Source organism: Paenibacillus agri (assembly GCF_013359945.1).
GTDB classification, from domain to species: domain Bacteria; phylum Bacillota; class Bacilli; order Paenibacillales; family Paenibacillaceae; genus Paenibacillus_AQ; species Paenibacillus_AQ agri.
Genome location: NZ_JABWCS010000199.1, coordinates 1 through 111,703, shown reverse-complemented (window position 1 = coordinate 111,703; position 111,703 = coordinate 1). Strand labels below are relative to the sequence as shown.

The 111,703-nt window shown below is 49.9% G+C and carries 91 protein-coding genes, 1 tRNA gene, 1 pseudogene and 3 riboswitches; of the genes and pseudogenes, 49 read left to right on the top strand and 44 right to left on the bottom strand.

What is annotated here, in order from left to right; translation table 11 throughout:
- The 3 genes and pseudogenes from HPT30_RS08085 to HPT30_RS08075 form a co-directional block, all read right to left on the bottom strand.
- Positions 1–397 (bottom strand): annotated as a pseudogene (locus HPT30_RS08085) (IS701 family transposase); the annotation flags it as partial.
- A 386-nt stretch (positions 398–783) separates the two neighbouring features.
- Positions 784–1,002 carry a hypothetical protein gene (locus tag HPT30_RS08080; RefSeq protein WP_175370897.1) on the bottom strand — a complete coding sequence of 73 codons (219 nt, stop codon included), beginning with the start codon at positions 1,000–1,002 and terminating at the stop codon, positions 784–786.
- 99 nt (positions 1,003–1,101) lie between these two features.
- A complete protein-coding gene (locus tag HPT30_RS08075) occupies positions 1,102–1,701 on the bottom strand; it encodes a nucleotidyltransferase family protein (protein ID WP_175370896.1) in 600 nt (199 codons plus the stop codon).
- A gap of 709 nt (positions 1,702–2,410) precedes the next feature.
- Here HPT30_RS08075 and HPT30_RS08070 point away from each other — a divergent pair.
- The 3 genes from HPT30_RS08070 (at position 2,411) to HPT30_RS08060 (ending at position 6,241) form a co-directional block, all read left to right on the top strand.
- Positions 2,411–4,075, top strand: a complete 1,665-nt coding sequence (locus tag HPT30_RS08070; protein ID WP_175370895.1) for a sensor histidine kinase — start codon at positions 2,411–2,413, stop codon at positions 4,073–4,075.
- Positions 4,072–4,803 (top strand): LytR/AlgR family response regulator transcription factor, encoded by a 732-nt coding sequence (locus tag HPT30_RS08065; RefSeq protein ID WP_175370894.1) that lies wholly within the window; start codon positions 4,072–4,074, stop codon positions 4,801–4,803. Before HPT30_RS08070 ends, HPT30_RS08065 begins: the two co-directional genes overlap by 4 nt.
- 124 nt (positions 4,804–4,927) lie before the next feature.
- Positions 4,928–6,241 carry an L-lactate MFS transporter gene (locus HPT30_RS08060; protein WP_175370893.1) on the top strand — a complete coding sequence of 438 codons (1,314 nt, stop codon included), beginning with the start codon at positions 4,928–4,930 and terminating at the stop codon, positions 6,239–6,241.
- A gap of 1,005 nt (positions 6,242–7,246) precedes the next feature.
- On the opposite strand, the gene HPT30_RS08055 is transcribed toward HPT30_RS08060, so the two are convergent.
- On the bottom strand, positions 7,247–7,606 hold the full coding sequence (locus tag HPT30_RS08055; RefSeq protein WP_175370892.1) for a MerR family transcriptional regulator: 360 nt from the start codon (positions 7,604–7,606) through the stop codon (positions 7,247–7,249).
- A 119-nt stretch (positions 7,607–7,725) separates the two neighbouring features.
- On the opposite strand from HPT30_RS08055, the gene HPT30_RS08050 reads away from it, so the two are divergent.
- Positions 7,726–8,364, top strand: coding sequence for a nitroreductase family protein (locus HPT30_RS08050; protein WP_175370891.1), 639 nt, complete (start codon positions 7,726–7,728; stop codon positions 8,362–8,364).
- 231 nt (positions 8,365–8,595) lie between these two features.
- On the opposite strand, the gene odhB is transcribed toward HPT30_RS08050, so the two are convergent.
- Positions 8,596–9,909 carry a 2-oxoglutarate dehydrogenase complex dihydrolipoyllysine-residue succinyltransferase gene (gene odhB / locus HPT30_RS08045; protein ID WP_175370890.1) on the bottom strand — a complete coding sequence of 438 codons (1,314 nt, stop codon included), beginning with the start codon at positions 9,907–9,909 and terminating at the stop codon, positions 8,596–8,598.
- A gap of 52 nt (positions 9,910–9,961) precedes the next feature.
- Positions 9,962–12,835 (bottom strand): 2-oxoglutarate dehydrogenase E1 component, encoded by a 2,874-nt coding sequence (locus HPT30_RS08040; protein ID WP_175370889.1) that lies wholly within the window; start codon positions 12,833–12,835, stop codon positions 9,962–9,964.
- Between the two features lie 517 nt (positions 12,836–13,352).
- Positions 13,353–13,437: riboswitch (cyclic di-GMP riboswitch) on the top strand.
- A 27-nt stretch (positions 13,438–13,464) separates the two neighbouring features.
- Here HPT30_RS08040 and HPT30_RS08035 point away from each other — a divergent pair.
- Positions 13,465–13,617 carry an anti-repressor SinI family protein gene (locus tag HPT30_RS08035; protein WP_246316984.1) on the top strand — a complete coding sequence of 51 codons (153 nt, stop codon included), beginning with the start codon at positions 13,465–13,467 and terminating at the stop codon, positions 13,615–13,617.
- A 107-nt stretch (positions 13,618–13,724) separates the two neighbouring features.
- Here HPT30_RS08035 and HPT30_RS08030 read toward each other — a convergent pair whose 3' ends face one another.
- From HPT30_RS08030 to HPT30_RS07990, 9 genes are all read right to left on the bottom strand, one after another.
- Positions 13,725–14,054, bottom strand: a complete 330-nt coding sequence (locus HPT30_RS08030; protein WP_217622300.1) for a helix-turn-helix domain-containing protein — start codon at positions 14,052–14,054, stop codon at positions 13,725–13,727.
- Positions 14,055–14,237: 183 nt separating this feature from the next.
- Positions 14,238–14,825 carry a TasA family protein gene (locus HPT30_RS08025; protein ID WP_175370887.1) on the bottom strand — a complete coding sequence of 196 codons (588 nt, stop codon included), beginning with the start codon at positions 14,823–14,825 and terminating at the stop codon, positions 14,238–14,240.
- Between the two features lie 71 nt (positions 14,826–14,896).
- Positions 14,897–15,490 (bottom strand): TasA family protein, encoded by a 594-nt coding sequence (locus HPT30_RS08020; protein ID WP_175370886.1) that lies wholly within the window; start codon positions 15,488–15,490, stop codon positions 14,897–14,899.
- Positions 15,491–15,583: 93 nt separating this feature from the next.
- Positions 15,584–16,171, bottom strand: a complete 588-nt coding sequence (gene sipW, locus HPT30_RS08015; RefSeq protein WP_175370885.1) for a signal peptidase I SipW — start codon at positions 16,169–16,171, stop codon at positions 15,584–15,586.
- A gap of 3 nt (positions 16,172–16,174) precedes the next feature.
- Positions 16,175–17,416 (bottom strand): hypothetical protein, encoded by a 1,242-nt coding sequence (locus HPT30_RS08010; protein ID WP_175370884.1) that lies wholly within the window; start codon positions 17,414–17,416, stop codon positions 16,175–16,177.
- Between the two features lie 397 nt (positions 17,417–17,813).
- Positions 17,814–18,032, bottom strand: a complete 219-nt coding sequence (locus HPT30_RS08005) for a YczO family protein (protein ID WP_175370883.1) — start codon at positions 18,030–18,032, stop codon at positions 17,814–17,816.
- 204 nt (positions 18,033–18,236) lie between these two features.
- Positions 18,237–18,803 (bottom strand): PadR family transcriptional regulator, encoded by a 567-nt coding sequence (locus HPT30_RS08000; RefSeq protein ID WP_175370882.1) that lies wholly within the window; start codon positions 18,801–18,803, stop codon positions 18,237–18,239.
- A gap of 3 nt (positions 18,804–18,806) precedes the next feature.
- Positions 18,807–20,327 (bottom strand): MDR family MFS transporter, encoded by a 1,521-nt coding sequence (locus HPT30_RS07995; protein ID WP_175370881.1) that lies wholly within the window; start codon positions 20,325–20,327, stop codon positions 18,807–18,809.
- A gap of 194 nt (positions 20,328–20,521) precedes the next feature.
- Positions 20,522–22,327, bottom strand: a complete 1,806-nt coding sequence (locus tag HPT30_RS07990; RefSeq protein WP_175370901.1) for a bifunctional diguanylate cyclase/phosphohydrolase — start codon at positions 22,325–22,327, stop codon at positions 20,522–20,524.
- A gap of 351 nt (positions 22,328–22,678) precedes the next feature.
- Here HPT30_RS07990 and HPT30_RS07985 point away from each other — a divergent pair, with 351 nt between their 5' ends.
- The 3 genes from HPT30_RS07985 (at position 22,679) to HPT30_RS07975 (ending at position 25,824) form a co-directional block, all read left to right on the top strand.
- Positions 22,679–23,032, top strand: coding sequence for a metal-sensitive transcriptional regulator (locus tag HPT30_RS07985; RefSeq protein WP_175370900.1), 354 nt, complete (start codon positions 22,679–22,681; stop codon positions 23,030–23,032).
- Positions 23,033–23,048: 16 nt separating this feature from the next.
- Positions 23,049–23,249 carry a copper chaperone CopZ gene (gene copZ / locus HPT30_RS07980; protein WP_175370880.1) on the top strand — a complete coding sequence of 67 codons (201 nt, stop codon included), beginning with the start codon at positions 23,049–23,051 and terminating at the stop codon, positions 23,247–23,249.
- 118 nt (positions 23,250–23,367) lie between these two features.
- Positions 23,368–25,824: a heavy metal translocating P-type ATPase gene (locus HPT30_RS07975; RefSeq protein WP_175370879.1), complete on the top strand. Its 2,457-nt coding sequence runs from the start codon at positions 23,368–23,370 to the stop codon at positions 25,822–25,824.
- A gap of 189 nt (positions 25,825–26,013) precedes the next feature.
- On the opposite strand, the gene HPT30_RS07970 is transcribed toward HPT30_RS07975, so the two are convergent.
- Positions 26,014–26,970 carry a DMT family transporter gene (locus HPT30_RS07970; protein ID WP_175370878.1) on the bottom strand — a complete coding sequence of 319 codons (957 nt, stop codon included), beginning with the start codon at positions 26,968–26,970 and terminating at the stop codon, positions 26,014–26,016.
- 226 nt (positions 26,971–27,196) lie between these two features.
- On the opposite strand from HPT30_RS07970, the gene HPT30_RS07965 reads away from it, so the two are divergent.
- From HPT30_RS07965 to HPT30_RS07940, 6 genes are all read left to right on the top strand, one after another.
- A complete protein-coding gene (locus HPT30_RS07965; RefSeq protein WP_175370877.1) occupies positions 27,197–28,540 on the top strand; it encodes an aminotransferase-like domain-containing protein in 1,344 nt (447 codons plus the stop codon).
- Between the two features lie 98 nt (positions 28,541–28,638).
- On the top strand, positions 28,639–29,391 hold the full coding sequence (nfsA, locus tag HPT30_RS07960) for an oxygen-insensitive NADPH nitroreductase (RefSeq protein WP_175370876.1): 753 nt from the start codon (positions 28,639–28,641) through the stop codon (positions 29,389–29,391).
- A gap of 342 nt (positions 29,392–29,733) precedes the next feature.
- On the top strand, positions 29,734–30,642 hold the full coding sequence (locus HPT30_RS07955; RefSeq protein WP_175370875.1) for an ABC transporter ATP-binding protein: 909 nt from the start codon (positions 29,734–29,736) through the stop codon (positions 30,640–30,642).
- Positions 30,643–30,644: 2 nt separating this feature from the next.
- The gene (locus HPT30_RS07950) at positions 30,645–31,379 is read left to right on the top strand and encodes an ABC transporter permease (RefSeq protein WP_175370874.1); all 735 of its coding nucleotides are present in this window, start codon (positions 30,645–30,647) and stop codon (positions 31,377–31,379) included.
- 6 nt (positions 31,380–31,385) lie between these two features.
- A complete protein-coding gene (locus tag HPT30_RS07945) occupies positions 31,386–32,537 on the top strand; it encodes a sensor histidine kinase (RefSeq protein WP_175370873.1) in 1,152 nt (383 codons plus the stop codon).
- A complete protein-coding gene (locus tag HPT30_RS07940; protein ID WP_175370872.1) occupies positions 32,534–33,136 on the top strand; it encodes a response regulator transcription factor in 603 nt (200 codons plus the stop codon). Before HPT30_RS07945 ends, HPT30_RS07940 begins: the two co-directional genes overlap by 4 nt.
- A 651-nt stretch (positions 33,137–33,787) precedes the next feature.
- Here the strand turns inward: HPT30_RS07940 and HPT30_RS07935 are convergent.
- The 4 genes from HPT30_RS07935 to HPT30_RS07920 all read right to left on the bottom strand — a co-directional run bounded on the left by HPT30_RS07935 (position 33,788) and on the right by HPT30_RS07920 (position 36,848).
- On the bottom strand, positions 33,788–34,642 hold the full coding sequence (locus tag HPT30_RS07935; RefSeq protein ID WP_175370871.1) for an ABC transporter ATP-binding protein: 855 nt from the start codon (positions 34,640–34,642) through the stop codon (positions 33,788–33,790).
- A gap of 18 nt (positions 34,643–34,660) precedes the next feature.
- Entirely contained in the window at positions 34,661–35,422 is a 762-nt protein-coding gene (locus tag HPT30_RS07930) for an ABC transporter permease (protein ID WP_175370870.1), read from the bottom strand.
- Positions 35,419–35,712 (bottom strand): MTH1187 family thiamine-binding protein, encoded by a 294-nt coding sequence (locus HPT30_RS07925; protein ID WP_066374901.1) that lies wholly within the window; start codon positions 35,710–35,712, stop codon positions 35,419–35,421. The genes HPT30_RS07930 and HPT30_RS07925 overlap by 4 nt, the downstream gene beginning before the upstream one ends.
- Before the next feature lie 77 nt (positions 35,713–35,789).
- Complete coding sequence (locus tag HPT30_RS07920; protein WP_175370869.1) at positions 35,790–36,848, bottom strand: ABC transporter substrate-binding protein; 1,059 nt, start codon at positions 36,846–36,848, stop codon at positions 35,790–35,792.
- A 211-nt stretch (positions 36,849–37,059) separates the two neighbouring features.
- Positions 37,060–37,171: riboswitch (TPP riboswitch) on the bottom strand.
- Between the two features lie 137 nt (positions 37,172–37,308).
- Here HPT30_RS07920 and HPT30_RS07915 point away from each other — a divergent pair.
- On the top strand, positions 37,309–37,665 hold the full coding sequence (locus tag HPT30_RS07915) for an Hpt domain-containing protein (protein WP_175370868.1): 357 nt from the start codon (positions 37,309–37,311) through the stop codon (positions 37,663–37,665).
- A 9-nt stretch (positions 37,666–37,674) separates the two neighbouring features.
- Here the strand turns inward: HPT30_RS07915 and HPT30_RS07910 are convergent, their stop codons facing one another.
- Together HPT30_RS07910 and HPT30_RS07905 are read right to left on the bottom strand one after the other, a co-directional pair.
- On the bottom strand, positions 37,675–39,129 hold the full coding sequence (locus HPT30_RS07910) for a hypothetical protein (protein WP_175370867.1): 1,455 nt from the start codon (positions 39,127–39,129) through the stop codon (positions 37,675–37,677).
- Between the two features lie 72 nt (positions 39,130–39,201).
- Positions 39,202–40,416 carry an MFS transporter gene (locus tag HPT30_RS07905; RefSeq protein ID WP_175370866.1) on the bottom strand — a complete coding sequence of 405 codons (1,215 nt, stop codon included), beginning with the start codon at positions 40,414–40,416 and terminating at the stop codon, positions 39,202–39,204.
- Positions 40,417–40,578: 162 nt separating this feature from the next.
- On the opposite strand from HPT30_RS07905, the gene HPT30_RS07900 reads away from it, so the two are divergent.
- Positions 40,579–41,019 carry a pyridoxamine 5'-phosphate oxidase family protein gene (locus HPT30_RS07900; protein WP_175370865.1) on the top strand — a complete coding sequence of 147 codons (441 nt, stop codon included), beginning with the start codon at positions 40,579–40,581 and terminating at the stop codon, positions 41,017–41,019.
- A gap of 276 nt (positions 41,020–41,295) precedes the next feature.
- Complete coding sequence (locus tag HPT30_RS07895; protein WP_066374889.1) at positions 41,296–41,661, top strand: ArsR/SmtB family transcription factor; 366 nt, start codon at positions 41,296–41,298, stop codon at positions 41,659–41,661.
- Positions 41,662–41,718: 57 nt separating this feature from the next.
- Here the strand turns inward: HPT30_RS07895 and HPT30_RS07890 are convergent, their stop codons facing one another.
- Both HPT30_RS07890 and HPT30_RS07880 read right to left on the bottom strand, forming a co-directional pair.
- Positions 41,719–42,480 carry a CPBP family intramembrane glutamic endopeptidase gene (locus tag HPT30_RS07890; protein WP_175370864.1) on the bottom strand — a complete coding sequence of 254 codons (762 nt, stop codon included), beginning with the start codon at positions 42,478–42,480 and terminating at the stop codon, positions 41,719–41,721.
- Positions 42,481–42,769: 289 nt separating this feature from the next.
- Positions 42,770–43,732, bottom strand: a complete 963-nt coding sequence (locus tag HPT30_RS07880; protein ID WP_175370863.1) for a cation diffusion facilitator family transporter — start codon at positions 43,730–43,732, stop codon at positions 42,770–42,772.
- A gap of 235 nt (positions 43,733–43,967) precedes the next feature.
- Between HPT30_RS07880 and HPT30_RS07875 the strand changes: the two genes are divergently transcribed.
- Positions 43,968–46,226, top strand: a complete 2,259-nt coding sequence (locus HPT30_RS07875) for a heavy metal translocating P-type ATPase (RefSeq protein ID WP_175370862.1) — start codon at positions 43,968–43,970, stop codon at positions 46,224–46,226.
- A gap of 70 nt (positions 46,227–46,296) precedes the next feature.
- On the opposite strand, the gene HPT30_RS07870 is transcribed toward HPT30_RS07875, so the two are convergent.
- The 3 genes from HPT30_RS07870 to HPT30_RS07860 form a co-directional block, all read right to left on the bottom strand.
- Positions 46,297–47,259 carry an L-lactate dehydrogenase gene (locus HPT30_RS07870; RefSeq protein ID WP_175370861.1) on the bottom strand — a complete coding sequence of 321 codons (963 nt, stop codon included), beginning with the start codon at positions 47,257–47,259 and terminating at the stop codon, positions 46,297–46,299.
- A 308-nt stretch (positions 47,260–47,567) separates the two neighbouring features.
- On the bottom strand, positions 47,568–48,068 hold the full coding sequence (locus HPT30_RS07865; protein ID WP_066374857.1) for a CcdC family protein: 501 nt from the start codon (positions 48,066–48,068) through the stop codon (positions 47,568–47,570).
- Between the two features lie 213 nt (positions 48,069–48,281).
- Positions 48,282–48,542: a GlsB/YeaQ/YmgE family stress response membrane protein gene (locus HPT30_RS07860; protein ID WP_175370860.1), complete on the bottom strand. Its 261-nt coding sequence runs from the start codon at positions 48,540–48,542 to the stop codon at positions 48,282–48,284.
- A 188-nt stretch (positions 48,543–48,730) separates the two neighbouring features.
- Between HPT30_RS07860 and HPT30_RS07855 the strand changes: the two genes are divergently transcribed.
- On the top strand, positions 48,731–49,786 hold the full coding sequence (locus tag HPT30_RS07855; RefSeq protein ID WP_175370859.1) for a lactonase family protein: 1,056 nt from the start codon (positions 48,731–48,733) through the stop codon (positions 49,784–49,786).
- A gap of 527 nt (positions 49,787–50,313) precedes the next feature.
- On the opposite strand, the gene HPT30_RS07850 is transcribed toward HPT30_RS07855, so the two are convergent.
- Positions 50,314–52,602 carry an alpha/beta hydrolase family protein gene (locus HPT30_RS07850; RefSeq protein WP_175370858.1) on the bottom strand — a complete coding sequence of 763 codons (2,289 nt, stop codon included), beginning with the start codon at positions 52,600–52,602 and terminating at the stop codon, positions 50,314–50,316.
- A 349-nt stretch (positions 52,603–52,951) separates the two neighbouring features.
- Here HPT30_RS07850 and HPT30_RS07845 point away from each other — a divergent pair, with 349 nt between their 5' ends.
- From HPT30_RS07845 to HPT30_RS07830, 4 genes are all read left to right on the top strand, one after another.
- Positions 52,952–54,061 (top strand): sulfate ABC transporter substrate-binding protein, encoded by a 1,110-nt coding sequence (locus tag HPT30_RS07845; RefSeq protein ID WP_175370857.1) that lies wholly within the window; start codon positions 52,952–52,954, stop codon positions 54,059–54,061.
- A 99-nt stretch (positions 54,062–54,160) separates the two neighbouring features.
- Positions 54,161–55,015 carry a sulfate ABC transporter permease subunit CysT gene (gene cysT / locus HPT30_RS07840; protein ID WP_175370856.1) on the top strand — a complete coding sequence of 285 codons (855 nt, stop codon included), beginning with the start codon at positions 54,161–54,163 and terminating at the stop codon, positions 55,013–55,015.
- Positions 55,016–55,077: 62 nt separating this feature from the next.
- Positions 55,078–55,941 carry a sulfate ABC transporter permease subunit CysW gene (cysW, locus tag HPT30_RS07835; RefSeq protein WP_175370855.1) on the top strand — a complete coding sequence of 288 codons (864 nt, stop codon included), beginning with the start codon at positions 55,078–55,080 and terminating at the stop codon, positions 55,939–55,941.
- A gap of 102 nt (positions 55,942–56,043) precedes the next feature.
- Positions 56,044–56,259 (top strand): YezD family protein, encoded by a 216-nt coding sequence (locus HPT30_RS07830; RefSeq protein WP_066374835.1) that lies wholly within the window; start codon positions 56,044–56,046, stop codon positions 56,257–56,259.
- A 129-nt stretch (positions 56,260–56,388) separates the two neighbouring features.
- On the opposite strand, the gene HPT30_RS07825 is transcribed toward HPT30_RS07830, so the two are convergent.
- On the bottom strand, positions 56,389–56,697 hold the full coding sequence (locus HPT30_RS07825) for a hypothetical protein (protein WP_175370854.1): 309 nt from the start codon (positions 56,695–56,697) through the stop codon (positions 56,389–56,391).
- Between the two features lie 195 nt (positions 56,698–56,892).
- On the opposite strand from HPT30_RS07825, the gene HPT30_RS07820 reads away from it, so the two are divergent.
- The 3 genes from HPT30_RS07820 (at position 56,893) to HPT30_RS07810 (ending at position 59,894) form a co-directional block, all read left to right on the top strand.
- Entirely contained in the window at positions 56,893–57,306 is a 414-nt protein-coding gene (locus tag HPT30_RS07820) for a GNAT family N-acetyltransferase (protein WP_175370853.1), read from the top strand.
- A 228-nt stretch (positions 57,307–57,534) separates the two neighbouring features.
- Positions 57,535–58,167, top strand: a complete 633-nt coding sequence (locus HPT30_RS07815; protein WP_175370852.1) for an NAD(P)-dependent oxidoreductase — start codon at positions 57,535–57,537, stop codon at positions 58,165–58,167.
- 89 nt (positions 58,168–58,256) lie between these two features.
- A complete protein-coding gene (locus HPT30_RS07810; protein WP_175370851.1) occupies positions 58,257–59,894 on the top strand; it encodes an NAD(P)H-hydrate dehydratase in 1,638 nt (545 codons plus the stop codon).
- Positions 59,895–61,112: 1,218 nt separating this feature from the next.
- Here the strand turns inward: HPT30_RS07810 and HPT30_RS07805 are convergent.
- Together HPT30_RS07805 and HPT30_RS07800 are read right to left on the bottom strand one after the other, a co-directional pair.
- Entirely contained in the window at positions 61,113–61,571 is a 459-nt protein-coding gene (locus tag HPT30_RS07805) for a hypothetical protein (RefSeq protein WP_175370850.1), read from the bottom strand.
- A 26-nt stretch (positions 61,572–61,597) separates the two neighbouring features.
- On the bottom strand, positions 61,598–62,503 hold the full coding sequence (locus HPT30_RS07800) for a glucose 1-dehydrogenase (RefSeq protein ID WP_175370849.1): 906 nt from the start codon (positions 62,501–62,503) through the stop codon (positions 61,598–61,600).
- Between the two features lie 163 nt (positions 62,504–62,666).
- On the opposite strand from HPT30_RS07800, the gene HPT30_RS07795 reads away from it, so the two are divergent.
- From HPT30_RS07795 to sdaAA, 5 genes are all read left to right on the top strand, one after another.
- On the top strand, positions 62,667–63,254 hold the full coding sequence (locus HPT30_RS07795; protein ID WP_175370848.1) for a DUF4269 domain-containing protein: 588 nt from the start codon (positions 62,667–62,669) through the stop codon (positions 63,252–63,254).
- 28 nt (positions 63,255–63,282) lie between these two features.
- On the top strand, positions 63,283–63,750 hold the full coding sequence (locus HPT30_RS07790) for a GNAT family N-acetyltransferase (RefSeq protein ID WP_175370847.1): 468 nt from the start codon (positions 63,283–63,285) through the stop codon (positions 63,748–63,750).
- Positions 63,747–64,163 carry a GNAT family N-acetyltransferase gene (locus HPT30_RS07785; protein ID WP_175370846.1) on the top strand — a complete coding sequence of 139 codons (417 nt, stop codon included), beginning with the start codon at positions 63,747–63,749 and terminating at the stop codon, positions 64,161–64,163. Before HPT30_RS07790 ends, HPT30_RS07785 begins: the two co-directional genes overlap by 4 nt.
- Positions 64,164–64,309: 146 nt before the next feature.
- Positions 64,310–65,020 carry an L-serine ammonia-lyase, iron-sulfur-dependent subunit beta gene (gene sdaAB / locus HPT30_RS07780; RefSeq protein WP_175370845.1) on the top strand — a complete coding sequence of 237 codons (711 nt, stop codon included), beginning with the start codon at positions 64,310–64,312 and terminating at the stop codon, positions 65,018–65,020.
- A complete protein-coding gene (sdaAA, locus tag HPT30_RS07775; protein WP_175370844.1) occupies positions 65,017–65,895 on the top strand; it encodes an L-serine ammonia-lyase, iron-sulfur-dependent, subunit alpha in 879 nt (292 codons plus the stop codon). Before sdaAB ends, sdaAA begins: the two co-directional genes overlap by 4 nt.
- Positions 65,896–65,919: 24 nt before the next feature.
- On the opposite strand, the gene HPT30_RS07770 is transcribed toward sdaAA, so the two are convergent.
- On the bottom strand, positions 65,920–66,222 hold the full coding sequence (locus HPT30_RS07770) for a hypothetical protein (protein WP_175370843.1): 303 nt from the start codon (positions 66,220–66,222) through the stop codon (positions 65,920–65,922).
- Between the two features lie 92 nt (positions 66,223–66,314).
- Between HPT30_RS07770 and HPT30_RS07765 the strand changes: the two genes are divergently transcribed.
- Complete coding sequence (locus HPT30_RS07765; protein WP_175370842.1) at positions 66,315–66,509, top strand: YwbE family protein; 195 nt, start codon at positions 66,315–66,317, stop codon at positions 66,507–66,509.
- 152 nt (positions 66,510–66,661) lie between these two features.
- Here the strand turns inward: HPT30_RS07765 and HPT30_RS07760 are convergent, their stop codons facing one another.
- Entirely contained in the window at positions 66,662–67,474 is an 813-nt protein-coding gene (locus HPT30_RS07760) for an HNH endonuclease (RefSeq protein ID WP_175370841.1), read from the bottom strand.
- A 247-nt stretch (positions 67,475–67,721) separates the two neighbouring features.
- Here HPT30_RS07760 and HPT30_RS07755 point away from each other — a divergent pair, with 247 nt between their 5' ends.
- From HPT30_RS07755 to HPT30_RS07705, 11 genes are all read left to right on the top strand, one after another.
- A complete protein-coding gene (locus tag HPT30_RS07755) occupies positions 67,722–68,234 on the top strand; it encodes a hypothetical protein (protein WP_246316983.1) in 513 nt (170 codons plus the stop codon).
- A 52-nt stretch (positions 68,235–68,286) separates the two neighbouring features.
- Positions 68,287–69,306, top strand: coding sequence for a LacI family DNA-binding transcriptional regulator (locus tag HPT30_RS07750; RefSeq protein ID WP_175370840.1), 1,020 nt, complete (start codon positions 68,287–68,289; stop codon positions 69,304–69,306).
- 170 nt (positions 69,307–69,476) lie between these two features.
- On the top strand, positions 69,477–70,817 hold the full coding sequence (locus tag HPT30_RS07745) for a glycoside hydrolase family 30 protein (protein ID WP_175370839.1): 1,341 nt from the start codon (positions 69,477–69,479) through the stop codon (positions 70,815–70,817).
- A gap of 23 nt (positions 70,818–70,840) precedes the next feature.
- Positions 70,841–74,068, top strand: a complete 3,228-nt coding sequence (locus HPT30_RS07740; protein ID WP_175370838.1) for a cellobiose phosphorylase — start codon at positions 70,841–70,843, stop codon at positions 74,066–74,068.
- Positions 74,069–74,369: 301 nt separating this feature from the next.
- Positions 74,370–75,329: an ABC transporter permease gene (locus tag HPT30_RS07735; RefSeq protein ID WP_246316986.1), complete on the top strand. Its 960-nt coding sequence runs from the start codon at positions 74,370–74,372 to the stop codon at positions 75,327–75,329.
- Positions 75,330–75,347: 18 nt separating this feature from the next.
- Entirely contained in the window at positions 75,348–76,238 is an 891-nt protein-coding gene (locus HPT30_RS07730; protein ID WP_175370836.1) for a carbohydrate ABC transporter permease, read from the top strand.
- 92 nt (positions 76,239–76,330) lie between these two features.
- On the top strand, positions 76,331–78,025 hold the full coding sequence (locus tag HPT30_RS07725; RefSeq protein WP_175370835.1) for an extracellular solute-binding protein: 1,695 nt from the start codon (positions 76,331–76,333) through the stop codon (positions 78,023–78,025).
- A 104-nt stretch (positions 78,026–78,129) separates the two neighbouring features.
- On the top strand, positions 78,130–80,052 hold the full coding sequence (locus HPT30_RS07720) for a sensor histidine kinase (protein ID WP_312876313.1): 1,923 nt from the start codon (positions 78,130–78,132) through the stop codon (positions 80,050–80,052).
- Positions 80,027–81,610 carry a response regulator transcription factor gene (locus HPT30_RS07715; RefSeq protein ID WP_175370834.1) on the top strand — a complete coding sequence of 528 codons (1,584 nt, stop codon included), beginning with the start codon at positions 80,027–80,029 and terminating at the stop codon, positions 81,608–81,610. Before HPT30_RS07720 ends, HPT30_RS07715 begins: the two co-directional genes overlap by 26 nt.
- A 77-nt stretch (positions 81,611–81,687) precedes the next feature.
- A complete protein-coding gene (locus HPT30_RS07710) occupies positions 81,688–82,491 on the top strand; it encodes an AAC(3) family N-acetyltransferase (protein WP_175370833.1) in 804 nt (267 codons plus the stop codon).
- 12 nt (positions 82,492–82,503) lie between these two features.
- The gene (locus HPT30_RS07705) at positions 82,504–83,142 is read left to right on the top strand and encodes a histidine phosphatase family protein (RefSeq protein WP_175370832.1); all 639 of its coding nucleotides are present in this window, start codon (positions 82,504–82,506) and stop codon (positions 83,140–83,142) included.
- Positions 83,143–83,209: 67 nt separating this feature from the next.
- On the opposite strand, the gene HPT30_RS07700 is transcribed toward HPT30_RS07705, so the two are convergent.
- The 4 genes from HPT30_RS07700 to serS form a co-directional block, all read right to left on the bottom strand.
- Complete coding sequence (locus HPT30_RS07700) at positions 83,210–84,481, bottom strand: MFS transporter (RefSeq protein WP_175370831.1); 1,272 nt, start codon at positions 84,479–84,481, stop codon at positions 83,210–83,212.
- A 46-nt stretch (positions 84,482–84,527) separates the two neighbouring features.
- Positions 84,528–85,442, bottom strand: coding sequence for an ArsR/SmtB family transcription factor (locus HPT30_RS07695; RefSeq protein ID WP_175370830.1), 915 nt, complete (start codon positions 85,440–85,442; stop codon positions 84,528–84,530).
- A gap of 288 nt (positions 85,443–85,730) precedes the next feature.
- Positions 85,731–95,324 carry a 5'-nucleotidase C-terminal domain-containing protein gene (locus HPT30_RS07690; protein ID WP_175370829.1) on the bottom strand — a complete coding sequence of 3,198 codons (9,594 nt, stop codon included), beginning with the start codon at positions 95,322–95,324 and terminating at the stop codon, positions 85,731–85,733.
- Between the two features lie 425 nt (positions 95,325–95,749).
- A complete protein-coding gene (gene serS, locus HPT30_RS07685) occupies positions 95,750–97,027 on the bottom strand; it encodes a serine--tRNA ligase (protein ID WP_175370828.1) in 1,278 nt (425 codons plus the stop codon).
- A gap of 405 nt (positions 97,028–97,432) precedes the next feature.
- Between serS and ssuE the strand changes: the two genes are divergently transcribed.
- Positions 97,433–97,987: an NADPH-dependent FMN reductase gene (ssuE, locus tag HPT30_RS07680; protein ID WP_066374736.1), complete on the top strand. Its 555-nt coding sequence runs from the start codon at positions 97,433–97,435 to the stop codon at positions 97,985–97,987.
- A gap of 276 nt (positions 97,988–98,263) precedes the next feature.
- On the opposite strand, the gene HPT30_RS07675 is transcribed toward ssuE, so the two are convergent.
- From HPT30_RS07675 to HPT30_RS07660, 4 genes are all read right to left on the bottom strand, one after another.
- Complete coding sequence (locus HPT30_RS07675; RefSeq protein ID WP_175370827.1) at positions 98,264–99,295, bottom strand: ribonucleotide-diphosphate reductase subunit beta; 1,032 nt, start codon at positions 99,293–99,295, stop codon at positions 98,264–98,266.
- A gap of 599 nt (positions 99,296–99,894) precedes the next feature.
- Positions 99,895–102,228 (bottom strand): ribonucleoside-diphosphate reductase subunit alpha, encoded by a 2,334-nt coding sequence (locus HPT30_RS07670; RefSeq protein WP_066374731.1) that lies wholly within the window; start codon positions 102,226–102,228, stop codon positions 99,895–99,897.
- Between the two features lie 82 nt (positions 102,229–102,310).
- On the bottom strand, positions 102,311–102,826 hold the full coding sequence (gene nrdG / locus HPT30_RS07665; protein ID WP_066374729.1) for an anaerobic ribonucleoside-triphosphate reductase activating protein: 516 nt from the start codon (positions 102,824–102,826) through the stop codon (positions 102,311–102,313).
- Positions 102,823–104,814, bottom strand: a complete 1,992-nt coding sequence (locus HPT30_RS07660) for an anaerobic ribonucleoside triphosphate reductase (RefSeq protein ID WP_175370826.1) — start codon at positions 104,812–104,814, stop codon at positions 102,823–102,825. Before HPT30_RS07660 ends, nrdG begins: the two co-directional genes overlap by 4 nt.
- Positions 104,815–105,347: 533 nt before the next feature.
- On the opposite strand from HPT30_RS07660, the gene HPT30_RS07655 reads away from it, so the two are divergent.
- Both HPT30_RS07655 and HPT30_RS07650 read left to right on the top strand, forming a co-directional pair.
- On the top strand, positions 105,348–105,665 hold the full coding sequence (locus HPT30_RS07655) for an MTH1187 family thiamine-binding protein (RefSeq protein WP_175370825.1): 318 nt from the start codon (positions 105,348–105,350) through the stop codon (positions 105,663–105,665).
- Between the two features lie 85 nt (positions 105,666–105,750).
- Positions 105,751–105,822 (top strand) — tRNA-Thr (locus tag HPT30_RS07650).
- 84 nt (positions 105,823–105,906) lie between these two features.
- On the opposite strand, the gene HPT30_RS07645 is transcribed toward HPT30_RS07650, so the two are convergent.
- Complete coding sequence (locus tag HPT30_RS07645) at positions 105,907–106,482, bottom strand: DUF1572 family protein (RefSeq protein WP_175370824.1); 576 nt, start codon at positions 106,480–106,482, stop codon at positions 105,907–105,909.
- A 235-nt stretch (positions 106,483–106,717) separates the two neighbouring features.
- Positions 106,718–107,359, bottom strand: a complete 642-nt coding sequence (locus tag HPT30_RS07640) for an FMN-dependent NADH-azoreductase (RefSeq protein ID WP_175370823.1) — start codon at positions 107,357–107,359, stop codon at positions 106,718–106,720.
- 707 nt (positions 107,360–108,066) lie between these two features.
- Between HPT30_RS07640 and HPT30_RS07635 the strand changes: the two genes are divergently transcribed.
- Positions 108,067–108,231, top strand: a complete 165-nt coding sequence (locus tag HPT30_RS07635; RefSeq protein ID WP_175370822.1) for a hypothetical protein — start codon at positions 108,067–108,069, stop codon at positions 108,229–108,231.
- 66 nt (positions 108,232–108,297) lie between these two features.
- A complete protein-coding gene (locus HPT30_RS07630) occupies positions 108,298–108,726 on the top strand; it encodes an ASCH domain-containing protein (RefSeq protein WP_175370821.1) in 429 nt (142 codons plus the stop codon).
- Positions 108,727–108,912: 186 nt separating this feature from the next.
- Here the strand turns inward: HPT30_RS07630 and HPT30_RS07625 are convergent, their stop codons facing one another.
- The gene (locus HPT30_RS07625) at positions 108,913–109,320 is read right to left on the bottom strand and encodes a YhjD family protein (protein WP_175370820.1); all 408 of its coding nucleotides are present in this window, start codon (positions 109,318–109,320) and stop codon (positions 108,913–108,915) included.
- Positions 109,321–109,792: 472 nt separating this feature from the next.
- Positions 109,793–109,882: riboswitch (cyclic di-GMP riboswitch) on the top strand.
- An 89-nt stretch (positions 109,883–109,971) separates the two neighbouring features.
- Here HPT30_RS07625 and HPT30_RS07620 point away from each other — a divergent pair.
- The coding region (locus HPT30_RS07620) for a choice-of-anchor A family protein (protein WP_175370819.1) at positions 109,972–111,703 on the top strand (1,732 nt) is incomplete at its 3' end.

The following is a 111,703-nucleotide window of genomic DNA, read 5'->3' as shown; positions in this document are numbered from 1 at the left end:
GATGAGAGTGATGAAACCCGGCTTGCTCGATAGGAAAACGGGCCTGTGACGAAGGTTTTGTTTTCTGAGCAATCGTATCGTCGTGAATGACAAACAGCGGCTCCGCCGTGCGCTTGGAGGTATCCAGAATCTGGAAAATAGATTCGGTTTTCACTTTATTTTGTAACACGGTTTCATCCCATACCCCTTCGGCAAGGAAATGGCCTAGTGTGGTACGATGGCGGTCACTGTATTCCGCCAAAGCGGTAACCTTGCCACGAAATCTTTTAGCGATTGCCGCCGTCATGTACGTTTCCACATGATTTAAAACAGGCTTGGAAAAATACAAAGGCAGCTGATGCTGCAACAAATAGTTGCGGATGGCGTTGGATTCAGGTGCGATGGCGGTATGAGACATAGTGATTACCTCTTTGTGAAAAGTTTGTTGTTGTGACTACTTTTTCAACACAGGTAAAGCACTTTGTCTCTATTTTTTTGATTTTACAGTTTATTGGAAGTGGATTTGCTCATTTATAGTTGATAAGCAGATATGATGAAGGAACTATCCCTCAATTGATTTCTTTGCTAGATTCATCAGAGTCTGCTCCAACGATAAGGGTCTGGCTCTCCAATGAAATTAATCAAGTAGCCGAACAATACTTATAGGTTTTACGGAAGTTGCCGCAGGGATCTTGTTTATTGCTGTTCTTCGATATACCTATAGAATAAAAATCAGGCGAGAATGAAACGCACAGCGGCATGATGTAGCATTAGCCGGGGGTGTAACTCTTCTCGCCTTAAATTTTAAATGCCCTTTTTAATATCGTTATTGATGAGTATCTTGCTCTCGCGTGGTGTGATAGTGGTGGTGATGATGGTGGTGGTGATGGTGGTGGTGATGATGGATGTGATGAATACCCTGGGGGGAACCATAGATGTGAAAATAGGGATGGGGATGTTGTGTATGTTCATGTCCGTAATGTTGTGGCTGGGGATCTCTTTGCTGAAATTCTTGAACTCCATTGTTTTCTTGTCGCATGGATGTACTCCTTTCGTTTTCTTAATACTGCATAATATGCCTATGCATAAGTAGTGACACCTGACCTAAGTGAATTGGGCTACCTACTCTAGGGTAGGGAAATCACCAACAGCACTTGCAGTGTGTAACTGGAGCTGGCTCCAGGTCTGTTGCCAGTTTTTCCGCGCGATCCGCTCTACAAAGATGGGGTGACGTTCCTTGTCTGCTGCAAAATGTGGCGTCGGCCGTAACACCATATTCACCGCATCCTCGATCCCGTGTGGAGCGGTCAGGATGACTTGCCCCGCTTCGTTCAGGCTAAGCCCAAGCGCAGTTGCAGTCTCTGTAAAGTTCGAGATCGCATCTGTAGAAGATGAGAATGGTGACATGTTATTGATCAGATGCATTCGCGCCTCATTTTTAACCGACCAAGGGATGGTGGGATCTATGCTTCTTAGCTGCTCCTCCAATCGTTTTTCCTCAGCTTCATCAAGGTTAGAAGGGTCAAAATAGACAACATCAACATCTGGTAAAGGCGTTCTTTCCGCAAAGCCATGGAGCGTGTCCCAGATTTTAGAGCGCACAAACCCTGCACAGACCCACCAATCCGGCAAATGGAGTAGACTGGCTGTTTCCAGCACACTCATCATCCACGGGTCGTTTTGGACAAGCTGCAGGATATCTTCCTTATTGTTTAGTTTCATAGTTATCGCCTCCGTTGTTGTAAGCTTCCAGCAAATATCCTCCAGTGAACTGCTCCGATGGCTCGCTAGCGTGGCCGTTAATACCGCGAACCAGCAATACGAACTATGTGCATCTGAAGCAGGCCACCGCAAACCATCAATATGAACTACGTGCATCTGCAGCAGGTCATTGCGAACCAGCAATATGCCCTACGTTCGTCTGCAGCAGTCTACCGCGAACCAGCAATATGAACTACGTTCGTCTACAGCAGTCTACCGCGAACCAGCAATATGCTCTACGTTCGTCTGCAGCAGGCCACTGCGAACCAGTAGTATAAGCCTCTTACGGACCCAGGAAACGTTATTGCTCCTACATCAGCTTTTTTTTGTGCCTTACGGACTCAGAAGCCGCTATCTACACAGAATCTAACAAAAGAAAGACTAAAGTGTGTGAATAACGTCTCTGGAGTCCGCTAACTCCCTATAAAGTTCTCTTTGGATAGAATAAGGTCACTGAGGTCCGTTGGTGGTACTACCATGTACTCATTATAAATATGAATGGGGAAGTTGCCAGTAGCAAAGAGGGGAAGTTCTGAGTTTCATTATTTTGCTGATAATAGTCAGTCCAGCTTTGTAGAGAAGTGAAAGATGTACAGATCCGGGCTGCAATTGGACAGCGGCGGGAACTATAACTATAATGACCGATATATTGTTCTTGGAGGCCGTGACTATGCAACACACGTTTACTATTCTGATGCAATTATTCGAAAGAGCCGCGCTTCTGCTGATGTGTCTGTTCGTGCTGACCCGTCTGCCGCGGTTTAAAGAGATTTTTCAAAAAGGTGCTTACGCCCCTCAGGAACTGGCGATTGTAACGGTGGTATTCAGTCTGTTCGCTATCTTTGGTACGTACAGCGGTATTAACGTGGAAGGTTCGCTTGTAAATGTACGGATCATTGCCATCATGGCCGGAGGGATACTGTTTGGCCCCTGGGTCGGTCTGATCACTGGAGTGATCTCAGGCGTGCACCGTTTCCTGATCGATATCGGCGGGGTAACCTCGGTTCCTTGTCTCATCACAAGCGTGATCGCGGGGGTAGTGTCCGGTATTATTTATCGTCGCAGCTCTGTTGAACGGCGCTGGATCGCTGGCATTCTCGCCGGGATGGCCTGTGAGGCGCTGACAATGGTACTTATTCTAGTGATGGCGCAGCCAACCTCGCTTGGGCTGGACATCGTGTCCAAGATCGCTTTTCCGATGATTGTTGGCCAAGTCAGTGTGGGTCTGATCGTCATGCTGATCCAGAGTGTGGAAGGGGAAAAGGAGCGGATAGCCGCCAAGCAATCCAAGCTCGCACTCGATATCGCCAATAAGACGCTGCCGTATTTTCGCAACATCAATCATGAATCCCTTCACACCATCTGCCAAATCATTAAAGAGGATATCGGAGCGGACGCTGTAGCCATTACTGATACCAGATTGATACGCGCATACGTTGGTATAGGGGAAGAGTATTATGCCGAGACCAGCGAGATTATTAGCGACGAGACCAAGCAGACGCTGTCCAGCGGCGAGATTACGATCCGGAACAATGATACCGACCATACGAACCCACTGATCAAATCGCTGATTATTATCCCGCTTAAGGAGAAGGGTGAGGTGACGGGGGCGCTCAAAATCTACTATACCAAAGCCCATAAGATTACGTATTCCCTGCAGGCTATGGCCGTGGGACTGTCGCAGATGATTTCTACACTTATGGAAGTGTCGCGGGTGGAGGGCATCAAGGAGATGGCGAACAAAGCGGAGCTGAAAGCATTACAGACGAGCATCAACCCCCATTTTCTATTCAATGCGCTGAATGCCATCATCTCCTCGATTCGGATCAACCCGGATAAAGCGCGGGAGCTAATCGTGAATCTGTCCGGGTATATGCGGTATAATCTGGAGCTGAGTGATGAATTCATTGACATCAACAAGGAGCTGCAGCAGGTTCAGCAATATGTAGAGATTGAAAAAGCGCGCTTCGGCAGCCGCCTAACGGTGCTCTATGATATCGACGATGAGGTGGAGGTGCGCATTCCTAGTCTCATTATTCAGCCACTCGTGGAGAATGCCATTGTTCACGGGATTTTGAAGGAAAAAGGGAAGGGTACCGTGACCATTTCGGTAAAAGACCAGGGCGATACGGTGCGGGTCGGGATCCGCGACACCGGGGTCGGCATTTCTGAAGAGACGATCGCGAGAGTCTACAGCGGCGATATGCCGGAGAACAAGATCGGACTTTATAATGTGCATCAGCGGGTGAAACTGATCTATGGGAACGGACTGACGATCCACCGATTGGACAAAGGAACGGATATCTATTTTGATGTTAAAAAGGAGAACCGATGAGAGCGATAATTGTAGAGGATGAGGAACTGGCAAGACAAGAGCTGGCCTTCTTGATTGAGGCCCATAGTGGAATCGAAATTGTCGCTCAGTTTGAGGACGGGCTGGATGCATTAAAATACTTACAGAGCCAGGAGGCGGATGTGCTTTTTCTGGATATCAACATTCCTTCCATCGACGGTGTGCTGCTCGCGCAGAATATCAGCAAGTTCTCGGTGAAGCCCTATATTGTGTTCATCACTGCGTACAAAGAGCATGCTGCCGAGGCCTTCGAAATAGAGGCGTTCGATTATATTCTGAAGCCATACAGCGAGGTGCGGATCAAAGCGATGCTGCATAAACTCGAGACGGCCCATGCCGCTCGTGGTCGGCAGGAGGAAGAAAGTGAACGTAATCCGCTCAGTGATAAGGTAAACCTATGGAAAAACGAGAAGATCATCGTGGTGGATGCGGATGACATCTATTACGCCTCGGCGCAGGAGAAGACCACCAGTGTGATGACCAAAAGCGAAGAGTACAGTATGGCGCTCAGCATCAGCGATTTTCATGCCCGGCTGCCGCAGGACCGATTTTTCCGTTGCCACCGTTCCTACCTAGTCAACCTGTCGAAGATCAAGGAGATCATCCCTTGGTTCAACAATACGTATCTGCTGCGCCTGCGTGATTTGGATTTTGAAGTGCCGGTTAGTCGCAGCAGGGTCAAGGAATTCAGGCAGATTATGCGATTGTAAGCGCATTTCATTCCTCATTTCAGTCATCTCATTCCGTATTTCTCTCAAGCGGTGTTGCTTTCGCTACAATGAAGAGGCAATAGAGGCTCTTGCAGCGATCAACGAGAGAAAGAAGGAAACGGCCATGACTACAACTACGGATAGTAAAAGCGCCAAACGATGGCTTATTGTACTAGGTACCGTCATTATGCAAATGGGTCTGGGTACGATTTATACATGGAGCTTGTTCAATGCACAACTGGTATCCAAATTCGGATGGGAGCTCAGCTCCGTCGCAATAACATTTTCCATTACCAGCTTCGCGCTGGCTTTCGCAACACTGTTCGCGGGCAAGCTGCAGGACCGGTTCGGCCTCCGCAGACTGACTGGAACCGCAGGGATCGTGCTAGGACTGGGGCTAATGCTCAGTTCACAGGCAAGTTCACTCCCGATGTTCTATCTGCTGGCAGGATTGATCGTCGGCTATGCGGACGGAACGGCTTATATTACTTCGTTATCTAACCTGATCAAATGGTTTCCAAAGAATAAAGGCTTAATCTCCGGCGTATCTGTTGGTGCTTACGGGACAGGAAGTCTGGTTTTCAAATATATCAATGGCAGTCTGATCGACTCGGTCGGTGTATCTAACACATTCCTTTACTGGGGAATGATTGTGATGGCTATGGTTGTTATTGGCTCGCTGCTGATCAGAGAAGCTGCCGCGCCAGCCTCTGTACCGGCTGTTGTGCAGTCTTCGGAGGGTGTAGTCCCAGCAGGAACGCGGTCTAGCCTGTCGGCATCTCCTGCAACCGCCTCCAGTGTTCCGGCTGGTGCCAAGGACTATACCGTTAAGGAAATGCTTCGCACCAAAGAAGCGTATCTGCTGTTCATTATCTTCTTCACCGCTTGTATGAGCGGTCTCTACCTGATAGGCATCGTTAAGGATATCGGTGTGAAGCTGGCTGGACTTGATGTGCAGACAGCAGCGAATGCGGTGGCAATGATCGCGATTTTCAATACAAGCGGACGCCTGATTCTTGGGGCATTGTCTGATAAAATGAGCCGCTTGAAGCTGGTGGGCGCATCACTCGTAGTAACCGCTGCGGCGATGCTGACGCTTAGCTTTGCCAACCTGAGCTTTGGCCTGTTCTTCGCCTGTGTAGCGGCAATTGCCTTCTGCTTCGGCGGCAACATTACGGTGTTCCCGGCTATTGTCAGTGACTTCTTCGGTCTGAAGAATCATAGCAAGAACTACGGCATCGTGTATCAGGGCTTCGGCATCGGCGCGTTGTCCGGCTCATTTATAGCTGCTTTGCTTGGCGGGTTCAAACCCACCTTTATCGTGATTGGTCTCTTGTGTCTGCTGGCTTCAATCATTGCAATTTCCCTGAAGCCGCCGGTGCAGAAAGAGAAGACAGAGAAGGGATTGAGTCTGAAACCTTACGGGGGGACGGCTTAACCATATACAGATTGTGATGTTGGCCTAATTACAGAGACAGAGCAACAAAAGGTAACACCTAATAGAGGATGGTTAGTTCATTATGTGGGCTGATCTCCTCTATTTTTGCTTTAAAGAAATATTAACTAGGGCTTTAAAGCTTACTGGACAGTCAAAAGTTTACCGGAAGTTCGCAACCTATTTTGTGTTTAAACCAGTAACTAAATTTGTGATTATGTAAAGTGAGCTTAAGAATAGCACCTTGCTGATTGATGATATCCTTATTTTTATAGGAATTCTCCAGTCAGCTTGCCTAATTCTTAAGTTCAGCTTATATAGACCAGTAACTAAATTTAGGGCTTATTGAGAACTTATTGAGTATTTACCGAGGGCTTAACTGGAACAGAAGTGACGCGCACAATATGGGGCTGGCACATAAGTTCAGTGAATCAGAAGATCGAAGCTTTCACTTAATGGCCCGTTCACTTGATCGCCTATTCTGCTGCAGTTACCTTGCCGCCGTTTTCTTTCGTGTAACGTTTCTTTTTCCAAAGCCGACTCAGTATTTAAATAGCGGCATTTTTGTACCTTATATTGATAATTTTAGCGTTAAAAAGGGAATTAAGAGCATTTTTGTACCTTATTTTCTTACAAATCCCTAAAAAGATGATATACCCGAAGAATTAACATACAAAAATGTCCTTAATGAATCTTTCCACTTCGTTGCCGCCGAATTAAGGTACAAAAATGCTCTTATTTATGTATTCGCGAGGTTGGTTCTGCTGACGATAGACAAGCTGTTAAACATGCTGTTACACAAGCTTGGGGGAAAGCACGGAGGTAGTGGGTTTAGCCCCCATTGATCTTCTCATACCCCCTATGGTTATGGAGCCCCACAGGCTTCTCTTCACTAAAGTTAAGCGGAAGGTTAGTTGAATAAATAACTATATAAGCGAACTTAAGAATAACACCTTACCGATTGATGATATCCGTATACTCACAGGGCATTCTCCAAGCAGCTTATTTCTAACACTTCGTTTGAAAATTTGCTTTTCCCTCCAAGACGGCATGCAAAAATTTCTTCGATTTTTTCAATCGCTTCTGGACATCTTCAATTTCTTTGATTTTTTGTTCAACAACTTGTTTCTTTAGCTCGTATGATAAATTAAGTTCTTGACTGACTAGCAAACTTAATTCCTCTATAGAAAAACCTACGGATAAAAGTGCCTTCACATCTTCCAGAAATTCAACAATCTCCTCAGAATAAACACGATAATTATTGGCATCTCTTTGCAGAAATATGTCCGGAATTAGGTTCTTACGTTCATAAAATCTCAATGTTGATATAGGCAGATCCGTTAATTTTGAAACATCATTTATTTTCATAATATGACCTCTTTTTGATTGTTGCTATAAACCTAGGTTTATAGTTCATAATGCGAATATGATAACGAACGACATACAAATTGTCAAAAAAAACTAACGTTATCAAGAGGAGAGAGTCTATGTTTATTAATACTCTAAATAATGATTTTGCCAGTATAGTCAAGGAAAGACGTTCTGTTCGTAATTATGACGAGAACTTTAAAATATCAAAAGAAGAGCTCAGTGAAATGATTGCGGAGGCCAGCTTGGCACCATCCTCTGCAAATATGCAGCCTTGGCGTGTAGTGGTGGTGGATACTCCGGAAGGAAAAGAAAAACTAAGACCTCTTGTGCGCTTCAATACGTTACAAAACGATACTTCATCAGCCATGTTATTAATTTTTGGTGATACTGATAGCTATTTAAATGTCGAAGAAATTTACAATACAGCTGTGGAAGAAGGGAAGATGCCAGCAGAAGTACGAGATAGTCAGGTCAACACCATCCTGTCAATGTATCCAACGTTACCAAAAGAAGTGAAAATTGAAGTAGCAAAAATCGATAGCAGCCTTTTCGCCATGCAGTTAATGTTGGTAGCTCGTGCACATGGGTATGATACGAATCCAATGGCAGGCTTTGAAGTCGATCAGGTAGCCAAAGCATTTGATTTAGATGAAGAACGTTATGCTCCAGTAATGATTATCTCCATAGGAAAAGCCAAGGAAGCAGGATATGAAACCGTGCGGTTAAGTTCTGAGAAGATTACATTTTGGAGATAAGCACTTGTATTAATGAGAGGCGATAGTTCAATAAAAAATAGCGGTAGTCCAGGACTTTATTTTCTCGTCCATGACTGCTGAATTTACTTTCATTGGGAAGGTGAAGGTACAGAAGCCAAGCAGGAACGATAAATATCGCGGCAAAAAAAGGAGGTCCCTTGGAGCTAGGCTCTGGGGATCTCCTTTTTGATTGATAGGTTAACAGCACATTGTAAAGTTGGATGAGGGCACTTAGCCTTCTAACAACAGCGCTTCCGGATCTTCCAGCAGTTCCTTGACTTTAACCAGGAAGCTTACGGCTTCGGAGCCGTCGACGATCCGGTGGTCATAGGACAGTGCAATATACATCATCGGCCGGTTGACGGTAGTCTCTTCGTCCAGTGCGATCGGGCGCAGCTGGATCTTGTGCATACCCAGGATACCTACCTGTGGGGTGTTAAGAATCGGCGTAGATAGCAGTGAGCCGAACACTCCGCCGTTAGTTATCGTGAATGTGCCGCCTTGCAGCTCAGCTAGGCTCAGCGTGTTGGCCCGCGCTTTAGCGGCCAGTGCACCAATTTCCCGCTCGATCTGCGGGAAGCTCAACCGGTCTGCATCGCGGACGACCGGTACGACCAGGCCTTCCTTGGCAGCGACGGCAATGCCGATATCATAGTATTTCTTCAGCAACAGATCCTCGCCGTCGATCTCGGCGTTGAGCATCGGATAGGCTTTTAAGGCGCCGATCACGGCCTTGGTGAAGAAGGACATGAACCCGAGTCCGACATCATGCTTCTCTTTGAAGTTATCCTTGCGGCGCTTGCGGATATCCAGAATCGCCGTCATGTCCACCTCGTTGAAGGTGGTCAGCATCGCCGCCGTCTGCTGCGCTTCCACCAGGCGGCTGGCAATCGTCAGCCGTCTGCGCGACATGCGCTTGCGCTCCGTCGCTTTGCCGTCCTCCGGGTGCGGCGCTTTGCCCAGCGCCGCAAGCGGCTTCGCCGCCTCCGGCTTGCCTTGCGGCGCCGGAGCGGCTGGCGCAGCAGCACCCGCTGCGCCATGGTCCTTCACATCGGCCTGGCCAATCCGGCCGATCGGGTCACGGGCGCTAACCTCGCCGAGGGCGATGCCGCGCTCCCGTGCCAGCTTGCGCGCGCCCGGCGTAGCCAGGGCCGCGGAGCTGTCGCCCGCGCTCGTAGCTGCGGGCGCGGCACTTGCAGCGGGTGCGGAAGCTTCCGCTGCTGCCTGAGGCGCGGCGGCGTTGCTGCCGCCTGCCGCTTCCGGTGCGGCCGCGGGCTTGCTGCCGCCTGCCGCTTTCGGCGTGCCGGCTGCTGCCGCGCCGATGATGCCGATGGCTTCGCCAACGGCTACGTTCTCGCCGGCTTGCCGCAGGATGGAGGAGATGACACCGTCCTCCTCTGCACTAATCTCAAGATTGACTTTGTCTGTCTCCAGCTCTGCCAGCACATCCCCCTGGCCGACAGTATCGCCCTCTTTAACCAGCCATTTGTAGATCGTTCCTTCAGAAATGGATTCGCCAAGATCGGGTACTTTAATTTCAGACACAGGCCGCTACCTCCCCAAACTTTATAGTTTACGCTATAGTGACACCGTCCTCTTAGGAGGACGGTACAGCCGTTTGTACTTGCGAATTCAATTTCAGGGCTTCCGTAACAATTCTACGTTGCTCATAGGTGTGAACATCTGCATAACCGCTTGCCGGGCTGGAACGCTCCGGACGGCCGATATATTTGACCTTGGTATTCTCGGGAGCGATGGCCCGCAGACGCGGCTCAGTGAAGCTCCAGGAGCCCATGTTCTTCGGTTCTTCCTGTACCCAGACGATTTCTTCCAGGGAGCGGAAGGTGCTCAGGTGAGCGGCCAGTTCCTGCTCTGGAAACGGGTAGAGCTGCTCAAGCCGCAGGATGTGCAGCCAGGACCATTCCTTGCCCTTCGCAGTCGCAGCTTCCAGCTCGGCTTGCAGGTCAATGGCGACCTTGCCGCTGCAAACCACGAGACGTTTCACTTCAGCCGGGTTCTGGCCGAGCAGCGGCTCAGGCAGTACGGCCTGGAACTGCCCTGAAGCCAGTTCGGTTCCGGCAGAGGTGCTGCGCGGGTTGCGGATCAGGCTCTTCGGCGCCATGATAACGAGCGGCCGGGCTTCCGGCTTGCCGCAGAGAGAAGCCTGCCGGCGCAGCAAGTGGAAATATTGGGATGCTGAAGTCAGATTGGCCACGGTCCAATTCTCTTCAGCAGACAACTGCAGGTAGCGTTCCAGTCTGCCGCTGGAATGCTCCGGTCCTTGGCCTTCGTAGCCGTGCGGCAGCAGCATAACAAGATTGCTGCGCTGCGTCCATTTCGCCCGTCCAGCCGAGATGAACTGGTCAATGATGACCTGACCGGCATTGGCGAAGTCACCGTATTGGGCTTCCCAAATTACAAAAGTCTCAGGCGCAAATACATTGTACCCGTATTCGAAGCCAAGCACCGAGGCTTCCGACAACGGACTGTTGTACACACCGAAGGAAGCTTTAGCATCGCTTATTTGATGCAGCGGAGAGAACAATTCTCCGGTCTCACTGTCATGCAGGACGAGGTGGCGGTGCGCGAAGGTACCGCGCTGTGCATCCTGGCCGCTTAAGCGGATCGGAGTTCCGTCTCTGATTATGGAAGCGAAGGCCAGGCTTTCTGCCAGTGCCCAGTCTACCTTCTCACCATCGTTCAGTGCGTCTTTGCGGCGCTGCAGAATGCGCTGCAGCTTCGGATAGACGGTGAAGCCGTCAGGAACGCTAAGTAGCTCACGGTTGATTTGTTGGAGCGCACCCAGGGAGACAGCAGTCGATTTGCTAGGGCTGTCCTCTGTCTTCACGGATACGGAAGTCTTGCTGTCCGCGTTCTTATGTTTGCCTTCTTTCATATTATCATAAGCCTGCTGCAAAATGCTCTCTGCATCAGCGTTCATTTGCTTCACATCTTCATCTGTAACGACCTTTTCCTGACGGAGGCGTTCGGCATAGATTCTGTGAACCGTCGGGTGATTGCGGACCTTGCCGTAGACGATTGGCTGGGTTGTTTCCGGATCATCCATCTCATTGTGACCGTGGCGGCGGTAGCCGATCAGATCAATGACAAAATCCTTCTTGTACTTATTGCGGTAGGCGCTAGCTAAACGAACAGCCGCTACACAGGCTTCCGGATCATCAGCATTGACGTGAACGATAGGGATTTCATAGCCTTTGGCCAAGTCACTGGCATAATGCGTCGACCGGGAGTCCTCGCTTTCGGTGGTGAAGCCGATGCGGTTGTTGACGATAATATGAATCGTACCGCCATTCGTATACCCGTCCAGCTTGCCGATGTTCAGTGTCTCAGCCACGATACCTTCACCTGGGAAGGCAGCGTCTCCGTGCATCAGCACAGCTATCGCCTTGTTCGTGTCGAGCTTCGGCAGGCCTGTTGTGCCCCGCTCCTCCTGAGCTGCACGAGCGAATCCTTCAACGACAGGATTAACAAACTCCAGGTGGCTCGGATTGTTCGCCAGCGTCAGCCTAGTGCGGACGGTTTCGCCTTCACGTACAGCGCGGTCAGCACCCAGGTGATACTTCACGTCCCCGGTCCAGCCGTAGTTAATGCCCATGGACCCTTCCGAAGGGAATAGCTCCTTGTTCGGTGAATGATGGAACTCGGAGAAAATGATATCGTAAGGTTTGCCAAGGATATGAGCTAGTACATTGAGACGTCCGCGGTGGGCCATGCCCATCAGGATATGCTCGGCACCTTCATGTGCGGCTGCGCGTACGATTTCGTCCAGCATTGGCACCAGGGCGTCGTTGCCTTCGAGGCTGAAACGCTTTTGGCCTACGAAAGTCTTGTGCAGGAAGGTCTCAAACTGCTCCACTTGAATCAACCGACTCAGCAATTCCTTGCGTTCAGCGGTATTCAGTGGCGCAGGTGAGTTAACGGATTCTGCCTGGCTGTTCAACCAGCGAAGTTCCTGTTCATCATGCACATGACCAAATTCGTAGGCGATGGTTTGTGTATAGGCTTGGCGCATCCGGTGAACGGCGTCCCAGGCGGTTTTAATATTATCCGGGACATTCTCCCAAATCAGCGAAGCAGGGAGGGCCATGAGATCCTCACGCGTCAGTTCATATGTTTCGTGATTCAGCCATTTTGTCATAGGGTTGTGATCCCGCTCCAGCGGGTCAATATTGGCGGCCAAATGGCCATATATACGAATGTTAGCGATCAGCTTGGAGGCTTTGACAGCCTTACGAAGCCAAACGGCATCTCCCGAAACGATCGGCTGCGGAGCTGGTTCGGCATCCGGCGCCAGGGGAGGCGGGCCATAAACAGTAAAGAGTTCACGGTAATTATTTTCAACTGAGGAGGGGTCTTTCACAAACTGCTCATACTTCTCTTGAATGTAGCCCAGATTGGGACCGTAATATTTGCTCCAAACAGATTCATTGTAGGGCTCTTTGGCTGCCATGAATACATCCTCCTAACGGATGAACTCCAAACGCAGGGCGCTGGTATGGGCCTTGTTCGGAGCTGTGATGGTTGCGTTTTCATTTCCTTTCTATTGTGCTACTTTCGGTGATCTTAATCAATTCATACTTTCGTCCAATCCAATCGCAAAACGGTATGGTTCAGCCTGGTTATTGATGCCATAGCGCCATAAATAGATTACCCCAAGAGCAAGGAACTATTAAAATGATTCAATAGACCCTGATTTGACAGGAAAAGCTGTTTAGAGGATTTGAAGATTGGTTAATAGCTTTATATAGTCCGTATGAATTAGTACAATTATTCATAAATTAAAAATTTTACATCTCATACACATGGTTTCAAGTTGGACAGGTATTAGTCAAAAAGAGCTAAACTTTTTACATTTGTCTCCTTAGAAGTTTCCAGAAAACGACACACTTTTCCGATTATTTCTTGTATAATGTTATTGCAGTAAGGTTTTAATAATAATTTCTAGCCAGATCCTTTCATGTAAAGGATCCAGTAAAGGGTAAACCTGTTGAAAGACAGGGGCACAAAGTCTCGGGTCTAAGGTAGAGATACTAAGACGGCCGGACTGCCTGGGGACGCGAAATCTTAGGAGGAGATTTTTTGGATAAGTCCAACCAGGGGAACAACGGAGAACTGCAGACAGTCGATCTGGATTTAGAATGGGTATATTTGCTGCTGAGTGCCAAGAAGGCGGGCATCAAGGCGGAGGAGATTCGCCGTTTCTTTAATGAGAAGGCGTTGAAGGCTATTTAGCAGCTTGAATCATAACAGGATACATATAGAGAAGGGCACAGCATATGCTGTGCCCTTCTCTATATGATCGGGTGCCCGAGGCGGTGAGGCGCTCAGGGCTGAAATCATTAATCCTTTTGTTCAAGACGCCATTTTTGATAATCCAGAAATTCTTTGAACTCCCGCTTGCTAATGCCGGAGCTCATTGCCTCTTGCACGAGCCGGAACCATTCCGAATCCAGAGGCGTCTCTTCAGTGTCGGAGAGATCTCCATATAGCAACACGTGAATAGATACTTGGAGCGCATCGGCAATTTTTTCAATGAATTGGATAGAGGGGTTGGACTGGATATTTCTCTCAACATTACTCAGGTACGACTTGGCTACATCCGCCTTGTCCGCAAGCTCGGATAAGGATAAGCCCTTCTCTACCCGGAGTTCATGGATGCGCCCTCCCATATTATCAGGCACGATGACAACGCCCCTCCGTACTTTTTGTATAAGTATAACAAATTTCCTGGAAACGGACAAAGTTACATTGCTGTTCAGAGGAGAACGAGGGAGGGGACTGGTGCAAAAAACCGGCATGTCCCAGCCCGGTTAAAGGTCTAAGAGATGCCGGTAGTTTTTAGAAGAACAGGCTTATTTAAATTCGCCAGCGCCTTGCTTGGCATTGAAGGTCAAGGTCACGGCTACGCTGTCTCCTTGGAAGATGTTTTGATCCTGGCCGTTTTCAACGAACTCAAAGGCTAGCTTGAGCGTCTTAGATTGGGCAGCGGAGATGCCTCCTGGGAAGGCGTTAGCTACCAGATCATAGCCCGGATTGTTCTGCAGATCCTTGAGTGTTGCTTCGCCAACGACATGGCCAGTAATCGGGCCGCTAGTATAGCTGCTATCAAGCAGTTTTACTTTAAAGTGTGCGCCCAGATCCTCTGAGCCATTATTGGTGTTAGCATCCGTAACATTATACGTTGTAGCCAGCTTCAATTCCTTAATGTCGAGCGTGCCGTTGTTCTGCAGAGTGAAGCTGCGGACAGCGATGTCACCTGGCTTCAGATTGCTCAGGTTTACGTTTTGCTCAGGATTAGTATTCAGATCCAGCGTGCCAGCAGCGAAAGTTGCCGTGCTTTCCGCTGTATCGCTGAAGTAAGCGAAGGTACCTCCCCCGATTAAAGACAATCCCAAAGCTGCTGATGCCACACCAAGACCCAATGTTTTTTTGATACCCATGATTAAATTCCTCCTCTTATATGGTTAATAAAATGGTAGACGAAATGTCTGCTGAATTTAGACCGGACGGCTTATTTGTATTCGCCAGCGCCTTGTTTGGCCTCGAAGGTCCAATTCAATTTCAGGCTGTCGCCCTGGTAGTAGTTCTGCGGCTGGAAGTTGTCGACAAAGGCAAACTGAACGGACAGCTTATCTAGAGTTCCTGCTTTGATCCCTGATTTTTCACCGAAAACTGAACCCAGGATGCCTGCTTTTACAAGGTCTGGTGACAGACTTTCCAGTTCAGACAATTTTTTAACCAGGACCGGGGAAGATATCTTGTCTTTATTAACCAGGAAGGTAACCACAATGTCATCTTTCAAATTATGAGTTCCATTGTCATTGTTCACATCTATAACCTGAGCCGCCGTCTTCAGCAGCACTTGAGAAATATCAAGTGAACCGCTATTCTTCAGCTGAAAGTCTCTGGTGATGATATCACCTGGTTTGAGATTGCTGAGGTCCACGATCACAGAGGGATCAGAGTCTAGGCTCAATGTTCCGTTGTTAAAGGAAGCTGTACTTTGCGCGGTATCGCTGAAATATGCGAAGGTACCTCCGCCGACCAGAGTCAATCCAAGCGCTGCTGAGACAACGCCCAGCCCCAGTGTTTTTTTAATATTCATTCATTCATCCCTCTCTTAATCTTTTTTTTGTTTCTGACTTCACGTCATGTATATTGTTGCTCCACGTTTCGTAAACGGGAGATTACAATCCTATTAATGTAAGGTATCCGGCAGCGGCTCAGCAGCGGCAGACGAATTATTCTTCTTCTCCAGAGCGGTGATGGCTTTCCAGGTGCTGTACAGCGCGTACATCAGGAGCAGAATTCCTGGCACGATCATTAACAGCACGCTACCTGCCTTAGAAACTGCGAAGTTCATGGCATAACCAACATAAGGAACGGTAAAGCCGGTATACTCTCCGATCACGTTGGTCGAACTGACCGGGGACATGTCAGCGGCATTATTGTTGTCGCCTTTGGTTGTATAGCTGGCCTCGCCGATGGCACTGTTTATGCTGACATCCACGATACGGTGGGTGATCAGAATGTTCTCTGGATTCATGAAGGTAATGACATCGCCTTTTTGGAAGCGGGTCATGTCACCACCGGGTTTGAGCGCAATGATGGAGCCTGTATGGATCCCGGGTTCCATGGAACCGGATAGGACCGTCTTGATTTGGTAGCCGAAGAAGGCAGGCTCGCCGCCTGAGGCTTTGGAGACTACAACTGCTACGACTACCACCAGGAACACGATAAGCATCAGGGTGGTTATCGTGTTGCCAATGATTTTTTTGATAAGCATTTCTTAATCGCCGCCTTTAATGGAATCTGGTTCTGGAGAAGCAGAAGGTGCGGGAGTTGCCGCAGGGATCGGACTTGTCACAGGCAAAGTTGTTGCCGAAGGTGATGGCTCTGCAGACGGCTGTGCGCTTGGCGTTTCCCCAGGTGTGATGACAGGGGCAGGCTCTCCGTCCAGAGAGTCTACAGGCTTGGCGGGCTCAGGAGTGGCTGCCTGCACTGGAGAGGCCGATGCCACTGGTTCGTCTGTCCCGTTGTTCTTGTCATCAGGATCGGCGTCCCCGGCCGGAGGCGTTTCCGGCTTAGGTGCATCCTTATCCGGCTTGCCTGCTTTTTCCTTGGCTTTCTCGGCAGCTTCTTCCTGCTGCTTCTTCTCCTGTGCTTGGCGTTCTTCTTCCTCCTTGCGGGCCTGCTCCAGCAGTTTGGCTTTTGCCCCGGCAATCTGGTTCTGCTGACCCTTCAGGGTGTCAATCTCGCTGGCGAGAGAACGCTTAGCCTCGTTCATCTCTGTATTCATCTGTTCATAGGCAGATCGTAATTCCGTGGAAACTTCCGCTTGGGGAACATAGGCTCTGGCCATGAACGTCAGGATGGGCTCTTGTGTCAGGAAGGCTGGAAGGCTTGGTTCCAGCAGGGCTGCAACAGGACTTTCCGGAGGAAGTGAACCACCGATCTCATGAATCGAGACGAGATAATTCAGAATTCCGTTCAAGGTAGTCACAAGAGATTCGGACAGCACGCTGCTTTGACTAAGGCTATTTTGGAACTCCTCGAAGAATTGGGCATCGCGGATTTCCAGACAGTTGGGTTCGAAGTTCACCATATACCCTCCAATCTGGGACAGAATTCGGGCTGTGCTTGCAACCTCCTGCATAATCTCCAGCCAGACTCCTGCATTGAAGCTAAGCTGACTCTCCAGTGCACCGATCTCGCCGGAAGCCGATGCAATCTGCTGTGAAGTCTCCTGTGCGGCATAGTCCAGCTCTTCCAGCGACAAGCCTTCGACCGCCGCCGATCCTCCCAAAGCTAGCGTGACGGAGTGGGTGCTGAGCGAAGCTGTGAGCTCGTTAATCCGTTTAATGTGGCTACCTAATTCCTGCAGTAGTTTCTCAATCTGGCCGGGGAATACTTTGCACAGCTCTATTGTGGTGTTCTGCTGCTTCGAAGTGTTGAAATCACCATAAGTGCTGCCGATCTGATTGGACGTATAGAGGAAAAGAACCGATATGGCCATGCCGGATTGCAGCATTCGCAGACCGATACGCTTACTTTTTCTTTTTCGTTGGCGAGCTGATCTAGGATACAGAGGAATACCTCCTCTCATGTCTTACCGGGATACCGGTTCGCTATATTTGTTCTTTATTAAGAACGATGTGATAACCAAATCATACACGGGCACTAGGAAAAAGAAAACCGCTAATTTCTTTGATTTGTGCTTTATAAAGAACTAAAAGTGACTATTATCTCATTTATACTCTATATATCGCTTGTTTTCTAATTAAATTCGTAATAAAGAACGATATTGCATGCCTGATTGCACACAAAAATAACCGGCCACATTGAATGTGTACCGGTCACTACATTTAGATCATTAGAGTACGGGTAGTACCGCGAATGGTATAGAGAGAGTTCCCTCCCTTTTGCGGTCAAAAACCTGTGTGGTATTTCTCCTCACTGGAAGAGCGGTGCTTGGTGTTGTCCTTATCTTCTTTCTCTTCGTGCCTCTCCAGATTCAGGTCTTCCATCGGAATAGCGTCAACGGTCGCTTCGCTTTCGAACATCTCGAACAGGCTTTTCTGATCTGTAGGGTACTGTTCGGGATTATCGAGGCTGGTGCCTCCGAATGCTTTCTTGGGATTGCTCATATCTATTCCCTCCCTTGATAATGATGAAGCTGGTTACTTCTTCGGGGTTATGACGACAGTGTGCCCGTGATCTTACTAATCCATAACCATTTTCTTGTGGGGTGAACAGCTTCTTCTTTAGCTGGTCCCAAAAGCAACATCTGTTTAGAAAAGATGCCAATTAATCCTGCGAAATTGATTAAGCGAACAAAAAAACAGAGGCCCTCAGGCCTCTGTATCCAGTGGTGTTCCGGTATCGCTTAGTTTGTTGGCCAGCACATCTGCATAAAGACGCTTAAGCCACTTAAGTTCGGTTAGACAATGCTCGTACCTGCCATACATTACATGAAGCACAGAACGGGGCACGAGGGGGATATGCTCTTCATAGATCTGATAGGCCAGATTGACATCATGTTCTGCCTTCAGGACACGTTCGTTCAGCAGTTCTGCCAGCTTTCCCTGGTCTACATAGCGGGAGAGAGCGAGTGGAATGTATAGCGGATGGAAGACGGGTTCATTCTTCTTGATCTGCTGTAAGATGAGCTGCTCGAATATATTCTTGCCCTTGTCGGTGATACTGTAGATCGTCTTGTCTGGTCTGTCCTTACTGCTGATCACTTCTACCGCTTCAATCAGGCCATCTTGCGACATCTTGTCAACAGCATAATAGAGCGATCCCATCTGCAGCTTCATAATCTTGTCCATTCGGCGATCCTTCATCACCAGCGTGATCTCATACGGGTGCATGTTTCGTTCCAGGAGCAGGCCGAGAACTGCAAGTTTTATGGACATGGCTTACCTCTTGGAGGGGGCCGTCTGTGCTGATTTACCTGGAATCAGCAAGCGGTCACCTGGCATCAGCAGCACGAAGACTAAAGCGAGTACAGCAGGTACCAAGGCCCAAAGGAAGGTATCCGCAATAGAAGTGGACAACGCAGCTGATATTTTCTCCAGAACCGGCGCTGGAATCTTGGCTCTGGCTTCCGGAGTCAAAGCAGCACGCGGGTCACCGAACGCCGATGTTTGGCCACCAGCGCCGAAGGCTTCAGTTAAGCTATTCGTAAAGCTGTTGCGCTGAATAATCCCGAAGATTGTAATCCCGAGCGTCATCCCCAGCGAACGCATAAATGTGTTGGTGGAAGTAGCTGAACCCCGTTCGCGCATCCCGAAGTTATGGATGGAAGCCATGCTCAGGACCGAGAAGGAGAAGCCGACGCCGAAGCCAGTCAAGGCCATGAATACATTGAGCAGCAGGCGAGAAGTATCCGGGGACAAAGTGGTCAGTGTGAACACCCCGGCTACGAAGCAGATCGCTGACAGTATCATGATGTTACGGAAGCTGGTCTTGGCCGCCAGCATACCACCAGTTTGGCTGCCGAGAACGGAACCAATCATCATCGGCATCAGAATCAGCCCGGAATTGGTAGCCGAACCGCCAAATACGCCCTGGACGAAGATCGGGATATAAATAGTTGCCACAATAAAGGCCGAACCGTAGAAAAAGGCGGTAATGCTGCTTGTTGCGAACAGCCGTTTACCAAACATCGCAAACGAGATGACCGGCTCTGCTGCTACACGCTCGATGAGAATGAATGCGATTAGAAGAACAGCGAATCCAGCGAACAATCCCAGGATCATAGGAGAGTCCCATGCATATTGATTGCCGCCAAGCTCCAGGGCGAACATGAGGCAAATGATGGCTGACACCAGTGTGAAAGCTCCGCCCCAGTCGATACGCTGCTTGGAGTGGGTAATAGACTCTTTGTAAGACGTAGCAATCAGGAAAATGGCGACAACACCGATCGGGAGGTTGATGTAGAATACCCACTGCCAGCCTACATAATCAGTGATATATGCACCAAGCAACGGGCCCAGTACGCTGGAGATGCCGAAGACGGCCCCGAACAGGCCGGTGAGCTTGCCTCTTTTCTCTGGAGGGAAGATGTCAAAAACAATGGTAAAGGCGATTGGCATCAGTGCCCCGCCACCGATTCCCTGAATCGCGCGGTAAATGCTAAGCTGGGTAATCGTGGTCGCCGTTCCGCACAGCGCCGAGCCTATTAGAAAGACGATGAGTCCGAACATGAAAAACCGCTTGCGGCCATACATATCGGAGAGCTTGCCGAAGATCGGGGTGCCGGCCATGACCATGACCATGTAAGCAGAGGTGACCCATACGATTTTATCCAGCCCGCCTAAGTCGGCAACGATGGTGCCCATCGCTGAAGCTACTATGGTATTGTCCATTGCAGACATCAATATACCGAGCAGCAGGCCCACAACTACTAGTTTAAGATTACTTTCTTTGGAATGCATGCGTACAGGCTCCTTTTTTTAATAAGATTATAGGCATCAGAATACAAGAAACATGGTTATTATATTCAAATTTGAATAGGGTGGCAATATGTAATTTTCTTTTACAGTTATTCTGGGCAACGCCTGGAGAATGTAATCAAAGAAAAAAGCACCGGAAGGGTGCTTTCTATAGATACTGCTATCTGGTTACAGGCTTAGTGGGTTAAGGGAGTGTCTTGCAGTGACCTCTGCGTAGTAATGTCTTCTGATGGAAACGCTCTGGATTCGATATAGTTGATGAAGAACTCTGTTAACTGCGGATCGAATTGGCTTCCCGCGCAGGCTCGTAGCTCTACAATGGCCTCTGCTATAGATTTTGTAGGCTGGTAAGCCCGTTCGGTAGTCATAGCGTCAAAAGAGTCGATGATGGTCAGCATCCGGCACAGGCGCGGAATTTCTTCACCCTTGAAACCGTAAGGATATCCTTGTCCATCGTATCGTTCATGATGCAGCTCGATGTAGGGCGCCAGATCCTTGAACTTTTCATTGGTCATCGCCATTTTCTTGCCCCAGGTGACATGCCATTTCACCATCTCCCATTCTTCGGGCGTGAGCTTATCCTTCTTGTTAAGGATGCCCCAGGGAATTTCCAGTTTCCCGATATCATGAATCAGCGCACCCAGCGTGAACTGACGTTTGGTAAGGTTGTCCAAATTGAGCAGTCTGCTGATATCCAGGGCATATTGAAACACCCGCTTGGAATGCTTGAACGTCTCCAAATCCTTGTACATGAACAGGTTAAGCTGCTGCTCAATGTCCCGTACATCCTGGCTAAAATCAATCTCTCGTTCCAGAGGCGACTGGTTGCCATAAATATGGACCAGATTTTTCCCCTGCTTCTTGGCATAGTACAATGCCTGATCCGCGTGTTCAACAAGCTCCGACTTCTCGTGCACATCAGGCTTGTAACCAGCGATGCCTGCAGAGAAGGATAGGCAACCTTGCGGGAAAATTTCGACACCTTCAAAAGGGGACTGGTTAAGCATCCTGCGCAGCCGTTCGATGAACTGCTTGGCCTGTACGGTATCATGCGCGGGCAGGAGCAGTGTGAATTCCTCGCCGCCATAACGGGAAACGATAATCTCTGTCCCCTTGGACTCTTTTTTCAACAGCTCTGCGAGGAAGACGATCAGCCCATCTCCCTTCAAATGACCGAAATGATCATTGTATTTCTTAAAGTCATCAATGTCGATCATAGCCAGGGAAAGTGCGGAGCCATCAGCCTTAGACTTGCGCATAGCCTCTTCCAGCGCCGTCTCGAAATAGCTGTGGTTGAATAGTCCTGTACGCTGATCCCGGTTGGCACGTTCCTCAATGCTGCGGTACATTGCGAACAATTGCTTGAATGAATAGGACAGCAGCACGCTTAGACATAGAAATAGTGCCAGCCCAACAAATTCGTTATGGGACACCAGAATAGTCAACACAAGTGAAAGTACTAGCGTGCTAAGATAGGCCAGGAGGGTATCCCTGAGCATCCCCTTGAGCGTTTCGTACAGATTTTCATGGAAGACCACGTAATAATAAAGACTAATTAATAGCGTGTTCAGGATAAAATATACAGCCATGCTCCCGGTATAGGCATACAGATGATAGCTCAGCAGAGGGCCTTCCTCCCCGCCAAACGCCGCAAAGGTTAGTGAAGAGGTACAGATCATGATGGAATAGACGGCAAAATTATTGAGCTGCTTCCACCAGACCTTATTCCGCTCCAGGAAGAAAGAAATCAGGGAAGAGAGCAGCAGTACCGTCAATGAGAATGAAGGGCCAAAAAGGAAGATACAGGCCAGGTAAACCGAAGAATCCAGGGACAAACCATTTCCCTGTGGAGGAAGCTGGAAGGTGAACACAGTAAGAATGACCACAGCTGCCGACATGGCGCAAATCCAGACCCAGCCTGAAGCAGCATACTGCAGGAAGGCAGCCTGATTATAGATGGCAAAGAGGCCAAAACCGGACATGCATATGATCAGTGCATACAACTGGCCTATATTTCGCCTGAAAAAAAATAATGTGCGGTTGGGCAAGGTAGACCCTCTCCTCTCGAGCAATGTCATGATGTTCCATTAGTGTAAGGGAAATTCCCCAAATTTTCTAGGTATGAGTATGCAAAGGTTGGTTCTGGATAAAAAAGGGTATAATTCTAATTGAATTCGCTTCCAGGTGTTGAATTCCTGCTATTTTATAACAAAAAACAATTAATTTTACTCATTTTCAACATCATTAAACTTTGAAATATGGGGTGGATTAATTTCTTTAGTTCATCTTGACATACCCATGGGGGGTATATTATAGTGAGTTCAAGGAGGTTGATGCATGTGTCTGTCAATGACAAAGAACGGGAAGGGCATTCCTGCGACGATGAATGCGGGACGTCTGATTCCGGCGTGCGTAAGAGTCATCACTCTGCGGACTTCAAGAATTTACTGACCACACGACTCAACCGAATTGAAGGCCAGGTTCGCGGGATCAAGGGAATGATTGATCGTGATACCTATTGTGATGATGTACTTAATCAACTGGCCGCAGTTCAATCGGCACTCAACAGTGTGGGGCGGTTGCTGCTGGAAGGCCATATGAAGAGCTGCATTGTCGAACGGATCGAAGCCGGTGAGCATGAGGTCATCGATGAACTGCTGGTGACTGTTAATAAATTAATGAAATAATTAAGGAGGAATTATCATGTCCAATGCTGTACTTAATGTTGAAGGAATGTCTTGCGGTCACTGTGTGAATTCTGTAGAGAAGGCTGTAGCGAGTCTTGGTGCTTCTGCGAAAGTAGATTTGCCAGCAAAGACAGTAGCCGTTGAATTCGATGAGAATAAGGTAAGCCTCAGCGCGATCAAGGAAGCTATCGAAGATCAAGGGTATGATGTAGTTTAACTTGAAGCACAGTAATAAGGCTTGGAGCGGTGCGGACCTTCTTTGGTTCCCGAGGCGCCAACGCCTTTTCTTTTGAAGATAATTATACCCCCTTGGGGTATGAAGAGGGGTGGATAAGATGGGTAATACCGCAGCGGCAGAGGAAGAGAAGCAGACGACTTTGCAAATTACAGGGATGACCTGTTCGGCTTGCGCAACCCGGATTGAGAAAGGGTTGTCCAAGATGGAGGGAGTCTCCCGGGCGAATGTTAATTTAGCGCTGGAGCAAGCTACAGTGGGCTTTGATCCGAAGGTGGCCGGACTGCCGGAGATCGAAGAGAAGATACGTGCCTTAGGTTATGATACTGTAAAAGAATCCGCTGATTTTGATATCTCGGGGATGACCTGTGCAGCCTGTTCGGCACGTATAGAGAAGGTGCTGGGGAAGATGCCAGGGATTGCTTCGGTAAATGTGAATTTGGCGCTCGAAACCGCGCATGTTGAATACATTCCGGGTGATATTGGGACCCGTGAGATTATGGAGAAGGTCAGCGGCATTGGATATAAAGCTACGCTTAAGCAGGATCGCAAAGAAAATGTTGACCGGCGGGGAGCGGAGATTAAGCATAAGCGGAACAAGTGGATTATCTCGGCGATTTTGTCCTTGCCGCTCTTATGGGCTATGGCTGGACATTTTTCCTTCACCACCTGGATTCCTACCCCGGATCTATTCATGAATCCGTGGTTCCAACTGATTCTGGCTACTCCGGTACAGTTCATTATCGGCTGGCAGTTCTACGTCGGTGCTTATAAAGCGCTGCGCAATGGCAGTGCCAACATGGACGTGCTGGTAGCACTTGGAACCTCGGCTGCGTATTTCTACAGCTTGTACCTGACGATTGATTCGCTTAACATGTCGGGCATGGATCATACGGTGGAAATGTACTACGAGACAAGTGCGGTTCTAATCACGTTGATTCTGGTCGGGAAGTGGTTCGAGGCGTTAGCCAAAGGGCGCTCTTCGGATGCTATCAAGAGCCTTATGGGTTTGCAGGCGAAGACCGCGCTCGTCATTCGGAACGGTGCTGAGATTAGCATCCCTGTGGAAGAGGTAGTTCCTGGCGACATCGTACTGGTCAAACCGGGCACGAAAGTACCAGTGGATGGCGAGGTTGTGGAGGGGCTTTCTTCTGTCGATGAATCCATGCTGACGGGTGAAAGCATCCCGGTAGAGAAGAAGCCGGGGGATACTGTAATTGGCGCAACACTTAACAAGAACGGAATGCTGCGGGTGAAAGCCAGCCGGGTAGGCCGGGACACTGCGCTTGCTCAGATTATCCAAGTTGTGGAAGAAGCACAAGGCTCCAAGGCACCCATCCAGCGGATTGCTGATGTCATTTCCGGGATCTTCGTACCGATTGTGGTCGGGATTGCAGTCTTGACCTTCCTGATCTGGTATTTCGGGGTTGCCCCTGGCCAGTTCGCAGAAGCGCTGGAGAAAGCGATCGCGGTGCTGGTGATTGCCTGTCCGTGTGCCTTGGGGCTAGCAACGCCAACCTCAATCATGGCGGGCTCGGGCCGTGCAGCGGAACTGGGTATTCTATTTAAGGGCGGCGAGCATTTGGAAGGTGCACAAGCCATTCAAGTCGTTGTTTTGGATAAGACAGGGACTGTAACCAACGGCAAACCTGTGCTGACAGATGTTATCGTTACCGCAGGTGCTGCGGGGAATAACAACGCAGCAGCCGAGAATGAGCTGTTGGCGTTGACCGCGGCTGCGGAAAAGCTGTCGGAGCATCCGCTTGCGGAGGCAATTGTCGCCGGAGCTGTAGACAGAGGGCTGACCTTGCCGGAAGCGGGACAATTCAATAATATACCGGGCCGGGGTATATCGGCTGTGGTGAATACAAAAGCGGTGAAGGTTGGTACTCGCCGGATGATGGAAGAGGAAGGTCTGGATATTGCGGCCTGGACGGCAATTATGACAGGGCTGGAGCAGGAAGGGAAGACAGCGATGCTGGTAGCTGTCGAGAAGGCCGTAGTCGGGGTCGTCGCTGTGGCCGACACGATTAAGGAGACTTCGCGGGCAGCCGTAGCCGCGCTGCACAAGATGGGTATCCAGGTTGTCATGATTACAGGTGACAACAAGATCACTGCCGAGGCCATTGCGCAGCAGGCCGGGATCACTAAGGTGTTGGCCGAAGTCTTGCCCGAAGGCAAGGCCGAGGAGGTCCGCAAGCTGCAAGCGGGCGGAACCAAGGTGGCGATGGTCGGCGACGGCATCAACGATGCGCCGGCGCTGGCGACTGCCGACACGGGCATGGCGATCGGCACCGGGACGGACGTGGCGATGGAAGCCGCGGACATTACGCTGATGCGCGGCGATCTGAAGAGCATCCCGGATGCGATTGAGATGAGCCGCAAGACGATGCGGAACATCAAGCAGAATCTGTTCTGGGCGCTGGCCTACAATACAATCGGAATTCCGATTGCGGCTCTAGGCTTCTTAGCCCCATGGCTTGCGGGAGCGGCGATGGCATTCAGCTCTGTATCCGTTGTGCTGAACGCACTACGGCTGCAACGGGTGAAGCTGTAAAGCAATATAGCTTTGATTTCTGTTGACAGGAGGAACCATTGCTTCCTTAGACGGAATTATAAAAAAGTCGCAGGTGCCTTAGGCATCTGCGACTTTTTTAATATATATATAGAACAGTACCTTGCTGATTCGTAAGTTCAGCTTATATGGCAGAATCGAAGTGACGTTTATACGCCGCTATGGTGAGAATCATAATTTCGCTGATTTAGACAATGGCACAGTGGCAGGAATAGCGGCAGCTTTTTTCCGGCCCAAACGGTTCGTGCCAATAACACCTGCAATGATCAGAGCCGATCCAATCCAGTGGTACACTGTGATTTCTTCGCCCAGAAAGATCGCCCCGGCTGCAAGAGATACAATAGTGGAGAGATTGGCGAATACGCTCATGAGGGAAGCCTCGATTTTGGACAAGATATAGTTAGAAGCTAGTGTAGTGACGAGTGAGGCGATAACACCTAAATAAAGCGCCGATAAGACAAATGTGCCGCTACTCAGCGGTTTGAAGAACTCGCCCATTGTTCCGTTGCTGACATGACCGGTTAAGGAAATGACCAGGAAGGTGGCGAAGCCAATGCCCATCATCAAGTAGCTGATTTCAGCAGGGCTGAAGTGCTTCGTGAGTGAACGGGCCAAAACGCTGTACCCGGCAAAAGCGATACAGGTCAGGAATAGCAGCACAATTCCGGTCATATTGGACAGATTGATGCTACTTCCTTTCATCACAAAGATGAACACCACGCCGAACACGGACAGGAAAATACATAGCTTCTGCAAGAGTGTCGTCGTTTCTTTCAAGAAGATCGAAGCGATAATCATCGTCACTACCGGTGTAAAAGCGTAGAGAATCCCTCCCTCGGCCGAGGTGGCATGCTGGAGTCCGAACACTTGAAGCGTGAAGAACCCGAGCGGGTACATGGATGCCAGTAGTAGCGCTTTAAAAATGGGTTTGCCGCGATAGGAGATTTTGACCCAGCCGAAGGCGACCGGGATCGACATCACCAGGAAGGAAGCAGCGAAGCGGAAGGTCAGCGTATCGAGCGGTCCGGCGTGGCCGAGTGCTACTTTGGTGAACAAGAATGAGAATCCGATAATAGCCGCATTAAGTACGGCGAGAATATATGCCAATTTAAGACCTTTTTGCTGCATGGTTGCCTCTCCCTTTCTATAACAAGGCGGGATCGTGTATCCGCCTCTGTTTGTTACTTTAAAATTAAAAGAATTTACGCGGGCCTACAATGCCAGTTTTTCATAACTGTACCGATACAGCTGATGGATTCATTTATAATGAATGGAGAAGAATGGTGTTAACATGAACGTATAAAATCTCGGATTTCACTTTTGGAGTGGGACGAAGGCTGTACAGGGGGGCACTATGAAAAAGTATCATTCCGTTTTAGCTGATATGGAACACTTAATCCGGGAGGGCAAATACAGCCCTGGGCAGAAGCTGCCCTCCGTGCGAAGTGCCGCAACATTCTACAACTGCAGTGTCAGCACTGTTCTGAGGGCATACGGTGAGCTCGAAAGAAAACATACGGTATATTCCATTCCGCAGAGCGGATATTACATGGTGGAGAAACCTGACGACATGGAGCCTTCTACTGGCCATGAGACTCTGGATTTTGCTTCTGCTTCGCCCGACCTGAACGTGTTTCCGTATTTGGATTTTCAGCATTGTCTCAACAAAGCGATTGATATCTACAAGTATCACCTGTTCACCTACAGCGATGTTTTGGGATGGGGGACGCTACGTCATACTTTGGTATCTCATTTGGCTGAATATCAGGTATTTGCCAAAGCGGAGCGGATCATCATCACCTCTGGCATCCAGCAGGCGCTCGAAATCCTGGCCAAGATGCCATTTCCAGGCGGAGGGACACAAATTCTCGTCGAACAGCCCGGCTATGACATCTATCTGCGTTATTTGGAGGGCGAGGGTCTGCCAGTCAGCGGGATCTCTCGTTCGGCGGCGGGAATTAATCTGCTGGAGCTGGAGGAGCGGTTCAGGAGCGGTGATGTAAAGTTTTTCTATACCATGCCCAGGTATCAAAATCCACTCGGAACCTCCTATAGCGCAGAGGAACGAAGAGCAATCGCCGGATTGGCCGCCAAATATGATGTTTATATCGTTGAGGATGACTACATGGCCGACCTGGGTGCGGAGCGGCGTTTTGATCCCATCTATGCTTATGATCAGACTTCTCATGTCATCTATTTAAAAAGCTTCTCCAAGATCATCTTCCCTGGTCTCAGACTGGGTGCAGTGGTATTACCAGAAGCCTTGCTGGAGGCCTTCCGCGCACATAAAGGATATACGGACACTTCCCTTTTGTCTCAGGCGGCACTTGAGATCTACATCAGGAATGGGATGTATGAGCATCACAAGCACAAAATAAAAGACCTGTATGCGGAGAGAATGCACGCTCTGTATGCGGCCCTTGAACGGTATAACACAGAAGGTTTGATTGAGGTGTCTCCCGGTAGTTCCGGTGTCTACGTGCAGTTTAAGCTGCCGGGAACGGTGAACCTGGATCGTCTGCTTAAACGTCTGAAAGAGAGAAAGATTAGCGTTGTGTCCGGCAGGGGGTTCTATTTATCCGACTATCAGGAGCGGGAGAAATTTATACGGATTAGTATTTCACGTGCCCGGCTAGAACAGATCGACGAAGGCATTCAGGCAATTGTCCAGGAGGTTACGCGCACGGGTAGGTGGTAGATTTCTATATATTTTTATTTGTGTGGGAATGTATGCTAATAATATAGAGGCAGGCTTGCATGAGAAGCCAAGTTCGGAAAAAGAGAGGCGAATAAGTTATGAAACCAAATAATGAAACTCTGGAGCTGTTGAACCGACATGGATCGGTCCGTCAGTATAAGGATACCCCTGTTAGCGAAGAGCAGCTTGCGGCTATCATCGGTGCAGCCCAGATGGCCTCCACCTCCAGCAATGTTCAGGCGTACAGCGTCATCTCAGTGACCGATCCTGGATTGAGAAGCCAGCTAGCCGCATTAGCCGGAAATCAAGCCTATATCGAGCAGGCTCCTGTCTTTTTGGTCTGGTGTGCGGATCTGTATCGTCTGCGGGAAGCATCCACGCCGCATCTGGCAGGCGGCAACTCATATGAGGACACCACAGAGAACCTGATCGTCGCCACTGTCGATGTGGCCCTCGCCGCGCAAAATGCAGCTGTAGCGGCAGAGTCGCTGGGACTGGGTATCGTCTATATCGGCGGTATCCGCAGTAAGATTGCCGAGGTGTCAGAGTTGCTGGGTCTGCCAGAATTGGTCTACCCTGTATTCGGGATGTGCGTCGGTTATCCGGCAGCAAGGGCAGGGCTGCGTCCGCGCTTGCCGCTTCAGGCTGTGTTGCATCACAACGGCTATGATACAGCGACAACTCTGGAGCAGGTCAAAGCTTACGATGAAGAGAGCCGGGTATACATGCGTGAACGGACTGGAGGCGCGAATGACACACCTTGGTCTGCAATGATGGCAAAGCGAATCTCAGAGCCTGCTCGTATGCAAATGAAAGATTTTTTGCAGGCGAAAGGCTTCCTACGTAGATAATTCGGGTTAATACACTAGGAAGTTATAGCGAATCTATAACGAGCCAAAGATAGTCTTGTAGAAGTGATTTATGTGGCAATTAGCGAGTAATCAGAAATCCAGAGAACATCCCCCGGGAGCGCAGGCTTCAATCGGGGGATTTTTTAATGGGAACTTTTGTACATCTATAATAAAAGGAAAGTGGTATTATCCAAATAAATGAAATTATGGATGTTTATCTCGGCCAACAGGTGACAATTGTCAACTTAAAGCAGTGACACATCATACTAATGTCATCTTCTTTTTGACATTAGTATTAGATACATGAAGCAGAACTGGGCGAATTACGGGAGGGAGCAGAACATGGAGACAGTGATTGCAATGAACGTTGTCAGCAAAGTGTTCAAGGGGAAAAAGGCGGTAGACAACATTAGCTTTAAAATATACAAAGGTTCGATTACCGCCATTCTGGGACCAAATGGAGCTGGTAAGACCACAGCCATCCTGATGATGTTGGGTCTGCTGGAGCCCACCGAAGGATCCGTAACCATCTTTGGGCAGCATCCCAAAGACAAATCGGTGCGTGAGAAGACGGGGTCCATGCTGCAAGAGGTTAGTGTCATGGACCGTCTGAAGGTAAAGGAGATCATTAGCCTGATCTCAAGCTACTATCAGTACCCCATGGACCAGAAGTTACTGGTAGAGGCAACAGGTCTTGACCCGGCAGATCTAAACCGATACGCCGAGAAGCTGTCAGGCGGCCAGAAGCGCAGTCTCGGCTTTGCGCTTGCACTTGCTGGAGATCCGGAGCTGCTGTTCTTCGATGAGCCGACGGTCGGGCTGGATATTACCGCACGGCGGCGGTTCTGGGAGAAGGTGCGGGGACTGGCAGAACAGGGCAAGACCATCTTGTTCACCACTCATTATCTGCCGGAAGCGGAGGATATCGCCGACCGGATTTTGCTCTTCAACCGGGGAAGCCTTGCAGCAGACGGTAGTCCAGACGAGATCAAGGCGAGAATCGTGAAGCGCTCGCTGTCCTTTCTGCAGCCGGCTGATGGACTCGATCTTCAACAGAAGTTGCTGACTCTGCCTTCCATAGACGGCTGCTACTATAAGGACGGGCGAATTTTCGTGACTACAGAGGACACAGATGAAGCATTACGGGATATTTTTACGGCGGGTCTGCCGGTGAAGGATGTACGTATTGATCAGGGACGGCTGGATGAAGCCTTTGAACAGCTTACAATGAACCAAGAGGGGGCGGTCTAACGATGAGAAGTCTAACGATGCAGTGCAAAGCAGAAATGCTGCGGATTGTGCGCAACCCCTACTATGTATTCTGGTCGCTGCTCATGCCGATCATGTTCTATTTTATTTTCACTAGAGTCGTGAACACGGGCGATAGCGATCCAACCTGGGCAGCACATTATCTCATGTCGATGGCGGCCTTCAGTGTAATGGGATCAGCGATTATGACGCTGGGTATCCGTCTCGTACAGGAACGGACACAAGGCTGGACGACTTTTATCCGCATTACTCCGCTGCCGGGATATGTATACTTTTTGGGCAAAATGTTCGGTCAGACGATGATGCATCTCTTCTCGATCATCTGCATTTTTGCAGCAGGCTATCTCATTAACGGGGTCTCGCTGTCTACCGCTCAGTGGTTGCTCTGTGGATTGTGGCTACTGGTAGGCTCCCTGCCGTTCCTCGCGATGGGGACGCTGGTGGGTTCGATGAAACGGGTCGATACGGCCAGTGGTGTCAGCAACGCCGTCTATATGGCCCTTGCTATAACCGGTGGCATGTGGATGCCGCTGGAAATCTTGCCGCGTCTGATGCAGAAGATCGGAGTCTGGTTGCCTTCCTACAACTATGGAAACGGCGCCTGGCAGATTGTGCAGGGCTCGCATCCGGAATGGAGTAATATCCTGATTCTGCTCGGTTATCTCGCTGTATTTATGATACTATCGGTGTATATTCGCAAACAACAGGAAGCGGTGTAAAAGACAATGAGGCAGTGGCAGTTCCGGTTATTTCCTAAAAAGTTAGGCATCTTCCCATTCATTTGGGTGGTTTATATGATCCTGCCGATTTTGAATATGCAAGAATATACCGGAATCAAGCTGGCGGTGGGCTATGCCATGGTGGGCTTGTTCGCTGTAACTTATCGCCAGCTGTATTGGGCTCAAGGCCGGGCATTTACCGCTTGGCTGGCTGTGCAAATGCTGCTGATTTTACTGCTCTGTCTATTTTACAGTCCTCAAAACGTGTATCTAGGTTTCTTCACAGCCAATTTTGTCAGCTGGTATAGTGATAATCGGAAATTCAATATCATCTATTCCATCTTCGTGGTGCAGGAGTTATTCCTTGTGGGTTGGGGACTTAAGACGATAGAAGGTACGGAGTTATTGTTTCTACTTCCATTCATTATAATCATGCTGATTTCGCCTTTTGGGATACGTTCTATGTTCCGCCGCCGACATCTGGAGCGGGAACTGGACGAAGCCAACGAGGTCATTAAAGAACTGGTTAAACGCGAAGAACGCATGCGTATCGCCCGCGACTTGCATGATACGCTGGGTCATACGCTCTCACTGATTACCTTAAAGAGCCAGTTAGTTGAAAAACTCGTGTCCAAGGATACGGACCGCGCAGAGGCCGAAGCGCGGGAGATCCAGCGCACTTCCCGTGCCGCGCTGCGGCAGGTGCGGGAACTGGTCTCCGAGATGCGGGCGATCACAGTGGCCGAGGAGTTAACTGAGGCCGGTGAGATGCTGCGGACGGCGGAGATTGCCCTGGAGATTGAGGGGGATGTTTCCCTTGGGGAAGTATCCGATCTCAATCAGAATATACTCAGCCTCTGTATCAAAGAGGCTGTCACCAACATTGTGCGGCATAGCGGGGCCAATAAATGTGTTATCAGCATTGTGAAGAGCGAGGGACAAGTGAGAATCATGATCCGGGACAACGGGCATGGATTGCACGGTCACGGTGTCGCAGATGCTGGATTCAGGGAGGGCAATGGCCTGAAGGGAATGAATGAACGCCTATCCCTAATTGATGGCTCGTTGACCATTAATGCGGACGGAAGCAAGGGAACAATGCTGACTGTAATGATTCCTTTGGTGGTCAAAGAACGAAAGGACGGGGAGACTGCATGATAAGAATCATAATCGCGGAGGATCAGCGCCTGCTGCGCGGCGCCATGGCTTCCCTGCTGGACCTGGAGGACGATATCGAGGTGGTCGGAGAGGCGGGGGACGGGGCTGAGGCGCTGGCCCAGATTGAGAAGCTTCAGCCGGATGTCTGTCTGATGGATATTGAAATGCCCCGAATGAGCGGATTGGAAGTTGCTGAATTATTGAAGAAGAAGGGTTGTTCTACTCGCGTCATAATCCTGACCACCTTTGCCCGGCCGGGTTATTTCGAACGGGGTGTGAAGGCGGATATACAAGGCTACCTGCTCAAGGACGAGCCTGTTGAGAAGATCGCGGGTGCGATCCGCCAAGTCATGCTGGGGCATAAGGAAGTTTCTCCGGAGCTGGTCTTCGGAAGCTTGCGGGAGGAGAATCCGCTGACCTCCAGAGAGCGGGAGATTCTGAAGCTAGCCGGGGGAGGTCAGACAGCAGGCGAGATCGCGGCTACATTGCACCTTTCTTATGGAACAGTCCGCAATTATATTTCCGAGATTCTGAACAAGCTTGAAGTGAAGAGTCGGATTGAAGCGGTAAGAATTGCTGAGGAGAAGGGCTGGATTTAGTGTGAGGATTATTCCTATTAAAAATAAGTCTCTTCAAATAAATAAAGTGTTCATCTTTGATTCCAGTGTGAGTCAACATATTTCTTAGCTGATAAATTTGTTTGATATCATTCTTCAAATGATCTTCAAAGTTTTGGATTTGGGCAGAGATGTTAGATGTAATGTGTTGTGTTCTGGTTATTAGCAAATCAGGGGTTATATAAGAAGGATCGAAATGTAATTAACGGCATTTTCGTATCTTAAATCCTCTGCAGCTACGGGTTAGTGGAGATTAAGTGCAATATTGTACCTTAAATATTCCCAAATAGGCCATTCAGTGTGTTTTCATAAAAATAAGATACAATAATGTCCTTATTTCCCTCATTTGTCTAAATTAAAGGAGAATAAGGTGCGAAAATGCTGTTAATTGGGAGATGGCCCCTCTTTTTCACTGTTAAGAGGACTGACGAAGGGGACTATACCGCTTCTAGTGGTTGAAATCTGCCGAGAGAGAGTCTACGATCCAGTGCTAGCTGTCCTATGGAAAGAGAGCTTTACGGGAACATGCAACGGACTGGTTCAGGTACAATAAATGGGTAATTAACGAATCTTCTGGTATATCTAACCTAAAATAAACCCAGTTTCGCCTTTGTGTGCGGAACTGGGTTTATTTTATACTCGGCTCTTGGCCTGCTCCTCACGCATCCACTGCGAGAGCTGTCGCTTCAGCGCGAGGAATTCCGGCGTATCCGCAATCTCCTCACGGCGCGGGCGCGGGAACGGCACATCTACCGTGTGCAGAACCTGACCAGGGCGGCCGGAGAAAACGTAGATACGATTCGAGAGGAGCAGCGCCTCTTCAATATTATGGGTGATGAACAGCACGGAGCGGCGGTTCTCCTCCCATAGCTCCAGCAGCCAGCGCTGCATTTCACTGCGGGTCAACGCATCCAGCGCACTGAATGGCTCATCCAGAAGCATCAGCTCCTGCGGCGCTAGCAGCGCCCGGAGGAATGCCGCGCGCTGCTGCATCCCGCCCGACAGCATATGCGGATAAGCCCGCTCGAAACCGGCGAGGCCCACCTTGCCTAGCCATTGACGAGCTTCTTCGCGGCTGCCGTCCCGGGCAGCGCCCTTGATCTCTTGGGACAAGAGGACATTATCCTCGATGGTCCGCCAGGGGAAGAGCGCAGGCTGCTGCGGCATATAGCTGATTTCTCCGCGCTGGCCGGTAACGATTTCCCCATTCATGCTGACTGTTCCACTGTCCGGCTGCTCCAGGCCGCCGATGATATGGAACAGCGTGCTTTTGCCGCAGCCGGAAGGGCCGAGAATGGTCACGAATTGTTGTTGCTCCACCTTTAGTGAGACATTGTTTAATACAGGAGTAGAGTTACGGCGCTGGGTGAAGGTCTTGGACACGGCGCTGACTTCCAGCGCAGGCGGCAATCCGTGCAGTCCGGCAGCGCTAGTTCTAATCTCGCTTTTCACCGGCTCATGCGGTGGTGTATGTGTGAGTTGAGACATTTCGGGAATCCCTCCTTTCTACGGGTTGCGGCGCGGCTTCCAGCGCACCAGCCATTTTTCCAGTAAGGCGATAATAGCGAAGAGCACCAGACTCAGCAAGACAACAATGACGATGGCAACGAACATCCGGTCGGTACGGTAGGCTGATTTTTGCAATTGCATATAATACCCGATCCCCTTGTCGGCACCGATCCATTCGGCAACCACGGCCCCCATAACAGCATAGGTGGCGGAGATTTTAACCCCGGAGAAGATCGCGGGCAGAGAATGAGGCAGCTCCAGCTTGGTGAAAATCTGCCACTTGCTCGCCCCCGCCATTTTCATATAATTCAGCATCACCCGGTCGCTCTGTGCCAGCCCGCCCATGGCGGCCACGGCGACCGGGAAGAAGCAGACCAGCGTAATCAGCACCATCTTCGGCAGCAGACCGAAGCCGAACCAGATGACAAGCAAAGGGCCTAGCGCGATGGAAGGCACGTTCTGGCTCAGAATCAGCAGCGGGTAAAAAGCACGCTTCGCCCAAGGCATCAGGTGCAGCAGCAGAGCCACCAGAAGCCCTACACCGGTGCCGATAGGAAAGCCGATCAGCGTCAGCTTCAGCGTAGCCAGCGTATGGTCCCAGATGCCAGCTGGATTGCCTGCAAATTCATGACCGATATCGCGGGGACTGGGCAGAATCCATTTTTCAATATCAAAAAAGGATACCGCTAGCTGCCATACCGCTAAAAAGAAGACGACCGCCACAATGGGCGGCCATATCTGCTTCCAGGACGATCTCACGGCCGGTATTTCTCCGTCAGTTTGTCCATGCTGATTCCATTCGGATTGTGGGCGATTTTGATTTGGGAGATCACGCTCGGACTGCCGGCTTGGACCAGGGCTTCATGCATCTCGCGCACGACTTCCAGCAGGTCGTTCAGTTCGCCTTCCATTGTCGTTTCGAGCGGGTTCACCTGATGCTTCACACCGGACTTCTGAATGACCTCGATCGCTTTATCGACATAAGGGATGGAATCCTCATTGTTAGGGGTTTTAGGGATAACTTGAATGCTTAGCAAGGTGTTAGCCATGTTTGATTCATCCTTTCTATTATCAGTAATGTTTGAATTTTAGTGTTACGAATCAGCCCCATCTTGATGCAGCACCCTTATTGTGCAGGCAGGAAATCATTCGTAAAGGCCTTGCTGGTATCTACTGGTTTCTCAAGCAGCTTAAGGCCATACATCCAGTCAGCATAGTTTTTCCAGACCTCAGCTTTTTGTTCGCCCCAGCGCGGCGCATCATCCTGATATTTTGGACTGAGCCATTTCTGACTGGCCATCACAAGTTTCGGATCGAGATCAGGGACGGCTTTGATCAGAATGTTCGCGGCGTCCTCTGGATGCTCGATGGCGTATTTGTAGCCTTTGGAGGTCGCCTTAACGAAGGCTTTGACGATCTCGGGATGCTCGGTGATTTCTTTCTCGCTGGTGGTCAGCACAGGTGTATAATAATCGAGCTGTGGCGCGTAGTCCTTTACATAGAGCATGTCGATGGGTTCCCCGCGCAGTTCGGCTTCAATTCCGGTCCAGGCATAGAAAATCCAGGCGAAATCAATATCCCGCTTCACAGCTGTAAAAAAGTCGGCTTCGCCCATATTGATGATCTTTACCTTTTTCACATCGGCACCTTCCGGGTCCATGATAGCTTTGAGTGCTGCTTCTTCTACCGGGGAACCCCAACCTCCATATGTTTTTCCTTCAAAATCCTTCGGAGAGGTAATCCCCTTGCTCTTCGGGGCCGCAAAACCAGACGTATTATGCTGAATGATGGCGGCAAGCGAGACCAGTGGTACGCCTTGCAGACGGGCTAAAGTCAGGCCCTCCTGATACCCGATACCAAAAGCGGCTTCACCAGAAGTAACCATCGTGTCCGCACCAGCTGCTCCGGGCTGCACAATCTCAACATCCAGTCCCTCTTCCTTGTAATACCCAAGATCTCTTGCGACATACACCCCCGTGTGGTTCGTGTTCGGTGTCCAGTCGAGCGCGATCTTGACTTTGGTCAGTTCTTGCGGTGTGGCTGACTCCCCGGCAGAGGCTCCGGTGTTTGTCTTGCCGGCTTCCTTGTTGCCTTCGGCAGAGTTGCTGTTATGGCTGCCGCATCCGGCAATGGCGATAACGAGCAGACAGGTCAGGCCCAGTATAAGCAGTTTCTTGACTCCCATTTTCTTCTCTCTCCTTTTGGTACCGTTCCTCCGCAGTGACTGCGTCAAATCCGGCGAATTCCCCGTCTTCACACCGTCACCCGCCACCTAAAATACATGCAGCGAGATTCATTTCCCCATGAATTGTGTTAATCGGAAATATACCATAAAAAAAGCGTCCCGAAGATGAACGGGACGCGGCTTTGCGCAAGGATGGCATTGGCCCTAAAGCAGCCATGCTCAATTATGGTTCCTACGCTGGCATTATCCAGATCAGGTATAAGGGTCAGTATCTTGAGGGATACACTCTCAGCCGGCCAATTCCAGCCCCCCTGGTGCTATGAAGTTAACGGGTGATGCTTCTTGCTTACGGAGTAATTATAGACTCCCGTCTTTTCGTTGTCCAGCAGCTTTGTTTTTCATGTTGAAGTTGGAGGCTGGGAAGAGGGTTATCATAACCTATTTAAGGAGTGGAATTATCATGAAAAATAACCAACATTTAATCGACGAAGAGACGGTAGCCAGCATCAAAGCACTGGATGAAGATGGCGAAGGATTGTTCGCTGGACTGATCGGGATGTTCAAGACCGATACGCCGCCGAGACTGGAGGCGCTTCGGTTAGCCTTGGACAGTAGCGATTCCGCGAGCATTGCCGGAATTGCCCATAGCCTGAAGTCAGGCAGCCTCAGCATTGGCGCGGGGTACTTTGCTTCTCTGTGTGCAAGTATTGAGCAACAGGCCCGGCGGGGGGATCTAACCTCCTCACGGTCGCTAGATTCCCTGCTGGCCTCTGTTTTTACGGATACGTGTCGTGCATTGGAACAGCGAATGGAGTAGTAACGAAGGCTAATTCTGATATTTGAATTTTTTCCGGCGGCGGCTCCGGATGCTGTTCCAAATCTCCCGTACAGTCAGGATAATGCTGATGACAATGCCACTAAAGGTCAGCATTAGCGCGAAATACTGGAACAATGAATATTGCAGCATTTTGCCCCATTGAATACTTCCTTCCAGGTCGTCAATCACCTGATTCATTCCGTATATACCGCTTACCACAGTGAAGACGGTCAGAATCATCAGCAGCATATCCCGTCGTTTCGACTGGAACTTCACTTGGTATTGAAACAGATCATTCAGTGTCTGCTTCACCTCGTCGAATAACGCATCATTGCCATACACTTTGCGGAGCTGGAAGAAAATCTCCCGACCCTGAGATTGCGAGATCAGCTCCAGAAAATAAAATTTGGCCGAGAATTTATTGATGTAAAAGATTAGATCCTCAATATCGTCATCATCGCGGTTGATGCGGAGCCGGGAGTGCATATTGGCCAGCTTCAGCAGAACTATCTTGTGAAACATGCTGAGTAGCAGGCCGTAATAATATTCGCCGTACATTTGATTGGCAAGCTGAATAGCGAGTGGGCGTTCCGCCCGGCTGATGCAGCAGAAGGTCTGTTCATTGGTCATATAATACGTCTCTGGACCCCAGCGTTTATAGGTATGCTCCTCACAATATTGTTCAATGTAACCAGGATCACTCGCGCTGATGTAGGGTCGACCCGCTGCATCCAGTCCATCGAGCTGGGAGGCACGGTAGCGCATACTCAAGGGGATATCGTCGGTAACTCCTTCCGGTTCCAGGCCATAAAAGGCTTGCACCAGCATACGTTCATCCACGAAAAAAGGCAGCGTTTCGAAATAAGCCCCGTTCAGCTCGGACTGGTCCAAAAACGGCTTCAGCCCCTCCACCAGATAATTAAAGATAAAATCCTCGACCTGACTAAAGGTTCGTTCTCCGCTATGGATAACCGTCTGTTCGTCCTGCACACTGACATTCTCAAGGGTACGGAAGCGATCAGCAAATTCCAGAGCGATGCTGAAGGGGAGCTTTTCTTCCTCAATCTGCACCCGCAAGGTTACAAATCCGGTCTGAAACGGGCAAATGAACAGGTCTGTGGAGAGTACCCGGAAGGCTACATTTGCTTGTGACATTTCCATCCTGCAGGACACACCATTCACGCGCGAGAAGCGGCGGAAGGAATCCTCGTCATCCTCCTGCGGGAACAGTACATGGGCAGCGAAAGGCAGATAGGTGCGTTCCATTTTTTCATGAGATACACAGTATTCATTGCCATAATAAGCGCCTTCCAGTTCTTTTTTATCGAGGGAAAAAGAACTGTATCCGCTCTTTCGTAGCTCAGAGATCAGTCGTGCAGACGCTCCCTGCTTGATGGAGAAGGGGAAAATAAACTGGAGCAGCGCGGTATGAAGTAGGGGTTCGGTAGATAGCATATCCATCATGAGTTCCACCTTATGTGCAGGATATCAATACAATCTACATTACCCCAAAAAGCGAATTGTGATTACCCGGCCTCAATGACCGGGTGATGTATGTCCGGAATCCCGTCCCGGACGTATTCTCCATGCAGCTATGCTGAGCAGGAAGAGGACAGTAGCAAATGCTGCAAGCAGTCCGGCTGTTTGTGCCGCTTGCAGGTGGTCCATCGACCAGCCGGTAAGCAGTGGCAGAATGGCTCCGCCAATGCCGCCGGAGGCAATCATGATGCTTGGCGTGGATTCCTCGGTACCCGGCATTAATTTGCTGGAGAAGACCAGTGCGATGGAGAAGAGGCCGGACATGAACAATCCCAGTAGAATGATAATGATAAAGGCAACAAGACGGTGTTCAGTGAATGGAAATAGAGCCAGTAACACTACGGTCAACAGGCAGCTGCCCAGAACATAGACGCGGTAAGAAATTTTCTCGGCGAGCACCCCGGCGAACAGCCGTCCTATCGACATAGCCAGCCAGAAGCAGGTGACGGTCAGGGCTGCCCCTGATTCCGACATACCCAGCTTGGCAATGAAGATGGCGGGCATGAAATTCACCAGGCTCATTTCGGTGCCTACATAGATAAAGAAGAAGACAATAAATATCCCGAGGATGAACCACTGTTTGCCCTTGTAAGGAAAGCGCGGCGTGTGACTGTCTGAAGCCACGTCTGTTACTGGGCGGCGTGGACCGCGGTCATCCAGCAAGGGCTGCAGCTTGCCGAACCGGCCTTTGCTCCAGAAGATCAGGGCAACTAGAGAGAATGCTGCTACAATCAGAAAGCTAAGCTTCCACCAGCCGGCGGCGATCAGGCCGCTCGAGATTAGAGGCATAAGCAATGCACCGACGCCGAATAGAACTTCAAGCCTACTCATGGCAACAGCAGTGCCTTCTGTGACTGCGGCAATAATGACCGTGCCGATGACGGCTTCAACCATACCAAAACCAAAGCCTGCGGCAACAGCGATAACATACATCCAGCCCCACGGTGGTAAGAAGGTGTAAGCAACCTCAGCAACAAGCAACAGTCCAGTGGCAATGAGAATACCACCGCGCTTACCGAAGCGGCGATTCAGAAAGGGAGAGATCAGCACACCGGCCAGGAAGCCGGCAAATTGGGTGAAGATCAGCTGCCCACCAGCGCTGTAGCTCTGGTCATAATGCTCCAATAGTACGGGGAGAATAGAACCCAGTACTACATGGGCCAAGCCGATCACAAAGTAGGAGAGACAGCCAAGCCAGATTAATTTTTTCACGTTGAAATACTCCTTAACAAGTTAAGTTATGGAACCGCGCCCGGATTCAATATGCCCAGAGCGGGTACACTATCTTAAGCACAATCACTATCATAAGTCTAATTGGCAGATGTGGATATATAAACTTATATTTACATCGCCAGGAAGGAGATGTCTTGAATAATGAATCCAAAGGACCTGGAACAGAAGATCATCAAGGTACTGGATGACAACAAGTTCGGCTCTTTCGGAACCGTTGAAGCGGGGAACAAACCGAAGGTGCGTTACATGGCGGTCTTTCACGATGGACTTAAAATTTATTTGGCAACAGACCGCAAGACCCATAAGGTAGAGGAACTGAAGGAGAACGGCAACGCTTTTCTGCTGCTTGGCTATGAAGCCGGCGGGGGGAAGGATATTCTGGAGATTGAAGCGACCGTAGACATTACAAAGGACGAGACCCTTCGAGCCAAGGTCTGGAATAAGGATCTGGAGCCATGGTTCAAGGGACCGGAAGATCCCGATTATGTCATTCTGGAGCTTACCCCGTCACGTATCGAATATATGGGCAAAACACAGGAACATGGTGTCTGGGAGAGACAATCTGCAGGCAGTGTAAAATAATCCTATATCAAGCGAACAAACAGCAGGCTTCTTATAACGGGGCTTGCTGTTTGTCATTTTCGGCTTATGTTGAATAAATCTTGATATGGCCTCATTGGCAAGGTCGCCCTACATTAGGACGTCTGAGAGACCCTCAACCTTCCGCTGGAGCAATTAATGTTCGTTGTCTGCGGCAGCTAGCGCTTCCATGGACAGCAGATCATCTTTTTCTTATAATAGATGAAAGTGATCGGGTGATCCGGTGAATCGACTGATACTGTGGAGGAGGGCGAAGTCATGGAGCCAGCAGCAATTGAAGAGTGCGACAACACATGCCACGGTTCAGAGTTGGAACCGGAAGACGTGTCCTTGATTCTGCCTGACCGGGAAACAACAGACAAGATGGCCGAGATGTTCAAGGCACTAGGCGATCCGACAAGGGTGCGTCTCATCTATGCTCTGTCACAGCGGGAGCTGTGTGTGCATGACCTGTCTGACATTCTGGATATGGGCCAGTCTGCCGTATCCCACCAGTTGCGGTACTTGCGGAACCTGCGGATTGTGAAGCGCCGCAAGGAAGGCAAGACGGTGTATTATTCGTTGAACGATGCGCATGTGGAGCAGATCTTCATGCAGACGCATGAGCATATCAGACATGAATAACTATTGATGCATACAGCAATAGACCGCCATAGGCGGTCTATTTTAGTGTGTGGCTATTTAACCGGCTTGGTCTATTCCCGAAGGCAACGGTGTTCTTTTCAAAGATACAGCAATCCATACCGCATAGGCAGCAAGCACCACCACGATAAGGAGATCATAGCCGATAAAGCCTTCGGGACTATCATTGCCCACGAACCGAATCAGGTTATGTAAAAAGTGGAACAGAATCAGCGGAATGATATTATTATTCTTCACCATCAGCAAAGCCAGCACTATTCCTATAAGAAGAGCGTATACGATCTGAAGCAGGGTCTCGGTGAGATTTTGGCCGGAAAGAGCATTCAGAATGTGGGTGACTGCGAATAGGATACTGGACGCCGCTACAGCGACCTTAATGCTCTTGGTCAGTAGCGTCTTCAGGATCAGGCCCCGGTAGAGGCTCTCTTCCACGAATCCCACCAGCAGGGTGAAGAAGAGATAGTATAATGCATCGGAAAGTTCGATTTTGCGAAATCCATTTAACGTAGTAATAACAAGGATTAGCAGCAGCGGGGCATAATAAATCCAGTTCGCTGCAGGGATACTACCTAGCGGTCGAAAGCCCATATAGCTCCACTTGTGCCTGATTGTAAAATAAGCAATTAAGACAAGCGCGATAGGGACAAACGCAATAAGCACAGGTGCAGTGTAGCTAAGCTGTTTGATGGTAGCGTAGGCTCCGGCGGCTATCATGGCGACCAGTAGCAGCCCTTCAATAATAACAACGGCCCATACCGGGTGTCTCTGTGAAAATGAAGAATTAACCTTTGGGTTTGTCATAGTGCAACCTCTTCCTCTCCATGATTTCTTACAACCACAGTTTCTCCACCATTCCCTTATCGGTCAGCTGTTTGAGTGCAGGGTAGAGACTGCCAAAACCGGCCTTGTCAAAAATTATACGGAGCTATCAATGGTCTTCTTCAAATCATAGCCGCTCCTGACCCCTTCCATTAATGTCCATTTAACGCAATTCATAATTACATTTATTTGTAATAATGTCAAACGTTTATTTCAGTATGTAAAAAAGCTGCCCCGGCCATAATCAGGATGGCGGGGCAGCGCTAAAGCTTTACACTTTTAATTCTCCGTGCTGGAATGGGGAGGTCTCGATCTGGATAGTAGTATGACTGATATTATATTTATCCTCGATTAGAGTCACTGCTTGCTGCAATATTTCCTGAGCGCTTCTGTCATCTTCAATCCGCAGGTGGCAGCTTAACGCATTTAGTCCTGAGGTAATGGTCCAGATATGCAGGTCATGAACGTCAGCAACGCCGCTAATTTGTAGCAGAGCTTGTTTGACCTGATCGCTGTTCAACGCAGACGGTGTGCCTTCCATAAGGATATGGAACGAATGTCTGAGCACGCCCCAGGCACTTTTGAGTATCAGAAGAGCTACCAGCACACTGATAATTGGGTCAGCTGCATACCAAGAGAACCATTGCATGATTACACCAGCAACAATGGCCCCGACTGAACCAAGAGCATCACCAATAATGTGGAGATAGGCACTGCGCACATTGAGGTTATCCTTTACATCACCTTTGCGTATCAAGACCCAGGCGCTCACCAGATTAGCAAGCAAACCAATGGTAGCGATGATGATCATAGAGCCGCTGGCGACGACGGGCGGTTCGAACAAACGCTGCCAGGCTTCCCGGATAACAAGTCCGGCAATCACGAACAGCATGACGCCGTTGAACAGTGCGGCCATGACCTCAAAGCGGTAGAAGCCGTAGGTATTTTTGGAGGAGGCCGGTTTAGCGGCAAATATCATTGCTACAAGGCTCAAAGCCAGCGAGGCAATATCGCTGAGCATATGACCTGCGTCGGAGAGTAGGGCAAGGCTATGAGTGAAGAGCCCGCCGAAGAACTCCACGAACATGATTCCCGAGGTAATGATGAGGGCAATCAAAAGCCCTTTTTTATTATTAGGTGCGTGCGAATGTCCATGATGATCATGCGTATGATCGTGATGGGAATGCCCGGGTTCTTCATGCGAATGTCTGCCTGATTGTGGATGATGGTTCATAGAAAGACCTCTTTTCAAATAACATATGAATGATTGCTCATATATTAATAATAAATGTCTGAACCAGTTATTTCAAGGTGTTTTTAATAAAGTGAGAACATTTCGTTATTCTCAGATAGGAGGAGGGAAATTATGCATATGCACATTGACACTCCAAGATTGGAAGGCATATAATGTGGTTAAGTTAACATATGAACAAATACTCATATATGATTATTTGAGGGAGATGAGTAGTTTGAATACGATTCAGGGAACGGTAAAACGCCAGTGGGAGCTGGAAGGACTGCACTGCGCAAACTGCGCAATGAAAATTGAAGATAAAGTGGGCAAAATCGAGGGGGTGTCCTCCTGCTCCGTGAATTTCGTGACCAAGACGCTAACTATGGTTACAGACGAGAACCATGCGGAAGCGGCCGGGGTGGAAGCAGCGCGGACCGTCACGGCGCTGGAGCCCCATGTGAAGCTAAAGGAGAAACTGGCTGGAGGCAGAGCGATTCCGCAGGCTAAATCCGGTCATGAGCATGGGCATTCACATGAAGAAAAGGGACATACACATGATCATGGAACCAGTCATGATCATGGACATGGGCATGCCCATGGCGATGAGGATGGTCACGGGCATACGCATTCCCATGGGGAAGGCGACACGCGCCGAATCTTGACCCGCCTGGCAGGCGGAGGGATTCTTGCAGCGGCAGGCATGCTGCTGCCGGTGAACGGAGTTGTCGAACTGCTGATCTTTCTCGCCGCTTACTTTATTGTCGGTGGCGAGGTGGTGCTGCAGGCCATCAAGAATATCGTCAGAGGTCAGGTGTTTGACGAGAACTTCCTGATGGCGCTGGCAACGATCGGCGCATTTGCGATTGGGGAGTACCCGGAAGGGGTCGCTGTCATGCTCTTCTATCAGGTCGGGGAGCTGTTCCAGGGTCTGGCGGTGAATCGTTCGCGCAGATCGATCACGGCACTGATGGATATTCGCCCCGAGTTTGCCGAACTTAAAGTCGATGGCGGTACAAGACGCGTTTCGCCAGAGGAAGTGGCCATTGGTGACATTATTCTCGTCAAGCCCGGTGAGAAGGTGCCGCTGGACGGAACTATCCTTGAAGGTAGAGCGATGATGGATACCTCAGCGCTGACAGGTGAATCGGTACCACGCTCTGCGGGTCCGGGCAGCAAGGTCTTGAGCGGGTTCATTAACCGAAACGGGGTAATTACCGTGGAGGTTACGCAGTCGTTTGGAGAGTCGGCAGTCTCCAAGATTCTGGAGCTGGTGCAGAATGCGTCCTCCAATAAAGCCAAAACAGAGAACTTTATTACCAAATTTGCTCGTGGCTACACGCCTGTAGTAGTGATCACAGCGCTGCTGCTGGCTGTTGTTCCACCGCTTCTGATCAGCGGAGCAACCTTCTCGGACTGGATCTACCGGGCACTGGTCTTCCTCGTAATCTCTTGCCCTTGTGCGCTGGTCGTGTCGATCCCGCTTGGCTTCTTTGGCGGTATCGGCGCCGCTTCCCGAAGTGGTATTCTCGTGAAGGGCAGCAATTACCTGGAGGCGCTCAATGATGTTAAGGTCGTTGTCTTCGATAAGACTGGTACCCTGACCAAGGGGCAATTCAAGGTCACTGGTATTTATCCAGCGAACGGGAGAAGTAAAGAAGAGTTGCTGCGCACTGCAGCCTATGCGGAGAGTCATTCGAACCATCCGATTGCGGAATCTATTCGGGCCGCTTACGCTGAGGAAATCGCTAAGGACGCTATCTCGGATTATAACGAAATCTCCGGTCACGGCATCTCCGTGAATGTGGACGGTAAGGCTGTGCTGGCCGGGAATGCCCGACTGATGGAACGGGAGGGCATTGCCTATCAGGTGCCGGAGCAGAGTGGCACAATCGTGCATATCGCGACCGGCAAGCAGTATGACGGTTACCTCGTCATTGCAGACGAGGTGAAGGAGGATTCAGCGCGGGCCATCTCGGCGCTGAAGGGACTTGGCATCCGCAAGACGGTCATGCTGACCGGCGATGCTGCTTCTGTTGCGGAGGCTGTAGGTCGCGAACTCGGCGTAGACGAGATTCATGCCGAACTGCTGCCGCAGCATAAGGTTGAGGCTATTGAGCGGCTGGAGCGCGAGAAGAGCGGACGGGAGAAGATTATTTTTGTCGGGGATGGAATCAACGACACTCCAGTATTGGCCAGAGCAGATGTTGGCATCGCGATGGGCGGATTGGGTTCCGATGCCGCAATAGAAGCTGCGGATATCGTCATCATGACGGATGAGCCTTCGAAGATTGCCACCGCCATCGGCGTGGCTAAGCGTACACGGAGAATCGTTTGGCAGAACATTGGGTTCGCACTTGGTGTTAAGGCGATCTTCCTTCTGCTCGGCGCATTCGGAATCGCGACGATGTGGGAAGCGGTCTTCTCGGATGTTGGTGTCACGGTACTGGCTGTACTTAACAGTGTTCGCGCACTAAAAGTTGAAGAGCAAGGTTAAATCCATAATAAAACCTCCAGTGTCTGCACATTTATGAGTGCTTACGGACTGGAGGTTTTTTGCTTTGTTCTTATTCAGGCTGAGAGAGACTGAGGCTGCTAATTCCGGAACGTACAATTTCACAAGAAGCGCCGAATTTAACGGACTCCTCATCATTCAGGTTCAGCTCCAGCAATTCATGGATGCCGCTGCGCCCAATAATGGCAGGCACACCTGCGCACACATCCTCCTGGCCGTATTCTCCTTCCAGAATTGCCGAGACAGCAATAATCTTGTTCTCATCGTTCAGGATAGCCCGGGTAATGTAGGCCAGGGCACTACCGATTCCAAAATGTGTTGAGCCCTTGCGGGTAAAGATCTCCCAACCGGCATCCTTTGTCTTGCGGGCGATGTCGTCCAGATCCAGGTGACTGAATCGTTCGCGATGCTGCTCCATAATGTGGAGAATAGGTTTGCCGCCGATGGTCACATGCGACCAGGCAACGAACTGGGACTCCCCATGCTCGCCTAGCGCGTATCCGTTCACGCTGCGAGGGTCGATGGAGAACACATCGGATAGCAGCGTCTTGAGCCGGGAAGAGTCAATGGAGGTGCCTGTGCCGATCACCCGGTGCCGGGGGAGTCCGGACATTTTCCATACCATATAAGTGACGATATCGACCGGATTCGCCGCAATGACGAAGATGCCGTCGAAGCCGCCAGCCATAATTCCGGCCACAATTTCTTTAGTGATCACAGCTGCAGCGTCAAGTACATCCAGTCTGGTCTGACCGGGCTGCGGGTTAGCGCCCGCTGTGAGAATGACAACGTCCATTCCGGCACAGTCACTGTAGGTTCCGGCGTACACCTTAGTCCGGGTACCCGTGAAATCCATACAGTGGGAGAGATCCAGCGCCTGAGCCATGGCCCGGTCGTAGGTCCGGTCAATCATCATGATCTCATCGCAGATCGATTGATTAACCATGGAGTAGGCACAACTGGAGCCCACCATTCCGGAGCCGACAATCGCTACTTTTCTTGTTTTACTCTTCAATTTGTAAATCCCCGCTCTCTTAAAAAAGTCTGCGATTTGCTGCTTACATTATTCTTGCGCATATCTTTATTTTAGCCGATCATCCAGAAAGTTACCTGACATACAGCGAAAAAAGCGGAGAAGGAGAGTGTCCCCGTTCATCTCAGGTTGTACATTAAATTAGCGGGTTTTCATGAGGATAGATACATACATAGCTACATGCCGTTTTTTTCGCAAATGTATTATCTGCATTAAAAAGAGCATTCATCAAACCGTTAGGCTTGTTGAATGCTCTGTCATGAGATAGTGCTACTGTCCTCGGACTGAGATTAAGATTGTGGAATCCGTGTTTCTGGCGGTACGATCACATTGTAGCGTTTATACATGAACAGTCTCCAGTGGACAATCATGCCAAAGGCCAGGATAAAGAACAGCCCCCCGGATTGCGGTACCGAGACATAGCGGTTAATGAACTCATGCAGCAGTGTGCGGACCAGTAGCAGGCCGAGTAGAATAAACGCGAAGCTCTTGGAACGCTGGGCAAATACCTGTCCATCCCTTTGCTCGAAGCTTGTTGTACGGATAAGCGGATAGGCAAAGATAAACCAGCCGACTAAAAAGGCAATAGCTGCCCACCATAGCGGAAACCTCACCTCCGGGACAACGAACATGGCAAAGCCAGTTGACATGCCGAGGGGGGGAATCCATATTTTGCGAATGGTAACCGGGCGGGCGCTGGCCTTCAGCCGAATAAAGATCACCATCAATGCCATGATAACGGCCCCCACGGTGGAACCGATATGTAGTAGCGAGGGGTTGATGCTGCCCATAATTCACGACCTCTCTGTGATTTGAGTCACTTGTGCCTTCATTATAACAGAAAAATGATGGCAAAACATTGAAGCCTCCGTGAGGCTCCGCACAATGCGCGGCCATTGGCATGGGAGAGCTACAAACTCAAAAAACCTGCCGGGCTCAGGCTCCGGCAGGTTTTCCATCGATCACTATCTATGGTATCAGTTCTATGTTCCAAGATATACAGTTTATGAGCGGCTACGCCCACCGGTCGAGCGCAGGATCAGGCTTACAATGAAGATCAGCACGATGGCACCAATCAGGGACGGGAAAACATAGAAATCACTGACCTTGGGTCCCCAGCTTCCCAGCAGCATGCCACCCAGCCATGAGCCGAGAATCCCGGCAATAATGTTACCGATTACGCCTCCCGGAATATCTCTACCCATAATCAGACCTGCCAGCCATCCGATAATTCCGCCAACAATCAACATCCATAGCAAACTCATTAGGTTTCAGCTCCTTTGTGATGTATCGTTCGATGGTAACTATTAACCTGTTGCCGATTGTTTTAACCAGATGTGAAAAATTGGTACATGATTTCGCTTTTCGCCGAATTGCGCAGTTTTAGTCTGATGTATTGCCTCAGCAAACATGCTATAGTGAAAAAAATGATAATCGATAAGGAGTCGCTGCCATGGAACGCTCTGATGAAGTGTTATTTTATGTGGGTACGTACAGTCCTGTGGGTGAACAAGGCATTCGTCTCTGTACCTTGAACCGCAGCACAGGAGACATGAGAGTTTTGGAAGGGACGAGTGGTATCGAAAACCCTTCATACCTGGCAGTTAATCATGCCGGGAGCGTCTTGTATGCGGTCAGTGAGAAGGATGAGGGAGAGGTTCAGGCATTCGCTATTGATCCTGGATCGAAGGTATTGTCACCGTTGGGAAGCATCCGCAAAACGGAAGGTGGAGCGCCGTGTTATGTCTCCATCAGCCCGGAGGAAGACAGGATCTTCGTAGCGAACTACTCGGGGGGGAATGTTAATGTGTTCCCTTTAAGTGCAGACGGCTCGATTCTGGAAATGTCGGCTCAGATCCGGCATACCGGCTCTGGATCACGTCAGGATCGGCAAGAAGCGCCGCATCCGCACTCGGTCATTCCAGGCAGCACGGGTGATCGTCTTTTTGTCTGTGATCTTGGTCTAGATCAGGTTATTATCTATCGTCAGGAGGAGGACGAATTGGTCAAGCAAGCTGCGGTTGATCTGCCGCCGGGCTCCGGGCCACGCCATTTGACACTTCATCCCTCTGGAAAATGGGCTTACCTGATCAATGAGCTGAACAATACGGTCACAGTATTCGCAAAAGATGAACAGCATGATGAACTAACTGTCTTACAGCATGTTAGTACACTGCCTGAATCCTATATTGCCGGCAGCGATGATTCAGGGGCCGACATTCACATCACACCGTGTGGTCGTTATCTGTATGCTTCCAACCGGGGACATGACAGTATTGCACTGTTCCTTATTGATGCGCTCACAGGGCTTCTGGAGCCTGCCGACTGGCAGAGCACCGGCGGACGGACTCCACGAAATTTCGCTATTCTTGGCGGAAAGCTACTGGCAGCCAATCAGAACAGCGGTACGATTGTTTCGTTCCACATCGACGGGGACAGCGGCCGGTTGATTCCGACAGGCAATGAGCTGGAAATTCCAACCCCGGTCTGCGTTAAGGAACTTAAATAGAAGTTCTATTTATATAAGACGACCTTAAGATTCAGTCTTAAGATTCAATCGTAAGGTCCGAACTCAAGGTTCTAGCTTAAGTTTGGAACTTAAGGTTTGAACTAAACAGCGTTACGTTGATGTTTAGACTATAGAACACATTTCCAAAGTGTAATTAACGGCAATTTTGTACCCTAAATATTCTGGGAGGAAGGATTTGTGGGAATTAAGTGCAATTTTGCACCTTAAATCTTCCACAATACCCCTGTTAGTGCATTTTTTTTGAAAATAAGATACAATAATGCTCTTATTTCCCTTTTTTAACTCAATTTAATAAATATAAGGTACAAAAATGCTGTTAGTTGGGGTGGTTCCGTTTGAATCTTAACTTCACTTAAATAGAAATTCTATCTAAATAAGTACAGGCCATTCGAAGTCCATCCGGGTTACCGGATAGACGGAATGGCCTGTTCGTGATATGGGGTAATTTACTTTTCGAGATGATATGAGAGCAGTTTACTGTTCATTATGATATAAGGGCAGTTTACTTAACGTACATTTTCGGTATTTCCGCCATAAAATCCGATGTCGTCGAGCATAATTTTATCGCCTTTTTCTTCAAGATAGAACGTAATCTCGGTCAGGTTCTCCGGCTCCAGAGCGGGCTCGACTTCCTGGAATCGCTCAAAAGGCAGTTCGTAGGTCTGGAATACGGCCTCCGTAGGATCTCCATATTTGCCATCGCTAACGCGTTCCTCCAGCCAAGGAAGCAACGTGAACTGAGTGTGCGGCAATGGCAGAACGTCCATAATTTCAGACAATGGCAGGCGCGCCGAGGTGTCGTTGCTATCTGTCAGCTCTACCTCTACCTCAGGAGCTAACGAACTTTCCTCATTCTCCCCGTCTTCTTCATCGTCGTCAGCATTGCGGTTGGCGAGGGCGAAGGAGAGGCCTTCCGCCTCCGGCAAATCAAGGGAGGTAGCGTCCTCTTCCTTCCATTTGATTCGGTAGTAGGCTTCGTCCCCTTTTTCGGCAGTACGTTTCAAAACAACGCCATAGGTGGTTTTACTCTTGTCTTCCCGATCCTTGGCCAGCTCCTCGGTCCAGGCCATACCTTGGGCAGAGGCGGTACCGATACCTGCGGTATACTTGTTGCGGTCCTCGTCAAAATTGACAAGGGTACGATAGTCTCCGCCTTGGAAGCGGCTATAATATGCGGTGTCCGGCAGCCACTGCAGTCCGCTCCGGTAATCGCGGAACAGCCCCCGGTATTCATCCTTGCCAAGCAATGTCGTCTCCAGAAAAGCCGACACGTACACCTTGGTAATCTGCCGCTGTCCGGTGCCATCCATGATTAGGCTGCGGTCCAAGAACAGCCCGGTGGGCAACGACTGGTCGCGCAGTCCCCAGTCGCTGTTGAACTGGCTGTGATTGGCATCGGCAATGTAGAGAGAGCTCTTGAAGTCGGCTGAGCCTTCGGAGTAGGAAGAGCGGATATATTGCCGATCCCCGTAAAAGTCATGCACATCGCCATCGCGTGCGCCCTGCAGTGTCAGATAGCTGATATCCTTCAGCTTGGCTTGTTGTCCGTCAATAGCTTTATCGGTAGGTGCAAGGGCAATGACCGAAGAGATCTGGAAGCGGTCGGTTACTGTTTTCCATACAGGATCGTCCTTGAACCAGCGGCCAGAATCGGCGGCCATGGCTACGGCTTGTCCGCCCCGACTGTGGCCCAGCAGAGCCGTCTTGCTGAAATCAATTTTTCCATAGAACGGATTGCCGGGCTGATCCGAGAATGCCGCCAGCTGTTCCATATGCTTAAGGATTAGCCAGGCGCGTACCGTAAAGTCATTGTCAGGAATGCCTGTCCAGGCCGAATAATTAAGGAAGTTCTCGTCCAGTGAGACGGCGATAAATCCCCGACTGGCCAGCAGTTCCCCAAGATACGCGTAGCCCCCGTCAGAATAATCCTCCATCATATGGTTGCCGTGAACGATTAGCACCAGCGGGTGCGAACCTTCCCCCTCTGGCATCCAGACCCGGCCGTTGAGGGGCAGCGCATGATAGTCAAAGCCCCAGAACAGGCTGCGTAGCTTCGGCCAGCCCTTCTGGATATACGCAGATGCGTCGACCGGGGAAGAAAGGAGTGCTGCATCGCTTCTGTATTCCTTACGGTGCAGATCATTACCGCTGGCATACGTGAAGGAGTCATAGGCGTAGGGGCCAGGCTCCGCAGGATTGGAGGCAGCCAGTGGCTTTACAATGCTGCCGCTAACGGCATCTGCCCCGGGGTCGCCCGGCTTATTCTGTCCACCACCCGCCAAAGCCAGCTGTGATAACATAAGTGCCGACGCCAGCAGCAATCCAGCAGCGACTCGCTTGTTCCGCAGCAGCCCCAGAGCGATGCCGCTGAGGGCGCCAAGAGCGGTGCACAGCACGGCTATGACCGTAGAGGCGACCCAGTCCATGTTGGCGCCGTATAGGACAAACCACACAATAAACAAATCTGAGAGCAGACAGCCTGCGAATAAGCGCGGGATACGTAGGCCCGTCATTGCAATCAGTAAGGCGATCAGATGGCCTGCGGCTGCTAGTAGTATTGTTCCCACCACAGCGGCAAGGGCGATGTCAGCCGGTATGCCAAGGCCAGTTGGCATACCCAGGATGGTTGCTGTGAAAGTCAAAAAGCTGAGCGTCCACAGACCAGCCAATGCGGTTCTCCATAGAGTTGTATCATAACGATAGGTTTCCCTGATTCTTTGTCCAATTACAGCTGAAATTCGCTTGTGCAGCCGCGGCTTGTGCGGCACCGGCACAAGTTCTAAATCCATTCCCATGACAGTGTCCTCCGAAAATTGCAGTAAGATCCTGTTGCTCCCTCATTTTATCTTATATATTGCAGTAATGACATTACTTTAAAGAAAAAAAGGTTTGACAGGCTAGAAGGGTTTAAGTATTATATCAATAATAACCTACTAATTAGGTAGGAATAATGAATAAGTTCTTACCGTACAGACGGAGGAACGCCTATTATAGCTCGCAGACACGTGTCTTGGGACCGGTTTGACCTGCCATCTTAGGCTTTCCTCCGTTATTTTTCATGCCAAAAATCTACCATGTAAGTCAGAGGGGTCATCGGGAAAGAGAAACATGAACTCATCACAACAATATGGGGGGATGGTTAGAATGAAAAAGAGGATCAAGAAGGGACTTTTAACGGGCTTTACGCTGTTGTTGACGGTGGGCCTTACGGCTTGCGGAAATAGTACAAATTCGGCGGGTAATCCACCGGCCGAGGCTACCAATTCAGGGAGTACCACTGCAGCGACGACTGAACCGACTAAAGCTCCATCCAAAGATCCGGTAGAACTGCTCAATGTTTCCTATGATCCAACACGCGAACTTTATGAGAATTATAATAAGGCTTTCTCAGCCTATTGGGAAAAAGAACACGGTCAGAAAGTAACGATCAAGCAGTCCCATGGCGGCTCCGGAAAGCAAAGCCGTGCGGTGCTGGATGGGCTCGAAGCAGATGTGGTCACTCTTGCACTGGGCTATGATATTGATGCTTTGCAGGAGACAGGTCTGATTCATGAGGGCTGGCAGAGCAAATTCGATCATAACAGTTCTCCGTACACCTCAACGATTGTGTTCCTGGTACGCAAGGGTAATCCGAAAGGCATCAAGGATTGGCCGGATCTTTTGAAAGAAGGGGTAGAGGTCATTACGCCGAACCCGAAGACTTCAGGCGGTGCGCGCTGGAACTATCTGGCGGCTTGGGGATATGCGCTGGATCACAATAATAACGATGAAGCCAAGGCTGAGGAGTTTGTAAAAGAGCTGTTTAAGCATGTGCCTGTGCTCGATACCGGTGCGCGCGGAGCAACCACAACGTTCGTTGAGCGTGGGATCGGTGATGTGCTGCTGGCCTGGGAGAATGAAGCCTATCTTTCTGTGAAGGAGCTCGGTCCCGATAAGTTCGACATCATCAATCCGTCCGAGAGCATTCTGGCAGAGCCGCCGGTGGCTATCGTAGATAAAGTGGTCGACAAGAGAGGTACCCGTGAGGTGGCTGAGGCCTACCTGAAATATCTTTACACTGAAGAAGGGCAGAAGATCGCTGCGGAGAACTACTACCGTCCAACGCTGGAAAGTGTGAAGGAAGAGTATAAGGATAAATTCCCGGAGATCAAGCTGTTCACATTGGCAGATAAATTCGGAACGTGGAAGGAAACACAAGAGAAGCATTTCAATGACGGCGGGGTCTTCGACAAGATCTATGTACCTGGTAAATAATATCCTCTTAGTTTCGGCAGAAAGTTAGCAACAAGTATGCTGTAAGTAGGCTTGAGCTGATCGGTAAAAGGACCGAAGGCGAGAAAGGATGAACAGGGAATGAGTGTCACCGCAACCACCACTGCTGTCGCATCAACCGCACGGCGGAAGGTTCTGCCCGGCTTCGGGCTGACTATGGGCTACACGGTGCTGTATCTGAGTCTTGTTGTGCTGTTGCCGCTGTCGGCGTTGCTCTTTAATTCGACAGGCTTGAGCTGGGCTAAATTCTGGGATGTAGCTACAGATGCACGGGTGCTGGCATCCTATCGTGTCAGTCTGTCAACGGCCGCTGCGGCGGCCTTGGCTGATGCATTCCTGGGTCTGCTGCTGGCCTGGGTCCTGGTGCGGTATGAGTTTCCGGGTAAAAGGTTGTTCGACGCTCTGATCGATCTGCCGTTCGCATTGCCAACAGCGGTAGCGGGAGTCTCGCTTACCGCTCTGTATGCAAACAAAGGCTGGATCGGCTCCTGGCTGGAGCCACTGGGGCTGAAGGTGGCCTTCACCCCGATCGGCATTACACTGGCGCTAATGTTCATCGGCATTCCGTTCGTCGTCCGCACTGTTCAGCCTGTACTTGAGGAACTGGATCGGGACATGGAGGAAGCGTCCGCGACATTAGGCGCCGGACGCTGGCGCACCTTCCGCAAGATCGTGCTGCCAGAGCTGTTCCCGCCGCTTTTGACCGGCTTCTCGCTGGCCTTTGCCAGAGGTATTGGCGAGTTCGGATCGGTCGTCTTCATCTCCGGTAATATGCCGATGAGAACCGAGATTGCGCCGCTGCTCATCATGTCCAAGCTGGAACAGTTTGACTACGCAGGAGCCACCGCCGTGGCGCTGCTCCTGCTGTTGATCTCTTTCCTGATGCTGCTGGTAATCAATACCTTGCAGCGCTGGGTCCGCAAAACGTCCCGGTAACAGGTGATCCGCCGGGAATTCACAAGGCGTGCTTCGTAAAATCGTTGTAAGGAGGAATACCTATGGCGGGCACCGTTCCACTGTATGCTCCCCAATCGCGAAAAAGCGTCTCTTCGCCGGCTACACAGGAATCTGCGGTCGTAAAGTGGCTTCTGATTGCCGCAGCCGGACTGGTGCTATTCTGGCTGATTGTACTGCCGCTGATTGTTGTGCTGACTGAATCATTGAAAAAAGGGGTGGATGTCTATCTGGCCGCCTTGACCGATCCGGATGCTCGTTCCGCTCTGCGACTGACCCTACTGGTCGCGTTGATTACGGTTCCGCTGAATACTATATTCGGTATAGCGGCAGCCTGGGCGGTCACTAAATTCAGGTTCCGTGGCAAGGGTTTCCTTATCACCCTGATTGACCTGCCGTTTGCTGTTTCTCCAGTCATTGGCGGGCTTATCTTCATTCTGGTATTCGGGGCTCATGGCTGGTTTGGGCCATGGCTGAGCGCACATGATATCAAGATTGTTTTTGCCATACCAGGCATTATTCTGGCTACATTGTTTGTGACTTTTCCATTTGTGGCCCGGGAACTGATTCCCTTAATGGAGGATCAGGGGACGCAGGAAGAGGAGGCGGCAATTACTTTGGGCGCGAAGGGCTGGCAGATCTTCCTCCGGGTCACGCTACCCAATATTAAGTGGGGCCTGTTGTACGGTATTATTCTCTGTAATGCGCGGGCTATGGGAGAGTTCGGGGCAGTGTCTGTCGTGTCCGGACACATTCGCGGAGAGACGAATACGCTGCCGCTTCATGTCGAGATTTTGTATAACGAATATCAGTTTTCGGCATCGTTTGCGGTCGCCTCGCTGCTCTTGTTATTAGCTTTAGTGACAATGATTCTGAAGAGTTGGCTGTCGCGTAAAAATGCTCATTGACGCGCTAATATATCCGTGATAAGTTAATTCGTAGTATACAAATTGGTAATAACGGATTTCGATTAAACATCTCCCCGGATCTGGGGGAAGGGAGGCTGGGGAATGGCTAAACCGCTGAAGGTGGATGAGGTGTGGCTAGAACGTATAGCTGGGCTTTTGGATGACATGGAATTTGGTTCGTTGCAAATCGTCGTACATGAAGGGCAGATTGTGCAAATGGAACGTACGGAGCGCAAGCGTTTTGAGAATGGTAATGCACGCTATAGTGGCGAGACCGGAAGCCGGCGTACCGATACCCGTCCAGCGAGACGAGGATAGGTCATTCGCCGTCGCTGTCGAATCATGACCGTCCTTTTGGCATCCATTATAATCGGAGAATATGAAATGGCCCGTTTCCCTGGCAAAGGGAGCGGGCCATTTCTGCGGTCATTGATAGGACTTCATTATTTAGTATCGGCGTGTTCTTTGTGACACCATAACGCTTTCTACGAACAAACAGATGGCCGTAAGACCGTGCATGATCCAGCCGACTACAGGAATCAGGGCTACGACTGAGGTAATAACACCAAGAGCGTTGCCGACAAAGGGTCCCCGTTCTCTCATCATCACGATAATTGTAATTGCATGCAGCAGAAAAGCGATGCCCAGCGGAGTCCAGCCGTTCGCTACAACGAATATGCCACCCACAAAGGGGATCGCGAGAAAGGCTTCATAGAGAAAGGTTACCCATTTCAAAAGTTTTGCCAGGGAAGACATTAGACTTCACCAACCTTTTTATAAAAGTAGTGTTTAAAATAGACCCTTTGAATAGGTTACGCAGCAAGCGCCAGATTGTTTCAAGTGATGGATAGTGTACTCTTGTTGTGGACAGCTTAGTCGTATATAGTGGGTAACAGAAATGCTGTGCAAGAAACATGTGTTTTTATTCGGAAACTAGAAGGGGGAGAAGATATGGAGATCCAGGGTAAGCTGGTTATCCGCCATGCGCCACCTTCGGTTCAGCAGTATTTGGCGCTACGGGTTCAAGCAGGGCTTAGTCCAATGAGTGAGGAAGGGGCAGCCATCGGGTTGCCGCGTTCCATCTTTGCAGTTACGTTATTTGAGGACGATGTCTTGATTGGTATGGGACGCGTCATTGGAGACGGAGGGTGCTTCTTCCAGGTGACCGATATCGCCGTTCAGCCTTCTCACCAAGGACGGGGTCTGGGGAAAATCATTATGCGCGAGATCAGGGAGTTTCTGGATACGCTGCCTGACAAAGCTTATACCAGCCTTATTGCTGATGGAGAAGCAGCGCGGCTGTATGCCCAATTCGGGTTTGCACCCGTTGCTCCCAGATCACAGGGGATGGCCTTTAAGCGTTGAGCTGTGCGGTGTCTAAGTAACCCTATTAGCGGATCATTGACAGGCCGCGGTATAGTGGACTGGTCAGAGCCTGGTGCGCGTCTAAGTAATTCTATTAGCGAATCATTGAACAGGCCCCCTTATTCCAGGGGGTTTTCGTATGCTTGCTGCTGTCTGCAGGGTATGCAAAATTTTTTATATAAATGCAGTTATGGCATCATTCAATCAGAGAGAGCGAGGAATAAAAGAATGGATATAGTGGTACTTGCGGCATCAGGAACGATTGGAAAGGCAATTGTAGAGGAAGCTTTGAAAAGAAAACATCAGGTGACGGCGGCGATGCGTCATCCGGAGAACTTCCCTTTTGAACATGAGCGTCTGAAACTTGTGGCTGTAGATATTCTGGAGCCTGCATCAGTAGCATCTGCGGTGCGCGGACATGAGGCTGCTGTTAGTGCCTATGGGCCAAAGGCTGGAGAGGAAAATGAACTGCTCACCGCTGCGGCTTCGCTGGTGGAGGGCTTGCAGGCGGCAGATATGGATCGACTGCTGATTGTAGGCGGTGCAGGCAGCCTTAAGACGGAATCCGGCGAGTGGCTGATGGATACGCCAGAATTCCCGGAACATGTACGGCCGCTGGCTGCAGCCCATGCGGATGCCTATGAGATTTATAGAGGCTCAGATCTGGACTACACTTATGTGAGTCCTGCGGCTTCTATTCAACCCGGACGCCGTACGGGGATGTTCCGGATCGGTCTTGACCGGCTGGTTGTCGACGAGAACGGGCAAAGTGCCATCAGCGTGGAGGATTTTGCTGTGGCCATTATAGATGAGGTAGAGGAAGGGAACTTCAGCCGCGAAAGATTCACGGTGGCTTACTAAAACCCGGCTTGTATAGGAGTGCTGAAGTTATTCCGTACCGCTTGAAGCGGCGGTGGCTGGCACCAGGGATAGGAGAAAGGAGCGGAGCGATGTATCTTGTAACTGCAGAGCAAATGAGAGAGCTAGACCGCATCACCATTGACCGGCTGGGTATTCCGGCGGTTGCATTGATGGAGAATGCGGGACGCGCTATTGCCGAGGAGATCATTGAGTTATGCCGCAAGCGGAACGGCGGCCATGCTAGTAGGGGAATTGGGCGTACCGTCGACAACGGAACTGGTCAAGACCTGACGGGTTTTGATGTCAGCGGAGACCGTGCGCTGACCTTGGATACTGCCGCTGCCGAGCACTGGTTCATCCTTGTCGGCAAAGGCAACAACGGCGGCGACGGATTGGTCGCCGCCAGGTATCTCCGCGAGGCGGGCATTGCCGTCACGCTGGTGTATGCCGTGCCGCCGGAATCGCTGACCGGCGAGGCCGCCCTACAGCGCGATGCCGCTGCAGCCCTGGGCTTGTCCGCGGCCGTCTACGGCCAGGACCCCCTGGACTTTGCCGCATGCAGCGGCATCTTGGATGCGCTGCTCGGCACGGGCGCCGCTGGCGCGCCCCGCGGCGTCTACGCGGAGCTGATTGCCGCCGCTAATGCCAGCGGCAAACCGATCGTGTCCGCGGACATCCCGAGCGGGCTGAACGCGGACACGGGGGAGATGCATGCGCCTTGCGTGCATGCATCGGTGACGGTCTGCCTCGCGTTTCTCAAGCGAGGCCTGCTGCAGTACCCCGGCGCCGGGGCTGCGGGGACTGTGGTGGTTCGCGCCATCGGCATCCCTGTGTCTCTGGCGCGTGAAGTTGGCCTGCAGAGCTATTGGCTGACGCCGGAAGTGTTGCAGGCCGGTCTGGGCGTGGATGTGTTACGCCATCGTTCGCCCGAAGGGCACAAGGGCACTTACGGCCATGTACTGGTGGCCGGTGGCACGCTGCGCATGAGCGGCGCAGGTTTGCTGGCGGCCCGGGCTGCGCTGCGGGCGGGCAGTGGTCTGGTGACCTGGGCGCTGCCACAGAAGCTGCTGCCTGCGGTTATTGGCGCTGCTCCGGAGCTGATGCTGGCTGACGTCGGCGGAGATGAGCAGGGCAACTGGAATGCTGGTACGGCTGCGGAATTGCTCCGATTGAGTGCAGAACGGGATGTAACAGCCGTTGGGCCAGGACTTGGGCGTTTTCAAGGAGATACCGACTGGCTCCGTACCTTATGGGAAGGAACGGAAGGGCCGCTGGTCATTGACGCAGATGCGCTGAACATCCTGGCGGAGACGGATTACAGTCATTGGGCCAGCCGCCCGGGATCGGTCGTTCTGACTCCCCATCCCGGTGAAATGGCCCGGCTGGCCGGTATTTCTACCGCTGAAGTGCAGCGTGACCGGATCGGTCTCGCGGAACGCTACGCCCGGGAGCACGGTGTGATCCTCGTGCTCAAAGGAGCACATACTGTCATTGCCGCCCCGGATGGGGTAAGCTATGTCAACACTACGGGACATCCCGGTATGGGAACCGGCGGTGCGGGTGATGTGCTGACCGGTATCATCGCCGGCTTACTGGCCCAAGGACTGAATGCCTTGCAGGCTGCGGCGTTTGGCGTCTATCTGCATGGCCTTGCCGGAGAACGCGCGGCAGGCCTGCGGAATCATCCGGCGTCATTGATCGCCGGAGATATAATTGAGTCACTATGAAAAGGGACGGTTAGTGTGAGTCCCACGAGTGCTGGATACAGGACGACGGAGTGTTGTCGCGTTGTCACGCTAAGAAGCCTAAACACAGAGTAGCCGGATGCTATAACTTACTGAGCTAACTATATAAGACGAATTTAAGATGCGAACTTAAATTTCAAACTTAAGGTTCGAACTCAAAATCCAAACTTAAAGCTCGAACTCAAAATCTAACTTAAGGTTCGAACTTAATATCCAACTTAAGGCTTGAACTCAATATTCAAACTTAAGGTTCGAACTCAATATCCAATCTTAAGGGTTGAACTCAACATCCAATCTTAAGGGTTGAACTCAACATCCAATCTTAAGGGTTGAACTCAACATCCAATCTTAAAGGTTGAACTCAACATCCAAACTTAAGATTCAAACTCAACATCCAAAATTAAGGTTCGAACGTCATTACGTTGAGTCATTGCTTTATATAAACGCACTCCTGAAGTGCAATTAACGGCATTTTTGTACCATAAATACTCTGCAGCTAAGGGTTTGAGGGAATTAAAGGCAAAATTGTACCTTAAATCTTCCACAACATCCCTTTTAGTGAGAATTTATTGAAAATAAGGTACAAAAATGCTCCTATTTACTTTATTCACTCATATTTGAGAAAAATAAGGTACGAAAATGCTGTTAAATAGGTCGAACAAAAGAAAGTAAGGTAGCGAAGAAGAACGAATAGGGAAGTTTGGAGCTGTAGGTGAGAAAGCGATCGCCTGAAAGCTTTCCATGGGAAAGCTCGCACTTATAGGCCTAAGCTGTCGTCAGATTTCAACCGCTTGAAACGGCTAAAAAGAGGAAATCTGAGGACAATCGCTACCAGAAGTCCAAACATTCCACCGTAGTGACGACGGACTTTGCGTTTGGTTCTTAAGTTCACCTTTATAGCTGAAGATAGGCCGCGAAGCCATACCCAACGAAGCCAAACCTAACGAAGCCAAACCTAACGAAGCTCTACCTAACGAAGTCATACCTACGAAGCAACCTAACGAAGTCATCATACCTAACGAAGTCATCATACCTAACGAAGTCATACCCAACGAAGCCATACCTAGCGAAGTCATAACGAACGAAGCCATAAACTAACAAGCCAAAACTAACAAAATCATAACTACGAAGCTCCAACAAACGAATCTCATTATAACACCAGGAACATTAGCTGATAGTGTCGAGCCCCTGCCTAATCCGTTAGGACAGCACTAGGCACAGGAGCGGAACGAACAGAGCGAACACTGGCAGCAATAACGGGAGCCGTTCCACGGCAATTTGTGCCGTGCGGAACAAGAGCAGGCCGATGATGCCAGCGACTGCACAAAGCAAGGGAGTGCCGCCTTGCTCCGCAGCCAGCCAAAGGCCTGCGCCTAAGCCTGCTACGGTGTAGACGACGAAGGCCAGGGCCAGCAGGCGGAGGCGCAGGAGGCGCAGCAGTCCGTCTGCTACCAGCGCCGCAGGCAGGCCATAGGCATAGATGGCATAGGCAGCAGAGACAGGCCATTCTTCGCCCGCTGATCCATTGCTTGTGGGGTAGGCCAGGATCACCAAGGATAAGAGCAAGAATGACAGACCTGCACAGGCTAATTTGCTCAAGGCATACATTCCGGCAGTTAACCTGACGGAAGTGATTTCAGAAGGATGGGTTCTTTGCATCGTTTTGGTTCCTTTCGGTAAAATTCTCAGCTGGTGATCATGTCTCCACCGTTGACATGAATGCACGCGCCGGTTACGAAGGAGGACTCCGGTCCCGCCAGATACAGATATGCTCCAGCCAGCTCATACGGCTGTGCTGCCCGCTTGAGCGGGGTATCCGTACCGAATATGCTCACCTCTTCGGCTGAGAAGCTGGATGGAATCAGCGGTGTCCATGTCGGTCCAGGGGATACGCTGTTAACGCGGATTCCGCTATCTGCGAGCGAAAGGGCTAGCGCTCGGGTAAAGGAGACCACGGCGCCCTTGGTGGAGGAGTAATCAATAAGCTCTACATTCCCCCGATAGGCGGTAATGGAGGCCGTGTTAATAATGGAAGCCCCTCTTTTCATATGAGGCAGTGCAGCTTGGGTCAGGAAGAAGTAGGAGAGAATATTCGTCTGGAAAGTCAGATATAGCTGTTCTTCCGAGATGTCGAGGATGCTCTTCTGTGGAAAATTAATACCATGGTTGTTCACGAGAATATCCAGCTTACCGAAGGTGGCAACGGTATGCTCTACAGCCGCGGTACAGTTCTGCTTGAAGCGCAGGTCGCCTTCAATTCGCAGACAGCGCTGGCCGAGCTCTTCAATGCGCCGCTGGGTGACCTCGGCGTCGGAGACTTCATTCAAATAGGCGATGGCTACATCTGCGCCCTCTTTAGCAAAAGCAATGGCTGCAGCTTTTCCGATGCCGCTGTCGCCCCCGGTGATAAGGGCCACCTTGCCCTTCAGCTTGCCGCTGCCGCGCAGCTCCGGGTTCTCGCTAATCGGCCGAGGATTCATCAGGCTTTCAAGTCCAGGCTTTCGGTCCTGATGCTGGGGCGGGAAGGCAATCGGCTGCTCATTGCAGACTGTTTTCTGGCCGTAATAGGGATATACCAGGGGTTGCTTCATGGAACGAACTCCTCCTCGGACTTCTCTGTGTCCTTATATTTCTATGCGTTCGCCCATGGAATCGTGCACCGCCTTGCGCACGGGTGCAAGAATTCATTAAAAAGAAAAAACTTTGGCCAGACTTTCGAGGTAGAACAGGGCCATATTTTGCAAGGGGGATTATATGGTGGAAGAAGAGCGTTGGCTGGATATCTCCTATTTGCAGCAGGGCACAGCACTCCAAAAGGAGGTGCATGCCCTGTTGGCGAGACTTGATGTGATGACCCTTTTAAGCGAGTACCACCCTGTACTTGCAGGGACAATCCCGCTTGGCATTCAGGTGGAGGGCAGTGATCTGGATATCATCTGCGAGGTGCATGATCGGGAGGCTTTTGCCGCGCAGGTCGGTCTACATTTTGGTGAGATGGATAAGTATAGCTGTGAATCGCGCATCGTGGCTGGAATTCCTCGTATTAAGATCAATTTTACCGTGGAAGGTTGGCTGGTGGAACTGTTCGGACAGCCGCGTCCGAGCAGGGAGCAGAACGGGTACATCCACATGATCGTTGAAGCCCGGGTGCTGAATATATTGGGCGCCTCTTTTAGAAGGCAGGTTATAGAGCTGAAGCGTCAAGGGGTGAAGACGGAACCGGCCTTTGCCCGGCTTTTGCAACTGGAGGGTGATCCCTACCAGGCTATGCTTGAACTTTATAAGCTTCCCGAGATGGAATTGGAGGCTTTGTGCAGGAAGAGGTTTATAAATCATTCTTGATAAATAATCGTAGAGGAGTCGTTGCCGTATGAATTTGGTGATCCGAAAAGCGCTCAAAAGTGATGCGCCGGAGCTGCACCGGCTAATGGTACAGTTGATCAGCAAGCCTTTGCAGCTGGAGGAAGTGGAGAAGAGACTTGATTTTATAGCTACCAGTCCTATAGAAGAATTGTATGTTTGTACAGGAGAGAAGAGCGAGGATCTGGCTGCAGGACATGAACGTCTTCTGGGTGCTTTAGGTTTTCGTGTGCGGGAAAATATCGAGGATTACACCCGCTATGGCGAAATTTCCGTGCTAGTGACAGATAAGGAAAGCCGGAGACTCGGTGTGGGGCGGCAGCTAGTGGAGTATGCAGAGGAGCTGGCTGCAGCGCGCGACTGTATCGGAACCTGGCTGGTAAGCGGTACTGAACGTGAGGAAGCACATACTTTTTACAAGAAATTGGGATATGAAATTACGGGCTACCGTTTTGTAAAGGCAGGCGGGAAATCATGATTTATAGAGCTATGATAGCTGACGACTACGATGCTGCTTATGAATTATGGGTGAATACTGAGGGGATGGGACTTAACGAGGCAGATTCACGGGAAGGAATCTTGCGTTTTCTGGAGCGCAATCCGGGGTTAAGCCAGGTTTGTGTACATGTGGACGGTTCTCTGGCCGGTACGGCACTCTGTGGGCATGATGGACGCCGGGGATTTCTGTATCATGTTGCCGTTAGCCACGCATCCCGCGGCAAGGGCGCAGGGCGTGAATTGGTAGCACGTTGCCTGGACGAGCTGCGAGAGAACGGCATTGCTAAATGCCATCTCATGGTGTTCAAAGAGAACCAGAAGGGCCGGCAGTTCTGGGAAGAGCTCGGCTGGCAATACCGTGACGATATCGCGCTGTACTCTCGGGATACATAAGCTAGGACTCTCAGTAGGGAACTAAGGCTTGTCGTTTGCAAAAATAATCGCTGGCTCCACCGTGTAGGTTTGGAATCTGTGCAGTATAATAAAGGTATGCAGGCGTAGAATATTTGCTTAGCTGTATAAACGGAGGCTTTATCATCATGCGTTTTAAAGATGTATTCTCAATTATCGGCCCGGCTATGGTCGGGCCTTCCAGTTCGCATACAGCGGGAGCGGCCCGGATTGGCCGGGCGGCCCGCCAGGTGTTGGGCGAAATGCCGCGTGAAGCCGAAGTTACTTTTTTCGGCTCTTTTGCCGCAACTTATGAAGGTCACGGTACGGACCGGGCAATTATCGGCGGGCTGTTGGACTTTCCCACCGACGACCCCAGGCTGCCAGATTCCATAACGCTTGCTACTGAGGCAGGTATGGATATCTCCTTCCGCCAGGGAACAGGTTTGTTCCCTCACCCCAATACGGTAAGGTTACGTCTCATTGGTCAGGACAGTGGGCAAGAGTTGACATTGACTGGGACTTCCATCGGAGGAGGAAACATTGAGATTGTTGATGTTGACGGCTTCGGGGTCAAGCTGACGGGGATGTATCCTACAGTTCTTATTCAGCATATGGATTATTTGGGTGTACTTGCGAGTGTTACAGATGTTATACGCAGCGGGCAGGTCAATATCGGGCATATGTCTCTTGACCGTAAGAACCGCAGCGGTGCTGCGCTGACCGTGCTTGAGCTGGATGAATCGGCGACACCGGAACTGCTTCAGGCACTGGGGGACCTCCCAGCAGTGAAGTCGGTGAAGCTGGTAGATTTGAATGAGGCTGGGCAAGAGGAGAAAGGGAAGGAAAGTACATCATGAATTTTCGAACATTAAGTGAATTGGCTGTATTATGCGAAGAACGGGGCCTTGGAATCGGGGCCCTGATGCTGGAAGAACAAAGCGCGGAATCAGGTCGCTCGAAGGAGCAGGAATTCGCCACGATGAGTCAGTATTACGGGGTCATGAAAGAGGCTGTACACCGCGGGATGCATGAAGATACAACCTCCCGCAGCGGACTTACCGGGCTGGATGCCCAGCGGGTGGGCGCTTATAATACAGCAGCGGAGCCCCTCCTTGGCGGCCCGGCGGGTCAGGCTATGGCTTATGCGCTGGCGGTGTCCGAGGTGAATGCTTCAATGGGACGTATTATTGCAACGCCTACAGCAGGCTCCTGCGGCATCATTCCAGGGGTGTTCCTCAGCTGCCAGGAGCGTTTTGGCTGGAGTGATGATGTCATGGTCTCCGGCTTGTTTGCCGCCGGAGCGATTGGTTATGTCATCGCCAACAATTCCTTCGTTTCTGGCGCGGAAGGCGGTTGCCAGGCCGAGGTAGGCTCAGCCATCGGCATGGCAGCCGGCGCACTGACCGAGCTGCGCGGGGGAACCCCGGCACAGGCTGTGCATGCTGTTGGCCTGGCGCTTAAGAACACGCTGGGTCTCATTTGCGACCCTGTCGGCGGGCTCGTAGAGATCCCTTGCATCGTTAGAAACGGTTTCGGTGCAGTGACTGCACTGGCCGCCGCAGATATGGCATTAGCGGGGGTACGCAGCGTGATTCCTTCCGATGAAGTGATTAAGGTAATGCTGGAGGTTGGTTCAGCTATGCCGGAGATTCACCGCGAGACCGCTGGCGGAGGATTGGCACAGACGCCTACCGGACGTAAAATCATGGAAGACCTGCGGCGCAAGAAATAGTGCAGCAGGGCAATTTCTTCCTGATCAGAGCAGCTTAAACCGTTCCAACTGATCGAACTGCCCTTCGCTGCGGAGAATTTCCTTCTGGCGGTAGCCCATAAGATCGAAATGGGGGAACGGTGAGCGGTTATGAATATATTTGGCGGGCAGACTATGCTGCTCGCACCAGCGGGTCAGCCGATCCAGGTCGCTGCAGCCAACCTTGGTCACGGTGGTCATGCCGGGAAACCGGGGATCAATCCAATAGTGTGTCAGAAACGCAATCTCTCCTGCAGAGACAGCCTTCTTCCATGCTTGCAACTCTTCTCTGGTGATTCCGAAGGCCATAACTGTTCACATCCTTAATTTGTTTAAGATATATAGATTCAGCTGTAATTGGTTATTAACAATAATACTAAGCATGAAAGGGGGATGTCATCATGAATGGACAAAACAGGGCGGATATCCGGCCCGGGCTTGAGGTGGACATTGTACTGAAGCAGGATCAGGCTACCGGCAAGCTGACCCATGGTCAGGTTAAGGATATTCTGACTAATTCCCCGCGACATCCGCATGGCATTAAAGTCAGGCTGACCAGCGGCCAAGTCGGGCGGGTCAAGAATATCACGGGCTAAATGCTCATCCATCCCGTTGCTTCAAGACGGAACAGTGCTGTATTCGGCTCTACCTTAACATTTCTAAGAACGCTCCAATGCCTTGGCTTACGCTGCCTATTAGACAGCAGCTTACCGGGGAATTGGAGCGTTTATTTGTTAAGGGCAGGTGACTACCTTGTTCTGCGCATAAATTCCTCAACGTCCTTATCTGCCTTGGTCTGGTTGCACAGGTTGCAGGCGCATACACAATTGTCCGGTGTCGTATGTCCGCCCTTGGCACGCGGTAGCAAGTGGTCGATGGTGTCCCCGTAGAGTCCGCAGAAATAGCAGGTGTAGCGGTCCCTGTTCAAAATCAGGGAGCGAAAAGCCTTGTTGCTGTAAAGGCGGCGGATGGTACGCCGGTTGACGACTACTGCAGCATGCTCCTTAACCAGTGTAACCGCCAGCTCCAAGTCAATCTCCTGATGCCAGCGCCGCCCCTTGTCACTGTGACCACGCATCAGGATCATCCCCTGGGATGAGGGCACCAGGGCCGTGGTATCCGTAGGCTCTGGCTTCGGCCCCCGGTGATGCAGCGGTGTTCGCCGCGGCTCGGCTCCGCGCGCCCGCCCTTTGGCGGCAGGCTTCGCTGCCGGGAGCGAAGCGGCGGCTTTTCGCTCCTTCGCTCGTTCCGCCCGCGAGCGGGCCAGCAGGCTAACTCCCGCTTTCTTAGGAGCACTCTGCGTGACTTCGGGCGGGGATGGGGAAGCTACGGCCGCCGCTCTAGACTCCGGCTGGCGAGACAGAGCTGGCATCGGCGGCTGCAAGGACTGCAGCGGCGTGACGCCAGATTCAACGGCGCGCTGCTTGCGGCAATCCCGACATGCGCCTCGCCGGGCGTGGGCCTTGGAACGCTTGCCGGTCCGCCTGCGGAAATCGGCGAACGGCTTGAGCTGCTCACAATATGCACATTGTTTGGATGAAGGCAGAATGGTATCGGTCATCGGTATGTTTGGACGAAGAACCTTACAGCCCTGTCCTGTCCCCTCGTAGTATAGATAGCAGTTTCAGTATAACGCAAAGTGCAGAGGTTTACACCGCAGACAATAAATGTCGCCCAAAGCCCCTTAGTTGTGATTTCTGTCTCGGTATATCAAGGGGTAACACTGTAAAATGATAGCAAGGTAACGAATCTCAGGGAGCAAGTAGGATATGACATAAGCACAACTAATCATGGAAAAGAGGGATAGGATGCAGTCCGGATTAGAGGTTTTGCACCGCCAGACAAGTGGAGGCAAGAGACCGTCTTCGGTAGTAATGCTGTATATTCTTCAGGCTTTTCTAGGAGTTGGAGCGATTGCAGGCGGAGGGGCACTGGTGGCTGATCCTGGAGGTGGCTTGCTGGGAATGCCGCTAACCTTGCTGGAAAGATCGCCTTTTTCTGATTTTCTGGTGCCGGGATTGTTGCTGTTTACGGTATTTGGTCTGTTCCCTTTGCTGGTATTGTACAGCATGATTAGAAGGCCGCAGTGGAGATGGGCCGAGGCGCTGAATCCGTTTAGAACACTTCATAGCTCGTGGGCATTTTCACTCTATGTCGGCTTTGGATTGATTATCTGGATCATGGTGCAGACCTATATACTGAATGCGGTGCACTGGATTCATATTTTGTATATGAGCCTGGGACTTCTGATTCAGGTGGTTACCCTCTGGCCTCCTGTACAGAGATATTTTATGCTGGACTACCGTACGGAAAGACGTTAGAATGTCAGTGAACGGAGAGCGTTCTCATGATGAGAGGCGGGAGTGAACCGGATTGACGACCATTTATGATATTGCCAAAAGAACCGGTTACTCTCCGACGACCGTGTCCAAGGTGTTCAATAATTATTCCGATGTGCGCGAGAAGACGCGCCAGGATATCCTCCGTACAGCACGGGAGATGGGATATGTTCCTAACGCCCATGCCCGTACGCTGACCACGAAGAAATCGTGGACCATCGGCGTGTTGTTCGTGGAGAGCACCGGAGCAGGTATCCGCCATCCCTTTTTCAGCGCGGTGATCGAAAGCTTCAAGCAGGTGGCCGTAGCCAAAGGGTATGCGCTGATGTTCATATCGAAGGATGTGGGCGGCAAGCAGAGCGGATATCTGGAGAACTGCCGGATTCGCGGGGTGGACGGGGTTGTGGTCTTCCTGTCGGATTATGAAGACCCTTATTTTCAGGAGCTGCTGGACAGTGATATTCCTACAGTGGTTCTGGACTATGAGACGCCGGAATCCCATACCGTATGCTCGGATAACTGGAGCGGCGCAGTGCAGGCAGTGGAGTACCTCGCCGGCTTGGGCCACCGCAGAATTGCCCATATTTCCGGCGGTGTGAACACTACTCCAGGAATTCGCCGGCAGCAGGGGTATGAAGCCGCGATGCTGGAACAGAAGCTGGACCTGCGGGATTCCTATATCGTCACAGGTGCCTATTATTCTATGGAGAGCGGTTACAATGCCATGCTGGAATTGCTGCGACTGCCGGAGCCGCCAACGGCCGTGTTTGCTTCGGGTGACTTGTTGGCCTTTGGGGCCGTCAAGGCAGCACAAGACTCTGGTCTGGCTGTACCAGGAGATATCTCGGTCATGGGATATGACGATATCGAACTGGCTCGCTATGTCACCCCGGCCCTGACAACGGTAAAGCAGGACACGGAGCTATTGGGAAGCCGGGCAGCGGAAATCCTGCTCGCCGCGATCGACAAGATCCCGGACGGCAAGGAAGCTCTAGCGTTGCCAGTGGAGGTTATTGTAAGGGATTCCTGCGCATCCCCGGCGAACGAGGAGTAACTATAATCGGGGCCCATCCGCTCTTAGGCAATAAGCACGGATGGCGCTTCAGTTGGCTCTCTGCGATGATTTTTTGCGTCAAAGAACAGACATCATTTTTTTTCGAAACAATCGAAACCGGTTTCGATTGTTTCGAAGGCAATTATTCCAACTAATAAGGAGATATGACAATGACAACAGTTCAAACCGTAGTAACCGCCAAAGACACAGGAGAACGCCTCAGCAAGGTAGACGGAATTGAGTTTAAGTCTAGAGAGGGCAGCGTTGCAGCCCAAGTGGAGCTAAAGCCTGAAGAGTCTTACCAGAAGATGATCGGCTTCGGTGGAGCATTCACTGAAGCGGCTGCGTATACATTGTCCCGGCTTAGCCCTGAGAAGCGGGCCGAGGTGATTCACCGTTATTTTCACCCTGAAGAAGGACTTAACTACTCCATGGGCCGCGTACATATCCATAGCTGCGATTTTGCGCTGGGTAACTACACGTACGTGGAGGATAACGATACAGAGCTTGCCACTTTCGATATTTCCCATGACCATCAATGGGTACTGCCGCTGATCAAGGACGCTATGGCTGTTAAGGGCGGCGAGTTCACCATGCTTGCTTCCCCATGGAGTCCTCCAGCATGGATGAAGACGAATGGAGAAATGAATAACGGCGGACAACTGAAGCCGGAATATGCCGATGTATGGGCGCGTTACTACACGAAGTTCATTGAAGCTTACGGCAAGGAAGGCGTGCCGATTTGGGCGGTTTCCGTACAGAATGAGCCGGCTGCTGTTCAGACATGGGATTCTTGTGTGTACAGTGCGGAAGAAGAACGCGACTTCGTGAAGAATCACCTGGGACCGGTGATGCACAAAGAGGGCTACGGCGACGTGAACATTGTAATCTGGGATCATAACCGGGACATTATGGTTGAACGTGCGTCAGCAGTTCTATCTGATCCTGAAGCTGCAAAGTATGTATGGGGTACAGGTATCCACTGGTACGGCGGCGAGGAGTTCGAGAAAGTGGGCCAGGTACATGATCTGTTCCCTGACAAGCACCTGCTGTTCACAGAGGGCTGCCAGGAAGGTGGCGTGAGACTGGGAGAGTGGTTCACCGGCGAACGCTACGGACGGAATATGATCGGTGACCTCAATCATTGGACCGAAGGTTATCTGGACTGGAACCTGGTGCTGGATGAGACTGGAGGCCCGAACCATGTTAACAACTTGTGCGATGCTCCGGTGATTGCGGACACGACTACGAACGAAATTCATTATAACAGCTCGTATTACTATATCGGGCATTTCAGTAAATATATCGCTCCAGGTGCAGTGAGAATTGGCTTGCAAAATTCCGCTGAAGGCGTCCTGTCCACAGCTTTCCGCAATCCGGATGGCAGCCTTGCCGTCGTGCTGATGAACGAAGGAGAAGACTCCCGCGAGGTTACTTTGGGACTGGGTGATGAGGTTGCCCGCTTCGAGCTTCCGGCGCATTCCATTATCACGCATCTCATTACACAATAGTTCATTCAGAGAGGAGTAACAGCATGAGCCATTATTATTTTGATTCCGGCAAATTTGTAATAGAGCAGTTCCATGAAGGCAAGCCGTTCGCCAGTTTCCTGCCCGGCCTTGCCGGCCTGAAAGGAATTCCGATGTGGTCCTTCTATGTGAACCGGGGCCAAGGGGTGTGCAGCTTCGGGATTCGCGACAAGAACTCTCCGATCATGGAGTTCTCTCCTGCGAACATCTCCTACAAGAATGTGGCTAACTCCGGCTTCCGGACCTTTATCAAGATTAAGGGCGAGCGAGAAATTTACGAGCCGTTCCAGTCGGCGCGCCCTGATGCCGATGCCAAGCGGGTCATGACTATTCTTCCGAACGGCCTGACCATTGAAGAAAGTCACGCCGGGCATGGACTGAAGACGACAGTTCACTACTTTAATCTTCCGAACGAAGACTACGCCGCACTCGTACGCCGGGTTACGATAGAGAATATTGGGGGCCAGGAGATCGATTTTGAACTGCTGGACGGCCTTCCGGAAATTCTGCCGTTCGGTGTGGAGAACAGTGGCTACAAAGACATCGGCAACCTTCTACGGAGCTGGATGGATGTCTACAACTTGGAGAATGGTATCCCGTTCTATAAGCTGCGTTCCAGCACCAACGACGATGCAGAGGTCAGTGAGATTACGAAGGGTCATTTCTACCTGTCCTTTACCGGGGAGGGAGAGAAGATCTCTCCGTTCGTGGATTTTGAGGTTGTATTTGGCGGCAATACTTCACTGTCTTATCCCGACCGGTTCGCGGAGCTATCGTTGTCTGGTCTTGCGGAATTGCCGCAATATCCGGTCAATAAAGTTCCTTGCGGTTTCAGTGGCGTAGCGCGGATTTTGGCTCCAGGATCCAGCCTGACGGTGAACACCCTGATCGGCCATGTCAACGATATTGATAAAATCAATCATAAAGCCACGGACATTAGCCGTGATGCCTATATTACCGACAAAGCCGAGGAAGCGGCCAGACTGACTGAGGATTTGACGGAAGATATTGCAACGAAGACCTCTTCCCCGATCTTTGATGCGTACTGCCGCCAGTCCTATCTCGACAACTTCCTGCGTGGGGGCTATCCGTTCATCTTCGACAACGGTGGAGACGGCTTCGTAGTACATTTATATTCCCGTAAGCATGGCGACATGGAGCGGGACTACAACTTCTTCTCGCTAGCGCCAGAATACTATTCGCAGGGCAACGGGAACTTCCGGGATATGAACCAGAACCGGCGTAATGATGTGTTCTTCAATCCGAAGGTAGGCAGCTTCAATATCAAAATGTTCTACAGCCTGATGCAGGCTGACGGGTACAATCCACTGAGTGTTCAGGGGACGACCTTTGAAATTCTGCCGGAGAACCGCTCTGCGCTGGAAGCCTGGATTGAGAAGGGCGCAGCAAATCAGCACGAAGGGCTTCGCAAGCTGCTCAGCGGCGTTTTCACGGCAGGCGGTCTGATCAATTTCATCGCCGATCATCATGTCGAGCTGCAAGTAGAGGAGCAGGAATTCCTGTCTGGTGTGCTATCCTTGTCCAAACAGAACATTGAGGCTTCCTTCGGAGAAGGCTTCTGGTCTGATCACTGGACGTATAACCTTGATCTGGTCGAAGGCTACCTGGATATTTTCCCTGACCGGAGACAAGAGCTGCTCTTCGGGGACGCTACCTATGCATTCTATGACAGTCCGGCCTACGTTCTCCCGCGCAGCGAGAAATACGTTATTAGCGACGGGAAAGTACGTCAGTACGGCGCGCTACTTGAGGATGAGGAGAAGCTGCACAAGCTGAAGCGTAAAGCCGGAAGCACGGAGTGGCTGCGTACGGAACGCGGACGTGGAGCGGTGTATAATACGAACCTATTTGTAAAAATCGTGTCGCTGGCCCTGAACAAATTCGCTACCCTTGACCCTTACGGGATGGGTGTGGAGATGGAAGGCAACAAGCCGGGCTGGAATGATGCGATGAATGGCTTGCCGGGATTGTTCGGCTCCGGGATGAGCGAGACCTTTGAACTTAAGCGGACAGTGACCTTCCTGCTGGATGTTCTGGATAGCCCGGAGAATGCGGAAGGCACAGCCCGTCTGCCGGAAGAAATAGCACTTCTTCTGGAGCAAGTGAATAATGCTGTTACTTCTGTGTTGGAGGGAGAGCTGACCCAGTTTGCTTACTGGGATACGGTAGCTTCGGCCCGTGAAGCTTATCGTGAGAGTATCCGGTTCGGCATTACGGGAAGCGAGTCCGAGGTTGCCCTTACTTATATCCGCGGCGCCTTCTCCCGGTTCCTGGCCAAGCTTGACGAGGGGATTGAGCGAGCGGTGAAGCTGGGGAATGGACTGACACCGACCTATTTCCGCTTCGAGGCTACCCGGTTTGAGCCTGTGGTGGATGTAGAAGGTGGACCGGTGCTTAGTGGCTATGGTCTGCAAAAAGCAGTAGTGCAGGAGTTTGAGGCCAAGCCGTTGCCTTATTTCCTGGAAGGGCCAACCCGCTGGCTGAAGACCCTGAAGAATCCGGCCAAGGCCAAAGAAATCTATACCTTGATTAAGAGTACTGGACTATATGATCCCCAGACTTCGATGTACCAAACGTCTGTAAGTCTAGAAGAGGAATCTCATGAAATCGGGCGGATGCGCGCCTTCACTCCAGGTTGGCTGGAGCGGGAGTCCAACTTCCTGCATATGTCTTACAAATACTTACTCGAGCTGCTGAAGGCCGGACTATACGAGGAATTCTATTCGGAATTGAAAACCTCGCTCGTTCCTTTCCTTGATCCGGCTGTGTATGGTCGGAGTACGCTGGAGAACTCGTCGTTTATCGCTACAGGAGGCAATCCGGACCCCGGCACGCATGGCCGTGGCTTCGTAGCCCGGCTAAGCGGATCGACGGCTGAATTCCTCAGCATGTGGCGCAAAATGATGGCTGGCAGCAAGGCCTTCTCCGTCGTGGATGGAGAGCTGGCGCTATCCCTCAGCCCTGTGCTTCCGGGCTGGCTGTTTGACGAACAGGGAGAACTGTCTTTCACCTTCCTGGGTCAAACCAAGGTGACATATTATAACCACCGCAAGGTTGATACCTTTGGAGAGGGCGGAGCAACCATCCGCAGTATGACGCTTCAGCATACGGATGGTACGGTCAGCAGAATCAATGGTGCTTTGTTACGTGGAGCAACGGCGGAAGCGCTTCGGCGCGGTGAAATCAGCCTGATCAAGGCTGAATTGGAATAGAAGCAAGAGAATAACGTCAAGCGAGCAGTCAACTCGCTTGCCAATGGAATTCAGGCAGCAGACCCCCGGGTTATCCGGAGGTCTGCTGCTTTTTTGTGCTGCGGTGCTATTCTTGATTAACGGCTGAGGGATCAGACCCGAAAAATGGAGCCCCTGAAATGAAAAATGAAACCTTACGTAGTGAGCAGGGGAGCGCATACAATGATAGAGAGTTAATTGAAAGCGCTTTTACAAACGAGACAGATAGAGCATGGAGGTCCGTAAGATGGAGAACAAACGAAGCGCCGAACCTGCCGGGGGCATGACACCGCTCATCCCTGCAAATCACAAAACCGGTACCGGCACCGGTAACCGCCCCTCTCTCTGGAGGCGGATGACCGCCCAGAAACACTTGCAGACGATGGCGCTGCTGGGCGTCATTTGGATGATTATTTTCAACTACATCCCGATGTACGGCATCATTATTGCATTCAAGGATTATAACATTGTCAAATCCATTGCTGAGGCTCCGTGGGTGGGGCTGACCCATTTTCGGGAGTTTATGGAGGATGAGAACCTGGTCAATGTCATCAAGAATACACTAGGCATTAGTTTGTTCAAACTGGTCATCGGTTTTCCGCTTCCCATTATATTCGCTTTATTCCTGAACGAGATCCGTTCGGTCCGTTTCAAAAAGAGCATTCAGACGATCTCCTACCTGCCGCACTTTCTCTCTTGGGTTGTGCTGGGCGGAATTTTAGCTACATGGCTTTCAGACGTAGGGATTATAAATAACATTTTGCTGGCGCTAGGTCTAATCGACCAGCCTATCTCTTATCTGGCTGAGCCCAACTACTTCAGGGGAATCGTGATCACGTCTGATATCTGGAAAGAGCTTGGCTGGTCTGCCATCATCTATCTCGCAGCAATCTCCGGGGTCTCTCCTGAAATGTACGAGGCAGCTACGATTGATGGGGCGGGACGTTTTCAAAAAATGTGGTATGTCACCTTACCGGCTATCAAGGCCACGATCAGTATTCTGTTCATTCTGGCGGTCAGCGGTGTACTCAACTCTAATTTTGACCAGATCCTGGTCCTGCGCAACGCCCTCAATGACAGTGCCAGCAACGTGATTGACTACTATGTGTATTACACGGGTATTCTGTCCGGGCGCTTCTCCTATTCGACTGCAGTAGGCTTGCTGAAATCGGTCATTGCGCTAATCTTACTGCTGATTGCCAACAGCGTATCCAAAAAAATCAACGACACGTCGCTGTTCTAGGACAAGGGGGAACTACACATGTGGTCATTAAAGCGTAAAACAACAGGCGAGGCGCTGTTCGATTTGGCCAATAACATCATTATGTTATGTCTTTGCTTTGTCACGTTGTATCCGATCTGGTATGTAATTGTGAATGCGTTCAATAATGGTTCAGATGCGATGCAGGGCGGAATTTACTGGTGGCCGCGAATGTTCAGCCTGGAGAATTTCAAAGCTGTCTTCGCCAGTCCAGGCATTATGCTCGCTATGTGGATTACCGTCGCCAAAACTTTGGTGGGTACGGTCACACACGTTTTTTTCACGGCGATGGTGGCTTATGCGTTCTCCCGCAGGAACCTGATAGGCGGCAAAATCTATATCTTGATGGGAACGGTGACCCTCTTCTTCGGCGGTGGACTGATTCCGACCTTTCTGCTGATCAAAGACCTTCACCTGCTTGATAATTTCCTGGTTTATATTATTCCGGTGTTGTTCAGTTTCTTCGATCTCATTATCTTCATGACGTTCTTCCGTGATATTCCTGAGGGGCTTGAAGAAGCGGCGCGTATGGATGGTGCCAATGACTGGTCGATCTTCCTGCGGGTAGTGATTCCGGTATCCATGCCCGTGATCGCGACGATCGCGCTTTTCCATGGCGTGTACCAATGGAATGATTATTTTGCCGGGATCATCTATGTCAATAATCCGGATCTGCAGCCGGTGCAGACGTTCCTATATCGTGTGGTAGCACAGTCCAGTTCGAATCAGATGATCACGGCCGTACAGGGCAGCAATCTGGTGAAAAGTGTCACCTCACAGTCCATCAAGCTGGCGACGATGATTGTGACCACACTGCCGATTGTCTTTGTCTATCCGTTCCTGCAGCGGTATTTCGTTAAGGGCATGATGCTAGGTTCCATTAAAGGATAGTACACTTCTCCTGGTAACTCCTCCGGCTGCTTGTACTTAGAGCCTGGGTTGCATTTATATTGAATACATTCATAGAAAAGGGGTAAACACACATGGCGATAAAGCGTAAGCCGATGAAAATGGTGACCTTGCTATTGGCAATGATTATGACATTATCTGCAGCAGGCTGTTCCAGCGGCGGTAACAACGGCAGCAATAACGGCGGCAATGCCGAAGGAAGCAAGAGTACAAATGCTCCGGTCCAGACAGAGGCGGCCACAGAGACGAAGCTGTCTGAAGATGAACCGGGCTGGAAGGCCGATACCTCCCCGATCACGTTTGACTGGTACCTGAACTTCTCCTGGTTCCCGAACAAGTGGGGCGTAGATGCTACTTCGAAATATATCACGAAAAAGACGGGTGTCGACATTAACTTCATCGTCCCTGCCGGTAATGAGAATGAGAAGCTCAATACACTGGTGGCTTCCGGTAAGCTTCCCGATTTCATCACCATTGACTTTGCGAATGATAATGTGAAGAAGATGATTGAAGGAGAATTGGTGCTTCCGCTGAACAAGCTGGCCGAGGAATACGATCCTTATTTCTTCAAGGCTTCTGACCCGGCGAAGCTGAACTGGTATACCCAAGAGGATGGCAACGTCTACGGATATCCGAACGCTTCATCGTCCCCGGCTGATTATGAGAAATATGGCGATACCTATGTTGCCAATCAGGTCTTCGTAGTCCGCAAAGATATGTACGAAGCCATCGGCAAGCCGGATATGAGTACACCGGAAGGCTTCTTGAAAGCCTTGCAGCTGGCGAAGGAGAAATACCCGCAAGTGAATGGTCAGCCGCTTATCCCGCTCGGTCTGCATGAATTCGGGGATACCGGGAACTACTCGCTGGAAGCCTATCTTCAGAACTTCCTGGCCATTCCAAGGGAGAAGGACGGCAAGCTCTACAACCGCGAGACAGATCCCGAGTATGTTACCTGGCTGAAAACACTCCGTCAAGCCAACCAGGATGGACTGTTAGCTAAGGACATCTTTATTGACAAACGTGTTCAAATGGAAGAAAAGATCGCACAAGGCAGATATTTCGCCATGCTATATCAGCGGACGGATTTTGCTAATCAGGAAGGAACGCTCTACCAGAAGAATCCTGAGCAGATTTATATAGCTATCGATGGACCGGCCAACAGCAAACATGATGCTCCGACCTTGGATGGCCCGGGGATCTCTGGCTGGACCATTACTCTCATCTCCAAGAATGTTAAGGACAAAGCACGGGCGATCCGTTTCCTGAGCTATTTGAACAGCGAGGAAGGTAACAAGGATCTTTTCCTTGGTGAAAAAGGGGTCAGCTATGATACGATTGATGGGAAAGATCAATTCAAGCCGGAGGTTCTGGAATTGCTTAATAAGGACCGCTCGTCCTTCGACAAGCAGTATGGCTCTTCCTTTACTTTCTGGATGCTGATGAATACGAATATTACCCAGCAATGGACCAACCCTACGGTTGAGCCGTTCAAACAGTTGGAGGATTGGACCCGCGGCAAGACGAAGAGTGCCTCTGCCTTTGAGGGCATTGACCCGACAGGCAATTCACCGGAAGGAATTATCGGCTCCAAGATTAAATCGCTGCGGGCTAAAACGCTGCCGAAGCTGCTAATGGCGCCATCTGATGCAGAGTTCGATAAGATCTGGAACGATTATCTGGAGAAGCAACAGAAGGAAGGTCTGGAAAAGTTCCAGGCATATCAGCAGAAGAAATACGAGGAGAACAAACAAAAACTGTCGCAATAACACTCAAGCATAACTCATGGCCCGCTGCCGGCGGGCTTTTGAGTTATGTTAATGTCTTTTAAAGGCCTTACCCGTGAGGAGCTAAGCGAGGCAGGGGGGATCAGGTGAGATTGGGCAAGCGTACAGCAATTACATGGCATTCATTTTCTTACTGGTGGGGGCGCAGATCTCTACAGAGCCGCTTGATTGGCGCCTATGTATTTATTATCCTGGGACCGTGTCTGATGGTATCCTATTATTCTTACCGGGCTATCAATAACACGTATGTCCGGGATGCGGTGGAGAAGAACAGCTACTTACTGGAAATGGAGAAGCTGCACATCCTCAACCAGATTGAAGCGATGGAGCGTGCAGCTCAAATGGCTTTTGAAGATAAAGATGTTAAAAGCTATCTGGCCAATGAGCGTGAACCTGATGTCGGAGAGCTTGTCGATTTTAATACAAACGCTTACATTAATTTGATGCGCATTCAGTTTAACAATCCTAACATCGAGCATTTACGCCTCTACTCACAGAGTCCAAGTGTGCATGAAATTTGGCCGATGATCTACCGGGAAGAGCGTGTGATCTCTGAACCTTGGTTCCAGAAGGGCATGCGAGGCAAAGGGCAAGAAGTATGGGCATTTCAAAACACGGATTCAGAGCCAATGCAGAGCTATATCGGGCTGACGCCAAAGAATACACCGAAGATTTCCCTGCTGCGGGAAATGAGCATTCCGGCGGGCCATCATATCGGGATGGTTCAGGTGGATATGCTGCTGGAGCGATTCACGCCCAAGACGTACACCAAAGTGCAGGACAGTCAATCCCAGATGTTCCTTGTCGATGATGAAATGCAGTTATTTACAAGAACAGACCATTCCTTTTTGCCGGGCAATCCCAATATGACTAAAGCTATTGCAGACCGTACCCGGAAGTACCAGGAGACGGGGGAATGGGATATTCACTATGAAGAGAACGGTAAAAACTATCTGCTGATTAACACCCCGCTGGATCTGATTCATGCTTCATTGGTGAATGTCGTGTCCATGGAGGGCGTCATGAGCGATATTTCCCATACACGTAATCTGATTATCGGTGCCAATATAGGCTTCATCGTCCTGGTCACTGTGATTGCCAATGTGCTGAATGCTTTTATATTGAAGAATCTGCGGCGGCTGACGGAAGCGATGAAGAAAGTGCGCAGAGGCGAAGCTTATAGCGGAATTACCATCCGCGGCGGCGGAGAAGTGGGCGAACTCGCGCACCATTTCTCGAAGTTGATGAATACCATCAACACGCTGGTAGCTCAGGCGGTGCAGAAGCAGGCGCTGTCTAAGGAAGCTGAACTTCGCACACTGCATAACCAGATCGACGCTCATTTTCTTTACAATACACTCGAGAATATTAAAATGCTCGCCGAAATCGAGAATCAGCGGACGATCTCTGACGCGTTGACCTCGCTCGGGGGCATGATGCGCTATAACTTTAAATGGTGCGGTGAGTATGTGAAGCTGCGCGATGAAATCCGCCATATTGAAAATTACATTGATGTTATGAATATCCGTTTTGAACACCCCATTGAGTTAGTCCTGAATATTGCGCCCGCCTATCTGGAGCTAGAGGTGCTGAAAATGTCGCTGCAGCCTATCGTGGAGAACAGTGTCAAGCATGCCTGGCCCGGAGGAGATACGGAAACCGCCTCCCGAAAGATTCACATTGAGGTAGAGGAAGCGGCTAGCGATATCTTCATTTCGATCCGTGACAATGGTATCGGGCTTACTCCAGAGAGGCTGGCCTCGTTAAATAATGCGATTTTTAATACCAAGGAGCCGGATATTGAGCTGGCCGGACCGGGAAAAGGCAGCCGTCAGGCCGGCGGGATCGGTCTGCGTAATGTCTACCAACGCCTGCAGCTGTTCTATGGTGAATCGTATGGACTTGAAGTACAGAGCAAGACAGGGGAGTGGACAATGGTATCCATGTGTCTGCCGAAAGTTCTATTAACGGGGGAAAACAACGATGATGAAGCTTCTAATCGTGGATGACGAGAAGAACATAAGATATGGGCTGAAAATCATGATCGAACGGGAATATCCGTCCATGTATACGATAACGATGGCTGGAAACGGCGAAGAGGCGCTCGCGTATTACGAGGCTGAGGGGGCCGACATCGTAATTACTGATATCCGCATGCCCGTCATGGACGGCATTGCCCTGCTGGAGCAGCTGTCCGCACAGAACCGGGTGGGGGAAGGTCCCGCACTGGTTATCCTTAGCGGTTATGATGATTTTGAATATGCTAAAAGTGCCATACGTTATCGGGTGAAGGACTATCTGCTTAAGCCGATTCGCCGTGATGAGCTGTTCGGTATTCTGGAGCGTATCCAGAAGGAACGTGACGAGCGGGAGAACAATGTCCGTCTGCAGGAAGAGAAAGCAGCCTGTCTTCGCCAAGAGCTACGCGCAAGTAGGCTACGTGGATTGCTAATTCATGAGGAAGTACAGCCTAATAGGGAGCAGGTGGAGGAGCTGGTCAGCCTGTCCCTGCCTTTTACCGTTGGGGTTCTGAGTTATTATTACAATGACGGTACAAGGATGAAGCCCGCTGAGATTCAGGGACTAACGGAGCGCCTGTCTGGACCGCTGGAGAAGAAGTATCCGGAAATATTAACAGACTGGGAAGGTAAACTGGTGCTGATCGGTAGGAGTAAGAAGGATTTCATGGAGTTGTCGCGGCAGGCCGAAGCCAGAGAACTGAAGGGACTGCTGATTGGTGTGAGTAGCCTGGGGCGAGAGGGGATGGACATCCGCCGCTGCTATCAAGAAGCTTGCCGGGCGCTACAGTACACCTTCCTGTATCCCCAAGTGAACTTGATTGATTATGAGAATATCAAAGAAGAGCGCTTGAGCTTCCCCAAACCGGATCAGGAGCTTCACAAACTGCTTAACATGCTCGGCACAGACCGTGAGAAGGAGCTGAAGACTCTTCTGGCTGCTATTTTTCAAGTAGAACAGATCAAACAGCTCGATCTGGCGTATCTGGAAATGGTGGGGCGTAGGATCAACGAACGCGTGTTGGACGAAGTCTTTCGGGTGCATGGCGAGGCCTCGATGGAGGTGCTAAAACTGTACCGGTCTGTAGGGAGTATGTACAATTTCCGGCATTTTCACGACTATTATCGAACGCTAGAACATTTGCTCCTCTGCTTGAACGAATATATTATTGGAGTAAGGACCGCCCACACCGAGCATAAGGATATGAAGGAGGCGCTGGCCTATATTGAAGCTAATTACAGCCGTCCGCTGAATATGGCTATGGTCAGTAATCACGTTTCTCTGAATTATTCCTATTTCAGCGAAGCTTTCAAGGCATACACCGGTGAGAACTTTATTATATATCTGAAAAAAGTACGCATTCGTCACGCCAAAATACTGCTGTCCGAGGATTCTGGCAGGCTGGCCTACATCGGGGAGGCTGTCGGTTTCGAGAATAGTAAGCAGTTCGCGCGGGTCTTCAAGGAACTTGAAGGCATCTCTCCCGGTGAATACAGAAGCAAAGCGCTACAGGAAATGTATTACGCTCAGGAGGAACGGGAGTCCTAGTCTGCTGATGCCGCTCGGCGGCTCTCTTTGCCAGGGGCGTGGCGGGTTTAGTCGCATAGATGTGGAGGGATTTGAGGGTGGAAATGATTCAGGGCGATCTAATTACGGTGGAGACATTGGCGGAGGACTTCCGCCGCCTGGGGGTGCATGAAGGAATGACGCTAATTATGCACTCTTCGTTTAAATCGCTTGGAGAGTGGATAGCAGGTGGGCCTGTTGCTGTTATTTTGGCGCTTGAAGAGGTATTGGGGGAAGAGGGTACGTTAGTTATGCCTACGCATTCGAGCGATTTATCCGATCCTTCCGGATGGTCACGGCCCCCGGTTCCTGAGGCCTGGTGGGCTTCAATCCGGGAAAAGATGCCTGCGTATGATCCGGATATGACTCTTCTAAGAGGGATGGGAATCATACCGGATACCTTCCGTAAGCAAAAGGGTGTCAAGCGCAGTAGCCATCCCATTCATTCGTTCGCGGCTTGGGGCAAGCACAGGGATTGGATCATAGACGGGCATGAACTGGACTTCGGATTGGGAGAACATTCGCCCCTGGCCCGCATTTATGATCTGAACGGAAGTGTTCTGTTGTTAGGGGTGGAGAACCTCAACAACACCTCACTGCATCTGGCGGAATGCCGGGCGTCTTTTCCAGGCAAACAGGAAATCGTCAGTGGAGCGCCCATGATGGTGGACGGGAACAGGCAGTGGGTGGAGTTCAAGGAGCTCGACTGGGAGTCTGAGGATTTTGTAGCCCTGGCGGAGCAATTCCAGCAGGATACAGGCCGAATTGCTTTAGGCCAGGTTGCAGCGGCTCGGGCTAAGCTGATCCCTCAGCGTGAGATCGTGGATTATGCGGTAAGATGGATGGAACGGAATCGTACATAAGGAGGATTGGCAATGAGTACAACAACAATTTATTTGACCCGGCACGGGCAGACGGAGTGGAATGTGCAGCATCGCATGCAAGGTCATAAAGATTCGGCGCTGACACCGCTCGGTGTCCAGCAGGCAGAGTGGTTGCAACGGGGCCTGGCCACCGAACGAATAGATGCTGTCTACGCAAGCCCGAGCCCGAGGGCTTGGCGGACGGCAGAGATCATTATCGGGGAGCGGAATATTCCGCTTCAATCTGCCGAAGAATTCCTGGAGATCGGGATGGGGATTTGGGAGTGCTGTGACTCCACAGAGCTTGAGGTCATCCATCCGGATCAGTACGAATATTTCTGGAAGGACCCTGCCAAATTCAAGGTGAAGGGCAGCGAGACCTTTGCAGAAGTACAGGAACGGGCACTGGACAGGCTTGCCGCGATCGTAGATGCCCATAAGGGTGAAGCTGTACTGATCGTCACCCATACGGTGGTGATCAAGCTGTTAATGGCATACTTCGAGGGTAGGCCCCTTCCTAAGCTGTGGGATCTCCCGTATATCCATCCTACCTGCCTAAGCCGGATTGATTTTACAGGGGACATTCCGGAAATTGTGCTTCATGGAGATATCAGCCATTACGAATCTAATGCTGACGAAGTAAAATCCTGACAGATTACCTTATACCATATCATTGAACTATTACTTATAGAGTTGTTGATCAAAAGGAGATGATCCGTTATGCCGGAACATCTCCTTTATTCGTTGTTAGATGTTGTTTTAGCCTCTGTTTCGCCTCCAGATCTGACAGATCTCCGTTAATTCCTTTTAGAACAGGTAGTAGCATTGCTACTCCTGAACACAGGATAGGAATCAGACCAGCGGCCAGGAAAAGAATAGGCAGACCATAAGCATGTGCTATTGCTGCTCCACCCATAGCACCGACTGGTTGCAGGCTGCCGCCAATCAGAAAGCGGATCGAGTTGACCCGCCCCTGCAAATGGGACGGAACCAGGCGTCCATGTAAGGAAGAACTTAGCGAACCGAAGAAGGGGGCTGCCACTCCGGTGATGAACTGAGCCGCTAGCACCAAGGGATAACTCGAAGCAAATCCTATTAATGTCGTAGAGAGGCCGATAACCATGAGGCTTGATAGCATGACCGTCTGCCTTTGTTTGATTTCTCCAAGGAATGAAATCATGGTTAGCCCGACTAAGGTACCCAGTGCAAAAACTGTAGTCAGAGCACCTATAGCGACGGCATCCCTATTCAGCACATCTCTTACAAAGGGAATGATCATCGTCCAGACAGCAATATTGCACATATTACTGATTGCCACCATGCACATGATCGCCAGCATGGCTGGAAAGTTCTTATAGAAAGAGAAGCCTTCTGTAATCTCCCGGATGTAGCGGGCCAAGGATAGATTGCTCCCGTTCTTTGCAGGTGTCTGCATCTTGGGCAGCCATAGTAAAGTAACGATGGCCCCCGTGTAGCAGACGGCGTAAACACCCATGGCCGGCAGCGCTCCGGCGGCGGCTGTCAGAGCGCCGGCCATGGCAGGGCCCAGCAAGGCAGCTGCGTTCTTGAAGCCGTCGATTACGGCAAACGCGCGCACTAGCTTGCGAGTGTCCGCCACGTCGGGCACGACAGCCATCGCTGTTGGCATAAAGAGGGCGGCACATGCACCGCTGAGTCCGGCTGCAAGAAACAGATGCCACAGCTGAAGCTGTCCGGCCAGACCCATCGTCAGCGGCACCAGTATGGCCAGCAAACGCACTGCTGCCAGGCCGGCCATAAATCGGCTGCGGTGCAGCCGATCAGACAACGGTGAACCGATGAGCCGGAGGATGAACTCGGGAATGCTGGAGCTGAGCGCTAAGGCACCCATGGCCAGCTTGGAGCCGGTCAAATCATAGACCAGCCACTCCATCGCCAGCAGCCCGAAGGTATCGCCCAGGGAACTGAGCGATATTGTGGCCAGCAAACCGTAGTAACCGCGTTTTAACATGTGATTCCTCCCTAAAGCTTGGGTTCTCCCTAATGTGCCTTTCCCATCAGCTCTTCATGTAATCGCCGATTTGCCGGGGCAGATCGTCCAGTGCCTCCAGGCGCAAGCTATAGTCTGTAGTCTTATTGTTATAGTGCACGATAACAAGTCCTGCCGCTCGAAGGGTGATGAGATGGTAGTGGATCGTGCTTTTGGATAAGCCGACCTCCCGAACGATCTCGGTGAACGTAAGCTGCTTTCCTGTCAGCAAGCGAAGGATGCAGAGTCTTGTTTCATCCGACAGCGCATGTGTTAGCCGCAGCAGTTCTGCGGGCGGCCGGCCTTCTCCGGGCGGAAGAACATCGCAGGAATAACTGGTGAAAATAACCTCATCATAAATAGCACTGGTCACGAGTGGACGTGTATGATACTGGGGGATGATCACAACTTGCTTCAGAAGATCCGTAGGATACAGCCGCATGCCTTGTGTAGCCTGCTCATAGACCTCCATACTGTTATCTTTGTTCAACATTTCGCGCCTGTACTCGGCTTCGCGCTCAAGACCCTCAATGATAGCCTGGTTGATGCCGCTGAAGTAATGGGTGTTCCAAACCCGTAAAGCCTCAGAGGCTAGGTCGCGTAGTTCTGGAAGATTAGGCGGAACGCTGAGGTTATACCGGGCAGCGATCTCATAGAGCTCCCCCGAGGAGAGGGCGTCCAGCCAATCCAGGAAGCCGGTAACAGAACGATCACCTGGACAGTTCCAGATATAAGGATAGAGATTGGATTCATCCGTTGCATCCATGGCTTCTCGCATCTTTTGTAGCTGCGCAGGTGATAAGTGCTGCTGAACTTCCCGAACCCAGAGCTTTCCTGAATCCATGACCGCATGACTCTGCTTGCGGAGAAACGCGTTGAAGCTATTCACACATTCATAAATGGGTGCAAAATCTACTTCCACGATGTAGTTGATAGGGGGCATAGGTTCACTTGTCCTCTCAGAGTTAATTGATGTTGATTAGTTGGGTTAAATACGATCAACGAATATGTTCTATAAATATAGAACCTGATATAAGTTTCATTATAATGGAACAATTTTGAAAATTCAATCCCGATTTTACCATGGAAATAGCGGTTGTGTTGCAGGCCTGACCTGATGCAGGCTCCGTTCTATGCAAAATAATAAGAGGGACCCGGACGAAAATTTCGCCCAGGTCCCTCTTTATTGATGCTTTACGATCTGTGGTTTAATGATGGATCGACTTGAAGTCTAGTTGATGAAGTGAAGTGACTTCAGAGCCTTCTCCAGCATAGTTACGGCCTCCGCACGGGTTGCCGCTTTTTGTGGAGCGAAAGCTCCGTCAGGTGTTCCCTGGATGATGCCAGCGGCCGCAATTTCTGCTACGGCTTCGCGGGACCAGGCCGGAATACCGGCTGCATCGCTGAACTTAGCCAGTACAGCAGGGTCCGCATTCAGAGTAGCGCCTGTATACTTGATGGCTTTAGCCAATACAGCTGCCATTTCCTGACGGGAAATCTGACTGTCGGGACGGAAAGTACCATCTGTATAACCAGAGATCAGGCCAGCTGCAGAAGCTGTCTGGATAGCGCCCGCATACCACTTGGACGAGCTGACATCGCTGAACGTTGTTCCGCCGCTAACAGTTTCCAGGCCCAGTGCCCGTGTGATCAATGCTGCGAATTCAGCACGGCTGACCGATTGTGAAGGGGAGAAGGTAGTGCTGCTCGTTCCGCTCACAATCTGTTTGGAAGCCAGCAGATCAATAGATGACTTCGCCCAGTGTCCGGCAGTATCTCCGAACGACTTGCTGGATTGGATCACAGTATAAATGCTGTTGCTGTTGCGTGTAATTGTTACTTCTGTTGTTCCGTCTGCTTTGGTTGTGAAGACGGATGGCACGAAGATCAACTGTCCGCTAGCTTGGTCGAAGACCACTGCTGTAGCGTTCTGTGCATTCAAAGCGCCTGGAACTGTGATTGTCCGCTTAACGTAGGTGCTGCCAAAGCTGTTTACTGGAACATTCTTCGTTCCGGCTTGGGCTGTGACGCTGAATTCAATCACAGGTCCGGCAAGGGTAATGGAGCCTTGTTGTGCCGCAGCACTGTTAACACTGCTCAGCGTAACAGAGTCAGCTGGTGTCATAGAGACAGTAACTGTAAAGTCACTTGTACCCAATTGATTAGCAAGTGCAGCTCCTTTGATGATGCTTACAGGCATGGAATAGGAAGTGCTGCCTGCAGTAAAGGTCAGAATAGTATTCGGTTGAGCAGCTGCCTGAGCAACAATAACGCTGCCTGGAAGCACGATTTGTGCGCCACCTGCAGAAGCAGTGACCGGGATGACCAGTTCATGGCTGCCAGCAGGCAATTTAGCCAATTGTGCAGTCAGCTCAGATTGTGTAATGGTCGTCACCTGTTGCGTTGCCGATGGAGATGGCGCTGCTGTAGGTGAAGTTGTCGCACTTGGTGTTGCTGTTGGTGCTGGAGTGGATCCCGATCCTCCAGATGGACTCGTTGGCACCGGCGTTGGTGACGGTGTTGGTGAAGTCTCAGGTGTAGGCACAGCACCTTTCAGATCTTTAATCCGTCCCTCAAGACCGATGTTCACATCACCAATTTGTTTCAGATAATCTGTGAATACTTCATAGTCTGGCAGATATAGCTCATAGTAGCGTCCTTCTGCCTTGGCTTTTGCCAGGGAGCGGTAGAAGTCACCGCCGCCTGCCATGAAGGAATTCGTGGACAGGATATAGTAACCTTTTGGATCAATAGCAACGTAGCTTCCATCTGCTTGTTTGATCTCTACAGATACCATCCGTTCCCCTTTTTGCTCCAGAACATTGGTGGTCGGGTTAATGATTTCCGGCTTCTTGGATGAATCATAGGTGTACTTCATACCGGATACTTGTGCAAAACGTCCTTGGTCACTTTCCAGTCCGCTCACACCGTTTTCCAGGGATTCAATAATTTCTTGTCCCGTTACTTTCAGGGCTACCAGACTGTTGGAGAATGGCATTACTGTCAGTACATCGCCGAGAGAAATATTACCTTTGTTGATACCAGCGCGGATACCGCCGCCATTTTGAATTGAGACAAAACCTTTGATAGTAGCCAGATCATCAGAAGACAACAGCTTGGTAACCAATTCCTTGGACTTGCTGTTCACGCCGTCTGCGATCAGATTCCCGATAGCTGTCTCTTCCTTACGTACGACACGAGTCGATTTGCCATCGATTTCGCGGTTCACACTTAGCTCTACATTCGTTTTGCCCACCTGGGTGCCACGAATTTCTGTCAGCTCTTTATCATATTTCTCAAGCATAGACTTAGCTGTTGCATCGTCAGCAAATTTGCTAACATCCAGCAGCTTGCCTTTGTAGGAAGTAATAACACCCTTGTCGTTGAAATTAACATCCAACTCACCAAGGTTTTGACCATACTCTCCGGTCTGTACGATCAGGGTTGGCTCGCTGTCCTTGTTCTTGATGACAGGTGCATCCAGCTTCGTATGCGAGTGACCGCCGACGATAACGTCGATGCCTGGTACTTGTACAGCCAGTTGCTCATCCACAGTGTAGCCCAGGTGGGAGAGAGCAATGATTTTGTTAATGCCTTGATCTTGCAGCATTTTTACAGTGTTAGCTGCGCTGGTTTTGTAGTCCAGGAAGGCGATGTTGTCGCCTGGCGAAGCCAGTCCAACGGTGTCTTCAGTAGTGAGACCAAAGATTCCGACTTTCTGCCCGTTAACTTCTTTAATGATGGCAGGGTAGATGTGGCCATTTTGAACGGAAGCGTTCAGTCCGCCGATCTCATTCTTGAAGTTGCCCTTCAGCTCATTGTCTTTAGTTGTAAAGTCAATGTTGGAGCTGACAATTGGGAAGTTCGCCTTATCTACAAAGGTCTTCAGTGTTGGCAAGCCTTTGTCGAACTCGTGGTTCCCGAAGGTCATGGCATCGTAACCGATGTAGTTCATGAACTCCAGGTCAGCAAGTCCTTCGAATTTCGTAAAGTACAAAGTACCGGAGAATACATCACCTGCATCTAGCAGGATAGAGTTGTCGGTACGTTCTTGCTTGATCGCGGTCATCCGTTTCACAACAGTCTCAAGGTGACTGTGGGTGTCGTTCGTGTGCAGGATGCGCAGCGGGAATTCTTTGCCTGGTGCTTGTGAGCCTTTCAGATCGGTAATCCGGCCCTCAAGCTCCATATTCACCTCGCCAATCTTTCCTAAATATTCCGTGAATACTTCAAAGTCTGGCAGATAGAGTTCATAGTAACGTCCATCGGCCTTAGCTTTCGCCAGGGAGCGATAGAAGTCACCGCCGCCCGCCATGAAGGAGTTCGTGGACAGGATATAGTAGCCTTTAGGATCAATAGCAACGTAGCTTCCGTCTGCTTGCTTGATCTCTACGGATACCATCCGTTCCCCTTTTTGCTCCAGGACGTTGGTGGTTGGGTTGATGATCTCCGGTTTCTTCTTGGAGTCATAGGTATATTTCATACCAGATACTTGTGCAAAACGTCCTTGGTCACTTTCCAGTCCGCTTACACCGTTCTCCAAGGATTCAATAATCTCTTGACCTGTTACTTTAAGCGCTACGAGACTGTTGGAGAATGGCATTACGGAAAGTACATCCCCAAGGAAGATGTCGCCTTTCTTAATCGGTACGCGGATGCCGCCACCGTTTTGAATCGAGACGAAACCTTTGATCGTGGCTTGCTCTTCTGGAGATAATAGCTTGGAGACCAATTCCTTGGACTTGCTATTCACACCATCTGCGATCAGGTTTCCGATTACTGTTTCTTCTTGGCGTACAACACGTACGGATTTACCATCGATGATGCGGTTGGTGTCCAGTTCCACGTTCGTTTTACCAACCTTGGTCTTGCGTACTTCTTCTAATTTGGCGTCGTAATCCTTAAGCATTTCCTTGGCTTTCGCATCATCAGCAAATTTGCTAACATCCAGCAGCTTGCCTTTGTAGGAAGTAATAACACCCTTGTCGTTGAAATTAACATCCAACTCACCAAGGTTTTGACCATACTCTCCGGTCTGTACGATCAGTGTTGGCTCGCTGTCCTTGTTCGTGATGACAGGTGCATCCAGCTTCGTATGCGAATGACCGCCGACGATTACGTCGATGCCTGGTACTTGTACTGCAAGCTGCTCATCCACGGTGTAACCCAGGTGGGAGAGAGCGATAATTTTGTTAATACCTTGATCTTGCAGCATTTTTACAGTATTAGCTGCGCTGGTTTTGTAGTCCAGGAAGGCGATGTTGTCGCCTGGCGAAGCCAGTCCAACGGTGTCTTCAGTAGTGAGACCGAAAATACCGACTTTCTGTCCGTTAACTTCTTTAATAATAGCAGGGTAGATGTGGCCATTTTGAACGGAAGCGTTCAATCCGCCGATCTCACTCTTAAAGTTGCCCTTTAGTTCATTGTTCTTCGTTGTAAAGTCGATGTTGGAGCTGACAAATGGGAATTTCGCTTCATCGATGAAATTCTTCAGTGTCGGCAAGCCTTTGTCGAACTCGTGGTTTCCGAAGGTCATGGCGTCGTAACCGATGTAGTTCATGAACTCCAGATCGGCAAGTCCTTCGAACTTCGTAAAGTACAAAGTACCGGAGAATACATCACCTGCATCTAGCAGGATAGAGTTGTCGGTACGTTCTTGCTTGATCGCTGTCATCCGCTTCACCACTGTCTCAAGGTGACTGTGCGTATCGTTCGTGTGCAGGATGCGCAGCGGGAAATCTTTCTCTGGTGCCGGTGTAGGTGTTGGTGCTGGTGTTTCTGTTGGTATTTCTGTTGGCTTAGGTGATGGCACAGCACCTTTTTGATCCGTAATGCGTCCTTCCAGACCCATGTTCACATCACCATGTTGTTTGAGGTAATCTGTGAACACTTCATAGTCCGGCAGATACAGCTCATAGTAACGTCCGTCTGCCTTGGCTTTCGCCAGGGAGCGATAGAAGTCACCGCCGCCCGCCATGAAGGAGTTCGTGGACAGGATATAGTAGCCTTTAGGGTCAATAGCAGCGTAGCTTCCGTCTGCTTGCTTGATCTCTACGGATACCATCCGCTCCCCTTTTTGCTCCAGGACATTGGTGGTTGGGTTGATGATCTCCGGTTTCTTCTTGGAGTCATAGGTATACTTCATGCCGGATACTTGTGCGAAACGTCCTTGGTCACTCTCCAGTCCGCTTACACCGTTCTCCAGCGATTCAATAATTTCTTGTCCTGTTACTTTCAGGGCTACCAGACTGTTGGAGAATGGCATTACTGTCAGCACATCTCCTAGAGTGATGGTGCCTTTGTTGATCCCTGCGCGGATACCGCCGCCGTTTTGGATCGAGACGAAACCTTTGATAGTGCTCAGTTCAGTAGGAGAGAGCAGCTTGGAGACCAATTCCTTGGATTTGCTGTTCACGCCGTCTGCAATCAGGTTACCAATAGCCGTTTCTTCCTGGCGTACAACACGTACGGATTTACCGTCGATAACGCGATTGACGCTCAGTTCCACATTGGTATTGCCGACCTTGGTGTTACGGATCTCTGTCAGTTCAGCGTCGTACTTGGCAAGCATAGTCTTAGCTGTTGCATCATCAGCAAATTTGCTAACATCCAGCAGCTTGCCTTTGTAGGAAGTAATAACACCCTTGTCGTTGAATTTAACATCCAATTCGCCAAGGTTTTGTCCATACTCTCCGGTTTGCAGAATCAGGGTTGGCTCGCTGTCCTTGTTCTTGATGACAGGTGCATCCAGCTTCGTATGCGAGTGGCCGCCGACGATTACGTCGATGCCTGGTACTTGTACAGCCAGTTTCTCGTCCACAGTGTAGCCCAGGTGAGAGAGAGCAATGATTTTGTTAATGCCTTGATCTTGCAGCATCTTCACAGTGTTAGCTGCGCTGGTCTTGTAGTCCAGGAAGGCGATGTTGTCGCCTGGCGAAGCCAGTCCAACGGTGTCTTCAGTAGTTAGACCGAAAATGCCGACTTTCTGTCCGTTAACTTCTTTAATAATGGCAGGATAGATGTGACTATTTTCAATAGAAGAGTTCAGTCCGCCAATTTCATTCTTGAAATTGCCCTTCAGTTCATTGTCTTTGGTTGTAAAGTCAATGTTGGAGCTGACAAATGGGAAGTTCGCCTTATCTATGAATTTCTTCAGTGTAGGCAAGCCATTGTCGAATTCATGATTACCGAAGGTCATAGCATCGTAACCGATGTAGTTCATGAACTCCAGATCGGCAAGTCCTTCGAACTTCGTATAGTACAGGGTACCGGAGAATACATCACCGGCATCAAGCAAGAGGGTGTTTGGAGTCCGTTCTTGTTTGATGGCAGTCATCCGTTTCACCACTGTCTCAAGGTGACTGTGCGTATCGTTGGTGTGCAGGATGCGCAGCGGGAAATCTCCTGTAGCTTTAACATCAATCTGAGCCATTACAGCATCATGATCGGATACACGTCCTCTGGAGGATGGGAAGTCAGCGTTCAGGTGAATAACATCCACATCAGCAGAAGCCGTCAGTTTTTTGCTGACCAGAATATGGTCAAGGACTTGAGAGTTACCGTCATAAGTATACGTATACTGCTCATTCAAAGGCAGTTTGTCGATCAGATTATCCAGTTCGTCGCCTTTCAGAATCGTCGCAGTCGGCGTGAATTGGAAATCGTTTAGGTCGCCAAGTGCTACGATGTTGGCATCAGGATTGGCTGTCAGTACTTGCTTGACGAAGCCATTCACAACAGCCGCGATCTTGTGGCGTTGAGTTTCACTGGACAATACCGGAGGTTGAGTGCTGCCGAAAGGAGCAGTGTCTCCACCTTTGGAGTTGAAGTGGTTGGCAATAACAATGACTTTCTCACCGCGGAAGATAAATTGTGCTGCGAGCGGTTTACGCGAGCTTGTAAATGCTTCGTTGGTTGGATCGATCCGGCCAGGGTTGTAGGTCAGCTTATCGGCTGCTTTATCGTAGCCTACCGATTGTGTAGAGGTACCCTTTTGACCATTAACACTGTCTGCCAGCTCTACGCGTTCCGGGTTGTACAAGAAGCCTACGCGGATGTTACCGCCTGGAGCTCCTCCGTCTTTTTTATCCTGTGGAGCAATATCAATGTACTTGTATACTGGACCGCCTGCAGCCTGAATGGCTTGAATAAGCGGAGTGGCGTTGGCTTCAACCGTTCCATTGTCGGTTTCGCCATTGCTGTCTTGCATTTCAACAACGCCGATAATATCCGGCTTTTTCATGTTGGCTGTGATGGATTCAGCGAGCTTCTTAGTCTTGGCATCGCCTACACCCGGGTAATAGTTCTCGATATTGTAGGAAGCGATCAAGAGCTTGTCCGCATTAACCTCAATCGTCGATGTCTCTTGCTTGAACGGACTTGTGGTGATAGAAGGGAGTTTTCCGTATTCAGGAATCACCTTAAAGTTGCCGTTGTTGTAGCCGATTACGCCAGTAATGTCACCGTTGAAAGTATCTCCAGTGCCGACTTCTTGGCCGGGATTACCATAAGCGATCAGTAGGCGCTGCGGGTTGTAATTCTTGTATTCTGTCAGGGCAAGTCCGCCTGCTGGCGTAATAGCATCTTGAGTTCCGTTATCAATTCTTGTTGCGATGTTGTACACCTGGGAAGTACCGTTACCACTTGTCCAATAAGGACTTAGGATGGTTGGTGAAGGAAGCTTCACCAGCATGCCTTCCAGGGATTCGTAGAAATCGATAGCATCCTTATCGGATTGGAACTCCGTTCTATTGTCGAGAATGGATGTAGGAATGACACGTCCACCCTTACCAAGAACGACAGGCTCTGGGAAAGTTACACCTGCTTTAGGCAGTTGCTTTAAGTCTGTCAGAGTAATCTGTGTAGAAGTCAGATTTGTGCTGCTTCCTTCGTTGAATTCGGTCACCTTACCTGTCACAGCGACAAAGTCTCCAACAGCAGGCTTCTTGCTTGCGTCTGTGCTATAAACAAAAATACCTTCGGAAGTGTTCGGGTTGTTGTCTGGCTTCGGATCTTGGATAAAGAATCCTTTGTAATTGCCGTTCGTAAACGTATATCCATATTGAGTAACGATACCCTCTACATCCGTGACGGTCTGCCCGTCAAACTCGGACTTGTGGGATTCGCCTTGGATATCATGGATACGTGGAGCCTCAGAAGGCGTGTAAGCAAAAGTGTAAACCTTGCTTGTCTGGCCTCCAGTCACAGCAATTGCTTTAATGGTAACGTTCTGATTGACCTCAATCGGGGCGGTATACTTGGTGCTTGCCGATGTTGGGTCTGTTCCGTTGGTTGTGTAAAAAATTTCTGCGCCAGTCGCTGGACTGGAGAGAGATACCTTACCGCCAATAATGATGCGGCCTGCGCCTGGGCTTGCCATTACGGAAAGGGTCTCTTCCACCAGTGCATTCTCATTAAGCGGGATGAACTGGTAGGTTGCATTGAATTGCTTAATTACACCTGTAATGCGTTCAAACGTTTTCCCGCTAGTTCCTGGATCAAGCTTGGACAACGGAGAATAAATTGTGAATTCTTGATCGCCTTGTTTTGCGGTTACTGTGCTTCCGGCTTTTTTAACGATAGTGACATTTTCCATCGTTACAAGTTGAGCTTCAAGTTTCTCGCCGTTAGCTGTGCTCAAATCAGCTGCAGTTATCAATTTTGGAGCAGGTACGCCTACATTTGGCGTAATGACTTTCTGAGACAAGCCAGCTTGCGGCTTGATTTCTTGCAGACCGTTATAAATTTCCATCACACCGGAGGCTTCAACTTCATCTCCAATGTTAGCAAATGCCGGGAAACCATAGAGAACGATCCCTGCATTGCCATCCTGTATGTACATTTCAGCGCCGTCGATATGTGTCACGATGCCTTTTGTCCACACATTTTGCCCTTTTTCCATAACTCTTGTAGCAGGAATGGTACTTTGGTAGAGCACCGAGTAAACAAAATTAGTGATAGGACTGTCAGCCAAACCAGGGGCCGAAGCAAAAGCGTTAATTCCTGTATCAGCAATTAATTGAATCGGCTGATCGAAGAGCTGATAGTCTCTTGTACCGCCATTGCCATACACGGCAGCATAGACAGAGGCTCCTACAGTAGGAGAGCTAAGGGAGATTGAAGTCCCCACAGGCCATGCATTCGGAGCTGGTGAGGCCACGACAGGAGCTGCCGCAGTTGGCGCTTCCGGCGCTTGTCCGTAGCTGCTGTTGCGCGGGCTAGGTGCACCGACATTGAAGTCTGTGGAGTTGTCATCGGTGTCGAGTCCACGATTGTCAGTTGGTTCCCCGTCAATCGCTTTGCGAGTTGCGGATAAGGTAGCAGACAGGGCTTGGGTAGGAGCTTTATCGAACTCATTGGCTGTGCCGAAACCGACAAAGTCAACACGTTTGCCAGAATCGTCAAGAAGTTCTACTTTTCCTGCGGCAGCGGCCATATTAATTGTGCCCGTAATGTCAGGAGTAGGAAGCTCTTTGGTGCCGCCTGCCCCCGGTGCTTCCTGAATGAGATAATACCCCTTAGCGGATATAGTTCCACTTAACGCTGTAATAATTGTAGAGGAGTTGATAGGGCTGTTTGCGCTGTTATAACGTACTTTCCAACCACTCAAATCTACTGAGGAATTCGTAGGATTGTATAATTCTATGAAGTCATTTTTATACTGTGCTCCAGTATTGCCTCCGCCTCCATAAACCTGCGATATGACCACCGCATTATTATCCGGCGCTGCTTGGGCGGTATGGACAGCAGGGAATACATTGCCGACCGTAATCAGCATCGCTAGCCCTGCTGCGAGCCATTTCCTTACCCTTTTAGAGATAACCATTTGTTTAAATCTACCCCTCTCAAGAACTAAATTTGACAACCTATACAATCCTACCATTTGATTGTTAAATGAAAGGTTGCCTCACATCAATATATATTAAATTAATGTTAATTTGAACGGATTTATAATAAATTTATAGTTAATAAACTTAAAATAAAGATAAAGTACCATGAAAATTATAATACATTGGTTAATTATATGTATTAGGCACTATTGATTTCATCTTTTTCTTGATTTGTGTAAAATACATGTTAAATATACTTGTATATTCATGTTAGATATATCTTTGGGACTAGATGTTCCTATTAAATATGCCCACAGGTATGCAGACAGCACTAAAAGGCAGCGGAATCGGCTGCCTTTAGGAGTGACTCTATCTATTTTTTCAAAAGGTGACTCTTCGAAATTACTAGCCTTCTTTGGCGTTAGAGATTGAGTTTGGTTTGCCCATCCATATATTTGCGCAAGGCCTGGGGAATATAGATGCTGCCATCCTCTTGTTGATGGTTCTCCAGGAGTGGAATCAGAATCCGCGGCGTAGCCACGGCAGTGTTGTTCAGAGTATGGCAATACTGCAGTCGTCCATCGTAATCCCGATAGCGAATGCCCGACCGCCGGGCCTGGAAATCCAGCAGATTGGAGGCCGAATGGGTCTCTCCGTATGCGCCTCTGCTAGGCATCCAGGTCTCGATATCGTACTGCTTATGCGTCTTTAGGGCCATATCCCCAGTACAGACGGCAACTACTCTGTAAGGCAGTTCCAGCAGCTCAAGAATATATTCGGCATTGGCCGTAATTTCCTGAAGAAGGCTCTCCGATACACCCTCATCTTTCCGGCAAAGAATAACCTGCTCAATCTTCGAGAACTGATGCACCCGGTACAGTCCGCGTACATCCCGTCCCGCCGAGCCGACCTCGCGCCGGAAGCAGGCCGACATGCCGGCTAGACGAAGGGGGTTATCCAGATCTACGATCTCATCGCTGTATAGCGATACGAGCGAGACCTCCGAGGTTCCGGCGAGCCAGCGATTTTCCCCGTTCAGCTCGTAGGTCTGATCCATTCCCCCCGGGAAAAATCCGGTGCGCTGTAGTGTCTCCGGACGAACTATCACTGGCACATCCATAACGGTGAAGCCGCGCTCGGTCAATACATCCAGCGCGAGCCGCTGTACTGCAAGGTGCAGGTAGAGTCCCGCTCCCTTAAGCACATAGCTGCGCGGTCCACCGGCCTTGACACCCCGCGGGATATCCAGAATATCGTGCATTTCACCGAGTTCTACATGATCACGCGGCGTGAAATCGAATTCCGGCGGTGTCCCGACTCGGCGCAGTTCGACATTATCGCTATCATCACGTCCTACGGGCGTATCCAGCGATACAGGGTTCGGGGCGAGCAGCATCAGCTCGCTACAGCGCTGCTCAGCTTCGGCCAGACCGGCCTCCAGCCCCGTTAGCGCACTATTGATCTCGCGCACATGTTCCTTAGCGGCCTCTCCGGCAGGGCGGTCGCCCTCTCGTAGCCGTTGCTCCACCTCTTTGGTCAGCACATTGCGCTTCGCCCGCAGCTGCTCCGTCTCCTGAAGCAGGCTGCGCCGCTTATCCTCCCATGCCAGCAATTCATCCAGTGGAAACACCACCTTCTTCTGCGTTGCCGTGTTTCTGAGAGTCTCCGTGTTTTCCTTGATCCAATTCATGTCCAGCATACCGTTTCGCTCCTTTTGTCTTATAAAAACACAAAAAACGCCCTCATCCATGGGACGAGGAGCGTCAGCTCGCGGTGCCACCCAGGTTGACCGAATCACCCTATAGCATAATGAATTCGATCCTCTTTGGTCTTCGCGGTAACGGGCGAAACCCGGTAAACTTAGGGAACACATAGAATTGCTCCGGTCGCAGACGCCTCACGGTTGGATGCCGGTCATTGGCCTGATCTCAATTTAATATTGTTGCTTAGTATAACGTAAGAAAGAAATCTACGCAAGGGGGAGCGACTTCACGTTTATGTTTGACAAAAATCCGCTCCCTTTGTTACGATTAGATTTAATTTAAAGTATTTTAGTCGGAATAAGCAGCGCAAGCTGATAAACAGAACAGAAGAGGTGGAGAAGTTGGCTAAAATTGTTGTCATTAACGGAACGCCATCCCTGGTATCACGCATCAATGCAGTCATCGAATATGCTGAGGCGGATCTGGTCCGTCGCGGTTTTGAGGTTGACCGTATTAATGTAGCGGAGCTGCCAGCGGAGGATTTGATTCATACCAAGTTTGAGAGTGAAGCCATCGTTAAAGCGAATGGTCTGGTCGCGGAAGCGGATGCTGTGATCGTAGTCAGCCCGGTATACAAAGCCTCTTACACCGGCGTGCTGAAGACTTTCCTGGATCTGGTTCCACAAAAAGGGCTAGCCGGCAAAGTCGTGCTTCCGCTCTTTATGGGCGGCAGTCTGGCGCATCTATTATCTATTGACTACGCGCTGAAGCCTGTGCTATCCGTGCTGGGTGCACGTTACATTCTGGGCGGCGTATACGCTGTGGACTCCCAGGTCGTTCGTAACGATCAGGGCCAAGTGAACGTCGCCGAGGAATTGCAGCTGCGTCTGAATGCTGCTCTGGAAGAGCTTGCTGAGGAAACCGAGCATCGTGTTGCCCGGGGAGTTAAAGCCTAAGAGGGTAGCCATTATCCGCTATCATAATATGAATGAAAGAAGCGTCTCTTCCGCACCGTCAGGGTGGGAGAGACGCTTTTTTATGTAATGGCATTAGAAATAATCAATATAATGCAGCCCATTTGTGATTAAAGGGTATTACCTCAACCGTTCTCATCGTCAACCTCCTTGATACACTCATTTATTCCTAAATAAACAAGCACAAGAGCGGCTTCATTTTAACAGATCTATAAAAGAAAAAGCAGAACCGCACTATACGGTCTGCTTATATTTATCTTACAAATCATCAAATCCGTTATCGTCGCCTACCTTGCCGTAGTTGCGGGACTTGGCTTCGAAGAAGTCGGTTTTGGTCGCGTTCAGTGCGTCATCAGAGAAAGGCTTGATCCAAGGCATGCAGTTCACATCTACACCTTCATAAGCTTTTTCCATACCCATCAGGGTTAGACGCTTGTTCGCAATGTACTTGATGTAGTCGCCGAGTTCGTTCAGGTCAATGCCTTCTACATTAGAGAGGGTATAATGAGCCCAGTTGGTCTCCAGTTCCACCGCACGGTCAAAAGTACGATAAACATAATCCATATTTTCCTTGGTGTTCAGCTCCGGGAAATCGGCCAGCAACTGCTTGAACACTTCAGCGAAGAAGTAGCAGTGCTGATTCTCGTCACGTTGGATATAAGAGATCATCTGGCTGGTCGCCATCATCTTCTGGTCACGGGCCAGATTGTAGAAGAAGGCAAAGGTGCTATAGAAGAAGACCCCTTCGAGAATGAGATCGGCTACGAGCGCACGGAAGAAAGTGTCCTTGGACGGCTCATCGCGGAATGCTTGATAGATTTCGGAAATGAACTGATTGCGTTCCAATAGCACAGGGTCTTTTTTCCAATATTCGAAAATTTCCTTCTGCTCGCCCTCCGATACGATGGAAGAAAGAACGTAGGAATAGGACTGGTTGTGTACAACCTCCTGCTGTCCAATAATGGCGGAGATCGCCTCCAGCGAGGAGTCGGTTAAATACCGCTTCACATCACCTACATACATCGTTTGCATGGAATCCAGCACGGCCAGCAGGGCGATGTTGATTTTGAATACACGCTGCTCCTCAGGGTCCAGGTTCGGAAATTGTTGAGCATCCTTGGACATTGGAATTTCATCGGCGATCCAGTGGTTCAGCAGCAGCACCTTGTACAGTTTGTACATGTGGGGCATGCGGATATCGTTCCAGTTCAGAATTCCGGAGCATTCACCTTCGATGATGCGTGTGGATTGGTTGGGTGCTTCGGTGTTGAATATTTTTTGCAATTGCATTTATTTTTCCCTCCATTTTTTGCGCGTTTAAACTAAGCAGATCGTTTTAAAATCCGAAGCCTTAAAAGTCACTTCGAGCAATGTTTGAATTTCCAGTCACTGTAGACAGCCTACGTTGCGAGCTTTCCTACGGAAAGCTTTCAGGCGAACGCTATGCTTCTACAGTTCCAAACGTTCCTCTCCGTGACTCAGGCTGTGTAATTAACGGCATTTTTGTACCTTAATATCACTGTACTACCGGGGTTAGTGGTAATTAAGGGCAATTTTGTACCTTAAATCTACTATAAAACCTCTTTCAGAGCATTTTTTCTAAAATAAGGTACAATAATGCGCTTATTTCCCTTATTCACCTTCATTTAATAAATATAAGGTACAAAAATGCTCTTAGTTGGAGGTAACCCCTTCACTTCATGCAGCCGTTGAAATCTGGCGGCAACTTAGGTTCACGGTGCTGACTATCCCTGAGATAGCTTAAGCTCATGGATGCGGGCTATCCTGCCGAAAGCTTTCAGACAAGTGCTTCGCTCCCACAGCTCTAAACTTCCCTCTTTCTTTCCGCTCTTTGTTAATTTCTTTTATTCATCTAATATGAATAATTTTTAGCTCGCGCAAGATTCGCACTCTTCAATCGTTAATGCACGGCTGCGCACATAATAAGTGGATTTCAGGCCGCCCTTCCAGGCGTTCAGGTGCAGCTCCAGGAACTCTGTTGCTTTGATGTCAGGGCGCACATACAGGTTGAAGCTTTGCGCTTGATCGACATGGCGCTGACGGGCCGAAGCCATGCGGATCGACCAGTTCTGGTCAATCATGAAAGCTGTTTTATAGTACCAGATGGTCTTCTCGGACAGATCTGGGGCAGGGTTGGCAATTTTGTACGTTGTTTTCTCCTCGTAGGAGAGCAGTTCGTACAATGGGTCAATACTGGCTGTAGAGCCGGCAATGATCGAAGTGGAGCCGTTCGGCGCAATCGCGAACATCCAGGCGTTACGAACGCCGTCTTTGGCAACTTCTTCTTGCAGTTCACGCCATTGCTCAGTGGTCACATATTTGCCTTCTTGCTCGCCGCTGGTGTAGCCGCGTGAGGTAAAGTATGCGCCAGATTCCCAATCGGAACCTGCGAATTTCGGATAACGTCCTTTTTCGCGAGCGAGCTCCATGCTGGAACGTACCAGTAGATAGTTAATATGCTCGTACAGATGGTTGTTGTATTCTACGGCCTCTTCGGATTCCCAACGGATGCCTTTCAGGGCCAGCAAGTGATGCAGACCGAAAGTTCCGAGGCCGACGGCACGGTATTGGCTGTTCGTATATTGAGCTTGCAATACTTCAATGTTGTTGATGTCGATAACGTTATCCAGCATACGAACCTGGATCGGTACCAGACGCTCCAGCACACCTGCAGGAACTGCACGGGCCAAGTGGATGGAGTTCAGGTTGCAGACTACGAAATCACCAGGGATTTTGGAGATAACGATCCGGGTCTGGCCGTCTTTGGTCACCAGTTCTTCTTGTTCAATAACCGTAGCGGATTGGTTCTGCATGATCTCGGTGCACAGGTTGGAGGAGAAGACCATACCTGCATGTCTGTTCGGGTTAGCACGGTTAACGGTGTCACGGTAGAACATGTATGGTGTGCCTGTCTCAAGCTGAGACTTCATAATCCGTTTCATAATGTCGATGGCCGGAACGGTGATCCGGGATAACTCCAGATTAGCCGTAGCTTCTGCATATTTCTCACGGAAGGTGCCTTGTCCAAGCTCTTCGTCGTAGAAATCTTCAAGACCGAGCGGGCGGCCATTCTCGTCCTTCCAGCCCATCACTTTCTTGATTTCATGCGGACAGAACAGGTTCCAGTGGCTGCGTGCTTCTACAGCTTCCATGAACAAGTCCGGCAGGCAGACGCCGTGGAAAACGTCATGCGCGCGCATCCGCTCGTCGCCGTTGTTCAGCTTAAGATCCAGGAAGGCCAGAATGTCCTTGTGGAAGACGTCAAGATATACAGCCACGGCGCCTTTGCGCGTACCAAGCTGGTCTACGCTGACAGCGGTATTGTTCAGCTGGCGAATCCACGGGATAACGCCGGAGCTGGTGTTCTTGTGACCACGGATATCGGAACCGCGGGCCCGGACTTTACCAAGGTAGACACCGATACCGCCGCCCATTTTACTGAGTCTGGCCACGTCTGTATTGGAATCGAAGATCCCTTCGAGAGAGTCGTCTACAGTGTCGATGAAGCAGCTGGAGAGCTGACCGGCTACTTTTTTACCCGCATTGGACATAGTTGGAGTAGCAGCAGTCATATAGATGTTGCTCATCGCCCAGTAGGCTTCTTTTACAAGCTCCATACGTTTCTCTTCCGGCTCGGTGTGCATCAGGTACATCGCAATGATCATGTAACGCTCTTGCGGCAATTCCATGACACGGCCGTCAAAATCATGCGCCAAATAGCGGTCAGACAGGGTCAGTAGGCCAATATAGTCAAACAGCAAGTCGCGGGTATAGTCAATTGTAGCGCCAAGCTCGTTAATTTGTGCCTTCGTATAGTGGGAGAGCAATTCTTCGCGGTAGATCCCTTTTTTCACCAGGTCAGCAATCAGGGGATACAGCTCGCCGTAGGGCTCTTCCGGATAGGCTTTATAACGGCGGTTTACAGCAGCTTTCTTATATAATGAAGTTAAAAGCGAACGTGCAGCAGCAAATTTCCATTCCGGCTCTTCTTTGCTTACCAGTTCCAGGGCGCTCATCGTGAATGCGCTGCTGATTTCTTCTCCGCTCACTTCGTCACGGCGTAGCTTAGATTGTACTCCACGCAGGAGGGACTCCTTGCTAAGTTGTTCAAGTCCGTTCAGAATGCGGTCAGCGTATACGGAAAGGCGGATTTCATCAAAAGCCAATTGGCGATTATCGGGTTTTACTACGAGTTGCGGCATAATTGTACATCCCTTCATATTTTGAATTTAATTATGATTATTAAAAATTGATCTATTAGACCGTAAAAGGCGCCAAAAACGGCTAAAGCGTCGTTGGCTGCCAAAGTACGATGTCAGGGCCGGCAAGGCTGGCCTCAATATCAATAATGCGTTGATTAGAGCTCCCGCGGTAGGGGAGAGTGGTATCCTTTAATGCTTCTTCAAAACGTCCGTCAATCAGCACCTGACACTGGCTGAGCAGACGCCATTCCGGCGAACCGGATACCGCTGTAACCTCTTCGTACGTGTACCCGCTGTAGATCCAGACGGGGAAGTCTGGGAGCGTGGCACGAAGTTCCTCAATGAACTCTACTACTTCTTCTGCAGAAAAGAAAGGGTCACCGCCTGCCAATGTTAGTCCGTCCAGTAGCGGGTTGGCCGCAATCTCCGCGATTAGCTCGCGTCTGCGCTCCGGGGTAAAGGCTTCCCCGTAATTAAAATTCCACGTCTTCGGATTGAAGCAGCCCGGGCAGCGGTGGCGGCACCCGCTAATGAAGAGGACGGCCCGCAGGCCCTCACCTTCATTGATTGACTCGGGGTAGTAGCCGCAAATATTCATAGATGCTTAACCCGGTCCCTTACTTCCGCCTGCTTGGCCGCATTGAAGCGGGTCTGATAATCTCCGGTTAAATATCCTGTCACCCGGCGTAGACGCCGGATGTGAACTTCATTCTCATGTGCGCCGCAGGAAGGGCAATTCGTGCCGATAACCCCTTCATAGCCGCAGTCGGAGCAGCGGTCTATAGGGTGGTTAATGCTAAAGTAGCTAATCTCCTGCTCTAGAGCGTAGCGAATAATTTTGACAAAAGCGGCCGGATTGCTGCGTGCGTTGCCATCTAATTCGACATACGAGATCGCACCGGCGTTGCAGTACTCATGGAATGGAGCTTCCAGACTGATCTTCTGGGCAGCGCCCAGAGTGTAGTATACAGGAATGTGAAACGAGTTGGTATAATATTCGCGGTCGGTGACACCGGGAATGGATCCCAGTACCTTATGATCGATCTTCGTGAACTTGCCGGACAATCCTTCGGCAGGTGTAGCGAAGAGGGTGATATTGAGATTATATTCCTCGCTCTTCCGATCGCAATATTCCCGCATGTGGCGGACGATAGCCAGCGCTTTGGTGTGAACATCCATGTCTTCTCCGTGGTGCTTACCGTACATCGCCTTCATACATTCGGCAATCCCGATGAAGCCAAGGGACAGACTGCCATGTTTCAGTAGCTCACCAACGCTATCCTCTGGCGCCAAATGTTCGCCGCCTTCCCAGACTCCTTCACGCATCATGAAATCGGATGCTTTGGCCTTCTGGGAGGCTTGAATGCGGAAGCGGTGAAGCAGACCGTCCAGCGCAACGTCCAGATAATGATCAAGGTCTCTATAGAAGCCTTCTTCGTCGGCTACCATGCGGCGACCTGTGACGATGCCATGTGCCAAACCGAGTCGCACCAGATTCAGCGTATTAAAGGAAAGGTTACCTTTACCAGAGCAATGATTGCGGCCAAAACGGTCGCTAAGCACGCGGGTGCGGCAGCCCATGGTGGCGAACTCGGTATCGGGATTAGAAGAATCATAATACTGCATATTGAGCGGTGCGTCCAGGTTGGCGAAGTTCGGATATAGTCTGCGTGCAGAGCACTCAGCCGCCTTGATGAACAGTTCGTAGTTCGGATCACCTGGTTGCTGGTTGACACCTTGCTTACACTTGAAGATTTGAATCGGGAACACTGGCGTCTCGCCACTGCCGAGTCCGTGCATCGTTGCCGTCAGCAAGGAACTGATCACAAGTTGGCCTTCCGGCGAGGTGCAAGTTCCGTAGTTGATGCTGGTGAACGGAATTTGTCCGCCGGACCGGCTCGACATGGTGTTCAGGTTATGTATCATACTCTCGGCGGCCTGGAGTGTTTCACTTTCGGTTTCTTTTATCGCAAAACGGAACGCCTTAGGATACTGCTCTGCCAGATCCGTACGGCTCATATGAATCTCGCCAAGGTCTAGCGGTTCTGTGGTTTGGATCTCTTCAAAATAATCCAGGCCCTTGCGGAACAGCTTGGCAAAGGACTTGGTGACATAAGGAGCCAGATCGTAGTCCAGCTTATTGGCGGATACGCCGCCGTATTGGGCATTTTGCTGGGATTGGAAAATAATCGCTACCAGCGCCATTGCCGTCATAATCGAGTTCGGGGGGCGTACACTGCCATTCCCCGTGTTGAAGCCTTCACGCAGAAGCTTCTCGAACGGGATAAAAATACAATTGGTCGTTCCGATCGCATATTGGTCCAGATCATGCACATAGACGACGTTGTCCTTGATGGCTTGTACCAACTGCGGCGGCATCGTGAAGTTACGGGCATACCATTTGGAATATTCACTGCCGAACTTGCTCATTTTACCGGAGAAACTCTCCCCGTTCAAATTTGCGTTCTCCCTGAGCAAGTCCAAGTCTCTGCTGTCAATAATATCGCGCCCCAAATGAATAACTTCTTCCAATAAAGATTCCTGTGCCTGTTGACCACTGTTGTACGGCTTCTCCAGCAACGTCATGTACTGATCTCCTCCCCATATAAAAAGACATCCTCTGCTGTGACATACAGAAAATGCCCGTGTGCTTGTCGTAACTATCCTGTGATGTAGGCTTGCATGCGGACACTGTTTCTACTTCCTGCACACCTCTATTAATCTCCCTGTTACAGAAGGTTGAAATAACTGTTTCCTACTATATTTTGTCGATAGAGACTACATTACATCAATATATTGTGTTTGTCCACCGAATTCTGTGAACCCTTGCCACGCCTGAGATCATCCCTTTTCTCCACAGGAAGTCCACAGAACCATCCACAGGTAATCCACAAATCATCCACAAAAAACCCTGAAATGATTCATAATTTATCCGAAAATATGCCACAAACCGTCCATAAATGAGATATGGGTTTTTACTAGATTTTGTGCTACGAGAGCTAGAGTTCTCTAAGGGCAGGAGACAATTATACATCCGGTTTGTAGGAGAGACGGAGAGTGGGTACAATAAGGGAAAGTAGTTTTTTTTCAAAAATGAAAAGACAAGGGAGGGATTTAGCATGCCGATAGCTGAAGTTACGGTCATTCCGATTGGCACGGGCAGTACCAGTCTCAGCGCTTATGTTGCGGATATGCAGCGTGTGCTGGAGACAGTGGAGGGAGTGACGTATGAGCTTACATCCATGGGAACCATTATTGAAGGCCCGCTACAGCGGATTCTCGCCGCAGTGGAAGCCCTGCATGAGTCTCCTTTTACTAACGGAGCCCAGCGTGTTTCCACTGCCGTCAAGATCGATGACCGCCGCGACAAGTCCTCTAGCAGTAGAAGTAAGCTTGAGTCCGTAGAGCGTAAGCTCCATGCCGATCCGGCGGAATAGGCGCCTTGCAGACTGCTTTAAATGAGGTTGCATTTTCCATAATACGGAGTATAATATTTTTTGTTTGACGAAGGTAAAGCTTCAAGCTGGTGTAGCTCAGGGGTAGAGCAACGCACTCGTAATGCGTAGGCCGGGGGTTCAATTCCCTTCACCAGCATCCTCAATAAGACGATAATGGCGCGGATTCCGAATTTTTTGGAACTGCGCCTTTTCTGTTCTTCTACCAATTTCCTAAACTAATTTAATTAATTCTCTTTAGTTCTTCATCAATAAAGTTTTGTGTAGCTCTTTCTTTAGAAAATTTATCGTTATTATATTCTTTAGATCCATGCTTTGGAACAGATAAACTTTCCCAACTACTCTTCTTTAGAACTTTTGCGGCGTAAATGATTTGCCCAACGTGATATGGGTAATGTGCCAATTGTCTATTGATTGCTTCAATAACGGTGTGCCCTTCGTTCCGTATATAAATAATTTGTGATAATTGATCGGCATGAATTGAATCGATTGCATTGAATAAACATGTCCAGCCTTCGTTCCATTTTATTAAAAGATCCTCTTTAGTATTAATGTCATTCTCAAACTCCGAATCTCTATCTCTCCATGATTTTTCTCCGTCAGTGCTTAAAAAATCTGTCCATCTTGAAAGCATATTTCCCCATAAGTGTTTTACTATAGTTGCAATGCTATTGGAATCGTCATTAAAAGTTACAAATAATTGTTCGGGATCTACTTGATTAATGGCGGCTTCCCCAAGGGTTTTGTAATAAAGAAATTGTTTTTTGATACTTTCCAAATAGATTTGCTCATTATCCATTTCAAACACCTTGCTTTCGTATATTATTTTTAATGATCTTATTCTATCAGAAGTCCATTATTTCTGTTCGGACACAGGGGCTAATAGAACTCAATAACACATAAATGTGTTGCATTCGTAATGCGTAAGCCCGGGGTCAAATCTCTTCACCAGCGTCCTCAAAAAGACAATAAAGGCGCGGATTCCGTGGGTTCGGAGCCGCGCCTTTTTTTAATTAAAGTACTCGTTAAATTATTTATTTCTTTGCCAAAGTGACGGCTGCTTCTTCTGCTTCTTTAAAAGCTTTCTTTAATATCTCGTCCTTGTCCAGTAGAGCAGTCCCTTGTACTCTAAGGGTTTGGAAGTCCTCGATACCAAAGAAATTAAACATCGACTTCAAATATTTATGTGAGTATTCAACTTCAGTATACCAGTCATCATTGGTATAGATCGAACCACTTGCCTGAATGACTACTGTGCTTCTCCCATCCTTTAAAAGTCCCACTGATCCTGTATCGGTATACTTAAATGTCTCCCTTGCAATCATAATGTTATCGACATAATCCTTAAGCTTTGATGGAACGTTAAAGTTATGCAGCGGGTGAACAATAAGATATTTATTAGCACTTTTGAATTGCTGCAATATTTCATTCATTCTTCCGGTTACTTCTTTTTCTTGAGTAGTTAGGGCTTCGCCTTGCGCAGACTTGTCCCAAGCGCCTAGGACAATTTTATCAATTAAAGGGATTTCATCTTCATATAGGTTAATTTGTTCTATGATTTCATTATTAGGCTTATGCTTTTCATAAGTCTTCATGAAATGTTTGAATCCACTAAGGCTAAATGAAGTAGTTGAATCCACTAAAGGGTGTGCGTTAATGATAAGTAGCTTGCTCATTGGATAGTGCCTCCATAATAGTTTTTTAGTTGTACATTTATGTAGACAAATGAGCAGGACAATCTGTGACACTAAATCACAAAAAAATGAACTTTTACTGCATGGTTGTCTTGGTTAATTTTGTCCGGACATTTCATGATATATGCAAGTGGATTTTCGAAGGAGCACGAATCCCAGACACTCGCATTTAGAGTCCAATGGTTATCCTCTTCTTTTACAGACACATCAAAAAGGGATTTTCTATGTGAAATGCAAAAAAAACGCACTCCGATTCTCAGGAGTACGGTTCATGTACCATATACGCTGACTTTGCTCGTATGACAAAGTTTCATGCTACTGCTCAGCGTGCCTTTTTAAATACCCTCAATAAAAATAAGACAAGAAAAACAAAAATGAAGACAATACATAGAGCAGTTAAAAGCATTGTTTAGGGGAGGTGATGAGATTAATTAACGTTGAAACGATGACGATAATTACTGAGTATAAAAATGATTTTTTCAACATAGTTATGATGCCTTTCAATTTAAGTATAATTTTATTATATTGGAGTTTCTTAAAAAGCGAAATTTTTAATAAAGCCATATGACGTTCATTGTAATCACCCAAAAAGCTATTGTCACAGCCCTTTATTCCAGAATTATTCAGGTATAATCCGGTCGATCTCATGAATTCGGACAAATATTAAATGAGAAATGGAGGAGTACAAGATGGAGAACGGATATTTTGTGGGCTGGGGTACGCTTGCTTTAATTAATGCCGGACTGGCACAGGGCAAAAACAGAAGTGGACTGAATTGGTTCCTAATCTCATTATTGTGTGGACCGCTTGCGACTTTGTTTATTGTGGTGTTGGATAAGAAGTTCGATATCTAGATAAAAGAGCTATAGTAGGGATATACACCTGATAGCTCAGCGAAATAAAGAAGGAGATAACACAACATGCGTTGCTTAACAATACGGCAGCCCTGGGCTACATTGGTCGCGCTTGGTGAGAAAAACTACGAAACCCGTTCATGGCGAACGACATATCGGGGAGAACTGGCAATCCATGCCGGTCTTAAAATAGACAAGGCAGCATGTAGACGAGAGCCGTTCCAATCAATACTCGCAAAGCACGGCTATACAGAAGAGAATTTACCCACGGGTGTTATTATTGCTACAGGTAAACTGAAGGAGTGCCATGAAATTACCGGATTGAATAGTGTGGCGCAGTGGATAGGCGAGAACGAACGGGCTATTGGCGACTATACAGAAGGACGCTTCGCTTGGGAGCTAGAGAATGTTCGTCCGCTGGTTCATCACGTTCCGGCCAAAGGTCGGCTAGGATTCTGGGAGTATCCCCTTTCTGAAGAGGAGGAGCATTTCTGATCCTTGTTTAACAAAAATCGTGATATTTTTTAAGCTAATTTTTATCTTAAGATCAGCTTATTTTCAGGTTCGGGGGTTATATTGGATTTACCAAACGCCCCCCAGTGTTTAGTGGTATAGATTTGGGTCCTGCCAACTCCCATGGCAGGGCCTATTTTTTTAACCGATCCTTGGCATAGGGTGGATTTAGAGTTGAGGGGCAGGCTTGATTCCATATTGCTCCTGCTCATTTCGGAAAGCTGAAATATCCAGTCCTAGGTATCTGCGCATATGGATTCCTGCTTGGGCGGCAATGAGTTCATTCAGCAGCAGCATCCGTTCGTGATATCCCCGGCAGATGAATTTGGCTTCAAGGCCATGCGGGAGCTTATGTTGTTCATATACTTTGATGCCGCGCATTCTCATCTCCGTGCGGATATCCCTGAGATCTGCAGTAGCTGCACTGGCTGCCGTATCCAGAACTTCAAGATAAGGTGAAGGTGTTCGAAGCTGTGCGGAAATGATGCTGGCATCGCGTTCAAAAGCGGATAGGATCAGCGGGAGAAGCAAATACGATTTTACCAGATGATTGTCTATACTCTCGGCTTTGTGCATGCATATCACCACCTAAAATGAGAACGTATATTCCTATTCTACTCCGGATTTCAAAAAATATTCAATGGTATTTATAAACAAACACACATATGTGATTTAATTCACAATTTATTTGGAGGAATGATATTATATTTAATTTGAAATACTAAAAAGAAGACTAACTAATGTAATATTGAAGGAGAAGTGGGCCATGGAGCATGAGGGGAATATTTGTCGGGGGATGCTGTTCGGACTGTTCCTGAGTATTCCGTTATGGATATCAATTATCGGCTGGATACAGCTGTTCTAAAAAGAGGATAAAATGACGATTTGAAGCGCCTTTTGGCGCTTTTTTTATTTAAAGATTGTACAAAAAGGAATTCGTTGACAATGTGATAACGCCAAGCTAAACTATTGGTAAATTCATAATAAAACCCATTACATGGGCCTATCGTATGCTGTTTTGCGGGTATTTCTAGCAATTTATTATCGTCATGTATAATAGCAAACCGTCTGAAAAGGCGGGACGCAAAGTCCAGGAGTCTAAAGTGCTAATCAGTGCCATGACCGTCCGACTGCCATGAAGAGAGCTTCTCTACTTCTTGGTGGTCTTTTTTTGTTGTCATCGTAGCTGCTACGAGATCATATAGAATTTAATAGGAGGTGTAAGCATTGAGGAAAAAAATGAAGTCGGCAGTGAAATTGTTCCTGGCAGGGCTGCTGACTGTGGGAAGCACGTTTTCCCTGGGCGTCCCTGTGAACGCAACATCGGGCTTGCCGTATACCCCGACGCCAGTCTTGGGGGTTGCCGGGAATTTTAATGCTTTTGTGTTTGGAGATTTCACGCAGTCGAGCGACCAGATTCACGGGCGACTTGCCGCCGCAGGGAATATCAGCCTGAAAAGTTATGGTGTATCTAAGGATGCCCCGGGCGGCGATGTTCTAATTGCGGGAGGAAACATTAATCTGACTGATGGAACTGTGTATGGCACAGCCGTTTACGGGGGGGCTTTGACCAAGGAAAGGGCTGATATCAAAGAAGGCGAGAGAAAGGCTACTCCAATTGATTTTGATAGAGAAAAGCAATTTCTGATTAATAAATCGGCTGAGCTGGCGTCTCTCCCTGAAGCAGGATCGTTCACTAAAGAGTACGGGAAAATAACGATTAACGCCCCGGGAGCTTTTAATGTAGTGAATTTATCTGCCTCCGATTTGAAGGATGCCAATGGTCTTCAGTTCAACATTTCAAACAATGGCACTGTTATAGTCAATGTTAGCGGAGGCGCAGTCAGCATTCCGAGTTTTCAAATCTGGGGAGGAAGCCCCCGGAAGGTATTATTTAATTTTTATCAAGCAGGCTCAATCAGTATAGCTAATACAACCATAGAAGGTACAATTCTGGCGCCGAAAGCAAGTGTGTTCTACAATTACGCGGAATTGCATGGTACGTTGATAGCCACTTCATTCAACGGTTTTGTGCAAATGCACCATTATCCGTTTGAAGGAACCACCCCGTCAACAACGCCTACGCCTACGCCAAGCCCAAGTCCGACACCAACCGTGACACCAACACCGTCACCGAGTGCAACGCCGAAGCCGACAGCAACACCGACAGCAACGGCCACACCAAGTGCGACGCCAACAGCAACACCGACAGCGACGGTAACACCAAGTGCGACGCCAACGCCAACACCGACGGCAACGCCAAGTGCGACGCCAACCGCTACACCAAGTGCGACGCCAACGGCTACACCGACAGCGACAACTAAACCAAGTCCAACGCCAAAACCAACGTCCACACCAAAGCCAACACCAACACCAACACCAACACCGTGCCCAACACCAACACCAACGCCAACACCGACACCGTGCCCAACGCCAACACCAACACCAAAGCCGACAAAAACACCCAAGCCAACGCCAACGGTAACGCCGAAGCCGACAGCAACGCCGAAGCCGACAGCAACGCCGAAGCCAACAGCAACGCCGAAGCCAACAGCAACGCCGACGCCAACAGCAACACCGACGGCAACGCCGACACCAACACCGACACCAACAGCGACGCCAACGGCTACGCCGACAGCGACGCCGAAGCCGACACCAACACCAACGGCTACGCCGACAGCGACGCCGAAGCCAACACCGACACCAACGGCAACGCCGACAGCGACGCCGACACCAACACCAACGGCTACGCCGACAGCGACGCCGAAGCCGACACCAACACCAACGGCTACGCCGACGCCGACACCAACACCAACGGCTACGCCGACGCCGACACCAACACCAACGGCTACGCCGACGCCGACACCAACACCAACGGCTACGCCGACAGCGACGCCGACGCCGACACCAACACCAACGGCTACGCCGACGCCGACACCAACACCAACGGCTACGCCGA

What these genes read in the sequence shown, in the direction of transcription:
- nfsA (WP_175370876.1), top strand. Translation starts at nt 28,639, where the DNA reads ATGAAACCAAATAATGAAACTCTGGAGCTGTTGAACCGACATGGATCG.
- HPT30_RS08075 (WP_175370896.1), bottom strand. Translation starts at nt 1,701, where the DNA reads ATGAAACTAAACAATAAGGAAGATATCCTGCAGCTTGTCCAAAACGAC.
- cysT (WP_175370856.1), top strand. Translation starts at nt 54,161, where the DNA reads ATGAGTGTCACCGCAACCACCACTGCTGTCGCATCAACCGCACGGCGG.
- HPT30_RS08005 (WP_175370883.1), bottom strand. Translation starts at nt 18,032, where the DNA reads ATGAGCAATCCCAAGAAAGCATTCGGAGGCACCAGCCTCGATAATCCC.
- HPT30_RS07865 (WP_066374857.1), bottom strand. Translation starts at nt 48,068, where the DNA reads ATGGGCAGCATCAACCCCTCGCTACTACATATCGGTTCCACCGTGGGG.
- HPT30_RS07855 (WP_175370859.1), top strand. Translation starts at nt 48,731, where the DNA reads ATGGAACGCTCTGATGAAGTGTTATTTTATGTGGGTACGTACAGTCCT.
- HPT30_RS07860 (WP_175370860.1), bottom strand. Translation starts at nt 48,542, where the DNA reads ATGAGTTTGCTATGGATGTTGATTGTTGGCGGAATTATCGGATGGCTG.
- HPT30_RS08070 (WP_175370895.1), top strand. Translation starts at nt 2,411, where the DNA reads ATGCAACACACGTTTACTATTCTGATGCAATTATTCGAAAGAGCCGCG.
- HPT30_RS07880 (WP_175370863.1), bottom strand. Translation starts at nt 43,732, where the DNA reads ATGAACCATCATCCACAATCAGGCAGACATTCGCATGAAGAACCCGGG.
- HPT30_RS07990 (WP_175370901.1), bottom strand. Translation starts at nt 22,327, where the DNA reads ATGTCCGGTTTTGGCCTCTTTGCCATCTATAATCAGGCTGCCTTCCTG.
- HPT30_RS07825 (WP_175370854.1), bottom strand. Translation starts at nt 56,697, where the DNA reads ATGTCTTCCCTGGCAAAACTTTTGAAATGGGTAACCTTTCTCTATGAA.
- HPT30_RS07705 (WP_175370832.1), top strand. Translation starts at nt 82,504, where the DNA reads ATGAGTACAACAACAATTTATTTGACCCGGCACGGGCAGACGGAGTGG.
- HPT30_RS07765 (WP_175370842.1), top strand. Translation starts at nt 66,315, where the DNA reads ATGAATGGACAAAACAGGGCGGATATCCGGCCCGGGCTTGAGGTGGAC.
- HPT30_RS07635 (WP_175370822.1), top strand. Translation starts at nt 108,067, where the DNA reads ATGGAGAACGGATATTTTGTGGGCTGGGGTACGCTTGCTTTAATTAAT.
- sdaAB (WP_175370845.1), top strand. Translation starts at nt 64,310, where the DNA reads ATGCGTTTTAAAGATGTATTCTCAATTATCGGCCCGGCTATGGTCGGG.
- HPT30_RS08010 (WP_175370884.1), bottom strand. Translation starts at nt 17,416, where the DNA reads ATGCTGCAATCCGGCATGGCCATATCGGTTCTTTTCCTCTATACGTCC.
- HPT30_RS07740 (WP_175370838.1), top strand. Translation starts at nt 70,841, where the DNA reads ATGAGCCATTATTATTTTGATTCCGGCAAATTTGTAATAGAGCAGTTC.
- HPT30_RS08020 (WP_175370886.1), bottom strand. Translation starts at nt 15,490, where the DNA reads ATGAATATTAAAAAAACACTGGGGCTGGGCGTTGTCTCAGCAGCGCTT.
- HPT30_RS07790 (WP_175370847.1), top strand. Translation starts at nt 63,283, where the DNA reads ATGAATTTGGTGATCCGAAAAGCGCTCAAAAGTGATGCGCCGGAGCTG.
- serS (WP_175370828.1), bottom strand. Translation starts at nt 97,027, where the DNA reads ATGCTGGACATGAATTGGATCAAGGAAAACACGGAGACTCTCAGAAAC.
- HPT30_RS07970 (WP_175370878.1), bottom strand. Translation starts at nt 26,970, where the DNA reads ATGCAGCAAAAAGGTCTTAAATTGGCATATATTCTCGCCGTACTTAAT.
- HPT30_RS07715 (WP_175370834.1), top strand. Translation starts at nt 80,027, where the DNA reads ATGATGAAGCTTCTAATCGTGGATGACGAGAAGAACATAAGATATGGG.
- HPT30_RS07660 (WP_175370826.1), bottom strand. Translation starts at nt 104,814, where the DNA reads ATGACGTTGCTGGAGAAGCCGTACAACAGTGGTCAACAGGCACAGGAA.
- HPT30_RS07975 (WP_175370879.1), top strand. Translation starts at nt 23,368, where the DNA reads ATGGGTAATACCGCAGCGGCAGAGGAAGAGAAGCAGACGACTTTGCAA.
- HPT30_RS07830 (WP_066374835.1), top strand. Translation starts at nt 56,044, where the DNA reads ATGGCTAAACCGCTGAAGGTGGATGAGGTGTGGCTAGAACGTATAGCT.
- HPT30_RS08080 (WP_175370897.1), bottom strand. Translation starts at nt 1,002, where the DNA reads ATGGAGTTCAAGAATTTCAGCAAAGAGATCCCCAGCCACAACATTACG.
- HPT30_RS07760 (WP_175370841.1), bottom strand. Translation starts at nt 67,474, where the DNA reads ATGACCGATACCATTCTGCCTTCATCCAAACAATGTGCATATTGTGAG.
- HPT30_RS07910 (WP_175370867.1), bottom strand. Translation starts at nt 39,129, where the DNA reads ATGATGGATATGCTATCTACCGAACCCCTACTTCATACCGCGCTGCTC.
- HPT30_RS08055 (WP_175370892.1), bottom strand. Translation starts at nt 7,606, where the DNA reads ATGAAAATAAATGATGTTTCAAAATTAACGGATCTGCCTATATCAACA.
- HPT30_RS07795 (WP_175370848.1), top strand. Translation starts at nt 62,667, where the DNA reads ATGGTGGAAGAAGAGCGTTGGCTGGATATCTCCTATTTGCAGCAGGGC.
- HPT30_RS07915 (WP_175370868.1), top strand. Translation starts at nt 37,309, where the DNA reads ATGAAAAATAACCAACATTTAATCGACGAAGAGACGGTAGCCAGCATC.
- HPT30_RS07815 (WP_175370852.1), top strand. Translation starts at nt 57,535, where the DNA reads ATGGATATAGTGGTACTTGCGGCATCAGGAACGATTGGAAAGGCAATT.
- HPT30_RS07770 (WP_175370843.1), bottom strand. Translation starts at nt 66,222, where the DNA reads ATGGCCTTCGGAATCACCAGAGAAGAGTTGCAAGCATGGAAGAAGGCT.
- HPT30_RS07675 (WP_175370827.1), bottom strand. Translation starts at nt 99,295, where the DNA reads ATGCAATTGCAAAAAATATTCAACACCGAAGCACCCAACCAATCCACA.
- HPT30_RS07820 (WP_175370853.1), top strand. Translation starts at nt 56,893, where the DNA reads ATGGAGATCCAGGGTAAGCTGGTTATCCGCCATGCGCCACCTTCGGTT.
- HPT30_RS07755 (WP_246316983.1), top strand. Translation starts at nt 67,722, where the DNA reads ATGCAGTCCGGATTAGAGGTTTTGCACCGCCAGACAAGTGGAGGCAAG.
- HPT30_RS08030 (WP_217622300.1), bottom strand. Translation starts at nt 14,054, where the DNA reads ATGGGAGGGCGCATCCATGAACTCCGGGTAGAGAAGGGCTTATCCTTA.
- HPT30_RS07700 (WP_175370831.1), bottom strand. Translation starts at nt 84,481, where the DNA reads ATGTTAAAACGCGGTTACTACGGTTTGCTGGCCACAATATCGCTCAGT.
- HPT30_RS07965 (WP_175370877.1), top strand. Translation starts at nt 27,197, where the DNA reads ATGAAAAAGTATCATTCCGTTTTAGCTGATATGGAACACTTAATCCGG.
- HPT30_RS07935 (WP_175370871.1), bottom strand. Translation starts at nt 34,642, where the DNA reads ATGTCTCAACTCACACATACACCACCGCATGAGCCGGTGAAAAGCGAG.
- HPT30_RS07670 (WP_066374731.1), bottom strand. Translation starts at nt 102,228, where the DNA reads ATGCCGCAACTCGTAGTAAAACCCGATAATCGCCAATTGGCTTTTGAT.
- copZ (WP_175370880.1), top strand. Translation starts at nt 23,049, where the DNA reads ATGTCCAATGCTGTACTTAATGTTGAAGGAATGTCTTGCGGTCACTGT.
- cysW (WP_175370855.1), top strand. Translation starts at nt 55,078, where the DNA reads ATGGCGGGCACCGTTCCACTGTATGCTCCCCAATCGCGAAAAAGCGTC.
- sipW (WP_175370885.1), bottom strand. Translation starts at nt 16,171, where the DNA reads ATGCTTATCAAAAAAATCATTGGCAACACGATAACCACCCTGATGCTT.
- HPT30_RS07730 (WP_175370836.1), top strand. Translation starts at nt 75,348, where the DNA reads ATGTGGTCATTAAAGCGTAAAACAACAGGCGAGGCGCTGTTCGATTTG.
- HPT30_RS07920 (WP_175370869.1), bottom strand. Translation starts at nt 36,848, where the DNA reads ATGGGAGTCAAGAAACTGCTTATACTGGGCCTGACCTGTCTGCTCGTT.
- HPT30_RS08050 (WP_175370891.1), top strand. Translation starts at nt 7,726, where the DNA reads ATGTTTATTAATACTCTAAATAATGATTTTGCCAGTATAGTCAAGGAA.
- HPT30_RS07810 (WP_175370851.1), top strand. Translation starts at nt 58,257, where the DNA reads ATGTATCTTGTAACTGCAGAGCAAATGAGAGAGCTAGACCGCATCACC.
- HPT30_RS07640 (WP_175370823.1), bottom strand. Translation starts at nt 107,359, where the DNA reads ATGAGCAAGCTACTTATCATTAACGCACACCCTTTAGTGGATTCAACT.
- HPT30_RS07900 (WP_175370865.1), top strand. Translation starts at nt 40,579, where the DNA reads ATGAATCCAAAGGACCTGGAACAGAAGATCATCAAGGTACTGGATGAC.
- HPT30_RS07995 (WP_175370881.1), bottom strand. Translation starts at nt 20,327, where the DNA reads ATGCATTCCAAAGAAAGTAATCTTAAACTAGTAGTTGTGGGCCTGCTG.
- HPT30_RS07805 (WP_175370850.1), bottom strand. Translation starts at nt 61,571, where the DNA reads ATGCAAAGAACCCATCCTTCTGAAATCACTTCCGTCAGGTTAACTGCC.
- HPT30_RS07655 (WP_175370825.1), top strand. Translation starts at nt 105,348, where the DNA reads ATGCCGATAGCTGAAGTTACGGTCATTCCGATTGGCACGGGCAGTACC.
- HPT30_RS07690 (WP_175370829.1), bottom strand. Translation starts at nt 95,324, where the DNA reads ATGGTTATCTCTAAAAGGGTAAGGAAATGGCTCGCAGCAGGGCTAGCG.
- HPT30_RS07890 (WP_175370864.1), bottom strand. Translation starts at nt 42,480, where the DNA reads ATGACAAACCCAAAGGTTAATTCTTCATTTTCACAGAGACACCCGGTA.
- HPT30_RS07945 (WP_175370873.1), top strand. Translation starts at nt 31,386, where the DNA reads ATGAGGCAGTGGCAGTTCCGGTTATTTCCTAAAAAGTTAGGCATCTTC.
- sdaAA (WP_175370844.1), top strand. Translation starts at nt 65,017, where the DNA reads ATGAATTTTCGAACATTAAGTGAATTGGCTGTATTATGCGAAGAACGG.
- HPT30_RS07785 (WP_175370846.1), top strand. Translation starts at nt 63,747, where the DNA reads ATGATTTATAGAGCTATGATAGCTGACGACTACGATGCTGCTTATGAA.
- HPT30_RS07845 (WP_175370857.1), top strand. Translation starts at nt 52,952, where the DNA reads ATGAAAAAGAGGATCAAGAAGGGACTTTTAACGGGCTTTACGCTGTTG.
- HPT30_RS07985 (WP_175370900.1), top strand. Translation starts at nt 22,679, where the DNA reads ATGCATGTGTCTGTCAATGACAAAGAACGGGAAGGGCATTCCTGCGAC.
- HPT30_RS08000 (WP_175370882.1), bottom strand. Translation starts at nt 18,803, where the DNA reads ATGTCCATAAAACTTGCAGTTCTCGGCCTGCTCCTGGAACGAAACATG.
- HPT30_RS07895 (WP_066374889.1), top strand. Translation starts at nt 41,296, where the DNA reads ATGGAGCCAGCAGCAATTGAAGAGTGCGACAACACATGCCACGGTTCA.
- HPT30_RS07725 (WP_175370835.1), top strand. Translation starts at nt 76,331, where the DNA reads ATGGCGATAAAGCGTAAGCCGATGAAAATGGTGACCTTGCTATTGGCA.
- HPT30_RS07645 (WP_175370824.1), bottom strand. Translation starts at nt 106,482, where the DNA reads ATGGATAATGAGCAAATCTATTTGGAAAGTATCAAAAAACAATTTCTT.
- nrdG (WP_066374729.1), bottom strand. Translation starts at nt 102,826, where the DNA reads ATGAATATTTGCGGCTACTACCCCGAGTCAATCAATGAAGGTGAGGGC.
- HPT30_RS07735 (WP_246316986.1), top strand. Translation starts at nt 74,370, where the DNA reads ATGACACCGCTCATCCCTGCAAATCACAAAACCGGTACCGGCACCGGT.
- HPT30_RS08025 (WP_175370887.1), bottom strand. Translation starts at nt 14,825, where the DNA reads ATGGGTATCAAAAAAACATTGGGTCTTGGTGTGGCATCAGCAGCTTTG.
- HPT30_RS08065 (WP_175370894.1), top strand. Translation starts at nt 4,072, where the DNA reads ATGAGAGCGATAATTGTAGAGGATGAGGAACTGGCAAGACAAGAGCTG.
- HPT30_RS08040 (WP_175370889.1), bottom strand. Translation starts at nt 12,835, where the DNA reads ATGGCAGCCAAAGAGCCCTACAATGAATCTGTTTGGAGCAAATATTAC.
- HPT30_RS07940 (WP_175370872.1), top strand. Translation starts at nt 32,534, where the DNA reads ATGATAAGAATCATAATCGCGGAGGATCAGCGCCTGCTGCGCGGCGCC.
- HPT30_RS07625 (WP_175370820.1), bottom strand. Translation starts at nt 109,320, where the DNA reads ATGCACAAAGCCGAGAGTATAGACAATCATCTGGTAAAATCGTATTTG.
- HPT30_RS07745 (WP_175370839.1), top strand. Translation starts at nt 69,477, where the DNA reads ATGACAACAGTTCAAACCGTAGTAACCGCCAAAGACACAGGAGAACGC.
- HPT30_RS08060 (WP_175370893.1), top strand. Translation starts at nt 4,928, where the DNA reads ATGACTACAACTACGGATAGTAAAAGCGCCAAACGATGGCTTATTGTA.
- HPT30_RS07800 (WP_175370849.1), bottom strand. Translation starts at nt 62,503, where the DNA reads ATGAAGCAACCCCTGGTATATCCCTATTACGGCCAGAAAACAGTCTGC.
- HPT30_RS07695 (WP_175370830.1), bottom strand. Translation starts at nt 85,442, where the DNA reads ATGCCCCCTATCAACTACATCGTGGAAGTAGATTTTGCACCCATTTAT.
- HPT30_RS07950 (WP_175370874.1), top strand. Translation starts at nt 30,645, where the DNA reads ATGAGAAGTCTAACGATGCAGTGCAAAGCAGAAATGCTGCGGATTGTG.
- HPT30_RS07925 (WP_066374901.1), bottom strand. Translation starts at nt 35,712, where the DNA reads ATGGCTAACACCTTGCTAAGCATTCAAGTTATCCCTAAAACCCCTAAC.
- HPT30_RS07850 (WP_175370858.1), bottom strand. Translation starts at nt 52,602, where the DNA reads ATGGGAATGGATTTAGAACTTGTGCCGGTGCCGCACAAGCCGCGGCTG.
- HPT30_RS07630 (WP_175370821.1), top strand. Translation starts at nt 108,298, where the DNA reads ATGCGTTGCTTAACAATACGGCAGCCCTGGGCTACATTGGTCGCGCTT.
- HPT30_RS07955 (WP_175370875.1), top strand. Translation starts at nt 29,734, where the DNA reads ATGGAGACAGTGATTGCAATGAACGTTGTCAGCAAAGTGTTCAAGGGG.